The sequence below is a fragment of the Metabacillus sp. GQ13 genome, assembly GCF_059758525.1.
Window position 1 is genome coordinate 346028 of sequence record NZ_JCAXET010000001.1, and the last position, 115343, is coordinate 461370.

The window sequence follows — 115343 nt, forward strand, 5'->3', positions numbered from 1 at the left end:
GATATATCGGAAATTTTCGCTGATGGGTCAACAGCAAGTCCATATTTCTCAGAAATTTCCTTTACTTGCTTTTCAGCTTCTTTTAAATTAATGGAAGTACCTTTTTTCGGTTCGTTCCCTAAAATAATATTTTCTGTTACTGTAAATGTATCAACAAGCATAAAATGTTGATGAACCATTCCAATTCCAAGGTCATTTGCAATATTAGGATTCGTAATATCAACTTTCTGTCCCTTGACTCTTATTTCTCCCTTCTCAGGTTGGTAGAGTCCAAAAAGTACATTCATTAAAGTTGACTTACCTGCACCATTTTCACCTAATAGAGCATGAATCTCTCCCTTTTTAACTTGTAGTGTTATGTTATCATTTGCTACTATGCCAGGAAATTCTTTACGAATATTTAGCATTTCAATTACATATTCCAAACTTCTCACTCCTTTTCCCTGAACAACATTGAAGTTTAAAGGTTTTTTATTGAGCAATTGCCTTTAAGCTAGCTGGTATAAAAATCACCAAATGCAAAAATTCTAGAAAACTAGAAGATTTGCATTTATTGATTTTCAGGAATAAAAGGGCTGACTATAAATAGATCAGCCCTTTTTAGTTCAAGCTTATTTTGTTGGTACTTCAATGTCACCATTAACAATTTTTTCTTGGTATTCTTTCACTTTTGCTTTTATATCATCTGTTAAATGTTCATCATGTGGAGCAGGAGCAATACCTATTGCTTCTTCCTCAATACCGTATTCGATAACTTCTCCACCAGGGAATTCACCCTTAGCTCCTTTTTCAGCAAGGTCTTTAACAGCAACATCTACACGTTTAACCATAGAAGTAAGTGTAACATTAAACTCTTCTCCATCTTTGGTTTTACCTTGTCCTTCTTCATATTGGTCTTTGTCGACACCAATAACATAAATTTCACGTTTAGGATCAGCAACTTTTAAATCAATTGCTTCAGAGAATACACCGTTACCAGTACCACCTGCTGCATGATAAATAATATCTGCACCGCCACCGTACATACTAGATGCTATTGCTTTACCCTTATCAGCTGCATCGAATGCTCCCGCATACTGAATATCAACTTTTGCTTCTGGATTTACTGCCTTTACTCCTTCAACAAATCCAACTTCAAATTTTTTGATTAAATCTGACTCCATTCCACCTACGAATCCAACATTATTTGTTTTCGTTGTTAAACCTGCAACTACACCAACAAGGTATGAACCTTGATGCTCCTTGAACATAATGCTCGCAACGTTAGGCTGTTCAACAATACTATCAACAATCGCAAAGTTTGTGTCCGCTTTTTGCTGGGCAATTTCATCTACGGCGCCTTGTAATTGGTAACCAATACCAAAAATTAAGTCATAATCTTTTCGAGCAAGGTTATTTAAGTTTGTTGCATAGTCTGCATCACTTGTTGATTGTAGATAAGCGAAGTCTTTATCTTTTTCAAGATTATTTTCTTCACCATATTGTTTAATTCCTTCCCAAGCTGATTGGTTAAATGATTTATCATCGACTCCACCAACATCGGTTACCATTGAGACTGTATAGTTATCTTTTGATTTACTGCCGCCTTCACCACCAGACTCTTCCTCTTTATCTGCACCGCCACATCCTGCTAGGAGTGTTCCAGCTGCAAGTACTAATGATAGTGCTAATCCATATTTCTTTTTCATTTTATAGCCCCCAATATAATATTTTTAAGTATAACTTTCCATCACTTAATTTAACTAAAAAACCTATTCCGAGGACAATCACCTCCTTAACTAAGGCTGTTTTCTCAAGCGTTGTTGTTAATTGCTTTTCCCATTTATTAATAGATTTCATACAGAAAAAGTCACAGTCAATTTTTCAGAAATAAAATCTTAATTAAAGGTCTAATTTATATTCTTTCAAAAATGATAAATGACAATTAAGATATTTTGTAATCAATTGTAAAGTAATCTTACTAAGTTTATATGCTTGTAAAGGCTCAGTTATTTACTGTACGTGTTTCCTTTATCTCATACTTTATGCTTTAGTCTAGTTCATTCGTAGCTTTCGGACGCTTGCGCTTTTCTTAGCATGCTCCTATAATCTTTTTCTTACGACATGAAAACTAAAATGATCTGCTCTAAAATAATTCATTGAGTATAAAACAGGGCGGTCTTGATCATCAAAGTGCATTTGTTTTAGCAATAATAACGAGGTTTCAGGATCACATTCAAGGATAGGAGAAATTTTTTCGTGATAGCCGATTGGATCAATATGCGTAACGGCATAACTAATATAGATATTAGCCTTTTCCTCCAAAAGCTTAAAAAGGGATTCCTGTTCATGATCAAATGTATCCGGTAGAATATTTGTCGGTATTTTATCTAAACAATAAACAACAGGTTCACCATTTGATGTACGGACTCGTTCTAATAAGAAGATGTCCTCTGCTTCCTGACATTTAAATCGCTTTATTTCATCCTCAGTTGCATCTGTTATTGAAGATGAAAGGAAAATTGTCCCAGGTGTCAAGCTTGCATTTTCTATCATCGCAGTGACACTATTTAATTGTTCAATCCCTGAAGTAAAACGAGGTTTCGAATTAACGAAAGTTCCAACACCATGTCTTCTTATGATAACGTTTTCTTCCTCTAAAATACGTAGCGCTTCTCTTAATGTTGCTCTACTTACCCCTAATCCTTTTGAAAGTTCAAATTCAGAAGGTAGTTTTTCTTTTTCTTTATAGATACCCTTTTCAATGTCTTCCTTGATTTTATCAATAACTTGTAAATACAAATGACGATTGTCAGATTTTATAGTCAATAAGTCCGCCTCCCCTTTATCCTCTTTGTTCAAGAGATCAGACATCTGATGTTATACACCTATCTCTAATCGAAAATACTATATCATGTTTTTTATTAGAAATAAATAGAATAAAGTGAATTTTGTCGAAATTGGTAGAAAACTTCGTCATCTTCTCATCTAGTTTTTTATCCTTTTTTTAGTCCTAAATGACTAATTATGTACATCTACTATTATAATAACCTTACGAGGCTTTCATTGTCGATATATCAATTTATTATGAAAATTTAAATAATTATTCATCACGTAATTAATTTGCTTAGGATCCTTTATTCCTTGAAAAAGATATAACAAAAAAGCTAAACAGGCTAAGAATTGTACCTATAGCCTGTTTAGCTTTTTTGTATTTATTATTTTATATACCGTATCAAACACTTTGTTAGCTAGGATGTTAATTCCTCATGCTTCTCTTTTGACAGAAGAACCTCACGAGGTTTGCTGCCCTCATAAGGGCCTACTACACCTCTTTCTTCCATAGCATCTATCAATCTAGCTGCTCTCGTATATCCAATGCGGAAACGGCGTTGTAACATAGAAACAGAAGCAGTTTGCATATCTACAATAAGCTTTATAGCTTCTTCATACAAATCGTCTTGAACATCATTCTTGGTTGGTTCTTCAACAACATCAGAAGGAATCATTTCTGCTTGATACTGCGCCTTTTGTTGTGCAATAACAAAATCCACAGTTTGTTCAACCTCATCATCTGATAAGAATGCCCCTTGGACTCGAACTGGTTTAGAGGCACCTACTGGCAAGAAGAGCATGTCCCCTCTACCAAGTAGTTTTTCGGCCCCCCCCATATCAAGGATTGTTCTGGAGTCAGTTTGTGATGACACACTAAAAGCGATTCTTGAAGGAATATTTGCCTTAATAACCCCAGTAATGACGTCAACCGATGGACGTTGTGTAGCAATAATTAAATGAATTCCTGCTGCACGTGCCATCTGAGACAGTCTAGTAATAGAATCCTCTACATCAGATGATGCTACCATCATCAAATCAGCAAGTTCATCCACAATAACAACGATATAAGGTATTTCTGGCTGTTTTGCTTCTTCTTCGCGATTATTTCTTCTTATAATCTCATTGTAACCCTCAATGTTTCTGGTACCAGTATGTGAGAAAAGCTCATACCGACGTTCCATTTCATTGACAACCTTCTTTAATGCTTGGGAAGCCTTTTTAGGATTCGTAACTACAGGAGCTAATAGATGGGGTACCCCATTATATACGTTCAACTCAACCATTTTCGGATCGATCATCATTAGTTTTACTTCATGTGGTTTTGCCCGCATTAAGATACTGGTGATTATGCCATTAATACATACACTTTTACCACTACCTGTTGAACCTGCTACTAATAAATGTGGCATCTTATTTAGTTCAGCTAAGACTGCATCACCAGATATATCTCTACCTAATCCGATTAATAATTTCGCATCAGGTCGGTCGTTCGCTTTGGAATCTAAAACTTCTCTAAGAGAAACCATTGCTACCTCTGAATTTGGAACCTCAATACCAACAGCAGATTTTCCAGGTATCGGTGCCTCAATTCGAATATCCTTAGCAGCTAGAGCTAAAGCCAAATCATCGCTTAAATTAACAATTTTACTAACCTTAACTCCCACATCTGGGTAAACTTCATATTTTGTTACTGCTGGCCCTAAATGGACTTGTGTAACCTTTGCTTTCACACCAAAGCTTTGAAAGGTCTTTTCTAGCTTCCGCGCGTTTTCATAAATATTCTTTTTATCCGCCTGTTGAGAATTATGTTTAGGTGCCTTAAGTAAATCGATTGGTGGTAGTTTATAATCTTTATTCTCAACCTCAACAAACGCAATAGGCGAAATATCTACCTTCTCATTCGTATCATCTTTAGTCGTTGACTCTTCTGTTCTTTGTTTTGATATTTGCTCAGCATTTGTATCAAGTTGTTCAGAATCAAGTGTATGAATAATCATTTCTTGCTTCTCAGGCTCTTCTCGATCTGAAAAGCTAGAGATGATCGGCTGTATATCTTCTTCGTCACTGACATCATCTATATTCTTCTCTGCCTCAGCTTCTTCTCTATCTTTCTTTTTTTGCTTTTGTTCTTCTCGCTTCTTTTTCATGGCAGAGGGGATATTTTTCATATCTTCTTTAAACCCAATAGCTTGATTTTTTAGAAATCCTCCTATTGGCACGAATATTTTTGCTAATGTAGCCTGAAGTGATCTGCCTGTAATTAAAATAATCCCGATTACTATCAAAACAATGGCAATGATTCTTGATCCGGCTTCTGCAAATAGATAATATGAAGCAGCATAAAAGAGTGCACCTAGTATACCACCTCCCAAATCTACTGTAGGTGATTCTCCTCTTACCTCCATCCAAAATAACTCGATTGTATTTGAAAGGACACTAGGACTAGCAAATGTTCCATTATGAGAGAGCATTTTGAACAATGTTACATGACTAAGTAACAATAGTGAAGCCACTACACAATAGATTCCAATCATTTGTCTATTAAATAGCGTAGGAATTTGTCTTTTCCAGATTAAATAGAAAGAAAAAAGTATAATTCCGATAAGAAACAACATATACCACTCTCCACTAAAAAAGCGGAATAAATGAACAAACGTCGTTCCTACAAATCCTAGTTTTGAAATCGCAATAAGGGATATTGCTAAAATAACGATACCTGCTAACTCAAACTTCAATGTTTTTTTCCAATCGTCCTTTGATTTTCTTTGTTTTCTTTTACGTTTCACCATAATTATCACCTATGTATGTTTAATATCTTATTTTTAACCAAATCTCTTAACACTTAATTACTTAATTATATTGCCGGGAGCAACAAACGAATAGAAAAAGGCTTTAATTCAAGCTGTTTTCGTAAAGATTGTGTTTTCCGTACAGAGTAATAAAGCTCACGATAAAAGTATATTGTCGTGCTCTTTTCATTAAATTACCCTTATATAGTAACAAAATTTTAGAAAAGAACCTTTATAAATGAAGAAAGCAGCCGTACTGGCTGCTTTTTCAGTGCTATCCTATTATACCATAATTACCCTCTGAGGTAGAAATGGACATCGTAATTTTTTGACCAGGACAATATTGACTTTCTAGAAAATGTTGTGGGTCACTACTTAGGACACGAAGGATTTCAAACTGTGACTTTTCTGTTTCTTGTACAAGAAGTTGGACACCGTTATGATTAACAACTGATTGCTTTTGATACTCCTCTTCTTGAGTTGGAAACATTAACTCATCAGGCATTATTGTATAAAAGATCATTGGAGCACCTGCTTGTCTGTAGAAGTTTCAAGGATACTATTGAGTTTTTGTATCGCCTGGCCTACACCACCAACTTCATCTATTAATCCATATTCAACTGCATCCTTACCTACAACATTTGTCCCAATATCACGTGTTAAATTCCCTTTTGAAAACATTAGCTCTTTGAATTTTTCTTCAGTAATATTTGAATTTTTTGTCACAAAATTAATCACTCGATCCTGCATTTTATCCATATATTCAAATGTTTGTGGTACCCCAATAACTAAACCAGTTAATCGCACAGGGTGAATAGTCATTGTTGCTGATTCAACAATAAAAGAATGATCGCAGGAAACAGCAATTGGAACTCCAATTGAATGGCCGCCACCTAAAACAATTGATACGGTTGGCTTTGAAATTGTGGAAAGCATTTCCGCAATAGCTAACCCTGCTTCTACGTCACCACCTACTGTATTCAAAATAACCAATAACCCTTCGATTTTTGGATTTTGTTCTATAGCTACAATCTGTGGAATAACATGTTCATATTTTGTTGTTTTATTTTGTGGGGGAAGCTGAATATGACCTTCAATTTGCCCCACAATCGTTAAACAATGGATTTTTGAATCCTGCGCCATTTGTGGAACATTCGTTTGACCTAATTGTTGAATTTTCTCAACAATGGAGGTTTCTTTTCCATCCTGCTTTTCTGATCCTTCATTTTCATGGTCCCCTTGTATGTAATGATCAGTGTTTGTCATGTTTATCATCCTCTCTAAGTTCATTCTCTTTATAGTATTAACAACCATGATTTTTTCATGCGATTTAAACTGAGAGAGATAAAAACATAACCCAAGGCTCCATAATCAAGCTCTGAAACAAATAAGAACCCCTGGTTTAGAGAGGCTCTAATCTAAAGAATTGTTAAAAAAGCAGACTTGCTTAACAAATAAAAAAGCATTAATCAAAAAATCAATCAATGCTTTTTGTTTACTAAATAAATTCAATCATTAGATATATATTTTAAATTTCCATGATAATAGGTAAAATCATCGGTCGTCTTCTCGTTTTCTCATAAAGAAACTGATTCAGTGACTCTCTAATACTTAATTTTAAAGCAGACCATTCTATCGTCTTTTCTTGCAAGTTTTTCTGTACAATAGTCGATACAATTTCTGTTGCTTTCCCAATTAATTCCTCAGATTCACGGACATATACAAAACCTCTAGTAATGATCTCCGGTCCAGAAATAATTTTCTTTTTATATTTATCAAGTGTGACAACAATAATTAATATACCATCTTGTGATAACAATCGGCGATCACGAAGTACGATATTTCCAATGTCACCAATCCCTAACCCATCGATTAATACATTACCTGATGGTACTTTACCACTTGTATATACAGTATCACCTTTAAACTCTACAACCTCGCCTTTATCTACAAGGAAAATATTCTCCTTGTCAATTCCTACTTCCAAGGCAAGTTTACTATGAGCCTTTTGCATTTTATATTCACCATGTACTGGAATAAAGTACTTTGGTTTTGTTAAATTTAGCATCATTTTTAATTCTTCTTGGTGACCATGTCCTGAAACATGGATTTGTTTTTGTCCAAAAATGACATTTGCACCAGCTCTAAATAGTAAGTCAATTGTCTTTGAGAATACAAGTTCATGACCTGGTATTGGGGTAGATGCAACAAGAATTGTATCACCTTGTACTACGTTCACTTGTTTATGTGTTTGTTTAGCCATTCTAGTTAAAACAGAGAGTGGGTCTCCTTGGTTGCTAGTTGTTAAAATAACTGTTTCCTTAAGAGAATAATTATTAAGATCATTGACTGAAATAAGTAATTCTTTTTCAACGTCAATATATCCTAGGTTTATTGCCAAATTAAGTATTTCCCTCATGTTTTTCCCAACAACTGCCAGCTTTCGGTTACTTTTCACTGCTGCGTTAATAACTTGTTGGATTCGAACTAGATTTGATGCAAATACAGCTACGATTACTCTTCCTTCTGCATTGTACATAACGTCAGCTATTTCTTCACCAACTACTGCTTCTGAACCAGAATAACCCGGTTTTTCAGCGTTAATACTATCCGAAAGTAAACATAAAATACCGTCTTCACCGATCTTAGCAATTTTCCCAATATCCATTTGATTATCACTAAGGTCAAATTTAAAATCACCTGTATGAACAATTGAACCGATAGACGTTTTAAAGCTTATTCCAACAGCGTCTGGTATACTATGATTTGTTCTAAAAAATGATACAATTGTATTTTCAAAAGGTAATTCAGTCTCGGTATTTATCTCTTTTACTAACACAGTATGTTTCATACGAGTTTCTTTAAGTTTTTCACCCACTAAAGCCAACGTAAGCTTTGTCCCATATAAAGGTACACTTATATTGCTTAGGAGGTAAAAAATTCCACCAATACTCTCATCATGGCCATGTGTAAGAAAAATTCCTTTAACACGGTCTTTATTCTCTTTTAAGTAAGTAATATCCGGAATAACCATATCAATTCCTAGCATCTCACCCTCAGGATACATTAATCCTGCATCCACGATAAAAATATCAGAATTAATCTCAACTACGAACATATTTTTACCGACTTCACCTACGCCACCTAAGGCAATTAATTTTATATTCTCTGTCTTTTCCATTATATATTAAATCCTCCCCATTGATTTACCCGATCACTGTCACTTAGAATCATTATAACTGATGAAAGAAATGGAATACAAGGAAATTTTCGCCGTATAATTTTTCATTCCAAATAATCAGCGATCGGCTTTATCTGTAAAGATAAGCTATGTAATCAAAAACAGCCTCAGAATGAAGCCAAATTATATTTGCTACTTCTTTTATTTCAGCTATTTATTATTAAGATTCTGCCCTTTGTATAATTGTAAAAGAGCAATGACGCCCTAAGAAAAAGGGCTTGATACATTGTATCAAGCCCTTTAAAGAATCACGTTTTATGAGATTTTAAGGAGTACTGATAATGACCATATAGTGGAAATCCTATTATAAAGAATTAATTACTTCCATTAACTCATTTCTCTCAGATCCTGTTAATGGAATCAAAGGTAATCGAACAGATCCTACATCTAATCCTCTAACCTGTAAAGCTGTTTTAACAGGTACCGGATTCGGTGCTGTGAAAAGTTGCTTCATTATTGGTAATAAGGCACGATGCTGCTTTGCTGCCGAAAGAAAGTCGCCGCTTAAAAATGATGAAATCATTGCTTGCATCTCTGCTCCGATAATATGTGAGGCCACCGAAACTACTCCTGCGCCACCGATTGATAATACAGGCAGTGTTAAACTATCATCACCCGAGTATAAGACGAAGTCATCATTCGTTTTTGAAATAATTTCTGCCATCGCATCTAGGTTTCCACTTGCCTCTTTAACAGCAACTATATTACTTAGCGCTGATAACCTTACAATGGTATCAACAGACATATTAACAACACTTCTACCCGGAATATTATAAAGCATGATTGGAAGCTTAGTCGACTCCGCAATAGCCTTAAAGTGTTGATATAGTCCTTCTTGACTTGGTTTATTATAGTAAGGAACAACAAGCATAATTGCATTAACACCTGCTTCTTCTGCTTGCTTAGTAAGTTTAATTGAACCAGCAGTGTTATTACTACCAGTTCCAGCAATTACAGGTATTCTACCATTTACCTCTTTAACAGTATGTTTAATTAGCGCAATCTTTTCCTCGTTACTTAGCGTTGGAGATTCGCCTGTCGTACCTGCTACAACCAAAGAATCAGTTCCATGATTAATAAGATAGTCAATTAAAGTTGATGTTTTTTGAAAATCAATATTTCCGTTTTTGTCAAACGGTGTAACCATAGCTGTTGAAAGTTTTCCAAAATGACTCATTCTCTCTCACTCCTTTTGTTGCCTATCTACTTTAAGATAGTATAAAGTTTTGTATTAGCTAAGTGATGCTAAGTGACTGACCTTTTAGCCAATACATTTCTTATTTTGATAGATCGAAGGCTTCGTGTAAAGCATTAACCGACTTTATCATATCTTCTTCTTTCACTAATACCCAAATTGTTGTATGACTATCTGCAGATTGAAGGATTTTTATCCCTTTTTCAGAAAGAGCTGTCACTATTTTTGATGTTACACCAGGGACACCCATAATACCTGCACCTACAGTAGATACTTTTGCACAATGTCTATTAATAATTGGATCATAACCAAGTTTCTCTAAAATGACTTTTGCACGATCAGTGACGTTATCAGTTACTGTATAAATAACACCATTTGGCGTTATATTAAAAAAATCTACACTTATACCTGCCTTAGCCATCGCTTTAAATACTTCGGTTTGTACGTTGTATTGACCTTCTTTTGCTTTGACTTTAATTTGTGTCACATTTGAAACATGGGCAATTCCAGTTATTAGCCTTTCACTTACATCACTGCCCCTTTTTGAACTGTGATTAGCTGAAACTAATGTCCCAGCTGACTCTGAATATGTTGATCTTACTCTAATTGGCACTTCTGATTGCATAGCAATTTCAATAGCCCGAGGGTGGACTACTTTAGCCCCCTGATAAGCCAGATTAACTATTTCAGTGTAGGTTACTTTATCCAATGATTTAGCATTTTCAACAATACGTGGATCTGCAGTCATAACACCTTCTACATCAGTAAAGATATCTATATACTCTGCTTCTAGAGCAGCACCAATTGCAGCAGCAGATGTATCGCTTCCACCTCTACCGATTGTTGTCATATCCCCAGTAACTGTTGATGAACCTTGGAAACCAGCAACTACTACTACATCGTGTGAAGCTAGGTCTTTGAGCAAGCGTTCACAGTCCATTTCCAGTATTTTCGCATTGGTATGTTCATCACTAGTTTTAAAACCTGCCTGAGCCCCATTTAAGGAAGTAGCCTTTAGATTATTTTCATTTAACATACTTGAAAATACAATTGAGGAGATCATTTCACCGCAACTCAGGAGCATATCTTGCTCCCTTGTAGTGATTTGGTCTATGCCGCCATATAATAAACTAAGTAATGTATCTGTAGCATAAGGATCACCATTTCTACCCATAGCAGAAACGACAACAACTACTTTATACCCCTGATTTGATGCATCTTTAATATGTTTTAACGCCAGTTTCCGACCATGATCATCTTTAACAGATGTTCCTCCGAATTTTTGAACAATAATTTTCATTTTAACACCTCTACTATAGACGTGAGAGAAGAGAGCTGGTCTTGGGCCTGCTCTCTTCTAAAATTAAGCTTAAACTAAATTTAATTTCACAAGACTCTCAGCAATTTGAACTGAATTCCATGCTGCACCCTTTAATAGGTTATCAGAAACAATCCACATATGGAAGCCTTTATCACAGTCTAAATCTTTTCTAATTCTACCGACAAATACATCGTTTTTGCCTACACTATATGCCGGCATTGGATAAACTTGCGTTGATGGGTCATCCTGAAGAGTTACACCTTCAGAATTCTTTAATAATTCTTTCATCTTTTCAGATGATATATTTTGCTGATCAATTTCAACGTAAACCGATTCAGAATGTCCTGTCTCAACAGGCAAGCGCACACAAGTTGCGGCTACATGTAATTTAGGCATGTTCATTATTTTTTTCGTTTCATTAATCATTTTCATTTCCTCAAAAGTAAAACCATTGTCTTCGAATTTATCAATTTGAGGAATGGCATTAAATGCAATTTGATAGTGTTTTTCATCACCCTTGACAGGTAAAATTTCTGGTGTAAATTCCTTACCTTCTAGGATAGCTTTAGATTGCTCCTTTAGTTCATTTATTGCAGCAACACCAGCACCAGAAACGGCTTGGTAGGTTGAAACGACTACTTTATTTAAGCCATATACTTGACGTATTGGTTCTAAGGCTACAACCATTTGGATTGTAGAACAGTTTGGATTTGCAATAATTCCCTTGTGATTCTTTAATTCTTCTTCATTCACTTCAGGTACGACTAGTGGTACATTTTCGTCCATACGGTATGCACTCGTATTATCTACAACAATGGCTCCGCGTTTAACAGCCTCCGGAGCTAATTGCTTAGATACGTTACCACCAGCACTAAATAATGCAATTTGAACTCCTTCAAAACTATCTGGAGTTGCTGTTTGAACAGTATATTCTTCGTTTCTAAACGTGATTTTAGTACCTGCTGATCGTTCAGACGAAAGCAAAATTAGTTTTGAAATTGGGAAATTACGTTTTTCTAGGGTTTCAAGCATCTGCTGCCCTACCGCTCCTGTTGCTCCGACTACTGCTACATGATAACCTTTTGCTTCCATTAACACTAGCTCCTTCCAGCTATTTACAAGAAATTTAATTAAATAGCTTCAAATCTTTTACGTATTATTCTATCACATTAATTGTCGAATGGTTTGAAATTTTTTTATTGTTTTATTGTATTTTTAACTTATTTCCATTTTTGCATTCATTATTGTCTCTCATAAATTGACCTAAGGCAAGCTATTATTCTTTTACTTGCCTTTCTAACCCTACATGACTGGAGCAAGTATAGACTTAAATTTTAAATCATAAGATCAAAAACTAATTTTCTATATCTCGATATTTTTCAATAACTACTGGTTGAAATTGTTTACCCTCTAAAGCCGCTAACACAGTTTCAAGTAATGAGTCCATTCTCGCAACCATCGAATTAGGCTTTTTTTCAGGGGCATCTTGACCAAATGGTATAAAGTAAATATCTTTCGTTGCCATTAATCGCATAAGATTTACTCCATTTAATCCAAGAGCATCATTTGTTGATATCCCCAAAACAACAGGTCGATGAGTTCTTAATGTTGCCTTAGCTGCCATTAAAACAGGAGAATCGGTCAATGCATTGGCAAATTTACTCATTGAGTTACCTGTTAGTGGTGCGATAATCATGCAATCAAGAGGGAGTTTTGGTCCAAGCGGTTCTGCTGCAACAATAGAATCGATTACAGTGTTACCTGTAAGTTTCTCGATTTTTTCTACCCATTCTCCTGCAGCGCCAAACCTAGTTGTTGTATTTTTAACAGTATGTGATACTACAGGAATGATATCCGCACCTTCATCTAATAAAGATTTAATCTGTGGGTATACCGCTTCATATGTGCAATGAGAACCAGTAATTCCAAAACCTAATCGCTTTCCAGTTAACCTCATGATGTAGTCCCCTTTCCTTCTATTAATAACTCAGTCAATAGTTGTGAGAGGATATTAGCAATAATTTGGCCAGCTGATTTTGGGGCAACAATGCCAGGTAACCCTGGAGCCAACAACGCATTAATTCCTCGTTTTTCTGCATAACGAAAGTCTGTTCCGCCTGGTTTAGAAGCTAAATCTACAATTAAAGTGTGTGTAGGCATATTAGAAATAACTTTGGCAGTAACAATCAAATGTGGAATTGTATTAATACAAACATCAATGTTTTTTACTTCTTCTTTTAAATCATTCAAACAAAATGGGGTGAGACCCATTTCGGTAATTCTTGCGAGGTGGGCAGTATCGTTCGCACCTACCTTTACATTTGCTCCTAGGGCTGAAAATGCTCTAGCGACACTCATTCCAACTCTTCCTAAACCTAATACAGCTACGTTTGAACCATGGATGGTAATATCAGTGTGTTGAATAACCATCATAATCGTTCCTTCAACAGTTGGAATAGAATTATATATTGCGACATCATCCCGCTCAAAAAATTGGATTAACTTCCGATTAGTTGATTGAACAATCTTATCTAAGTAAGAATTTGTTATTCCTGAATAAATGACACAATGGTCTGGAGTTATTGCTAGTAAATCTTCAGTCAATTGAACTTCTTCATTTGAAAATACCGTATCAATAAATCCCTCATGATTGGTTCCAGGGATTGGTAAAATAACTGCATCTATTTCATCGAATTTTACTTCATCAATCTTTACTTTGATTGCACCAGTAAAGCCATGATCTAGTTGGTCAAAACCAATGAGAAATAGCTTTGCATCCAGTTCAGTTAATTTACGGATAACTTCGAGCTGTCTTGCATCACCGCCGATAACAGCTACGTTTAATCCTGTTAACATCTCGATCGTTCACCTTCTTTTCGGCATGTTATCTGATTTCATTTCATGAATTTGTAGGATAACTTACTCCAACATACTATGTAGGGAATGGTGGATAGGTGATTAACAAGGAGAGATTTGGTATAAGCGCATAGATAGTTTTATAAGAAAGGTGCAAGAGCCTGTTTAGCGAGGTATAAATTGGAACACTTCGTAATCTGATAAAGTCAACATGAATAGCTCAAGCGATCCGATGTTGACTTATCTTAAGGAGGAGGGTGAAGTTCACTAGGCGCTGAACTTTATAGCTGAACACTATACAATTCCAAAAAACGGAATAAACGCTTATTTATAAAAGTAGGGAAACCATTTTGGCTTCCCTTTTACAAAACGTATTTGGTATTTGGTATTAATTATACATCGTTCATTCTTTCTACGGACAAGTTATTTCCTAATGCATGACCAATCGATATCGATGCTTATTCTATTTGTTCAATTTGTTCATCTGGAATATCGAGGATGATCATATCGGTTCCAATCTTTTTAATGTGTTGCCAAGGTACACGAATTTCCTGTCCTTGTTTTCTTAATCCAAACCATTTTAATGAAGGAATAATTAAAGAGGTTATTTGGCCAGTTTGTTCATTAATTTCTAAATCAGTTTGACCTAGGACTCCTAAACGTTCAGCCCGCTTCACATCAACAATTTCTTTTCCACTTAATTCACTCAATCTCATGTCCATTCCCCCTTTCTATTATCTTATCGTTCATAAGCATATAAAAATGCCTATAATTTTAAAATTATAGGCATTTACTAATTGTTTACATTTTAAAAGACCTTCTTAGCACCTCTAACACGTGAACCAAACCGTATTGGTATTATTAACTTATGTAAGAACGAATCTAGTAACAAAAGACAGCTTTCGTACTTGTCTGAGCTGCCAAGACCATTCAAATCAAAATGTTACTGAAGTTTCTCAGGAAAATGACCATCGGGACTTATTAAAGCAACGGAATAAGAGTCTGTAAATAATTGGTTCGCAAGAGTATTTACACTTTCTTCACTTACTTCGTTTACCATTTCAATAATAGAGTCTAGTGAACGGTGATGTCCTAGAAGTAGCTCATTTTTACCGTTTCTGCTCATTCTACTATTTGTACTTTCAAGACTTAGCATTAAGCTACCTTTCATTTGTTCTTTGCTATTGGCCAATTCTTTAGAAGTAATACCTTCAGCTTTAAGTGTTGTTAATGTGTCCTGAATTGTTTCAAATAATTGATTTAATTGTTTACTTCCAGTTCCTCCATAGATGGTTAGCAAACCGTTATCTGCAAATGATGAATGATAGGAAAAGACTGAGTAAGCCAAACCTTTTTGTTCTCTTACATCCTGGAACAATCTGCTGCTCATACTTCCACCCAATATATTATTTAGTACGATTAGGCTATAAATTTTTTCATGACCGACTTCTAAACCATTAAAACCAATACAAAGATGAGCTTGCTCTGTATCTTTTTGTCTAGATAGCTTTTGATTATTAAAACTCGGCTTCTCAAATTCGCGTTTTTTTCCGCTGGTTTCAAAGTCACCAAATAGTTTTTCTACAGATTTAAGGAAATCTTCAGAAACATTGCCTGCCACAGAAATCACCACATTATCTGGTGTGTAATGACCATCCATGTATTCTCTTAATGTATCACCATTAAAAGTTGCAAGTGTTTCTTCTGTACCTAAAATTGGGTAACCAAGTGGGTGATCCCCGTATGTAGCTCGACTTAGAACATCATGAACAATATCATCTGGTGTATCTTCATACATCTTAATTTCTTCATATACAACATTTTTTTCCTTTTTTAATTCATCTTCATCAAAAGTCGAATGAAAGAACATATCTGCTAAGACATCTAATGCGTACTCTGCATGATCATCTAAAACCTTTGCATAGTAGCAAGTATATTCCTTTGAAGTAAATGCATTTACTTGCCCACCGATACTATCAAAGGATTCTGCTATTTCACGTGCTGATCTTGTTTTTGTTCCTTTAAAAAACATATGCTCAAGAAAGTGAGAAACCCCATTATCTTTTAAGTTTTCATTCCGTGAACCGGTACCAATCCACACTCCAATTGCGACTGAGCGAACCGTCGGGATGTTTTCAAGTACAATTCTTACTCCGTTTTGACACGTATATTTTTTGATCAATCTTACTCCTCCTTCATAACTGCTCCATTTTCAGATTCATCTGTTTTATTGTTTTTTTTATTAATTGAAAGTCTAGATTCGTCTACCATCATTGTAACAGATCCGAACGAAAATCCCTTTTGTTTAATAGATAAAATTAGGGTTTCAAGACTCTCTGCTGTTGGAGATGTAGGGTGCATTAAGATAAAAGCCCCCTTATGGACTTTACTAATTACACGTTCTACTAATACATGTGGTTCTGGTCGCTGCCAATCAACTGTATCAACACTCCATAATACCGTTTTCAATGACATTTGGTCAGCAATCTTAATCACCTCACCGTTCATGCTACCACTAGGTGGAGCAAACCAGGTTGGGGTAATGTCTGTTACTGATTTTATAACATCATTTGTTTTTACTAACTGCTCTCTAATAGATGCATGGGAAAGTTTACTCATATCTGGATGTGAATAGGAGTGATTTCCAATTTCATGCCCTGCATCAACGATCATCTTAGCCATCTCTGGATTTTCTTTTACCCATCTACCTTCTAAAAAAAACGTTGCTTTTACATGGTGTTTATTTAACGTTTCTAGCATATCAGGAATATACTCATTACCCCAAGCCACATTAATTAAAAATGACACCATTGGTTTATCTGGATGACCACGATAAATTGGTTCCGCAGGTAAATTACTTAAATGAATAGATGGTTTGGTCTGTCGGTAGACAAGATGTTTTTCTTCAAACAAACCTTTAATCTTCATTTTTTTATAAGAAGCTTCAATATCCACCTCTAAACCATTGTATCCCGGAGTTGCCTTCCATACTTTATCTATTATTGCATTTTGAGCTGGTATGTTATACTCCTCTGATTTTGATACAATCTTTTCGTACAAATTGTCCTGGTGCTTTGAAGCAGCCAAGCTAGTATATTTCAATTGATCAACATATGAAGAGCTAAAAGGATTATTAATATACCCGATACTAACAGTTAAGATTAATAGAAATCCAGCGGTAAAGATTATCTTCCTTAGCATTATGTATCCCCCTTATTACTAAAAAATATGTAAAAAGGGGACAAGGTAGAACCGAAAAAACGAAGACTTAGTTGAATGTGAAGCAATCATCTAACAATTTTTAAGTATAGTCATATTTTAGTGATCCTTAGGATACCACGAAACAAGATGATTTGATATAATAGACGCTCAACCCAAAAAGAGCCCGGTTTTCCCGGCCTCCACTTTAACCTTCTTGCTTTTCTTTTTGCTCTTTTAAAACCGCTTTTCTTGATAAGTTAACCCGACCTTGCTTATCGATTTCAGTTACTTTCACTAAAATCTCATCCCCTAACGAGACAACGTCTTCCACCTTACCAACACGTTCTTCAGCAAGTTCAGAGATATGAACTAGCCCATCCTTACCATTGAAAATTTCAACAAAGGTACCGAATTTTTCAATTCGTTTTACCTTACCAAGATACATTTGACCAACAACAACTTCACGAACAAGATCTTCAATGATTTTCTTCGCCTTTTGATTCATTTCATCATTTACTGATGAGATAAATACCATACCATCTTGTTCAATATCGATCTTGACACCTGTTTCTTCAATGATTTTATTAATTTGTTTTCCACTTGGACCAATTACATCTCTAATCTTATCTGGATTAATTTTCATCGTTAAGATTTTCGGTGCATATTTGGAAAGTTCTTGTTTAGGTGTTGACAGTGTTGCAAGCATTGATTCTAATATTTCCATACGACCCTTTTTTGCTTGTTGTAATGCTTCTTCAAGGATTTCTCTGGATAGTCCATCAATTTTTATATCCATTTGTAAAGCGGTAACACCTTTTTCTGTACCCGCAACCTTAAAGTCCATATCTCCTAGTGCGTCTTCCATACCTTGAATATCTGTAAGGACAGTATAATGCTCTCCAGATTTTACAAGACCCATCGCAATACCGGCAACTGGAGCTTTAATTGGAACACCTGCATCCATCATTGCTAGCGTACTAGCACAAATACTTGCTTGAGATGTTGAACCGTTTGACTCAAGTACCTCAGAGACTAGACGAATTGTATATGGAAAATCCTTTTCTGTCGGAATAATTGGTTCTAATGCTCGTTCACCTAATGCACCATGTCCAATTTCTCGACGGCCTGGACCTCTCATTGGACCTGTTTCCCCTACACTAAACTGTGGGAAATTATAATGATGCATGAAACGTTTTGATTCCTCAATCCCAATCCCATCCAAAATTTGCACATCTCCAAGAGCACCTAGAGTACAAATACTTAAAGCTTGAGTTTGTCCTCGAGTAAACAAACCCGAACCATGAGTTCTTGACAATAAACCTACTTCAGATGAAAGAGGTCTTATTTCATCAACTCCACGCCCATCAGGTCGTACCTTTTCTTCTGTAATCAGGCGTCTTACCTCTGCCTTGACTAACTTAGATATAATTTGTTTTACCTGTTTAATTGTGGAATCGTCAGCTTCAGTTTCTTCATATTTGGCAACAATTGCTTTTTTCACTTCAGAAATGGCAGCTTCTCTTGCATGTTTTTCATGAACTTGAATAGCTTGTAATAAGTCCTTTTCAGCAAATTGACGAATTTCTTTTTCAAGATCTGCGTCTAAATCAAACAGTTTAACTTCTATTTTTTCTTTTGCTACTGCTGAAGCAATTTCTTCTTGGAATTCAATAAGACGCTTAATTTCATCATGACCAAACATAATTGCTTCTAGCATCGTTTCCTCAGGGACTTCATCTGCACCAGCCTCAACCATGTTAATGGCATCTTTCGTACCTGCTACAACTAAGTGAATATCACTTTGTTCCATTTGTTTAACAGTTGGATTAATAATAAATTCATTATTAATTCTACCTACTGTAACACCCGCAATTGGTCCATCGAATGGAATATCTGATACACAAAGTGCTAATGAAGAACCGAACATTGCAGCCATTTCAGATGAGCAGTCTTGATCAACACTCATAACAATACTAATAACTTGTACTTCATTTCTAAAACCATCTGCGAATAATGGTCTAATTGGACGATCGATTAATCGACTAGCTAGAATGGCCTTTTCGCTTGGACGACCTTCTCTTTTAATAAAACCACCTGGAATTTTCCCTACGGAATATAAACGCTCCTCATAATTAACTGTTAAAGGAAAGAAATCTAGAGGCTTTGGTTCTTTTGAAGCAGTTGCTGTACTTAACACAGCTGTATCCCCATAACGTATTAGAACAGCCCCATTTGCTTGTTTAGCTAATTGACCTGTCTCGACAGTAAGGTTTCTACCTGCCCAATCTATGGAGAATGTTTGCTTATTTTGACCCATATATGTAAAACTCCTCTCTTAAATAGTAACATTATGTTATGTACTAGTGTATGAACTATTTAAATTCAACATATCAATGTTGTTATTGTATGTAAATAGGTTAAGAAAAAAACATGATAGGATTAGAAAAAAACTAAAACTTTAACCTATTACATTATCCATATTTAAATACACTAAAAAAGCGGGATAAATCCCGCTTTTGAAGTAATTAACGACGTAAACCAAGCTTTGTGATTAACTCACGATAACGAGTTACATCTTTATTTCGTAGATAAGTTAGTAAGTTACGACGCTTACCTACCATTTTTAATAGACCGCGACGTGAATGGTGGTCTTTTTTGTGAAGACGTAAGTGTTCGTTTAAGTTATTGATGTCCTCAGTTAGGATAGCAATTTGAACCTCTGGTGATCCAGTATCAGATTCATGTGTTTTAAAACTAGCAATTAATTCATTTTTACGTTCTTGTGTGATAGCCATCCTTTTCACCTCCTTAATTTTACAAAAAACCCCGATTACCGAGCAAACGTTGGTGAATCGATTTGCCAAGCAATGGTTTTAAGTTACAATAATTAGAATACTATTTTTCAACTGCTTTTGCAAGCACTAAACTGTTTTTCGCTCAAAAAACTGTAGTGCATCTACTTTATCTTTGGAAATTTGTTGGATGAGTTCCTCAACATTATTAAACTTCTGTTCACTTCTTATCCGTTTGTACCAAGAAACTGAGACCTTTTCCCCATAAATTTCCTTATGAAAGTTAAAAATATGCACTTCAATACTAGGTTTCAATAACTTTTCCTTGTTAAAGGTAGGTTTATAACCAATATTACATACTCCACTATATTTAAGATCATTAACTAGAATTGATACAGCATAAACTCCAGTGGGTGGAACCAAATAAAGATCAGCTATCTCTATATTGGCTGTCGGAAAACCTATTGTTCTCCCCCTTTTATCCCCATGAATTACAGATCCTGTAACCATATGTGGTCGCCCTAAGAGCGTATGAGCATATGTTACATCACCACTTTTTAATACTTCACGTATCAGTGTTGAGCTAATTTTGCGATCATTGTCGGTTTGTTCTTCAACGGTCGTCTGGAGAAACTCCTCACGGGAATGAAATGGGAGAGTTTCCATAGTCCCTTTTCCCAAATGGCCATATGTAAAATCAAAACCGGCAACGACATGTTTTACATTTAGGTTGATAATAAACTCGTCAACAAATTGTTGTGGTAGTAAAGCAGCAAAGTCTTTTGTAAATTCAACTACAAATAATGTATCAACACCTAAGTCTTCAATTATTTGTATCTTTTCTTCAAGCGGTGTTAAATAATCAATTTCCGCTTGTTTTCTAAGCACAACAAGCGGATGAGGATGAAATGTCATAACCGCACATTTCATCCCTTGCTTTTGAGCAATTTCCTTAGCTTTTATCATAACTTTTTGATGGCCTTTATGTACACCATCAAAATAACCTAATGCCAATACTTGCTCCTTAAAGTCTTGCTTGTTAAATGTATGTGGTTGAGATAGTTTAATAAGTTTCACAGTCAACTTCACCTTTTTTCTAACTTTAAGCTGCTGTTCATTCTAGGAAAAATAGCTAACTACTTACAGGCGTCGGTTTCTACACTACTCTTACGTATAGCATACGTGAGATTTTTAGGTAGCTGCGATTCCCTGAGACCATCAACGCTATTTGCCTGCTTTTGAACACTCATACTTATAGATTCTTAAGTTTCATTCATAAGCACTTTTATCGGCTTCATAAACTGAGCCTTTGTTGGATGCTTAGCATATATAGCAATGCACCTACCGTCCCTATTGTATATAACTATTGGGGACCCAACTTCAAAGTCTTGAAATTCTATAGGTAATTCAAGTAGTGCACCATTTTTCACTTTCTCTGCTAGAGTATCATGGATAATTAATTTCGGCAAATCTTTTAATGCATCACCAATTGACAGCAAAGATGCCTCAAGTGTACCATTTTCTATAGCTGCCTCTATTTCATCAAAATGCATACAATTCGATAAATCAAATTCACCTGATTTCGTTCTAATTAGATGTGACATATGAGCAGGATAACCAAGTCTTTCGCCAATCATCACTGCCAATGTCCGTACATAAGTACCTTTTGAACATGTTACACGAAATCGAAATTTAGTCTTATTATCTACATTGTTTACTTCATCTAAAAGGACTAATTCACTAATAATAATTTGACGGATAGGCCTATCTACTTCTATACCAGCTCTAGCATATTCATAAAGCTTTTTGCCCTTCACTTTTACAGCAGAATACATCGGGGGTACTTGCTCAATGGTTCCCACTAATGAAACTAACACGTCCTCAACCTCTTGTTTTGTAATTGGGAAGCGTACCTCTTTCTTTTCTATTACTTCACCAGAGGCATCTTCAGTAGTCGTAGAGAATCCAATTGTTACTTCTGCCTCATAGGTTTTTGAAGATGCAGTTAAATACTCAACAATTTTTGTTGCCCTCCCAAGACAGATTGGTAATACCCCTGTCACATCTGGATCTAATGTACCTGTATGTCCGACTTTTTTTGTTTTCGCAAGCCTTCTCATTTTCGCTACACAATCATGAGACGTCATACCTGTGGGCTTATGTAATAAAAGCACACCTTCCATTTAAAACCCCTCCTATGCCTTATAGATTTTGTTCGGTTAGAAAAAGGGATAGACGAAGGTGTCTATCCCTTTAACAAAGGAGAGTTACTCCTCCTCTTTATTTTCTGCATTAATCTCATGTAATAGTGTGTCAATTCGATTTCCATAAGTAATTGACTCATCAAATTCGAAAAGAATCTCAGGTGTTTTTCTCAACCTAATTCGTTGACCAATTTCTGAACGAATAAACCCTTTAGCTTTTGCCAAACCTTTTAACGTATTTTCACGTTGTTCTTCATCTCCTAAAACAGAGATAAAAACTTTAGCAATTTGCAGGTCACCAGATACACTTACATCTGTTACTGTAACAAAGCCGATACGAGGATCTTTTATTTTTCGACCTATTATATCGCCTAACTCTTTTTTCATTTGTTCACCGACACGGTTTGCTCTTAAGCTCATGTCATCACCTCTTTACTTACAGCCAGTCAATAGTCGTAACCGTTCGCTCAATTTCAGGAAATGAATCAATAAATCGCAATACACTCTGCAATTCTTTTTCTGTTTGAACCTTTGAGGAACTAATCGCAACTATGCCAAACTTTGTACGCTGCCATGTATTTTGATAATCAATTTCTGAAATTGAAACATTATATTTTTGTTTTACCCTTGAAAGTACTCGTTGTAAAACAGCTCTTTTATCCTTTAAAGATTGCGCGTCATAGATCATGCATTCACAATCAATTGCTCCAATCATTTACGCTCAATTTCCTCCATAACATATGCTTCAATAATGTCGCCTTCTCTAAGATCATTATAATTTTTAATAGTGATCCCACACTCATAATTTCGAGCAACTTCTTTTACATCGTCTTTAAAGCGTTTTAATGTATCTATTTCACCTTCGAAAATTACGATTCCATCACGAATTAATCGTACACCACTATTACGAGTGATTTTACCTTCAGTTACATACGCTCCAGCAATCGTACCAATTTTAGATACTTTAAATGTTTGACGTACTTCAACCTGACCGATTACTTTTTCTTCGAATTCAGGATCAAGCATACCCTTCATTGCTGATTCAATTTCTTCAATTACTTTGTAAATAATACGATGCAGACGAATATCTACTTCTTCAACATCAGCTGTTTTCTTCGCTCCATTATCAGGACGTACGTTAAAGCCAATAACGATTGCATTAGAAGCTGCTGCAAGAATGATATCTGATTCAGTAATTGCACCTACGCCCGTGTGAATGATTTTAACACGTACCCCTTCAACATCAATTTTTTGTAATGCCGCTGCTAAGGCTTCAACAGAACCTTGAACATCAGCTTTGACAATTAAATTAATGTCTTTAATTTCACCTTGTTTAATTTGCTCAAACAAATCATCTAAACTTAATTTAGATCCTTCACTGCGTTGAGCATCCATTTGCTTTTGGGCTCTTGCTTCCCCTACTGAACGAGCTTTCTTTTCATCTTCAAATACCATGAACTGATCCCCAGCTAATGGAACATCATTTAGTCCAGTAACTTCAACAGGGGTTGAAGGTGCTGCCTCTTTCACTCGACGACCAATATCGTTAACCATTGCACGAACACGTCCAAATGTATTTCCAACAACAATTGGATCACCGACGCGTAGTGTACCGTTTTGAACTAGAAGAGTTGCAACAGAACCTCTACCCTTATCAAGTTGTGCCTCAATAACAGTACCAGTAGCACGTCTTGCTGGATTTGCTTTTAGTTCTTCAACTTCTGTTACTAAAAGAATCATTTCAAGTAGGTCTTCAAGCCCCGTACCTGTTAATGCTGAGACAGGTACAAAGATAGTATCCCCACCCCAAGCCTCTGGTACTAGACCATGTTCTGTTAATTCTTGCATAACGCGGTCTGGGTTTGCTGCTTCTTTATCAACTTTGTTTACTGCCACAATGATTGGAACTTCTGCAGCTTTTGCATGGTTAATCGCTTCAATCGTTTGAGGCATAACACCGTCATCTGCAGCAACAACTAAGATTGTAATATCGGTAACCTGGGCTCCTCTGGCACGCATCGTTGTAAAAGCAGCATGACCAGGTGTATCAAGAAATGTAATCTTCTGATCATTAGCTACAATTTGATATGCTCCAATATGCTGTGTTATTCCCCCAGCTTCCCCTTCAGTTACTTTTGTATTACGAAGAGAGTCTAAAAGAGTTGTTTTACCGTGATCAACATGACCCATGATTGTGACGACAGCAGGACGGATGACTAGATCTTCCTTTTTGTCTTCTTCTTCATATTTTTCAAATTCTGTTTTTTCAAAGACAATTTCTTCTTCAACCTCAACATTATATTCCCCAGCAATTAATTCGATTGAATCTTTATCAAGCTCTTGATTTATTGTTGCCATAGTGCCTAGTAGAAGTAGCTTTTTAATTATTTCAGATGGTTCAAGTCCAAGTTTTCCAGCTAATTCTCCTACAGTTAAGCTACCTGTAAAAGTGATTTTACTAGGTAATTCTTTTTTTGGTTTAGGTTGTAAGGGTTGTTGAAAATTACCTTTTGTTTTCTTATTGTTATTGTTTTTCTTACCCTTATTTTGATTAAAAGGTTTGTTGTTAGCTTGATTTGGTTTGTTGTTATTACGATTTGTATTTGTTTGAGCTGGCTTTTGCGTTTTGTTGGCAGCTGCATTGTTTACACTAGTTACTTTTGTATTATTTGTATTAGTTGTATTAGTTGTATTAGTTGTATTAGTTGGACTTGGTTTTGAATTATTCACTTGGTTCCCCGTTTTCTTAGTCGTTTCGTTATTTGTATTACTTGTATTTTTTGTTTTAAACTTTTGATCTAGTTTAACAATCACATCAGCTTCGATCGTTGACATATGGTTGCTAACTTCAACATTCAGCTCTTGTAACGTATTAATAATATCTTTACTTGATACATTTGATTGTTTTGCGTATTCATATACTCGCATTTTTGTCATACGTTCACCCCCAAGAATATTAATCGAGCAAGGTTTTTAACTTTGCAGCAAAGCCTGCATCATTTACCGCTACAACGACTCTCGCTTCTTTACCAATTGCTTTACCTAATTGGTAGCGATCTTCAACAGTCATAAAGGGGACCTGATAATAATTACATTTATCTGTTACCTTTTTCATTGTGTTAGCAGATGCATCTTGTGAAAGAAGAACAAGCTTAGCACGCTTTTGTCTTACTTCTTTAACTACAAGTTCTTCTCCTGATATTACTTTTCGTGCTCGATTTGCTAAGCCCAATAAGGACGTCCACTGTTTTTGCTGATTCATGTATTTATTCTTTCTCCTTCTCAGCCAATTGAAGTAACTCTTCGTAAACAGTTTCGTCAATTTTTGTCTTTAAATGATTGGCAAGAACATTCTTCTTTTTCGCTTGTAAAATACACTCTTTTTCTAGAGTGATATAAGCCCCGCGTCCATTCTTCTTACCGGTAAGGTCGATAGAAACTTCGCCCTCCTTTGATCGAACAACACGGACAAGCTCCTTTTTCGCTCTCATTTCACCTGTTGCAACACACTTACGCAAAGGTATTTTGCGATTGGTCATGGGATTTCACCTCTTATTCACTAAGCTCTGATTCGTGAAAATTTGTTAAAAGTGGTTCATCAAGGTTTTCGGATTCACTTTTTTGAATTGGATAAATCCCAGCCTTTTCTGCGTCAGTCTCACTTTTTATATCAATTTTCCAACCAGTAAGTTTAGCTGCTAGACGAGCATTTTGCCCACGTTTCCCAATTGCTAAAGATAGTTGATAGTCCGGTACAATAACAGTTGTAGCTTTCTCTTCTTCATTTACAAGGACGTCAACTACTTTTGATGGACTTAATGCATTAGCAACAAATTCAACTGGGTCTTGAGACCATTTGACAATATCAATTTTTTCACCTTTAAGTTCATTAACAATTGCTTGTACACGTTGACCTTTTGGACCAACACATGAACCAACTGGATCTACCTCAGTATTTTCGGAATGAACAGATATTTTCGAACGGTCTCCAGCCTCACGTGAAACAGATTTAATTTCAACTGTCCCATCATATATTTCAGGAACTTCAATCTCAAATAACCTTTTTAATAAGCCAGGATGTGTTCTTGACACAAAAATCTGTGGACCCTTTGTTGTCTTTTCAACTTTAGTAATAAATACCTTTATACGATCATGTGGTTTATACGTTTCATTTGGCATTTGTTCACTAACAGGTAAGAGGGCTTCAATTTTCCCTAGGCTTACATAAATAAACTTTGAATCGGTTCGCTGAACAATACCAGTCATAATGTCTTCTTCACGATCAATAAACTCACTATAAATAACACCGCGTTCAGCTTCTCGTACACGTTGTGTTACTACTTGTTTAGCTGTTTGAGCTGCGATACGTCCGAAATCTTTTGGGGTTACTTCCATTTCAATAACATCGTTAAGCACATAATTTGGATTAATCCCTTGTGCTTCGCCAATTGATATTTCTAGACGTGGATCATAGACCTCATCAACAACATCTTTTCTTGCATAAACTTTCATTGAGCCTGTATCCCGATTAAGATCTACACGAACATTTTGTGCTTGGTTAAAATTTCTTTTATAAGCAGAAATTAATGCAGCTTCAATGGCGTCAATAATAATTTCTTTACTGATGCCCTTTTCCTTTTCTAAAATTGTTAAGGCATCAAATAATTCACTACTCATTTTAACGGCTTCCCCCTTAAAAAATAAGCTATATGCTAATTCCTGTTTTGTACTATCCATCTTCTTCATTTAAGGTTAAGCTTACACACTTAAGAAGTAAGCGGAGAATAATTTTGATTATAATGTGCGTATTGTTAAAGTAATACAATTCCTATGCGACTCTATTTTTCACTAGATCTCTAGAATAACAAATAGTTAGAACACACTAAATTAAAAGGTAACGGCTAGTCTAGCCTTTGCCACTTTATCATAAGGGATTTCAAACTGTTTTTTTCTAGTCTTAATCGTTACAGTTATAACAACTGTTTGACCATCAAAATCAGTTAAGACACCTTCAAATGACTTTTCACCATTAATTGGTTCATACGTTTTAATATGAACATTTTTACCAATTGACTTTTTAAAATCTTCCTCTTTTTTTAAAGGTCTTTCAGCACCTGGTGATGACACCTCTAAAAAGTAGTTATGTTGGATGGGGTCTAGTTCATCAAGCTGCTCGCTTAAACGCTCACTTACAATACCACATTCCTCAATATCAATGCCTGTATCCGAATCAATAAATAAACGAAGAAACCAATTAGAACCTTCTTTTACATATTCAATGTCAACCAATTCTAAATTCATATCACTTAATATTGGCAACAATAATTCTTCGACAATTTCCGTTACTTTTTTGCTCATTCTCTTCCTCCTTGCTAAGAAAGCGCGATAGCCTGATCTTTGTCTGCACTATTCATCCTGTGCTCGTAGGTCCGTAGCGCTTGAGCTAGATATTTCTCTAACCAAAGCTGTTTGACACGTTTAATTGCTGAAAAACCCTGCCTTGTGAGCAGGGAATGATATGTAATATACAATCCGAGTAACGAGGACGATTACAATACGAAAGAGTGGGTTTCCCCACTCTTTTCCTCTGCTTATCGTTAGCATTTCCATTAAAAGCATAACATAACCGTAATTTTATTGCAAATTCATTCCTAATTTACCAAGTAGCTGAACCTTATAGTCTATAAAAATTAATTAACTATGCTTTGAGGGGTCAGGCCTTACTTAATGCACCATCTGTTGGAATTTATCATTATTTAGTGCAACAAATTAGTAATAGTGATCAACCACAATTAACTTCAGTAGACATTTTTTTATTACCTTGGCTGAACTAAATCCCTACTCATTGAATTAGAAGAGTGAAAGTTGGTTTTGGTCTGGCAATTCATCTAAACAACCATGATTTGTTAGGTACTCAATGATTGTTTTCGATACCTTACCACGTTGCTGAAGATCTTCTTTGGATAAAAATTCTCCGTCTACTCTAGCTTTTACAATATTCAAGGCCGCATTTGTTCCAAGACCAGGTATTGAATTAAATGGTGGAATTAGCGTATCTCCATCAATGATAAATTCAGTAGCACTTGATCGATATAAGTCAACCTTTTGAAATGCATATCCTCTTTCACACATTTCTAGGGATAATTCCAATACTGTCAGAAGATTTTTTTCTTTAGGTGAAGCATCTAAACCCTTTTGATTTATTTCATTAATGAGTGCTTTCATAGGGTTTGAACCTTTTACCATTGTATCAATATCAAAATCATCTGCTCGAACTGTAAAATAGGCTGCGTAGTATAACAATGCATGATGCACCTTAAAGTAAGCAATTCGGACTGCCATTAATACATAGGCCGCTGCATGAGCTTTTGGGAACATATATTTAATTTTCAAACAAGAATTTATATACCAAGATGGAACTTCCTGACTTTTCATTTCTTCTTCCATTTCGTCCGTAAGGCCCTTCCCTTTACGAACAGATTCCATGATTTTAAAAGCAAATGAAGGATCCAATCCTTGATAGATTAAATAAACCATTATATCATCACGACAACCAATTACTTCACTTAATGTACAAGTCTTATCATGTATCAATTCTTGAGCATTCCCTAGCCAAACATCAGTTCCATGTGATAGACCAGAAATTTGAACCAATTCAGAAAAAGTTGTTGGTTTAGTATCTTCGAGCATTTGACGTACAAAACGTGTACCAAACTCTGGAATTCCAAGAGTTCCTGTTTTACACATAATTTGTTCTTCTGTAACACCAAGAGACTCTGTACCACTAAAGATTTTCATAACCTCTGGATCATCAGTCGGAATTGTTTTTGGATCAATTCCACTTAAATCTTGAAGCATCCGAATTACGGTTGGATCATCGTGCCCGAGAATATCAAGTTTTAATAAGTTATCATGAATGGAATGGAAATCAAAATGAGTAGTACGCCATTCCGATTCTTTAGAATCTGCTGGAAATTGGATTGGCGAGAAATCAAAAATATCCATATATTCTGGTACAACGATTATTCCACCTGGATGCTGTCCCGTATTTCGTTTTACTCCGGTACATCCCTGAACTAATCGATCAACCTCAGCACCTCTTTGAATAAGATTATTATCATTCGCATACCCTTTTACGTAACCATACGCTGTTTTCTCTGCAACAGTACCAATTGTCCCTGCACGATATACATTATCCTCCCCAAAAAGAACCTTGGTATAATTATGAGCTACCGGTTGATATTCACCTGAGAAATTCAGATCAATATCAGGAACCTTATCACCTTTAAATCCTAGGAACGTTTCGAAAGGTATGTCATGTCCATCTTTTTGATACTGTATCCCACAATTAGGACACTCTTTATTTGGTAAGTCAAAACCAGAGCCTACAGAACCATCGTTAAAAAATTCAGAGTGCTGACAATTTGGACATACATAATGTGGTGGCAGAGGATTTACTTCAGTAATTTCGGTCATTGTTGCAACAAAAGATGAACCAACAGATCCACGTGAACCAACAAGGTAACCATCATCTAGCGATTTTTTAACAAGTTTATGCGAAATAAGATAAATAACCGCAAATCCATGGCCAATAATACTCTTAAGCTCTTTTTCTATACGAGCTTCAACTATCTCAGGAAGATTATCCCCATATATACCTCTAGCTCTTGAATAACTCATAGCACGAATTTCCTCATCAGCGCCATCAATTTTTGGCGTATATAAATCATCTTTTATTGGCTTAATTTCATCAATTATTCCGGCAATCTTATTCGTATTTGCAACGACAATTTCTTTTGCCTTTTCTTTACCTAAAAAAGAAAAACAGTTCAACATTTCATCTGTTGTCCGAAAATGAACATTAGGCAAATCATGACGATTAAGAGGGTTAGCACCTCCCTGGGAGTTAACTAAGATCTTTCTATAAATCTTATCAACAGGATTTAAATAATGGACATTTCCTGTTGCAACTACAGGCTTTTCAAGTTTTTCCCCTAGCTTAACAATATTAGTTACAATTTCTTTTAATGCTGTTTCGTCCTTAATATAATCCAAATCTATTAAATGCTTATAAACCTCTAGTGGCTGAACCTCTAAATAGTCATAATAAACAGCAATATCTTCGACTTCATCTGGGGATTTTTGCATCATCCCTTCAAAGACTTCACCTTTATCACAAGCCGAACCTACTAGAAGACCTTCACGATATTTATTTAATAATGATCGCGGAACTCTTGGGACCCGATAAAAATAATTCATATGTGAAATAGACACTAATTTAAATAGATTTTTTAAGCCAGTCTCATTTTGCGCTAGGATAGTTGCATGATACGGTCGTGAACGTTGGTATGAATTACCTTTACCCATATTATCATTAAATTGATTATGATTTTCGATGCCCTTTTCTGCTGCATCCTTTAGCATTTTAATTAGTAGATACCCCGTTGCTTCAGCATCATAAATCGCTCGATGATGCTGGGTTAATTCAATATCAAACCTTTTACAAAGAGTATTCAACCGATGATTTTTAAGTTCAGGGTATAAGAATCTTCCTAATTCAAGTGTATCGATAACAGGATTCTTAGCTTTTCCTACACCCAATAGTTGCTTATAGCCCACATTTAAAAACCCCATATCAAAGCTAGCATTGTGGGCAACTAAAATATCATTTCCAATCCAGTCCTTAAATTTCGATAGTACCTCATCAACATTCGGAGCATCTTTGACCAAATCATCTGTTATACCTGTTAAGTCAATCGTTATAGCAGAAAGTGGGTGATGAGGATTTGCAAATGATTCAAATCGATCAATAATCTCACCTCCACGAATTTTAACAGCAGCCAACTCAATGATTGTATCGTAAACAGCAGAAAGACCGGTTGTTTCTACGTCAAATACAACATATGTTTCATCAGGTAAAAACCTGTTATCGTCGTTATAAGCTATTGGGACGCCATCATTTACTAGATTAATTTCAACACCATATAAAATCTTCACACCATGTTTCTTACCAGCTGAGTATGCTTCTGGGAATGATTGGGCGACAGCATGATCAGTTAAAGCAATTGCAGAATGTCCCCATTTCATAGCCTGCTCTATATATTTACTTACAGGTGTAACAGCATCCATTTGGCTCATTGGTGAATGTAGATGAAGTTCAACTCGCTTTTCGTCCGCGGGAGCTTGATCCTGTCTCTCTTTAGGCGATACCTCATTAATATCATTTGCCATCATCACAAGGTCTCTTACAAATGTGTCAGTTTGTATGCTTCCACGTACTTTAAGCCACATACCTTTTTTTACAGCTTGGACTAAATTAGCATCCTCTTTATCCCTTGCAAACATTTTAACTAGAATTGAGCTTGTATAGTCAGTTATTTTAAATGTGAGAAGGGTTCTTCCACTCCTTAGTTCCTTCGTTTCAGCAAAAAATACATAACCTTGAATCGTAGCTCTTCTTTCTTCATCATCAATTGATAGAAGAGTTCGTATTTCCTCATCATTTTTGATTGTATAGCCAATTGTTAATGGTCCAGAGTATTCAGCTTGTCCTGACTCTTGCTGTTTCTCAGCATTGACCATCTCTGTTAAGGCTTGAAAACCTCTTTCTTTATCTTCTTGGAGTTTTTCTTCTTGAAACTTCTTTATTTCTTCTTCTGTCACACCAACTGATGTCTCCATTTGTAAAGCAGGAAAACCCAACTGCTGAAAGCTCTCTTGAATTAGCGGAGCATACTTTCGTTTTATTGTCATTGCTTCGGTATCATTCTTGGTTTTAACAATAACCTTTATTCCCTGTACAGTTGGTTTTTGTTCATTTAAAAGAGATAGCATTGGCGGAGATATTCCGTCCATTTGCTGTATACAAATTGACCAATAATCCTGTATATGTTTTTCTTCAAATAATTGGTCTATTGTTTCAATCGTAAAACTAACATCCGCAATATGAGCAAATGCCTTAGAAAGTCTTGTTTGAAATAGTTGATAGATATCAAAAGGAAGTATTTTTTCTAATTGAAAATGAAAATGCCACTGTTTTAATTGTTTATGAACAGTTAACTTTGCGATTGAACCATTTTTAAAATGAATGACAGCTGCATCTTCTATTAAATTTATTTGTTGGAGCAGAAGTTGAAATCGTTCTATTTGGTTAATTGGAGTATCCATCCTATATCCTCTCTCTCCAGGTTTCTCTATATCTATAAATAAAATCAGAAGAGGCTGCCTCATTTTAACAATAACCTCTATATACAAAGATTGTATATAGAGGTTATGTCTCCACTTTTGAGTCAGCCTCTTTCCGTTCATTTTCTATGTCTATTCTAGCAGATTTCTAACTTGCTGTAACCCATTTTAGTTACCCAGTATTTGGCTAATTTTATCTTGAAGATCATTTATCGCTACTTCAAATGACTCTCCAGTCTTTCGCACCTTTACTTCAACAATTCCTTCGTCAGCTCTTTTACCAACAGTAACACGGACAGGTAAGCCGATGAGGTCTGAATCAGCAAATTTTACTCCTACACGTTCTTGTCGATCATCAAGCAACACTTCATAACCTTGTTGAATAAATGAACTGTAAAGTTTATCTGACAATTCCTTTTGTGATTCATTCTTTACGTTTACTGGAATAACATGTATTTGAAATGGTGCGACATTTTCTGGCCAGGTAATCCCAAATTCATCGTTATGCTGCTCAATAATTGCGGCTAAGGTTCTTGATACTCCAATACCATAACAACCCATAATTATCGATTGCGCCCTACCATTTTCATCCAAAAACGTTGCATTCATTGCTTCACTATATCTAGTTCCTAGTTTAAAGACATGGCCAACTTCAATTCCTTTGGCAAATTTAATCAAACCTTCTCCATCTGGAGACATGTCACCCTCTTTGATAAAACGAAGGTCAGCATATTGACTAACGTTGGCATCGCGTTCGATATTGACACCTTGGAAGTGAAATGACTCTTCATTTGCACCACAAACTCCATTGACGATTGCTCTGATTGCATGATCTGCAACCACCTCAATATCATCAGAAACGTTAATAGGTCCAATAAACCCTGGAACACATTGTATACCTTCATTTATCTCTTCAGCTGTTGCCAATTCAACAATTGAAGCATCGAATAAGTTCTTTACTTTAATATCATTTAGTTCATGGTCACCACGAACTAAAACTAAAACAAAACGCTCATCCACCTTAAATAAGATCGACTTTATACATGATTCCTTCGATATATTCAAAAATTTGGAAACCTCTTCAATTGTTTTTTGATTTGAAGTTTCTACTTTTTCCAATTCTAACAACTCTTGATTACCTTTTTCATATTTCGCAATGACAGGAGCCATTTCAATATTCGCAGCATACTGAGAGGTATCAGAATAAGCAATTGTGTCTTCACCTATTTCCGATAATACCATAAATTCATGAGTATCTTTACCACCCATTGCCCCAGAATCAGCTATTACCGCTCTAAAGTCTAAACCACAACGAGTGAAAATATTTTGATAAGCTGTAAATATTTTTTCGTAAACCGCGTCCAGGCTATCTTGAGTAGCATGAAATGAATAGGCATCCTTCATAATAAATTCACGTCCACGTAAAATACCAAAGCGAGGCCGTTTCTCATCACGGAATTTGGTCTGAATTTGATATAAAGCTAGTGGCAAACGTTTATATGATTTAATTTCATCGCGAACTAGGCTTGTAATGACCTCTTCATGAGTAGCACCTAGTGCAAACTCACGATTATGACGATCTTTTACTCTCATGAGCTCTGGACCATAAGAATACCAACGATCAGACTCTTGCCAAAGCTCAGCTTGTTGTAATGCTGGCATTAATAATTCTGATGCGCCTGCTTGATCCATTTCTTCACGAACGATTTGTTCGATCTTCTTTAACACTTTTTGTGCCAACGGTAAGTAACTATAAATACCACTAGTGTTTTGCCTGATAAATCCAGCCCGAAGCATTAGCTGGTGACTTCTTACTTCTGCATCTGCTGGAACTTCTCTAAGAGTTGGAATAAACGTCATACTTTGTTTCATTACTAGCACCTCTATTTTAAATTAAACTAACATCTTCTATAAATATTACTTCATTCATTTCTTAAAGTGTTCAAAATGATTCCATTAGTTATGAATCACTTCTAGTTGAAACTAAGATATTAAAGGAACAGTCGTTGAATATCATTCCATGTCACAACAAGCATCAATAACATTAGCAATGAAAACCCAATAAAATGAACAATTCCTTCTTTTTGTCGATCTATAGGTTTCCCTCTCAATGCCTCGATGAATAAGAATAATAAACGACCACCATCTAAAGCAGGTATTGGTAAGAGATTAACAATACCTAAGTTAATGCTTAAAAGTGCTGCCCATCTTAGTAAGTTAATTGTTCCAGAATCAGCTACTTGATCGGTCATATCGTATATACCAACTGGCCCAGAAAGCATATCTATCGAGAATTGCCCTGTAACTAGTTTACCAAAACCAATTAATATTTCCTTTGTCCAAGTATACGTTTCTACAAATCCATATTTAATTGAGCTACCAAAAGATTTATCTACTGGATTATAAGCCCCGATACGACCAATTGTTTCCTCCCCTACCTTTGCAGCATCTGGGACAACTTCAAATGAGAGAATTTCACCATCACGTTCAACCTCAAAAGTAAGTTCTTTTTCAGGGTTATCTTGAATAATGGTTACGATTTCTTCCCATGATGATGTTGATTGTCCTTCAATTGTTTGAATGACATCACTTTCAAGTAAGCCAGCTTCTTTAGCGGAACCATCCTCAGTTAATTGTCCTAATCTAGGTTCATTTACTGGAGCTCCTTGAATAAATCCTAATGTAATCAATATAACAAGAGCTAGCAGAAAATTCATGAATGGACCCGCAAATATAGCTGCTATTCGCTGTCCAACTCTTTTAGACTGGAATTGACGATTATAAGGTGCAATTTGAATTTCTTGACCATCGACAATAAAGAAGGAAGTTTCACTTACATCAAACCGTTTAATAAGTTCCTCTTCACCATGCTCATATCCAGAAATAAACATATTATGATCTAAATCAGCATTTTCGACCTCAATAATACGAGCCTGTGGATACTTTTCTTTATTATTTAGAATAATTTTTTCAACTTTATCCTCTTTATTAAATAGCAAGCCGACATTATGACCCGGCTTAACTTCTATAACTTCTGGATCTTCACCTGCCATTTTAACGAAACCACCTATTGGTAATAAGCGGATCGTATAAACTGTTTCATTTTTTTTGAAGGATAAAATTTTCGGTCCAAAACCAATCGCAAACTCTCTACATAGTATTCCCGCTCTATTAGCAAGAATTAAATGGCCTAGCTCATGAAAAAATACAAGAGCACCGAAAATGAGAATAAACGCTATCACTGTATTCAACTTTTATGACCACCTTTAACTAGATTAATGTTTGTACAAAATTCCGAGTAAGCTGATCAACTTCTTGAATATGTTCCAAACTCGGTTGTGCGATGCTCTCATGTCTATTCATAGCTCTTTCAATAAATTCCTCTATTTGCAAGAAACGAATATGCCCCTTTAAAAAAGCAGCAACAGCTTCTTCGTTTGCTGCATTTAAAACAGTTGGCATTGTTCCCCCTATTTTACCTGAATCATAAGCAAATTGTAAGCATCTAAATCTATTAAAGTCTATCTTTTCAAAATGTAATTTACCTATTTCGGAAAGTTCAAGTCTCTTGGCATTTTCTAATGGTAAGCGATTAGGAAAGGTAAGAGCATATTGTATTGGTACCCTCATATCAGGTGTACCAAGCTGTGCTATCACACTTCTGTCTTGAAACTCAATCATTGAATGAATAATACTTTCTTTATGTAAGATAACATCTATCTTTTCATAGGGCATGTTAAATAACCAGTGAGCCTCAATAACTTCTAAACCTTTATTCATCATCGTTGCCGAGTCTATCGTAATTTTTGCTCCCATTGACCAATTTGGATGGTTCAATGCTTCGGTTACAGTAACTTCTTCAAGCTCTTCTCGTTTCTTATCACGGAAGCTTCCTCCTGAAGCTGTAACGATAAGTCGGTCAATCGCCTTTATACGTTCCCCCTGTAAACATTGAAAAATAGCTGAGTGTTCACTATCGACTGGCAAAATATCAACATTATACTTCAGTGCATATTCTGTCACGATATGTCCCGCAGTAACAAGTGTCTCCTTATTAGCAAGAGCAATTGTAATATGATTTTCAATAGCCTTTAAAGTGGGAATTAACCCAACACTTCCGACAACAGCATTAACTAATACATTTACTCCATCATAAATTGCAGCTTCTATTAGAGCGTCTGATCCATATCCAAACGTGACTTCCTCATTTGAAAACTCCATTGATAAAATTCTAAATGTTTCTTTATCTTTAACAGCTACAAAATGAGGTTTGAATTTTTTAATTATTTCACTTCCGGTTTGATAATTGGTTCCGAAAGACATTGCTACAAGCTCAAACTCTTCTGGGTGTGATTCAATGACATCAAGAGTCTGCATGCCAATCGAACCTGTAGCTCCTAATAAGCTTATTTTTTTCACAAAGTCACTTCCATTCAAACAGATTAATCAACTTTCTTGTGTGAAGGTTTTTTTCGCAAAGTTTGTTTTTTTGAGTAATAACCAGTTCTTTGTATTTAGTCTTTTTTCGTTCTGTTTTCGTTCTGTTTTCGTTCTCTTTTCGTTAAATCGCCTCGCCAATTTCGTTTTAGTTAATTCCTAATTAAACGAAAAAATCCGAAGGCTGCTTTTTTGTTTGATACGTTTAGTAAAGAGCCTACGAGAAAAAGATTCTCAAAAAATGTAACATAGGTAAAACAAATAGCAAGCTATCAAAACGATCCAAAATCCCACCATGTCCTGGAAGAATTGTACCAGAATCCTTAACTTGATAATGACGCTTTAGTGCTGATTCAACGAGGTCACCTATTTGTCCAAATACTGATAAAAATATGGTCACTACTGTAACAATTAGATAATTGTCTAGAACCCCAGTAAAAGCATGATAAATCCAAGCAAAGATCACTGCAAAGAGAATACCACCAACTGCACCTTCAATTGTTTTATTTGGACTTATTTCTGGCCAAAGTTTATTCTTGCCTAATGAACGTCCAACAAAATAAGCCCCTGAATCAGTTACCCATATCAATATTAATGCATAAAAAACAAGTTCAAGACCACCTGGGTACAAGTTTCTTGTTTCAATTAAAAAGTAAAAGCCAATACCTAGGTAAAAGACAGCAATGACGACAAAACCCACATCATCGAATGTAAATTTGTTTTTTGTCACAACTGTATACGTTAATAATAAAAGCAATACCAGAAATGCAAATTCCGCTTTTGAAAAATCACCTAATATATTTATATATGAGTTAGGAATTAGAAGAACCCATAATATAATTAAGCTTAATATCCCTGGAATACTTAGTAATGAAATTTTTTTCATTTTTAATAATTCATATAATGCAATTGATCCTAATAGGAAAACAAATATTGTAAACGGAAGCTCTCCGTAAATGACAAATGGAAGAAAAATAGCTACAGCAAGTACTGCAGTCAATATTCGTTGTTTCATAATATTATTTCATCACCTTTATACGCCGCCGAATCTGCGTCCTCTTTGTTGATATGTGTGTATTGCTTGTAAAAAATTTTGCTCTTTAAAATCGGGCCATAGTACATCCGTAAACCAGAATTCAGTATACGCTAACTGCCATAACATAAAATTACTTAGTCTAATTTCACCACTAGTACGTATTAATAGGTCAGGATCTTTCAATGAATGTGTCATTAAATAATCTGAAAACATATCTTCATTTATATCTGATTCATCCAACGCTCCACTTTTGACCTCATGTGTAATTTTCTGTATTGCTGTAATTATTTCTGCTCGACTCCCATAGTTTAAAGCAAAGTTTAAGATTAACCCACTATTTTCTTGGGTATCTTTCATCGCTTTGTCTACAGCCCTTAACGTATGTGCGGGAAGTCTAGTTTTATCACCGATGATTTGCACTTGGACATTTTCTGACACAAGCTCTGGTAAATAAATATTTAAAAATTCCTCTGGTAATTTCATTAAATAATCAACTTCTATTTTCGGTCTTTTCCAATTTTCAGTGGAAAAGGCATAAAGAGTAAGCGCCTTAACACCTAGTTCATTCGCCTGTTTTGTAATTCTACGGACTACCTTCATTCCTTCATGATGACCAGCAATACGTGGAAGTGCTCGCTTTTTAGCCCATCTTCCATTACCATCCATGATAATCGCAATATGTTCGGGAATTTCTCCCTTTAAAATATCTTCTTTTACAATCATAGTTTCATTTATGGTTTGAGAATTTCCTTTCCACCATTTTAATAAGTTGAGCATGTGATTCCTCCATCACCCAATAATTCATGATCTCTCTTTACCATGATAATGTTATCAGTATTAACAAAAAAACCCCCTGTAAACATTAGAGGGTCAACACATATCTATTGTACATATTATATCATTAAACTTCCATGATTTCTTTTTCTTTATCTTTAGCAACTTGATCAACTTTTACAATAAAATCATCAGTTAGTTTTTGGACATCCTCAGTATTGCTTCTTAATTCGTCCTCAGTAATTCCACCATTTTTCTCAAGTTTCTTCAAGTCGTCATTTCCATCACGTCTAATGTTACGAACAGCAACTTTTGCTTCTTCCGCATACTTTTTAACTAGTTTAACAAGCTCTTTACGTCTTTCTTCTGTAAGAGCCGGTATCGATAAACGAATCAACGAACCATCATTAGATGGTGTTAGACCTAAATCTGATTTTAGTATAGCCTTCTCAAGGTCGCCTAGAATTGTTTTGTCGTATGGTTGAATCACAAGCAAACGAGCTTCAGGGACACTAATAGAAGCAAGTTGATTAACTGGTGTTGGTGCACCATAATAGTCAACTGAGAGCTTATCCAATAAGTTAGCACTTGCTCTTCCAGCTCTTACTGATGCTAATTCACGACTTAAAGCAGTAACTGCCTTTTCCATTTTATCCTTAGTATTTGCCAATACTTGTTTAGCCATGTTTATTTCCCCCTAACAATAGTTCCGATGTTTTCACCTGTTACGGCACGTCTAATATTTCCTTCTTCCATTATAGAAAAGACAATTAATGGAATATCATTATCCATACATAAAGAAGAAGCAGTTGAATCCATAACAGCTAATCCTTCTTTAAGAACATCTAAATAGGACAATGTTTCATATTTTATTGCATTTTTATCAATTTGCGGATCAGCACTATATACACCATCAACATTATTCTTAGCCATTAATATAACATCAGCTTCAATTTCTGCTGCACGTAATGCCGCTGTTGTATCAGTGGAGAAATAAGGATTCCCAGTTCCAGCAGCAAAGATAACGACACGCTTTTTCTCCAAATGACGAATAGCTTTTCTTCTTATGTACGGTTCCGCAACCTGCCTCATTTCGATAGAGGTTTGCACACGTGTTTGGATACCTTGAGTCTCAAGACTGTCTTGTAAAGCAAGAGAGTTCATTACAGTTGCTAACATGCCCATATAATCCGCAGTTGCACGATCCATACCCATTTCACTACCGATTTTACCACGCCAAATGTTTCCACCGCCAACAACAACAGCAACTTCTACATCTAACTCAGCAATTTCCTTCACCTGTTTTGCTATCGACTGAATAACAGTAGGATTAATACCGAAGCCATTTTCACCTGCAAGTGCTTCTCCACTTAATTTAAGTACAATACGTTGATATTTTGCATTACCCATAATTACCTCCAGCTCTGTTTCCATTCGATTCTAAAAAATATCTTCAAAAGAAGGGAACACATCTTGTGTTCCCTTTTCACATTTTCAAAAATGTCCGACCTTTTACATAAATAAGGTATACTTTCATGCAATGATCGATACAAAAATTTACTTTTTCACTTGATTCATTACTTCCTCAGCAAAGTTGTCTTGGCGTTTTTCAATACCTTCTCCAACTTCATAACGTACAAATGTCTTAACGGTACCACCTTTTGATTCAACAAATTGCTTCACTTTTTGGTCTGGATTCTTAACAAAACTTTGATCTAAAAGGCAAATTTCTTCAAAATATTTGCTTAAACGGCCTTCAACCATTTTAGCTACAATATTTTCAGGCTTTCCTTCGTTAAGAGCTTGTTGAGTTAAGATTTCACGCTCATGTGCTGCTTCCTCAGCAGAGACTTGAGCACGAGATACATACTTAGGATTTACAGCAGCAATGTGCATAGCAACATCTTTAGCAGCTGCTTCTTCAGTTGTTCCTTCTAATAATGTAAGTACACCAATGCGTCCACCCATGTGTAAGTATGCACCAAAGGCATCATTATCAGATTTAGATACAATGGTAAATCGACGTAGCGTTAGTTTTTCACCAATTTTTGCGATAGCAGAGTTAATGAAATCGGCAACAGTTGAACCATCATCCATTTTTAGAACTAATGCAGCTTCTACATTAGCAGGTTTATTTATTAGTAAGAAATCAGCTAACCCATTGATTAACACTTTAAATCCTTCATTCTTAGCAACGAAATCCGTTTCAGAGTTTACTTCTAATATAATAGCTTCATTACCTTCAACTTTAACAAGAGTTGAGCCTTCTGCAGCAATTCTATCAGCTTTTTTAGCAGCCTTTGCAATACCCTTCTCACGTAGGAAATCAATTGCTTGGTCCATATCACCATTCGTTTCTGTTAACGCCTTCTTACAATCCATCATTCCAGCGCCAGTTTTTGCGCGTAGTTCTTTTACCATCTGTGCAGTTACTGCCATAACAGTATTCCTCCTTAGAAACATGTATTATTATCATTCATTTGTTAATTTAATTTCAGCTGTGCAAGAGATTTAACAGTTGCTTAGCTGTTCTATGTAATCATTTAAAAAAAAGGTGATAAAAGGCCAATTCCTCTTATCACCTTTTTGTTCATTAAGCAGGTGTAGTTTCTTCACCTTGTTTAGATTCCATAATTGCATCTGCCATTTTACCAGTAAGAAGCTTAACAGCACGAATTGCATCATCATTTGCAGGAATTACATAATCGATTTCATCTGGATCACAGTTTGTATCTACGATACCTACGATCGGGATGTTCAATTTGCGAGCTTCTGCAACAGCGATACGCTCTTTACGAGGATCGATAATAAATAATGCATCAGGTAACTGCTTCATGTCTTTAATTCCACCTAGGAATTTTTCAAGACGCTCAAGCTCTTTATTAAGTTGAACAACTTCTTTTTTAGGAAGTACTTCAAACGTTCCATCTTCTTGCATTCTTTGAATATCTTTTAAACGTCTAATACGTTTTTGGATTGTTTCAAAGTTAGTTAAAGTTCCACCTAACCAACGTTGGTTGATATAATACATGCCAGAACGTTCTGCTTCTTCTTTAACAGAATCCTGAGCTTGTTTTTTAGTACCAACAAATAGGATCGTACCGCCTTCAGCTCCAAGTTCTTTAACGAATCTGTAAGCTTCCTCAACCTTTTTAACTGTCTTTTGAAGGTCGATAATGTAAATACCGTTACGCTCTGTAAAGATGTAACGTTTCATTTTTGGGTTCCAACGGCGAGTCTGATGACCGAAGTGAACACCAGCTTCAAGCAATTGTTTCATTGAAATTACTGACATTTTTTGTTCCTCCTAATGGTTTTGTTCTCCTCCGCTCATGTCATCTTTAAGCATAACTATTTATAACAGCACCAATGCTTAAATCCACAAGCGTGTGTAATAACACCGAAAATTAATATACCATATCAAATTACGACAATCAAGGTTAAAGTATAACTTCTTTCTGTTTTGTTCGATAATACGTTGAAATTTGAACCTTGTTGAATTATACCACCTGATAAAGAAAGGCATTTATAGTTTGAATATTCAATGGATTCCTAGATATTCTACTAATTTTGTCGAAATTTAAGTAGTAACTCAATTTCAGTCTTTCCTTTTTTAAATTTTTTCGCAATTTGTTCAACTGTATAACCATTATCATGAAGAGATAGAGCTTCTATTTCAAAAGGAAGAACCTTTTGCGGAGATGATTGGCTGAGCTCTACAATATCAACAACTTTATCAAGTCCTGATAAATGGTCAGGAAGAGTGCTATCATTTTGAATGACCAATGTATCTTGATTAGCCTTTTTATCATGGTTCTGTTCAATTGATTGATTTTGCTGTTTTTTTATTTTTTCAACATTCTTTGGTTCTTCTTGTTGGTCATATGAATTGTTTTGAAATTGGATGTGTTGAATGAGCCTTTCATTTTCGTCCTTCATCTCAATTAGAAAGCTAGTCATTGAATCTTCAGTTTCCTCAATTAATTTCCTGTGTGAATCAGTAAGGTCCTTCATAGATGAGTACTTTGAATATAAAACAATGATAAAATAAAAAGCTACTACATGTAGTAGTAAACTTAGTAATAGTAATATTGTAGTCATAGACATCCTCTCTTAACCAAGTAAATCAATTTTTTTCCCTTTATAGGGATGATCAGAATTCTCATCTTGCTGTTTTTTTTCTTTATTCTTTTTATTATGATTACTTTGTTGTTGTTCAGAGTCATCCTTTTTAAGGTGCACTTTTTCACTATCACTATTTCTTTCCACTTGTGTTCTTTTTATTTCAACTTCTTTTTGTAAAGAATGAGCCAGCTGATCCTGGGCAAGCTGGCTCCGTTGGTTAAGTTGTTCCTGTACTTTACCTGCATCATGAGTTCTAGGTAGAGCAATTTGCATTTCGATATTTTTAAAACTCAGAGTATATCACTCCTTTAGCAAGCTAAAATCTAAAAAATAGATGAGGGCAATAAGCGAATTTTTAATCGTAACTAAACTTATCTAATTAATGAATAACATTATCCAAAATTTTTCTAAGTTTAAATAATGCTTTTGAATGAATTTGGGAGATTCTTGATGTTGATAAATTCATGATTTGTCCAATTTCAGTTAAGGTTAATTCTTCCTTGTAAAAAAAGCTGACCACAAGTTGCTCTTTTTCACTTAATTGAGTGATCACTTCAGATAGCTGTGCGATTAATTCATCCTTTAGCATCTTATCTTCTGGTGATTGCTGATTGTCATCTTTAATCGTAAATCCTATACCTTCCCCATCTTCTTGATCAAAAAGTTGGTCATCAATAGACAGAATGTTGGCAAAAAAGCCTTCGTTCATCACATTAACTACTTCTCCTTCTGATAAGCCTAATTCATTTGCAATCTCTTTAGAAGTTACATTCCTTTGATTTCTTTGTTCCAATTTCTCAACTGTTGCCTCTACGCGTTTCGCCTTTTCTCTAGAGCTCCGCGGTAGCCAATCCTCTTTCCTAAGTCCATCAATAATGGCCCCTCTTACACGAAACGATGCATACGTATCAAATTTCAGATCACGGTTTGGGTCAAACTTTTCCAAAGCATCATACAAGCCAAATAATCCTAAACTCATCAAATCATCTTTACTTACACTTTTAGGTAGACCGACAGAAATTCGTTGCACATGATAAGAAACAAGGGGCATGTATCTTTTGATGAGAACATTGCCTGCCTGTGTGTCACGAACATCTATCCATTTTTGCCAAATTAATTGTTCTTCAGTTATTGATAATTGTGTCACTACTATCCACCTCACCAAGTATGTTCAAATTACCTCTTATTTTCATATCGTCTTTGTACCTTGATTTACTGTTCTAATCATTAATTCGCAGGTTTTCGGATCAAATTCAATCGTTCTTCCGCTGTTTCCACCTACCTCTTCACTAATTAGTTTTATATTATGCAGAATTAATATCCGCTTTATTGCTTCAACGTTTCTTGGTCCAATTCTCATCATGTCACTAGAAGCTTGAAATTGAAACATTTGTGCCCCACCTGCAATTTTTGCCTGTAATGATCTCGGTCTTGCACCTGCATCTATTAACCGACAAATTAGTTGTGGTATAGCTGTATCAGCATATTTAGCATGATTCAATGATCCTTTATTAGCAAGTGATGAGTCTGGTAACATGATATGTGCTAAACCTGCTACTTCATTTATCTTGTCAAATAATATTAGCCCTACACAGGATCCTAATCCAGATGTTCGAATATGATTTGGTGATCTCACTACGTTAAGATCTGCAATACCTACTTTTACTACCTCTGGGGATTCTAGCATCATTCTGTTACACCTAAAGCATCAAACAATTTTTTAAATGATTCCGGGTCTGGTAAAAGGAAAAAATGTCCATTAACGGAACCTTCCTCTACTTGTTCTGCTTCGTTTATTACGGTATCGATAATAATCGCATAGTCGCTTATGTGTGATAATTCAATCAAACCATGACTAATCACAGCTCCAAACATATCAATTGAAAGCGCTGGTACAGATGGAAAAAGAGTTAAATCAGTAAGGTCAGATAAAGATGATAAATAAGAACCCGTCACAATATTTCCAAGTTCTTGGAAGGCAGATAATCCAATTTCATCATTAGGAGCATCCCTGAAGGAAAAGTTTGCATCAGCAATTAATTGTCTAATAAATCTTTCAGCTTGTTCAATACTAAGGACAAAAAATAGCGAGCCCGGAATATCTCCTTCAATACGTAAAAACACACTTGCTATCACTACTTCAGGTCCACCAACCCAGTCCATTAATTCATTAAAGGAAACAACTTTAACATTTGGAACCATCATGTCTATTTTCTTATTTAAAAGCTTTGAAAGTGCTGTAGCTGAATGCCCAGCTCCAATATTTCCAACTTCTTTTAATACATCCAAATGTTTCGTGGAAATTCGATTAATATAATCCATTTGTTCACACCTATACACTTAGCAAAGAACGTTTAGCTTCCACTTTCAAAATTTCTTCTAAATCGATCATCACGATTAATCTTTTTTCTAGTTTCGCTACCCCTTCAATATACCCAACCTCGATAGCTCCAACAACTTCTGGTGGAGGTTCGATTGTTTCTGCAGAAAGATCAAGCACATCATTTGCAGCATCAACAATAAATCCCACTTCTATATCGTCCTTCGAAACAATGATCATTCTAGAACTCTCCGAATCTTTAAGTGGTTCTAGACCGAAACGTGAACGTAAATCAATTATTGGTGTTACTACACCTCTTAAATTAATAACACCTTTTATATATGGCGCTGTTCTCGGTACACGAGTAATATGTTCAACTTTTTCTATTGATTGTACTTGTTGTACTGGGATTCCGTATTCCTCATCTTCCAATTGGAAAACGATAACCTTTATATCTCCTGATAACAATTCACTCATAAGTAGACCCCTCTCATTTTAAGCCGAAAACTAGACTTAACTATTTAATATCGTTATTTTATTAAGGAATTGCAATCTACGATCAGAGCTACTTGACCATCACCTAAAATTGTCGCACCTGAAATCGCAAAAACATTATTTAAATAATTTCCTAGAGATTTTAAGACAATTTCCTGTTGACCGATAAAAGAATCCACTACAAGTGCAGCCATTTTATCACCTTTTCGGACAATAATTATTGACACATAATCCTCATTTGTATAGTCTACCGGTACTTCAAAAATTTCTGTTAAGAATACGAGAGGTACAATTCTCCCGCGGAAATCAATGACCTTTTGGCTATGAGCCTGTAGAATATCTTCCTTTTTAATCACTGCTGTTTCTATAATTGAAGATAATGGGATAGCATATTTTTCCTTTTGTAATTCAACTAACATAACTGAAATAATAGATAGCGTTAGTGGTAGTTGAATAGAAAATAGTGATCCCTTTCCTTCGGTTGCATCTATCGAAACAGAACCACCAAGTGATTCAATCGTACTTTTAACTACATCTAATCCTACCCCACGACCAGAAATATCAGAAATTTGATCTGCAGTTGAAAACCCTGAAGAGAAGATAAGTTCATACACTTGTTTATCTGTTAAAGTTGCAGCGATTTGTTCGGTTACAACACCTTTGTCTAAAGCCTTCTTGAGAATTCGATCACGTTTGATACCCGCACCGTCATCCTCAATCTCTATGAATACATGATTCCCACTATGGTATGCTCGTAAAACAACATTACCTACCTCTGATTTACCATTCTTCACGCGCTCATCAGGCATCTCAACACCATGATCAATAGCGTTACGTAAAAGATGAACGAGTGGATCACCAATTTCATCAATAACAGTTCTGTCTAATTCCGTTTCAGCGCCGATGATTTCTAGATTTATTTTTTTATCTAAATCTTTTGCTAGTTGACGAATCATTCGTGGGAAACGATTAAAAACAGTTTCTACCGGAACCATACGCATATTCAGAATGATATTTTGTAAATCACCTGAAATTCTTGACATTCTTTCCACTGTCTCATCAAGTTCACTATTGTTTAAATCGTTAGAAATCTGCTCTAATCTTCCACGGTCAATGACTAATTCTTCAAATAAATTCATCAAAATATCTAATCGTTCAATATTTACACGAATTGTTTTTGAACTAGTAGCAGCAACTTGTTTTGCTGCAGTTTTTACATTGCTCTCTGTTTTTTCAACCTCTATGGTCGTATGTTTATCCTGCTTAGAAGATATAACGGTTGATATACTGCTTGTCATATTTGAGGAATCGATTACTTTAAGTTCCACGTCTACGATTTCTGATACTTTCATCACCTTGTTCCGAATATCATTAGCCGATTCCTTTGAAACAATCGCCACAGTAAACTGTGTATCAAACTTCTCATCTTCTAAAAGTTCAACTGAAGGAATCGCCTTTATGACTTCACCGACTTGCTCCAAAATTTCGAATACCATGTATACTCTTGCGGCTTTTAATAAACAATCTTCACGAAGTGAAATCGTTAACTCATATGCGGTAAACCCTTGTTCTTTTGATTGTTCAATCACTGTAAATTCAAAATCATCGTATTCTTGAATTGATTGATTACTAGACTCATTGTTAGCACCACTATTATTATTAACTACTTCACTGATAGCATGACCGTTTTCTATCTTTTTTAACATCTCTACTACTTCAGAAACATCTTTTTTGCCGTCTCCACCTTCTGCAATCGAAAAGACCATTTCCTCTAGATTATCTACAGAAATAAATACTGCATCGAAGAGCGCCGGTGTTACTGTTAGCTTTTCATTACGAATAGCATCTAAAACATTTTCCATTTGATGTGTCAAATTTGCTATATCCTCATAGCCCATTGTTGCACTCATCCCTTTTAAGGTATGCGCTGAACGGAAGATCTCGTTTACTATTACTAAATCAGTAGGATTTTTCTCTAATTCTAATAGTTTTTCATTACATGACTGGATATGTTCTTTACTTTCTTCTATAAAAACCTCTAAGTATTGGTTCATGTCCATACGGTAACACCCCTTAACTTCTTATATAATTCACGATAGAACTAGCAATATCTTCTACGAGATCAACTTTATCAACAAGATGTGTCGCAATCACTGCCTTAGGCATTCCATACACTACAGCAGTCTGTTCTGATTCAGAAATCGCTTTAACAATTCCCGTCGATTTAAGTTTTTTTAAACCATTTGTTCCGTCTGTACCCATCCCTGTCATAATAACAGCAACCTTATGATAATTCTTTAATTCACTAATTGACTCAAACATCACATCAACAGAAGGACGATGACCATTTCTGATTTCTGATTGATCTATATTTATCGTTAATGTACTCCTACTATTTTGTCTTACCTTTAGGTGAGAACCACCTGGTGCAATATAAGCCACTCCCTTTTGAACCAATTCACCGTTTTCAGCTTCCTTTACAGTAATAGCAGAAATAGAATTCAGCCGATTTGCAAGTGAATGAGTAAATCCTGGTGGCATATGCTGCACAATAAAAATTGGCGCATTAATATTTGCTGGTAATTTCGGTAATACATGCTGCAATGCTCTAGGTCCTCCGGTGGAGGTTCCGATACAGACTAATTGTTCATCTTGACTAATTTTGTCTATAAAAGTAGTACTTTTGTCTCGGTGTATGTCTATTTTACTATATTCTTTCTCTGAAAGGGGATTATTTTTTTTAATTTGCAATTTGTTAAAATTTGCTAATTTAGCTAGTTTGACTTTTTCAATTAATTCTTCTTTAATTTTGTATAAGTCCAGAGAAATTGCACCAGAGGGTTTTGAAATAAAATCAAATGCACCGTACTCCAAAGATTGAATGGTATTCTCTGCTCCCTCCTTAGTTGTGCTAGAAAGCATAATAACAGGCCTCGGAAACAGAACCATAATCTTCTTCAATGCCTCTAATCCATTCATTTCCGGCATTTCAACATCCATTGTCACAACATCAGGATTTAATAATTCAACCTTTTTTATTCCATCTTGTCCATTTCTAGCAGTCCCGATGACATCTATATCTTCTGCTTCATTAAGAAAATCCGAAATTAATTTACGCATAAACGCAGAATCATCAACGACAAGTACGCTAACTTTGTCCATTTAATTCACCTACCCTTCATGAAGAAATGCTTTAATTTCGAGATAAAAGGTGTCTGTTTGTCTTCAAACACTTCTGATGAATGCCTTCTTATATAATCATTCGAGATGTTAATAATTGCTTTACTAGCATAACAAGTAGGCTGATATAATAAAAATGGCTTTTGTGCAATTACAGCTTTCATAATCGTTGGATCGTCAGGTATAAATCCCAATAATGAAATTTCTCTTTTTAAAAAGTTCCCTATCGTTAGGGATAATCTGTTAAAAGTAGAGTCACCGATATATTGATTAAATACCCTATTTACTACTATTGAAAAGGTCATCGTATCATTTTGCAAACAAATATGTTTAATGGCTGCATAAGCATCTGTAATGGAAGTAGGTTCAGGCGTTGTAATGACGATAATTTCGTCTACTGAGAGAATAAAGCGCATACTATCTTCAGAAATCCCTGCACCCATATCAAAGATAATATAATCATATGCTTTAAATAATAGATCAAGCTCGCTAACGAAGCGATCAAATTTATCTCCATCTAGTTTAAAAATTGAGCCTAATCCCGTACCCCCAGAAATATAATCAAGACTATTTGGTCCAGTAGTAACGATGTCTACTAAAGATACTCCCTTATCAAAAAAGTCTACAATCGAGAATTCTGAAGCTTCACCAATAAGAATATCAATATTACCCATCCCAATATCTAAATCAAATAATAATACCCGTTTATTTAGTTTTTGCAGGGATAGTGAGAAATTCAGAGAAAAATTAGACTTTCCCACGCCACCCTTTCCACTCATTACTGCAATTGATTTAGCTTGCGTTTTTAATGATTTTAAACGCTCTCTTAAGCGCGCTGCTTGATCATTCACCATATCACTACCTCAGTATCTGTTCGACTATGCGAGTTCTAGTTGCTGCTTCAATATCATCAGGAACATTTTGACCATGTGTTGTATAGGCAACACCTTTATTCGTGTTTATCATGACATCAAATAAGGGGCCTCTTGTTGATGTTTCGTCGAGTTTTGTAAAAATAAGTTTATTTATTGGAATCACTGAAAATTGTTGATAAACAGCAAGCATATCTGTTGCCTTAGCAGTTGCAGCTAACACGAGAAATGTTTCCATTTCATCATCAAAATCAATGATTGATTGTAAGTCAGTTACATACTGGGCCTCCAAAAAATTTCTTCCTGCTGTATCAATAAAGATATAATCATACATTTCAAGTTTCTTTTTCGCTATTTTAAGATCATCAATCGAATAGCAAACCTCAATTGGTACATTTAAAATTTTAGCGTATGTTTTTAGTTGATCAATTGCTGCAATTCTAAATGTGTCAGTTGTGATAAAAGCTACCTTTTTCTTTTTTTGCAAGACACATTCTGCTGCAAGCTTAGCCAGTGTTGTTGTTTTCCCCACTCCAGTTGGACCAATTACATTAATGTACTTCTTTTTATAAGAAACCCCACTAAAATCAAGACCTTCAAGTTTTGTTTCGAACAGTTCTTTTTCTTTTTCATTCAATTGGCTAGGAGTTAAATTCCCACTTTTTTTATACCAATATTCTAGTAACTCTGACATAATCTGAGACCTTAAGACAGAATTAACCTCTAATTTAATCAACTTATCTACCATCAATTTTAATGGTTCAGGATATAATCCAATTTGTTCATTTGTAGTGATCGATTGAAGCATACCTTTTAATTCTTTTAACTCAGCTATTAAATCTTGATCTTCCTCGTTAACCATTTGTTGTTTAACCTGTGAGATTGACTGTTCATTTTTAATAGGGGGATTCTGTATTGTTTTTTCTCCAAATTTAGGCTGAGCTGTTTTTTTCTGCGTAGGCACATCTGGATCCATTGCAGCTATTACTTCAATTCTTTTCTTTGCAAAAAGACCTAAAAATCCGCCAGATTGAACAACCTTTGAGTTTAAAATAACTGCGTCATTACCCATTTCTTCGCGAATTTTTTTCATTGCATCTTGCATAGTAAGTGCAATATACTTCTTTACCTTCATTCAATATTCACCACCCCTACACTTTGTACTTCTACATCTGATTCTAATTCATTATAGGATAAAATTGGTACTTGTGAAAAATATCGATCCGTAAGTTGTCTAACATACATTCTTACTGCAGGTGAACAAAGTAAGATAGGAGTTGTTTGTTGTAATGAAAGCATTTCTACCTCTTTTGCTACTGCCTCGATTATAGATTGAGATACGTCAGGACTTAATGATAGGTAATTACCATGGTCTGTTTGTTGAACACCTTCAGCAATCACCTTTTCAATTTTCCCTGATAAAGTAACAACCTTTAATAGCTGATCTTGATCTGTATATTGTGCAGTAATTTGCTTAGCCAAGGCTTGTCTAACATACTCACCAAGTAATTCTGTATCAGATGTCATTTTCCCATAATCTGCTAACGTCTCAAAAATGATAGGTAGGTTACGAATTGATACCTTTTCACGTAATAATTTTGCAAGTACTTTCTGGATTTCACCTATACCAAGTGGTGTAGGAGTGACTTCTTCTACTAAAATAGGATAGGATTCCTTTAAATGGTCTACTAGTTGCTTTGTTTCTTGTCTACCAAGTAATTCATGTGCATTTTGTTTGATAACTTCAGTGATATGTGTAGACACAACAGATGGCGGATCAACTACTGTATAACCATACATTTCAGCTGTATCCTTTACGTCTTCATTAATCCACTTTGCAGGGAGACCAAATGATGGCTCAATGGTATCAATTCCCTCGATTGAATCATCTTCAATCCCAGGAGCCATTGCCAAGTAATGATCCAAAAGGATTTCACCTTTTGCAACTTCATTCCCTTTAATTTTCAAACGATATTCATTTGGTTGTAGTTGAATATTGTCTCGTATTCTGACAACTGGAATAACAATTCCCAATTCAATCGCCAACTGTCTTCGAATCATGACTACTCGATCTAAAAGGTCTCCTCCTTGATTAGTATCTGCAAGTGGGATTAATCCATAACCAAATTCGAATTCAATAGGATCAATATTCAAAAGATTTACTACACTTTCAGGACTTTTCATTTCATCCATTTTAGTTTCTTGTTCGATTACTTCTTCATCAATTACAGGCTTATCATTTGATTTGGAAATCATATAGCCAGCATAACCGAAGATCCCAGCAATTGGGAATGTAATAAATAGACCGATTGGAGTAAAAACACCTAAAAGAAGAATACTACCACCCGTTACATACAGCATTCTAGGATAAGCAAATAATTGTGAAGTAATATCAGATCCTAAGTTCCCTTCGGAAGCCGTTCTTGTGACGACAATTCCTGTAGCTGTAGATATTAATAGGGCCGGGATTTGACTAACAATTCCATCACCAACCGTAAGCATTGTATATTGGGAAGCCGCTTCGCCAATTGCCATTCCTTTTTGCATCATACCGATAATGATCCCAAAAAGCATATTTATCAAAACCATGATGATACCAGCAATTGCATCTCCCTTGACAAACTTACTAGCACCATCCATTGCACCATAAAAATCAGCTTCATTTGCAACTTTCTCACGTCGTTCTCTTGCCTGTGGTTCAGATATCATCCCCGAATTTAAATCAGCATCAATACTCATTTGTTTACCAGGCATTGCATCGAGAGTAAATCGCGCTGCAACTTCAGATACACGTTCGGATCCTTTAGTAATAACAACAAATTGGATCACAATTAAAATAATAAAGACAACAAAGCCAACAAGAACATTTCCTCCCGTAACGAAGCTCCCAAATGTTTCAACAACTTTCCCTGCGTCACCTTCGGCTAATATTGCACGAGTGGTTGAAACATTTAATCCTAAGCGGAACAACGTTAACAGTAATATTAACGATGGGAATATGGAAAATTGTAATGGTTCATTCATATTCATTGATGTAAGGATCACTAACAACGCAAGAGAAATATTGATTATTATTAGAAAGCTTAACATCCATCCTGGAAAAGGGATGATAAGCATAGCGATGATTAAGATAACACTTAGTAATACAGATAAATCTCTTGCTTTCATTTATATTTTCTCTCCTTAAATACCCAATCAATTCTTTCGATCAAAAACTATTATTATAAATAAATGTTATTTTTCCATGTATTTATACTGGCTATCTCCCCAAGTCAAACAAGTAAGCATTAAGATGTTACATTGATTTTGCTTGATATACATAGGCAATAATTTCTGCAACCGCCTGGAAAAACTCTTCAGGCACAGCTTGGCCAATATTCACTTGATCATAAAGGGCTCTAGCAAGCGGTCTGTTTTCAACCATCATAATATTATTTTCTTTTGCTACTTCTTTTATTTTTTGTGCGACTAAGTCAACACCCATTGCCACAACATAGGGGGCATCTGATTTTGATTCGTCATATTTTAATGCAATTGCATAGTGAGTAGGATTAGTAATGACTACATCCGCAGTAGGGACGTCTTGCATCATTCTTCTCATCGACATCTCACGTTGCTTTTGCTTAATTTTCGATTTTATTAAGGGGTCACCCTCAGATTTTTTGTATTCATCCTTAATGTCTTGCTTCGACATTTTTAAATTTTTCTCGTAATCAAATCTCTGATAAAGATAATCTAATAAAGATAAAATTAACAGTGCACCTGAAGCAAATAAACCCATTTTCACTGTTAACGAAGCAATGTATAGAAAAGATTGTTCCACTGTCAGTTGTGATAAGCGTAATATATTTTCAATATCAAGCCATATGACAGCGAACGTAACTAAGCCGACAAAAGATATTTTTAAAAGTGACTTAAACAACTCAACAATAGCTCGTATTGAATAAATCCTTTTAAACCCTTGAATTGGATCTAATTTATTTAATTTCATTTGAATAGCCTCGGCTGAAAACAAAAACCCAACTTGAAGGTAATTACTTAAAACACCAGCAACTAATGCAATGGCCATAACTGGTGCTAGGATTTGTGCAACTTGGAATGACATTGTTAGAAAGAAATCATGGACATTTTGATCGGTTAAATCTAGAAGTAAATAATCCTGAAAGGTACCCTTCATCATAAGCATAATATGATCTCTCATATAGGCACCAATGAATAAAAATGAAAGAAAAACAGTTAACAGTGACAAGGCAGTATTAACGTCAGCACTTTTAGCAACTTGACCCTTTTTTCTTGCATCCTGTTTTTTACGTGGAGTCGCTTTTTCTGTCTTTTCTCCGGCGAAAAATTGTAAATCTAATTTAAGAAGGTTCATCATTTATCCCCCAAATAACTCCATAAGTCCCCGCATTGTTAACGTCATCGTTTCAAATAATTGTTGCATTAATAAAAATAATGCACCCATAACTAAAATTAACATGATAAAACTCACACCAATTTTCAATGGAAGTCCAACAACAAAAATATTTAGTTGTGGCACAGTTCTCGCGACAATACCTAGTGCAATATCTACTAAAAATAGTGAACCAACTACTGGTATTGACATTTGGAAAGCAATAATAAACATTGAATTGAATGATTGTACAAGGAATTCAATTACATTCTCATTACCTAAAGGCAAAAAGGGTTGATCAATGGGGACAAATTGATAGCTGTAAAATACTCCATCCAACAATAAGTGATGGGCATTCATACTAATCATTAATAATAAAGCAAAGGTATATAGAAACTGTCCAATTAGTGGACTTTGTGCACCAGTTTGCGGGTCGATAACATTTGCAATCGCAAATCCCATTTGGAAGTCGATAAAGCTACCTGCAATTTGAACAGCTGCTAAAATAAAGTAGGCTGAAAAACCAATGAGAAGGCCGAAAAGTGCTTCCTTTAAGATTAGTAGAAAAAACTGACCATCCACCTCTATAACTGGTGGCTCAATTGCAAAGAACATAATCCATGCAAGGAAGAAAGAGAGTCCGATTTTATGGGTATTTGGTATGTTTCGATATGAGAAAAATGGTAAAGTAACAAAAAAGGCTGTAATTCTCATTAAAATTAGCAAAAATGCTGGGTAATTCTCAATAATCGTAACCATTTACCCTACAAACCTATTTAAATTACCAAAAATATCTTGAGCATATGAAACCAGAGTTGAAAGCATCCATGGACCGAAAAAAATTAATCCTAACAATACAGCGACAATTTTAGGGATAAATGCAAGGGTTTGTTCTTGTATCTGAGTAGTAGCCTGAAATATACTAACAACTAAACCAATAATAAGTGCTAATAAAAGAAGTGGCCCACAAATGATTAAAACCGTATATACCGCTTTTTCGGCTAAAGAAATAACAAATTCTGAACTCATTCGTAATCACCCATTCTAAAAACTTTGTAACAAAGATTTTATTATTAAATACCAACCGTCAACTAAAACAAATAGTAAAATTTTAAATGGTAGAGAAATCATCACTGGAGGTAACATCATCATCCCCATAGACATTAAGACACTTGCAACAACCATATCAATAACAAGAAACGGAATAAAAATCATAAATCCTATTTGAAAGGCTGTTTTAATTTCACTTATTGCATATGCAGGTACCAGTGCTGTTAATGGGATATCCTCAACAGTTTCTGGACGATCCATCCCTGCATAGTTTAGAAATAGAGCCAAGTCCTTTTGTCTTGTGTGTTTACTCATAAATTCTTTAAATGGTATGGCTGCCCTCTCATAAGCCTCTTCCAATTGAATTTCTTCATTAAACAAAGGTGTTAACGCTTGTTCATTTACCTCTGTAAAAGTTGGGGCCATAATAAAGAATGTTAAAAACAGGGCAATTCCTAGCAATACTTGATTTGGGGGCATTTGTTGAGTAGCAAGCGACGTTCTAACAAAAGAAAGAACAATGATAATTCTAGTGAAACAAGTCATTAAGATTAAAATACTAGGGGCAAGTGACAGCACTGTTAGTAGTAATAATAGTTTTACAGATGTACTAACACTTTCTGCGTCACTATTATTAAAAAACTCCATAAATTCATTCATGCTTGTTTAAACCCTTTCTTTTAACATCTTCTAGCTGTTTCGTTCGTTCGTTCTTCATTTTGTTTAATTGTTCTTTGAATGATGTAGATTCTGTTGACTGATTCCTAGTTTGGCTTTGAGATTTAAAATTCCGATTCAGTAACTTAGAAGCCTTCTCCATCAAATCCTTAGGCTCAATTGTCTGTTCTTGCTTTTGTTCAAATTCTTCTATTAAATCCAACCGCTCTATCTCGTCGTCAATTTCTTTTAAAAATGTGATCGTTTCACCAACACCCACAACTAAAACACGTTTTCCTACTTTTACAATTTGAATAGATTTATTCTGTCCGAGATTTGTCCCACCTAGGTTGATAACCGATTGACCTTGCTGAAAGATCCGATTACGTTTAGTGACAAATTTCAATAAAAAGTAAACCAAAAAGAGCACAAATCCTAAAGCAATAAACATTTTTATAAAATCAAATGCTGTAACAGAAAGTGAGTCGCTTTGACTGGGTGTTTCTGTTTCTTCGGCTTCCACAGTTTCTTCAGTTGATTCATCTACTGTTGATGGCTCTTCACTATTTTTTTCTGTAGTTTCTTTATCTTTATTTAAATTTTGATATACACTGTCATTTACATTTTCCTCCGCAAGAACCACAATAGACACTTGCGGGGAAAAAAGAATGAAAGTTGCTAACACCAGTAAGATGTATTTTCTTTGAAGCAATTCCACTCCACCTTTAGCTTAATGTTTTACCGATAGCCTCTAATACTCGGTCTGCTTGAAATGGTTTTACAATAAAGTCTTTTGCTCCAGCTTGAATCGCATCAATTACCATAGATTGCTGACCCATAGCTGAGCACATAATTATTTTTGCATTTGGATTAATTTCTTTAATTGCCTTCAATGAAGCAATACCATCCATTTCTGGCATTGTAATATCCATTGTCACTAGATCAGGTTGGTGCTCTTTATACTTTTCTACAGCCTGTGCTCCATCAGCTGCCTCTGCAACAACTTCATAGCCATTCTTCGTTAAAATATCTTTAATCATCATTCTCATAAAAGCCGCATCGTCAACAATCATAATTCTGTGTGCCATAATTATCCCCACTCCTAATATATCTATTTATTTTAGTTTGTTTAAGCGTTCGGTTTGACTGATGATATCTGTCACTCGTACTCCAAAATTTTCATCGATTACAACTACCTCACCTTTAGCAACTATTTTACTATTGACTAGTATATCTACAGGTTCACCAGCAAGTTTATCGAGTTCAATGATTGAGCCTGATGATAGTTCTAATATCTCTTTAACAGAACGCTTAGTTCTCCCTAATTCTACCGTAACTTGCAATGGGATATCGAGTAACATATCCAAATTTTGAATGTTTTGTTGTTGATATTGCATCGGTTCAAAGGAAGTGAAATCAGCCGGTTTAACATTTACGGCTGGTTGCTGCTGTTTTGCTTGAGTATATTGTTGTTGTTGTGGTGCATGATTCATTTGTTGATTTGGCTGTTCCATATGTTGCTGTGTTTGATTTTGGTTCATTTGATATTGATTTTCATTTTGTTGAACTTGAGACTCTTTCATTGCTGATGAATCTAGTTGTACCTCTCTAACAGCTTCAACTGTAGCTGCGGACTCTTCTTTTGGATTAATTAATTCGTCTATTAAATCTTTAGCGAATTTTAAAGGTAATAATTGCATGATATTCGAGTCAATTAATGTACCAATTTTAAGTCTGAATGAAACTTGTACAAATAACTCTTCATTAGGAATCGTATTTGCATCTTTGGTTTCATCAATATCGAGTAATTCGACTCTTGGTGGAGATATATCAACTTTTTTACTGAAGATTGTCGACATAGATGTAGCTGCAGAACCCATCATTTGGTTCATTGCTTCCTGAACGGCACTAACTTGAATATCACCTAGCATTTCATCAGGACTTGTTCCATCTCCCCCCATCATTAAATCAGCAATAATTGCGGCATCGCTTTGGTTAATAACCAATATATTACTACCTGTAAAACCTTCTGTATAATTCACTTCAATTGCCACATAAGGATGTTGGAATTGTTCACCAAGATGATTCTTTTTAACAACAGAAACACTAGGGGTAGTTATTTCTACCTTTTGCTGTAATAGAGTTGATAGTGCTGTTGCTGAACTACCAAAAGATATATTCCCTATTTCACCAATGGCGTCCTCTTCCATTTCACTGAAGTAATCTGCATTAATTAATTTCTCTTCTTCATTTGTTTCCGTAGGAGTTTCAATATTATCTGTGCTCGATCCTTTAAGCAAAGCATCAATTTCGTCTTGAGATAACATACCATCACTCACCATCTTCGTCACCTCTCGATAAGTGGTCAATAATTTGAACCGCTATTTTTTTGTTCAATTTCCCTGGTTGTCCAGTATACTTTGGCTTGTCACCAATTTTAATTATCAAAGGTTTGTTAATAGAACTATCTAATTGAATGACATCCCCTTGTTGTAAATACAGAAAATCTTGAATTGATAATTCAGATGATCCTAACTCTGCAGCAATTATTAGGTCTGCTAGTTGGATTTGCTTTCTTAGCGTTTCTATTTCATGTGCTTTAGGTTCTTTTCTGTCAGATTGCATCCAGTAATGAACTGACAATCTAGGGATAATCGGTTCTAACACAACATGTGGTATACATAAATTAATCATTCCACTCGTATCGCCAACTTGAATATTCAAAGAAATAACAACCACTGTTTCATTTGGTGATACCATTTGTAAAAATTGCGGGTTTACCTCAAAGTCCTCCATAATTGGGTCAATTTCTATAATGGATTCCCAAGCTTCTTGATAATTCTCTAATGATTTTTCAAAAATACCAGATATGATTTTTGTTTCAATTTCAGTTAAACTCTCAATTTTATTCATTCCTGATCCTAGTCCACCCATAATTCGGTCCATCATAGCGTATGCTATATTAGGGTTAACTTCCATCAATACTCTTCCTTGAAGAGGTTGTACCTCAAAAACATTTAAAACAGTCATTTTCGGAATGGAACGAATAAATTCTTCATAAGGTAATTGATCGACAGAACCAACTGTAATTTGGACATAGGTACGAAGTTGTGCCGAAAAATACGTTGTAAGTAATCGAGCAAAATTGTCATGTATTCGTGTTAAACTTCGTATTTGATCCTTAGAAAAACGCAAGGCTCTCTTAAAATCATAGACTTTAACTTTTTTGGTGGATTCTTCCTTTTTTAATTCATCTGCGTCCATCTCACCAGTTGATATTGCTGAAAGCAAAGCGTCAATTTCATTTTGTGATAAAATATCACCGGCCAAAGTTTTCACCTCCTAGAATTTTGTTTGTTTAATATACTATTGAAGAATGTAGGAAGTGGTATAAACCTTATTGACCTGGCCTTCTTGCATTAGTTCATTTGTTTTCTGTTTTATCGTTTCTTTTAACTTGTCCATACCTTCTTTACCGTCTACCTGATCTGCAGTCATGTTTGCTAATTCTGAAATGATAATATCACGGATTTGAAATTCACGAAGTGTCAATTCCTCTTTAGCCTTTTTTGAATCTGTTTCAATCTTAAATGATAGACGTACTATATTACCACTGGATAAATTTGTGGTGATCTCGGGAATTTCTACAGTTGCTTCTACTACCTCTTCAATTGAAGGTTTTTCATGGTCTTTTTCCTCATTACCCATAAATTTCATAACAACGATTAGTGCCGTAACTCCAATTAATGTAATTGATATAATAATGACAAGCATAATACTTAATAGCTTTTTATTCATTCTCCAAGACCTCCGAGCCCTTACGTAACGACAGAACATTTATATTTCTATAAAAAGAAGTTATTTTATTACATACCTCTTGTTCTGGCTCCTTCACAATATATTTATGCCCATTTGTTAATGTTATCGTTGTATCTGGAAATGATTCAATGACCTCTATAAATAATGCATTTAATGAAAATGTTTTACCGTTTAACTTTGTAAGCTGAATCATTTTTATAGAAGGCTGACCAAACAAAGTTTTATTCTATTCAGCCAGCCTCATCCCCCCTTATTTAACGTTTTAAGCCCATGATTTCTTGTAAAATTTCATCTGATGTGGTAATGATTTTTGTATTTGATTGGAAGGCACGTTGAGCAACGATCATCTCAGTGAATTCCTCTGATAAGTCAACATTTGACATTTCTAATGCACCAGCAATGATGGAAGCAACACCATCTGTACCTGCGACAGAAAGTTCATTAAGCTGTATACCATTATTATTCTTATCAATCTTCCCAGAGTTAGTAGATTCTTTAAATAAATTCCCACCCAATTTTTCTAAACCGCCTGTGTTTGCGAAAGTTGCTAACCTTAATTGACCTGCAACATTTAATTCACCATTAGCATTAACAAATGATACTGTACCATCTGGACCAATACTAAAACTTTGGGCAGTAAGTGGGATTTGGATAAGACCCGCTTCTCCACTTAACTTATCGGAGAATTTAGCATTTTGTAATTCTGTTGCAACATCTTCAAAGTTTATTACATTTTTCCCTACTTTATTTAAATCAAGCAAATAGTTATTTAAATTAACTTCAAGATCATTCATTTGTGCTTGAGTTGCATCAGGAACAACTTGTCCTATTGTAGGTGCAGCTGTTGGATAATCACCTGTGATTGGTGCAACAATAGAAGATATTTGCTTAACAATGGTTCCAATTGGATCAGCTACATTAAATCCAGTTATACCTCCATTTAAAGTTGTAAGATTAGTTTGAAAGCCCGTGGCTAATGGAGTAAATTCTGTTGCAGCAGTATTAAACTGACCTAGAATGGATCCTAATGCACCATGTGCACTTTGCATGGCATTATGTGATGAAGTACCTGTAGCAGGACTACCACTTTTCTCCCATGTCTTTTGGGCATCGATATATTCATTGTAGGCATTCATCAATTCCTTTGCTTGTTTGGAAATACCTTCAAGCGAGTCAGCCATATTTGCAAATGCTGTACTGAAATTTTTAACCGCATTCAAAGCGTCTTGTGATTTATCTATCGCTGCTTCAGAGGGGATCGTTTTTTCCCCAGCTTCCCCAACTAGAAACATACCTTCTGCAGTAACTAAATAACCACGATCATCTAAATAAAAATTACCTGCTCTAGTATAATTTAGATTTACTGCACCATCGATCGAACCCATTATAAGATTATTATTCATTTGAGTACCTTGGTCGATATTGACACTGTTTAAATCTTTGATTGTAGCAACTGGGAAAAATCCATCACCTGATAATGCTAAATCCAATGTTCTTGAAGTTGTTTGTGTTGAACCACCTGTATGAATTGTATCGATAGAACTTACTTGAGTACCTAGACCAATTTGTTGAGGATTTGTACCACCTTGTGTTTGTGTTGCAGCTGATGCACCTGCCAGTTGTTGGTTTACTAAGTCGGAGAATGTAACCCGTGACTTTTTAAAACCGTACGTATTTACATTGGCAATATTATTACCGATAACATCTAATTTTGTTTGAAAGTTTTTCATACCACTAATTCCTGAATATAATGAACGTAACATTTATTTTTCTCTCCTATAATTTTATATTTAGTTGCTTCGATCATTCCGCAACTATAGGCCTCCGATACGGTCCAGCCGTTAATCCATAACAATTGTTCCATTTATATTAGTGAAAATTTGTGCTTTAGCTTCTTCACGATCCATGGCAGTAATAACTGTACTATTTTTCGCATTAATAATTAGTGCTGCATTACCTAGTAGGACGAGAGAGTCATTCACACCCATCTTTTTTGCCTTACCAATTTTATCGCCAATTGATGTCCAATCTTCATCGGAAAGCGAAATGTTCCTCTGCGTTAGTCGTTCTTGAGCATGTTTGCTAATTTTAAGTTGTGAGTTATTGAGTTCATTTTTAAAGATTTGGTTAAAAGAGATCTGCTGTTTTGTAACTTGATTAGTTGGTTTAATCGGTTGATAATTATTTAATTGGTCAATTTTAATTGACATTAAATGTACCTTTTACTCAGCCTTACTTACTTTTTCTATTGAATCACTTGCAATTTCTTTCCCATTATCAAGCTCCAAAACAATCCCGTTCTCACTTTGTTTGATCGATTTTACAATACCTGATTCACTTTCACCCTTAGCATTTTTCCATTCAACCTGTTTGCCAATCATCTCTGAATACCTTAAAATTGAGTCACTTTGTGTTTGAGTATTAAGAAACTTTTCCAACATGCTTGTCATATTTGTTGTTTGTTCAAGTGTTGAAAATTGAGCCATCTGTGCAATAAATTCTTTATCCTCCATTGGATTCATTGGATCCTGATTTGCCAGTTGCGCCATCAAAATTTTTAAAAATTCATCTTTTCCAAGACTAGAACTACCCGCTTTTGATGTACTAGGCTTATTTGATAATAGTAAACTAGTATCAATTGAAGTCATCGTTACCCCTCCTTATACAGTTGTATTTAATATTTCTTTTAATGATTCAATAAAGCTTTTTTCATTATCCTGTTCATCTTCAGGTTTTGAATCACTATTTTCTTGCTCATGCTTTTCATTTTGCTCAGGACTTTCTTTAAACGTTTTTGCGGATTGTTCCGTAAAAACTTCAAAACGCTCAACCTCTATTTGGACCGATGGTAGTGCTTGTCTAAGTTGAGTTATACTGTGGTCTAATAAATCCTTTGCTGATCCAGTAGAGGCAACAATTTTCGCAATCATTTCACCATTTTTTTGGACAAGCCTTACTGTAAGTGATCCAAGGTGTACCGGATTTAGTTTAATCACTAAACGATTAGCACCGTTAGGCATTTGAGCAAACTTACTCGATTTAAACGCGTTTAATAGTTGATTGGTAAATTCTTGTCTTGTTGTTGATTCTGATTTTTGACTTTCAATTTGCGTAACAGTTTGTCTAGACATAAATTTATCTAATTGAATCGTAAATGTTTCTTCCCTAACATCTATATTTTCGGATGTAACATCTAGATGATGCTGGCCGGAATTTTGTCCTACTAATTGTTGTTTATTAAGAAACATAGTATTGTTTGTTGCAATTCTCTCTTCTAGGGTTCCAGCTTGCTTCAACAATTTAGATAGAAAGGGTAGTAGAACCTTATCATTCAGTTTACCGTTTTGACTATTATTGATATATTCTAAAACTTCATTCAAAACAGGTTGAAGATTAACAGCTTGTTTATTTGCAACTTGATCTGCTAATTTTGTGAGGGTATCACTCATTAAAACGTTCTGTTGACTTTGATCATTTCTCAATAATTCAGTTTCATCAAATAGCATAAATTTTTCTAAACTTTCAACATTATTTAATTGAGTTACCTGCCGATCTTCGTCAAATATATTTTCAGTTATTTTGTTGAAAATTGTTTTGAGTGTTAATAAGTCGTTTTTTTCGATAGTCGTTTTAACACTATTTTCAAGAAAATTATTAGCCGCGCCTAATTCATTTATCAACTTATTTTTCACATGAGCTTCACTATTAAGTAGTAAATTTGATTCATTTAATGCATCAGTAATCGTTAATAATTTATCAATATTGTTTACGGTAGTACCATCATCACCAAGAGCCCATTTATTAACAATTAATTGACCTTCTAATAATTTCTCATCTTCCAATTCCATCTTAGACAGTGAATCTACTATACTAGAAAATGTATATTCATCATTATGATAACTAGAGTACTCTTCCTCTAGAATATTATTTAAACTGGATAAAACTGGAGTTAAATCAACTTCTGACTCTTCAGGTAATGCTTCAATTGCTTTAACTAGAGTAAGAATACTCGTAGCTGTTGGTGCTAGTTGCACCTGATCAATCAACTCTTGAAGCTCCATGGAATCTTCTTGTCTACGAAGTATTTCACTTTCAAGGAGGGATATTACTTGAGAATCCTCATCAGTATGGGTATCTTTTATACCAATATCCTCTGTTTTCATCCCTTGCTCAACTGCTAAATGTTCGCTGAAGCTTTTGCCACCTATTTTAGTGTTAGCATTATTAGGCCTTGTACTTACTTGCATCATCTGAGATAGTGCTGCGATTTTCACTTATTCACCTCCTTTTATTCAGTCTCGGAATCTGTTGCTATTAAGTTTGTATATTTCACTGCGTCCTCTACTGACATTTTTGTTAAGATATCAGCAACTTGCTTATCGTCTAGTGAAGTTAAAATAAGCATTGCCTCAGCTTCTTTTAACTTCGGAATAATTTCAGCTGCCTTTTTACTCGACATATTATCGTAAAGCTTTGCAATATCCTTCGACTTCTTTTCAGGTTCAACATTATTTAAACTTTCAAGTTGTTCTTCGAGAGATTTTACTTCTTGATTTAGATTTTGGACCTCTTTTTCTTTGAGGCTTAGGTCTTTTTCAAGTGCATCGATCGCTATATCTTGTTCGTCGATCATTTGCTCTAGTTTTAATTTTTCGGCTTTAGCTTCATTATCCGTAGCCGCTTCACTTACATCTTTACCGGATGTATCTTTTGTTTCTTTTTCCTCATCCTTAAAGAGCTTTTCAACAACTGGTATTTCTGCTAAAGCCATTTTTGTTTTACCAAAAACATCAAAGCCTGCAACAGACAAAATAACAATCACTAAAGTTAATGTAAAGATAATCGGGATTAATATAACGAAGAAAAACCATTGTAACTTACCATATTCCTTTTTTTCGTTTTCCATCTTCCTTCACCTAATTTCCATGATACATATAGGACTGTATTGAGAGATCATCCATAAGCTTATTATCTAGCTGATTCATACCAAATAGGTGATCTTTCTTTTGTTTTTCTTTTAGTTTTTCATACTTTTTCACTTCTATATTATGGTGCATTAATTTTGCCTGTTTTTCATTCATTCGGTTTCGAGTTAAATGGACAAGTTTTTGATAATGTGTAATTGATTTCTCAATATTACTGACAAATTGTTGGTTATGCCTAATTTCTTGAACTGACATCCCTGTATTAAGTTTAGTAGTAGTAGCTTCTTCGAGAATTTCCTTTTGTTTGAGAGAGTCATAGAGTTTATGTGCTACATTTTCAAATTCACTGACAGATTGATTGTATTCTGCTAACGATTTCTCTTTTTCATTTTCTTTAATATCCATAATCTTTTGAAATCTAAATTGGTACGTCATTAAAATTCACCTTTTTCCATTAACTGAATAAGCGAATGTATACTTTGCTCAATTGTCACTTTATCTTCTACCTCTTGTTTCAAGTATGAAATGATCTTTGGGTAATACTTTATTGCTTCATCTATTTCACGAGAAGAGCCTCTTTTATAGGCTCCAATATTAATTAAGTCCTCAGAATTTAAATAGGTAGATAATAGTTCCCTCAGCTTCGTAGCTGCTACACGGTGGTCTTGGTCGACAATTTGATTCATGACACGGCTGATACTTTTTAATACGTTTATTGCAGGAAATTGACCTTTATTAGCAAGATCACGATCCAACACGATATGTCCATCTAGTATTCCGCGGACAGTATCAGAGATGGGCTCATTCATATCATCACCATCTACCAAGACTGTATAAAAGGCAGTAATTGTTCCAAGCTCGTTTGTCCCTGTTCGTTCTAAAAGCTTTGGCAGAATTGCGAACACAGATGGTGTGTATCCCTTGGTTGTAGGCGGTTCACCAACTGCTAGACCAATTTCACGCTGTGCCATTGCAACACGTGTAACTGAATCCATCATAAACATCACATTTAACCCTTTGTCGCGAAAATATTCAGCAATAGCAGTTGCTGTATAGGATGCCTTTAGTCTCATTAATGCTGGTTGGTCTGATGTAGCAACGATTACAATCGATCTTTTTAAACCTTCTGGACCTAAATCACGATCGATAAATTCACGAACCTCACGGCCACGTTCCCCAACAAGAGCTATGACATTTATATCTGCATTCGTATTTCGAGCAATCATTCCCATTAATGTACTTTTACCTACACCACTACCTGCAAAAATCCCTACCCGTTGACCTTTCCCTACTGTTAATAGGCTATCAATCACTCGAACGCCGACCTCAATCTTTTCGTCAATAGGTGGTCTCTTCATTGGATTTGGTGGTGATTTTTCTGTTGGTGCATAGTTTAAACCCTTAGGTAAGCTTGACTCATCAAGAGGTTTCCCAAAAGCATCAACTACTTTACCTATTAATCCGGCACCTACTTTGATTTTTAAAGGATTATCCGTAGCTTCTACAATACTACCAGGTGAAATGTCGGTTACTTGTAGATATGGCATTAACAAAACATTTTCATCCTTAAAACCGACTACCTCTGCTGGGATCTTTGTGCTTTTATTAGATCCTGTATATATATAGCAAAGATCCCCAATTGAGCTTTCTGGGCCCCTTGATTCAATCATTAGTCCTACTACCTTTTTTACTTTTCCAAAGCGTTTATATGAATCTAGTCTGTCAATAGTATGAATCAAGTCCATTGCTCTCAATTTGGGATCACCTCTCATCAATTAGTTGCATTAATTGATCTTTCAATTGTTTTAGCTGTGTATCAATACTAATATCTATCCTGCCAAATGCTGAATCAATAAAGCAGCCATCACTATCTAATTCTGTATTTGCATAAATACTTATGTCCGTTTTATTCGTTAGTAGTAATTTTAATTCATCCTTTTGACTTAACAAAAACTCGTAATGAGTAGGATGGACATGGACTTTTATGTTCTCGTAATCTTTCACTTCAGATAACCCTTCCTTAACAACAGCCAAAAAATTCCCAGAGGATTCATCTAACTTCATAGCGATAATTTTACTTGCGATCTTTGTAGCAAGTAATAATATTGCATTTTCAGATAGTTGAACTGTCTCATCATAATCCTTTTTAGCCATGTCTATTATCCTTTGCGATTCTTCAATATTTGTTTGATACTGCCTTAAAGCCTCTTGTCTACCTAGCTCTAGGCCTTCTGCGTAACCTTCTTGTCTAACTTGTTCATAAAGTTGCTCTTTCTCTTGTTCCCATGACCCTTTTTCATATTCCACTTGCTGAAGAATTCTTGATGTTTCTGCTAGTGCGGATTGTCTAATTTGTTCTGCCTCTTCTTTTGCCGTTTGAATCATATGACTATTTTTTATCATTATATCTGGTTCATCTATATCTTTATATTTACCTTTCAGGAGTTCTTGTATAGCTTGGACAGCGATAGGTTGTTTTTCATTGTCATCTTTAAAGGTATTCTGAGACTTTATAAGTTTAGACAATAATATCATCTCCTCCACCACGTGCGATGACAATTTCACCGGCTTCTTCAAGCCTTCTAATAACCCCTACTATTCTAGATTGCGCCTCTTCAACATCACGTAATCGAACAGGTCCCATGTACTCCATTTCTTCTTTAAATGTATCTACCATACGATTAGACATATTTTTAAATACAACATCTCTAACTTCTTCACTTGCAACTTTTAATGAAAGCATTAAATCGTCATTTTCCACATCTCTTACGACGCGTTGGATGGCACGATTATCAAGCGTAACGATATCTTCAAATACAAACATTCTCTTTTTAATTTCTTCAGCTAAAACTGGATCTTGTATTTCTAGTGAATCAAGAATCGTTCTTTCCGTTGATCGATCAACTCCATTAAGTACTTCAACAACTGCTTCTATTCCACCAGTTTGCGTGAAATCCTGTGTGACTGTTGATGAAAGCTTTCGCTCAAGAATTTGTTCGACCTCATTGATAATTTCTGGTGAGGTGCGATCCATAACAGCTATTCTTCTTGCAACATCAGCTTGAAGTTCCTGTGGAAGCTCAGACAATATTTGACCTGATTGTACTGGTTCAAGATAGGATAGAACCAAGGCTATTGTTTGTGGATGCTCATTTTGTATAAAGTTTAAAATTTGTGATGGATCTGCCTTTCTAGCAAAATCAAACGGTCTAACCTGAAGTGACGAGGTTAAACGCTGGATAATGCTAGTTGCTTTGTCTCCTCCCAATGCTTTCTCAAGAATTTGCTTAGCATAAGAGATTCCTCCTTGCGATATAAAATCCTGAGCCATCGCAATATCATGAAATTCCTCAATGATCTCTTCCTTTTTATTCGCTTCAACTTTTCGAACTCCCGATATTTCTAAAGTTAACTTCTCTATTTCTTCCTCCGACAAATGTTTATATATTGATGCCGAGACTTCAGGTCCTAAAGAGATTAAGAGAATGGCAGCCTTTTGCTTGCCTGTCAATACATTACTATTATCTTTTCTCGCCATATTCTTAACCCCCTATTCCTCTGAAATCCATGTACGTAATAGCTTAGCAAAATCTTCCGGGTTTTCTTTAGCCATTTTTTCCAGCTGCTGTTTTCGTACTGTTCCTTCTGTTTCTACTTCTTTATTAATATCTTGAACTCTAATTGGTTCTTCGAAAGGTAGAGCATCATCCTCTTCAATCTCTTCTTCAGCCTGTTTTTTCTTTCTAACTAACAGTATGACCAAGATGACTATAACTAGTAATAGAACGCCTGAAACAACGTAAACCCACCAAGGAATTGATTGTGCAGTTTCAGTTTCAGTGGCAAATTGTTGTTTTCCATCAAACGTTTGGACAGAAACAACTACTTTCTCCTCTATTTGTTCATCAGTTAATGGTTCTTCTGTTGTATCCTTGTTTATTGATGTACGGATAACTGTTGAAAGAATTTGTTGAATATCTTCTTCACGTTCAGCTGTAAATGATAGTGGATCCTCCGGATTAGGTGGTTCCACCATTACTTGAATACCAATATCACGTATTTTGTAAGGACTCTCTACAATTTGTTTATTTATTCTATTTACTTCATTATTAATTCTTTCTTCGATACGTTCATAATCACCATCGCCGGAACCTTCTGCAGTGGCTTCATATCCAGGTATGTCTGTTTCTCCTGTCCCATTCACACCACCTGCTGCAGCAGCGCCATTACCCGTGTATGCTTCTGTGATTCTTTCAACGCTTACGGCAATTCCTTCATCACTATCTTCTGTTACCGGACTAACAAGGTTTTCCTCACGACTTTCTTGAGTGAAATCAATATCAGTAGAAACTGAAACGACTACTTTGTCTTGTCCCATCATTGTACCTAACATCTTTTGAACATCTCTTTGAATATCTTGTTCAATTTGTGCTTGTATACCTTGTTGGGATGCATAGTTAGTACTTGTTGATGAACTCCCACCATTATTTAGATCATAATAATTAAAGTTTTGGTCCATAATAACAATATTATCAGTAGCCAGATTCGGAATACTTTTTGATACTAAATGGAAAAGTGCATTCACATTTTCCTGATCCAACTGTGCACCAGGTTTTAAATCAAGAACAACAGAGGCTGATGACCCTTCTGCTTGTTCGCCAACAAATACAGATTCTGCAGGTAGGTTTATCATGACTTTTGCATCATTAACCCCATCGATCCCCTTCATCAAGTTGGATAATTCAGTTTGTGTTGCTTTTAGCTTAATAACATCAAACTCTTTATCCGTCATACCAAAGCCTGAATCTTGACCAAAGTATGAATAATCTATCGTACCTGAATCTGGGACTCCTTCTGCTGCAAGCTCTACCATTAATGTATCTACTTGCTCTTTTGGCACCATTATAGTCGTACCATTATTGGTAATTTCCGATTTAATACCTTTAGAATCAAGCGTTTCTTTTATCTGACCAGTTTCCGCTGCAGAAAGGTTTGAATATAAAGGAACTAAATCTGTTTTTGATAAAAAGTATGTTAAAATTCCTGCGAGCAAAAAAAAGAAAAGTGCACCAGTAATAAGTAATGTTTTCTGCACTTTACTTCTTCCTTGCCAGGAGTCACTTAATTTATTTTTCGTATTCATTAACTTTTCGTTCATTCCATAAAGTCCCCCGGTTATGATGACATTAGATAGTTTTGTAGTTACCATTAACCGTCCTTAAACTTAAGAACAATTACTACACCTGCATTCTCATCATTTCTTGATATGCTTCAATAGCTTTATTACGAACCTCTGTTGCAAGAGTCATTGTTACACTAGCTTTTTCGGCTGTGATCATGACATTATGCAAATCTACATTCTCACCAGCTGCAAGAGCAGTAGTCATTTTATCCGATTCGACTTGTGATTGATTGACCTTTTCAACTGCCAGTTTTAGTGAATCTGCAAAACTTACTTTATTTGTATTTAGATCAGCCTTTTGCTGGAATGGACTCGGTTGTGTTGTTATTTGTAATGGATTGACACTATTTATCATTCATTTCACCTATTTTCCAATTTCTAATGCTTTCATAAGCATTCCTTTTGTTGCATTCATCACAGTTACATTCGCTTCGTATGATCGAGTACTACTTATTAAATCAACCATTTCTTTTAAAGGGTCAACGTTTGGCATTGCTACGTAACCATCGTCATTTGCATCTGGATGCTCAGGATCATAGATAAGTTCAAATGGTGTATCATCTCCAACAATTTCTGTTACTTTTACACCATCTGTGTTATCCGATGAGCCCATAGCCTTACTGAGAAAGGAAGAGAATTGATTACCCTGAGGCTGTGTTACAATCATTTTCCTACGATATGGTTGCCATTCACCGTCAATAAACTCACCTCTAGTTGTATCCACATTTGCCATGTTAGAGGAAATTACGTCCATTCTAACTCTTTGCGCCGTTAGGGCAGAGCCAGATGTATTGATAGCTTGAAATATAGACATTATTAATTGCCACCTTTTATAACTGTTTTTAAGGAATTAAATTTACTACTTAAACGCTCAACTAATGCATTGTATTGAATTTGATTTTTAGCCATCTCAGTCATTTCCTTATCTATATCAATGTTATTCCCATTGTGTTGGTAGCTAGTATTATTCCTAGAAACAACTTGGTACCCTGATGAAGTAGTTCCAAATTCTATATGCTTATTAGTTGTTTTCTTTGCACTTAGTTTTTGCATCTCATTACCTAAGGAATTGCTAAATTTAACCTCTTGCGCCTTATAATTTGGAGTATCCACATTTGCAATGTTATTTGATATGACTTTTTGCTTAGTACTTGACTGATTTATTGCTCGCTCTAATGTACTTATTGAACTAGAAAATAAATTCAAAGTTTCACCCCCACAAATAAAAAAAACCAACGTATTCTGTCAATGTCGAAATATGTTCTTTTGATAGTTACATTGTATGAAATTATAGTCTTAAAGTCTATGAAGTTTTTGTAAAAAAAAGTCGGATTTTCAAGTAAATTTTTCCTTTAGGCATTTAAGCCTATTAAATAAGCGCTTATCAGCACGTTAATTAGTGATAATTTGAATATCATTACGGATTTTTACTATTGCCTATAAACAAAATATCACAAATATCGACATTTGCGTAGATAAATTCTTTCCCATATTTTTAGGAAAATAGAATTAGTTATATTTGCACACTTATATTATTTAAGCTTTTATCTATTCGTTTTTTTCGAATCGATCGCTATTTTCATTAACTTGCCATTTATAATTAATCTCCTTCAAAAGAAAAAAAAAAAAAACAACATCCACTACAAAAACAGCCGTTTTAGCTATTTCTGTAAAGATTGTTGTTTTTATTTTTATAATAAAATAATGCTATCCATACCTAATTACTTCTTTGTTAATTTGCTTTTAATTTTTCTAATTCTAATAGGAACTTATCATTTAATACTTTGATATATGTACCTTTCATTCCTAATGATCTAGATTCGATAACTCCTGCACTTTCTAACTTTCGTAGGGCATTAACGATAACAGAACGTGTTATCCCCACTCTATCTGCAATCTTACTTGCAACCAATAGACCTTCTTTTCCACTTAATTCTTCAAAGATATGTTCAATAGCTTCTAACTCACTATATGACAATGAACTAATTGCCATTTGAACAACAGCCTTACTACGAGCTTCCTCTTCTATTTCATCTGTTTTTTCACGTAAAATTTCCATACCTACAACGGTAGCACCATATTCTGCAAGAATTAAATCTTCATCTTCAAATTGTCCTTGTACTCTTGCTAAAATTAGTGTTCCGAGACGCTCTCCTCCACCGATGATTGGAACAATAGTCGTTAGTCCATTTTTAAATAATTCACGGTTTTCCACTGGAAAAGCTGTATATTCACTTTCAAAATCTATATTTGAAGATGTTTCTGTTACATTAAACAAATTATTGGTATATTCTTCAGGGAATTGACGGTCTTCAAGCATTTTCTTCATTCGTTCGTTTTCGATTTGTTGATTTACTGCAAATCCTAGTAGTTTTCCTCTTCGACTAACAACAAATATATTTGCTTCTATTACATCACTTAATGTTTCGGCCATTTCTTTGAAATTCACCGGTTTACCTGCTGCTCTTTGAAGCATTGCATTTATTTTTCTTGTTTTTTGCAATAATGCCATGATTGTTTCCTCCTGTAACATATTTAATTGTTATCAGCTCTTTTCAAAAGTTTTGTTACCTATTTCTTCAATGATTCACTTTTTCTTTTAATCACGGAAATAAAGTACTCTTTACGGCAACAAAATTTCGAGTAATAGCCGTTTATAATATAAATTGACTTAAATCTTTGTTTTTTGAAATCTTTCCTAGTTTATCTTCTACATACTGAGGAGTGATGACAACCTTCTCCAAATTAATGTCTGGCGCTTCAAAAGATAAATCTTCCAATAGGCGCTCTAGTATAGTATGAAGTCTTCTTGCACCGATATTGTCTGTGTCTTGATTTACTTCAAAAGCAACTTCTGCGATTTTACGTATAGCATCGTCAGAAAATTCTAATTGTATACCTTCTGTTTCTAATAATGCTTGATATTGTTTTAATAATGCATTATCTGGCTCTACCAATATTTTTACAAAGTCATCTGCACTTAACTTGGTTAATTCTACACGAATCGGGAACCTTCCTTGAAGCTCAGGAATAAGATCTGAAGGCTTTGCAATATGAAAGGCACCTGCAGCTACAAATAATACATGATCGGTTTTTACTGTTCCATACTTCGTTACAACAGTTGATCCTTCAACAATCGGAAGAATATCTCGTTGTACACCTTCTCTCGATACGTCTGCTGATGATCCACCATTCGATTTCCCGGCTATTTTATCAATTTCATCGATAAAAATAATACCAGTTTGTTCTGCTCGTATGACCGCATCTTGTGTTACTTCATCCATATCGATAAGCTTACTTGCTTCTTCGTTTGTTATAACTTTTCTCGCATCTCTTACAGTAAGTTTACGCTTTTTCTTTTTCTTAGGCATAAAGCTACCTAATGCATCTTGCATATTCATTCCCATTTGCTCCATACCCGAACCTTGAAGCATATCAAACATCGATGCTTGTTGCTCTTCAACCTCAATAAACACATAGTGATCCTCAAGTTCACCTAAAGCTAACTGATGCGTTATTCTACGGCGTTTCTCGCGAAGTGTTGTTTCCTCATTCGTATCATCCTCTTGCTCTTGATCTTGGTTCCCAGCACCACCAAAAAACATTTCTAAAGGGTTTTTAACTGATGACTGTTTCTTTTTACCTGGGACAAGAAGCTCAACTAAACGTTTATTGGCGTTTTCTTCTGCAAGACCTTTAACATCCGAAACTTTCTCTTCTTTAACTATACGAACTGCTGTTTCAACTAAATCACGAACCATTGATTCAACGTCTCTGCCTACGTAACCAACCTCTGTAAATTTCGTCGCCTCTACTTTAATAAATGGTGCCCCAACAAGTTTTGCAATCCTTCTTGCAATTTCCGTTTTTCCAACACCCGTAGGTCCAATCATTAATATGTTTTTAGGAACGACTTCATCACGAAGCTTTCCATCTAATAAGCTTCGTCTATAGCGATTTCGTAATGCTACAGCTACAGCTTTTTTTGCATCCGTCTGACCTACAATATATTGATCTAATCGTTCAACAATTTGTTTTGGTGTTAGTTGTTTATTCAACCTGTTATCCTCCCTTATTAAAGCTCTTCAACAATTATATTTTGATTGGTATAAACACATATTTCACCTGCGATAGATAAAGCTCCTTCAGCAATATCCTTTGCAGTTAAGTTATCTCCAGCATAACGCTTTAATGCTCTACCAGCAGATAAGGCATAATTACCACCTGAACCAATTGCTAATACACCGTCATCCGGTTCAATTACCTCACCGGTACCAGAGACTAATAATATATGCTCTTCATTCATAACAATTAGCATTGCTTCAAGTCTTCTCAACACCTTGTCACTACGCCATTCTTTTGCTAATTCTACTGAAGCGCGCTGGAGGTTCCCGTTGTATTCTTCCAGTCTACTTTCAAAAAGTTCAAATAATGTAAAGGCATCTGCTACTGATCCTGCAAAACCAGCAAGTACCTTTCCATTAAATATCTTGCGAACCTTTTTTGCGGTATGTTTCATAACCACTGCATTTCCGAAAGTTACCTGGCCATCTCCAGCCATCGCTGCTTTTCCATTATGTTGAATTGCAAATATTGTTGTCGCATGAAATTGAGACATAATTTACCTCCTTAGAATATGCTTTTATGCACGAGGATGATGAGTCATATAAATCTTTTTTAAATGGTCTTTCGTTACATGTGTATACACTTGTGTTGAAGATAAATGCGAATGCCCCAGTAATTCTTGGACACTTCTCATATCTGCTCCTTCATTTAACATATGTGTAGCAAACGTATGTCTAAACATATGAGGGTGTATATGTAATGTCAGGGATGCCTTTTTAATTAGTTCATTTAGGACATGTCTAACGCCACGATCGGTTAATAGACTTCCTCGATGATTGACAAAAAGATAAGAATGTTCGTCAACTGTTTTTAATTTATTTATTAATGTTTTTCTACCTTGATTTACATATTGTTCAATAGCGTCTTTGGCATAGCTCCCAAAAGGGACGTATCTTTGTTTGCCACCCTTTCCATGAACAAGAACAGTACCAATATAAAAATCAATATCAGTTAACCGTATTTTGCAGCATTCACTAACACGAATCCCAGTTCCATAAAGGATTTCTAGTAAAGCCTGATTTCTTTGTCCTAAGGGTGTCTTACAATCAGATATAGAAAACAATTCTTCTATTTCCTGTTCGTAAAAGAATTTTGGGATTTTCTGCTCCTTTTTATGTAAAGACACTAATGAAAAAGGATTTTCACTTAATTTCTCTTCTCGAACGAGAAATTTATAAAAGCTCCTTAAAGAAGAAACTTTCCTTGATATTGTCCTTCTAGAATAATTTCTTTTATGTAACTGCGTTAAGTATAAACGTGTATCATTATATGTAACTTCTTCTAGGTGAAGGATTGATTGTTCCTTCATAAAGGAAAAAAAATCCTCAATATCTCTGGTATAATTCACAATTGTATATTGTGAATGGTTTTTTTCTATTTGTAAATACTCAATGAAAAAATTTAAATAAACCTTTACAGTTACCATTTAAACACCTCACAAGGGCTACTAAATGTTATCACAACTTTAGTAGCCCTTGCAAATAATAACTATAAATTTTTCGAAATTTTTTGAATTGTTTCTATCGCACGATTAGCATGCATTTCATTACGCTCTTTTTTACTTTTAATTCGAGTAGGTAGATCAGCAAAAATACCAAAGTTTGCATTCATGGGCTGAAAATTATCCGCGTTCGTAGTAGTAATATATTGTGCCATACTTCCGATCGCTGTTTCTTTAGGGAATTCAACTAAATCCTTCCCTTGTACTAAATGGGCAGCATTAAGTCCCGCTACCAAACCAGATGCAGCAGATTCAACATACCCTTCAACACCAGTCATTTGTCCCGCAAAAAATAAATTTTCTCTATCTTTGTATTGATAAGTTGCCTTTAAAAGCCTTGGAGAATTAATAAATGTATTTCGATGCATAACTCCATAACGGACTATTTCAGCATTTTCTAAACCGGGAATTAATGATAGAACTTCTTTTTGCGGTCCCCATTTAAGGTGGGTTTGAAATCCAACAATATTATAAAGTGTGCCAGCAGCATCATCCTGACGTAATTGAACAACTGCAAATGGTCTTTTCCCAGTTTTAGGATCTTCTAACCCTACTGGTTTTAACGGTCCAAATAACATCGTTTTTCTACCTCTTTGCCCCATTACCTCAATAGGCATACAACCTTCAAAGAAAATTTCTTTTTCAAATTCTTTTAAAGGAACTGTTTCTGCAGCAATTAACGCTTCATAAAAGCGATCAAATTCTTCCTCGTTCATCGGACAATTTAAATAGGCTGCTTCACCTTTATCATAACGAGATTTTAAGTATACCTTATTCATGTCAATACTATCTTTTTCAATAATCGGTGCAGCTGCGTCATAAAAATATAGGTACTCTTCACTTGTTAAAGTTTGTAATTGGTCTGATAGATTTTTCGAAGTTAATGGACCTGTAGAAATAATCGTCGGACCTGTAGGGATTTCTCCTACTTCTTCATTGATGACTGTTACATTCGGATGTCCCTTTACTAGTTCTGTTACCCTATTCGCAAATTCGTGGCGATCAACTGCTAAAGCACCACCTGCCGGAACTGCACATTCATCAGCAGCCTTAATAATAACTGAATCAAGAATTCTCATTTCTTCTTTGAGGACACCTACTGCATTTGTTAGCGTATTAGCCCTTAAAGAATTACTACAAACTAACTCTGCAAACTTATCAGTATGATGTGCTGGCGTTTGTTTAACTGGTCTCATTTCGTATAATCGAACTTGTATACCTCTTTTTGCTAATTGCCATGCTGCCTCACTTCCAGCAAGACCTGCACCAATTACATTTACTGTTTCATTTTGATTCATACTATCTTACCTCCGTAATATAAAAGAGGTGAGCTGAAAGAGGCTCACCTACTTTTGTTGTTCTTCTTTATAATCACATTCCATACACTGAACTTGTATACCTTTTTTCAGCTTCTTCTCAACAAGCATATTATCACATTTCGGACAACTTCTGGCAATCGGTTTATCCCATGATAGGAATTCACATTCTGGATATTGATTGCAACCATAAAAAATTCTCCGTTTTTTTGATTTCCGTTCAACAATCATGCCTTCTTTGCAATTTGGACACTTTACATCAATTTCTTTTACAATCGCTTTTGTATTTCGGCATTCAGGAAAATTTGAACATGCCATAAACTTTCCATATCTACCCATTTTATAAACCATATCGTTGCCACATTCTTCACAATCAATACCTGCTGGTTCATCTTTTATTTCAATTTTCTCCATTTCATTCTCTGCTTTTTCAAGTCTTGGTAAAAAATCTTTATAAAAATCATCTAGAATTTTCACCCACTCAATTTGCCCGTCTTCCACTTCATCTAGACTATGTTCCATATTAGCAGTGAATTCAACATTGATAATTTCTGGAAAAAACTCCATTATTAGCTCCAGTACGATTTCTCCTAGCTCAGTAGGAATAAATCGTTTATTATCTAACGAGACGTAACCACGTCTTTGAATGGTATCAAGTGTTGGAGCATAGGTTGAAGGACGTCCTATTCCTAATTCTTCTAAAGTTCTTACCAAGCGTGCCTCTGTAAAACGTGGAGGTGGCTGTGTGAAATGCTGTGCTGGTTCAATATCTTTAGAAAAGACTTCATCGCCTTCAACTAAGTTTGGTAATAAACGATCTTTCTCTTCAATCTGATCGTCATTTCCTTCAACATACACTTTCATGAATCCTGGGAATTTTATTTTCGAACCAGTTGCTCTAAACATAACTCCATTATTAATAAGATCAACACTCATTGTATCCAAGATTGCTGCTGCCATTTGACTGGATAAAAAACGCTCAAATATTAATTTGTACAATCTAAGTTGATCTCTGCTTAAAAACTCTTTTATAGATGCTGGATCACGTAGCGTCGAAGTTGGACGAATTGCTTCGTGGGCATCTTGTGTATTTGTATTTTTTTTCTTCGATGTGTTTGTCCGATCACCTAAAAATTCTTTACCATATTTATTTTCAATATAATCCACTGCTTCAGCTTGAGCGGTTTCAGAAATTCTCGTGGAATCTGTTCTCATATATGTGATTAATCCAACAGTACCTTCTTTACCTAATTCAATACCTTCATAAAGCTGCTGAGCGATCATCATTGTTTTCCTAGCTCTAAAGTTTAACTTCCGTGCGGCCTCTTGTTGCAGCGTAGATGTTATAAACGGAACAGCAGGGTTTCTTTTTCTTTCTTTTTTGGTCACTTTATTAACATTGAATTTATTTCCGTCGATAACCTGTAAAATTTCATTTACATCCTCTTCAGAATTCAACTCTTTCTTCTTACCGTTAACCCCATAAAATGAAGCTTCAAAATCCTTTTGTCCCTTTAAAAACTGACCTTCAATTGACCAGTATTCTTCTGGAATAAACTTTTTAATTTCTTTCTCTCTATCAATAATTAATCGAAGTGCCACAGATTGTACTCGACCAGCACTAAGGCCCTTTTTTACTTTTTTCCAAAGAATTGGGCTGATTTTATAACCAACAAGTCGATCAAGAACACGTCTTGCTTGTTGTGCATCAACTAAATCCATGTTAATTGAGCGTGGATGCTTGAAAGACTCCTTTATCGCATCTTTTGTAATTTCATTAAATACAACTCGACAGTCAGAATTAACGTCCACATCTAAACTGTGCGCTAAATGCCAAGCTATTGCTTCCCCTTCACGATCCGGATCGGCTGCGAGATAAACCTTTTTAACTTTTTTTGCTGCTGTTTTTAATTCTTTCAGTATAGGACCCTTACCTCTTATCGTAATATACTTCGGTTCAAAGTTATGTTCTACATCTACGCCAATTTGACTTTTAGGTAAATCCCGTATATGTCCCATTGAGGCTTTTACTTTATATTTTTTTCCTAAATATCGTTCTATTGTTTTTGCTTTTGCTGGTGATTCCACTATGACTAGATAGTCTGCCATGCATTTTGTCCTCCTTAAGAGGTATTCTCTCTTTTATATTTCTTCTATTTTAAATGTTAATCGACTAAATATTTTGATGGTGTAAGGTTTACATTATATTATTTTATTTAAAGTTTCCTTTTTATTGTGATTAGTGCTTTTCTTTATAACGACAAACGTTAACATTTATAATGAAGGAATAAATAAATAATTTATCTACATACAGAAAGAGATAAAATATCTCGCTTCACATAAATCAGTTTATTATTTTTCAACAATGATTCTTTTAATAGTCGAGAGTACGTCTACTCAAACCAACTGACAAAGTATTTTTATTAACTTAGACCTGAGAAATTAGACTTTACTAGGTTTTTATTTATTATCTCTTTTAAAATCAAGAAAGAGTAAATAAGTATCCATCTACCATATAGAATATTTAAGTTTCGCATTATAAATCTCCACTATTATTAAATATTCCTATACGATTTGTCAAACGTTAATAAAGAAATTACCCTAATCATATACTAATTCATTCAGAAAAAACATGTATATTTTCACAAATTTTACATATTCCCCTTCATAATCGTCTTTCCTTTTGGGACTTTTCAAAAAAATTCGCCTATTTAGTAAAATGGTTATTAGGTTTTATTTAGAAAAAACATCAAAAATTTAAATGAAATAAAAAAGAACAACACAGCCTAACTATTGGAATGCATTTTAAGTAGAGCCCTGTACATTGTAAAATAGTACGTTTTTAAATGGCTGTTTTCGCAAAGATTGTTGCTTTCCATACAAAGTACACATGTACACGTTTTAAGCCGTGCTCTTTTCGCTAAATGACTCTGATACCCCTCTGGAGATTGCTTGAAATTTACATCATAAAAATCCAAAAGCCGATTTTTATTAGTTCTAGAGCAACAAACTTTTAGAAAAGAGCCTTTTAAATAGAATTACTTCACTTTATCAGCGAACTCTTCTAGTATATGACCTGCATTTTGAACTAATTTTGCACCACTTTGAATTAGTTCATTTGTCCCTACACTAAAGTCATCAAAAATAGATCCTGGGACAGCAAATACCTCTCTATTTTGTTCTAAAGCTTGTTGAGCAGTGATTAATGATCCACTTCTCTTTTTAGCTTGGATGATAATTGTGCCTAGTGATAATCCGCTTATTATTCTGTTCCTCATTGGGAAATGCCATTTTTGAGGTGGAAAGGATGGGGGATGTTCTGAGAGAATTAAATGATCAGTCATCATTCTTTTTGCTAAGGGTATATTTTGCTTTGGATATAGATGAAACAAACCACCTGCAATAACGGCAACTGTTCTTCCTCCATTATTCATCGCTGTTTCGTGAGCTAGTGTATCAATGCCTGCTGCCAATCCACTAACTATTGCCCAATTGTCCATGATTAGAGGCTTTAGGATATGCTTTAAAACAGATTTACCATATTGATTAGGATGCCTTGTGCCTACGACACTAATTACTCGACTACTATGAGAAAGACTTAGATCCCCAATGTAATACAATATTGGTGGAGGGTCAGATATCTCTTTAAGAAGAGGTGGAAAATTCTTGTTATTGTGCGTTATAAAGGATACTTCTTTGTTCTTATATACTTGATAGAGACTGTCAAAATGTAGAGAATTATACTCTTTTTTTAAAGCTAATACTTTCTCTTTAGACATATTAAAATATCTTTTCCAGTCCTCATCTTTCAGCATATGAACGATATTTAATGATGGATCTACTTTCAATAATTTGGATAATAGCTGATTACTTATACCTTTACAATGAGATAGTAAAAATATTTTTTTAGTTACAACTTCCATAATGTCCTCCCTTTTTATTACTTGCATAACAATCTAATCATTTCTGTCTATACAGTTCTTATCAAAAATGTTTGTTCCTCTTACACAAGAAAAAGCAACTTTTGGATTTTCTATTATTATCGGAAGCTATTTTAAAGGAACCTGGAAAAATAGGTAAGAAAAAGAGGCAGACAAATAACCAAATGGTCAAAACCTTTTGTCAGCCTCTTCACTCAAATTAATGTGTTTTACATTTATCTAATAGCCCTTGTTCTTCAAGTACTGTAATAAGTGTTTCTCCCATAACTGAAGGTGTTTCAGCTACTTTAATACCACATGCATTCATTGTTTTAATCTTTTCTTCAGCAGTACCTTTACCACCAGAAATAATCGCACCAGCATGGCCCATACGTTTCCCTGGAGGTGCTGTTTGTCCACCTATAAAGCCTACAACCGGTTTTGTCATATTAGCTTTAATCCATTCAGCTGCTTCTTCTTCAGCTGTTCCACCAATTTCTCCGATCATAATAACAGCATATGTGTCCTCATCCTCGTTAAAAGCTTTTAGAACATCAATAAAGTTTGTTCCGTTTACAGGATCCCCACCAATACCTACAGCAGTTGATTGACCAATACCAGCTTCTGATAATTGATGGACTGCTTCATATGTAAGTGTTCCAGAACGAGAAACGACTCCTACATGACCTTTCTTATGAATATAACCTGGCATGATGCCAATTTTACATTCATCAGGAGTAATTACTCCTGGACAGTTTGGTCCAACTAAGCGTGTTTTTCTACCTTCCATGTAACGCTTCACTTTTACCATATCAAGAACCGGAATATGCTCAGTGATACAAATAACTAAATCTAGTTCAGCGTCTACTGCTTCCATGATTGCATCAGCTGCAAAAGGAGCAGGTACATAAATGACAGAAGCATTGGCACCAGTAGCCTTCACTACTTCTAAAACGGTATTAAATACTGGTACTCCTTCTACTTCAGTACCACCTTTACCAGGTGTTGTTCCACCGACGATATTTGTACCATATTCAAGCATTTGCTTTGTATGAAATAATGCTGTAGAACCAGTGATACCTTGTACCATTACTTTCGTATCTTTATTAATAAATACACTCACGTTTGTCCCCTGCCTTTCTTACTTTACTAATGAAACGATTTTTTGTGCGCCGTCAGCCATAGATTCTGCAGAAGTAATATTTAAACCTGATTCATTTAAGATTTTCTTACCTAAATCAACGTTTGTTCCTTCTAAACGAACAACAAGTGGAATATCTAAGCCAACTTGTTTGGTTGCTTCAACTACACCTTCAGCAATGACATCACATTTCATGATTCCACCGAAGATATTAACAAAAATACCTTTTACTTTTTCATCAGATAGGATAATTTTGAATGCTTCTGTTACCTTTTCAGCAGTCGCGCCGCCCCCAACATCAAGGAAGTTTGCCGGTTCGCCGCCATAATACTTAATAATGTCCATTGTAGACATTGCAAGTCCTGCTCCATTTACCATACAACCGATATTCCCATCTAATGAAATATAGCTTAGGTCATATTTTGATGCTTCAATTTCCTTCGCATCCTCTTCTTCAAGGTCACGATATTCTACAATATCTTTATGACGATATAATGCATTTTCATCAAAATTTAATTTAGCGTCAAGAGCCATTACATTGCCATCACCCGTAACAACAAGCGGATTAATTTCTGCAATTGAGCAATCTTTCTCTACAAAAGCTTGATAAAGGCTTAGCATAAACTTCACTGCTTTACCAACTAAAGCTTTTGGGATGTTTATGTTAAAAGCAATTCTTCTAGCTTGATAGCCTTGTAGACCAACAGCTGGGTCAATGACTTCTTTAAAAATTTTCTCTGGATTTTGCTCAGCTACTTCTTCAATTTCCGTTCCGCCTTCTTCAGAAGCCATCAAAACGACACGTGAAGTTGCACGATCTAGTACTAGGCCTATATAATATTCCTTTTTAATGTCACAACCTTCTTCGATAAGTAGGCGTTTTACCTCTTTACCTTCAGGTCCTGTTTGGTGTGTTACTAGTGTTTTACCTAAAATTTCTTCAGCATATGTACGAGCTTCATTAAGGTTCTTAGCAACTTTTACCCCACCAGCTTTACCACGTCCACCTGCATGGATTTGAGCTTTTACTACAACTACATCTGTTCCAAGTTCTTTTGCAGCCTCAACCGCTTCTTCAACAGTAAAAGCAACACGTCCATTTGGTACAGAAACCCCGTATTTACGAAGGAGTTCTTTTCCTTGGTACTCATGGATATTCATTTGCCATCCTCCTAACCTATTTGCAAGAATAAAAAATACTACGCTTTCATTTTATATTAATAGTTTGTACCTTGTCTACTATTCGACAAAAAAGAATCCATTCCTTCAATAAAAATTAATTTTATTAAAATAAGAGTTTACTACTTTAATTTGTTATGCATTCAGCTCAAATTGAATAATTGATTAAATATTTAGTATTCTACTCCTATATACCTTTATCTATTTTATAAATAAATGCAAATATTTCTGCAACGGCTTCGTATAGTTCTTCAGGTATTTGTTGATCTATTTCTAATTTAGATAAAATTTCTATGAGGGCTGGGTCTTGTTGAATGTGTATATTATTTTTTCTTGCAGAGTCTAGAATTTCATCTGCTATTAAGCCCTTACCTTTTGCTATTACTTTAGGTGCACTTTCCTTATCGCTATATTTTAATGCTATAGCTTTTTTTGTTCCATTGTCGGCTGTCATATCCTTATATCAACTCCGGTATAGGAAGTAGCTGCAAATGATGAACTTGATTGAGGAATTCCTTTTCCAATTGTTTCATCGATCTCAAAGGGTTTTACAATGATAGCGGAAACATGATAATTCATTTGATTCAATACTCCTTTCAGGCCATCACCAGCCGAAGCAATAATTTTTCCTAATGCTTCATTATCATTTCTAATTGTAATATTCATGATCCGATTTTGTATTTGAACATCTATCATTATTTCTTTCAAAGAAGGTAGCTGCAAATAAAATAGAATTCGGCAATATGCCGGGTCTATTTTTCCGTCATCCTGTTTCTTTCCATTCCATTGAATTGTCAAGTCTGTATAATGATTGTTCATAAAAAGCGGTATTTGCGTCACAATATGTTGAATTGGACCACTATCATGTTGCAATAAGGTTTGACCATTTAAACGATTGATAATGTGTTCCATTTTCTCTCGTAAATGAGGATTGTCCACTTGTTTACTTGCTGCAACTAACAAATTTTTAAATGATAGCAATTCCTTAGGAATTTCTTCTTTATTAACTAAGCTTTGCCACAATTTATTTTCATCGTTAATTCCTAACTTTCTTTCAGAAGACAATAGAAAATCCAATACATTCCCTTTTGTTGAAAGCAAAGAGACATCATTAGTAAGCTTACGTAATATCTCAACCTCATCTTCACTAAACTCAGGTTGATTAGTAGCTTCTTCGGTTAATTGATTCATATTAATAGGTGATCTAATTAGCTCTGTAGAAGATTCAAGATTAGATCCTCGACCATTTAAGAGTGAAACATTTAAGAGTTGAACGACATCATTTTCACTGAGATCAACTCTTGAAGTCATATTAGTAATAATTTGTTTTTCTCTATCTGTAAGTGTTTGGATTGTTTGTGGAGTTTTCAATCCCTCGATAAGTTTATTTACGTCATAGACTAAGTAGTTTTTCATTAGATTTGAAATGATTTCGGTTAACTGTTTCATTGGTGGTGTTAGTATCTTTTCTTGTTGAATTGCTAGTTGTAAATTTTCTATTTGACTAACTAAGGGGGCACTTGTTCGAGACGCTGTTAATGCTTCAATAACACCTGAAGATAAAGGATAATTTTGCTTTATTGCCGATATAATCGACTGGTTTTTTTCTGGAAGTCCATTATTAGATGATTCTTTTAATAGCTTGTTTGCAGCCAAGAACTGTTCTTTTGTAACCGGGATATTTTCGCTGATGAGTTCCTTAGCTAACATGGTATTAGCTTTTGTAGGACGCTGTTGAAATAAGTCTAACAAGCCTCTTGCTTGTGATGTTTGGGAACTTGTGTCCCCCTCAACTTGTTTTAATATTTTCAGTTTAAGTCCTTGTTGTTCATTCCCTTTAACTGTGAACCAATAGTTCTGATTTACATTTATTGTTGTTTCAAGTTGTGCAATAAGTTTTGATTGACCCACCTGGACCATAGCTTTTTGATTAGGAAAGAGCTTAAGTACATGTCCCATAACAACTTGATTCTCTTTTAACACAACACGATCCTTTGCCGTTGATATTTGTGATAAAGTATGTTGAAAAAGATTTTTTATTGTAGTTGCATGTTCCACTTGAGACGCCCCTTCCTTTTAGTTTTTTATAAGCTCTTTAACAGGTGCAAAACTCTTCCTATGATGTTCAGTTATTCCATGTTTTTGCAACGCCTCTAAATGGTGTTTTGTTCCATATCCCATATGTTGTTCAAAGCCATACATAGGATATTCATTACCCATTTCAACCATCATCCGATCCCGGGTAACTTTTGCGATAACAGAACTTGCTGCAATAGAAACACTTTTAGAATCACCTTTAATAATTGATTCCTGAGAGATAGGTAAAGGTAGTTTCATAGCGTCGAGTAATAAATAATCTGGCTTGATAGATAACTTATTGATGGCTATTTCCATCGCTAGTTTTGTTGCCATATAAATATTCTTTTGGTCTATGATCTCTGGTGAAACAATACCAACACCAATTGCATGAGCATTCTCTTTTATTAATCGATAAAATTTGTCTCTCATAGTAGCTGACAGCTTCTTAGAGTCCGTTAGACCTGGTATGTAACAATCAGTCTTCAAAATGACAGCTGCGGCTACTACAGGGCCTGCTAAAGGTCCTCTCCCTACCTCATCTATTCCTGCTATCAACTGATAACCTTGATTCCATGCCGCCCTTTCATAACTAAGCATGTCATAAAACTGTTGTTGTAACATTTTTTCATGCTGATAATTTTTCAACCATTTTTGAACAAGAAGTTGAACACCTTTTCTAGTATCATTTATACAATCCTCTAAAAAAGGATCTTCTTTATTGGTAATATCTGATAATTTTTCCTGTACTTCTTTCGTCGTTAATTGCATCTTATTTCCCCTTATACGTTGTTCCAATTTCTGATTAGCATATCTCAAATTGATTTTATTCTTATTTCACATATTGAATATGACGCATTCGCTTCACTCTAAAACGAGGTAAACAATTAATTATACTACTATCTACTATCTATTCACCTAAATTCTAGAGGATTAACGACTTTTAGCACTATTATTTATATCGACAAGGTTTAAAATAACTAAAGCAAATTTGAACGATTAGATGTTTAAATATGTACTTATTAGTAATTATAAATGGCTCATTGTCGTTTATATTTTTAAGAATTTCAACACAACGGAATAAGAAAAAAAACGATAAATAAAGACCCGCATATTTTGCGAGCCGCCTTTATTACTTATGAGTAGATTCTAATTCTTTTGGTGTTTCAAAAGATAATCTACCTAATTTATCCGCGCGAAGCTCTCTTAAAACGAGTTCTGAGGTTTTGTCATAATCTATATAGCCACCTTGCATCATACAACCTCGCTTTTTCCCTATTTCATCAAATAAAGAAACAACCTCTTCAGGTATTTCATCTAATTTATATCTCTCCTTAAGTTGGTTAGGATAGTTCTCTTTAAGGAAATTCAACGCAAAAACAGTAACCTCTTGTAAATTTAGAATCGTATCCTTAATTGCCCCGGTTGTAGCTAGCTTGAATCCAACTAGCTGATCTTCAAATTTCGGCCAAAGAATTCCAGGTGTGTCTAGTAGCTCAAGCTCAGTTCCTACCTTAACCCACTGTTGAGCCGTCGTCACGCCAGGCCTGTCTCCAGTTTTGGTAATATTTCTCTTTGCTAGTCTATTGATCAATGTGGATTTTCCGACATTTGGAATGCCGATAATTAGCGCACGTATTGCCCGAGGCTTAATTCCCTTAGCAGCCATTTTATCAAACTTCTCTTTTAATATGATCTTTGATAAAGCAGTAATTTGCTTTAATCCAGTACCTGTTTGCGAATCAATCGCGATTGCAGGGATTTCATTGTCTTTAAAGTAATCAAGCCATTGCTTTGTGATTGAATAATCAGCCTTATCTGCTTTGTTTAAAAGAACGATACGAGGCTTGCTTGAAACAATTTCATCAATCATCGGATTTCTAGAGGACATTGGGATTCTCGCATCAACAAGTTCAAAAACAATATCAATTAATTTAATTTTTTCAGTTACTTGTCTTCTTGCCTTTGCCATATGTCCGGGAAACCATTGGATTGTCATATAAACACCTTCTTTCCATTACTCCACAAATCTTATATCTGAGATCGGCCAATAAACAAAACTGGTCTTACCCATAATCTCTTCTATTGGTACAGTGCCTATATGGCGGCTATCCTTGCTTTGTCTTCTGTTATCACCCATAACAAAAATATGCCCCTCAGGGACAGTAGTTTGTCCAATAATACTTTCTAGTTCAAAAGGCTCAGTTAAGGGTCCGTCAATTAATTGGTTTTTATATTCATCAAGATACGGTTCTTCATACTTTTTTCCATTTATATAGAGAGTATCCTCTTTGTATTCAACATGATCACCAGGTAAACCAATTACTCTTTTGATATAATCCTTGTCAATTGTTGCATGAAAAACGACAATGTCGAACCGTTTTGGTTCTCCAACTTTATATGAAAATTTATTCACAATCATTCGATCTTGTGTATGTAATGTCGGCATCATTGAATAACCATCAACAACGATCGGAGCAAAAAAGAAATACCGTATAACTGCTGCTAATAATACTGCTATTGCTAGTGCCTTTATCCATTCTAAAATTTCATTTCTCTTTTTTGTCATCATCTTCACCTACTCTAGCAATCATTTGACCACAGTTCTACTTACTACTATTCCCCAATATATGATGACACAATCGAAGTAAATAATGAATTTCAGAAGTTATCGAAAGAAAAATCCCTACATTTATTATCTGTCACTTCAATTGAATAAATTGAACCATTAGAAAAGTGCTTAGATAAAAAAGGAGCTTGTTTTATAACAAGCTCCTTTTCATCTATATGGACAGCAGCCAGCCACTGGCCATATATTTAGAACTCAGGATTAACTGAGCAATCTTATCGAATTTCTTTAATACGTGCAGCTTTACCACGTAATTGACGAAGGTAGTAAAGTTTCGCACGGCGAACTTTACCGCGACGGATTACTTCTAAATTCGCAATCTTTGGCGTGTGTACAGGGAATGTACGTTCTACACCTACACCGTAAGAGATCTTACGTACTGTAAATGTTTCACTGATTCCACCACCACGACGCTTAATCACAACTCCTTCAAACAACTGAATACGTTCACGTGTACCCTCGATTACTTTAACGTGTACACGTACTGTATCTCCAGGACGGAATGAAGGAAGATCAGATTTTAATTGTTCTTTTGTGATATCTTCAATTAGTTTTTGCATCGTTTTCAACTCCTTCCAACAGATGTTCATTCCAACATTTAAGATTGCAGCGGAACATCGTTATAAGTGACTTTACTTTTTAAAAACACAACGTGAATTTTTCAAGGCAACAAGCCACGAGATACATCATACCATATTGATACTATGCCTGCAATAGCTAGTTCCCATTTCCCCATTGCTTTATGAGAGATTTTTGCTGATCTGTTAAAGGGTATGAATCGAGTAGATCTGGTCTCCTTGTAAAGGTCCTTCTTAGAGACTCCTGCTCACGCCACTCTTCTATTCGTTTATGATTGCCAGATAAAAGAACATCAGGTACTTTCATCCCTCTAAAATCGGCTGGCCTGGTATAGTGAGGATGTTCCAGCAAGCCAGAACTGTATGAATCCAAAATAGGCGAATCTTCATTTCCTAATACTCCTGGAAGTAGGCGCACCACACTATCTGCTATCACCATCGAGGCTAACTCCCCACCTGTTAAAACAAAGTCTCCTATTGATATTTCATCTGTGACGAGGTTTTCCCTTATTCGTTCATCATACCCCTCATAATGGCCACAAACAAAGAGTAGATGTTTTTCAGTAGCTAATTGTTCTGCTTTAGCTTGTGTAAATCGCTCCCCTTGTGGGCAAACAAGAATGACCTTTGGTGTTGTTTCTGTTTGCTTTTGGATATCCTCTACCGCATCAAAAATCGGCTGTGGTTTTAGGACCATACCAGCCCCACCACCATATGGATAATCATCTACATTATGATGCTTGTTAGTAGAGTAATCTCGAAAGTTAATGGTCCGAAACTGAACAGCTTCTTTCTCTTGAGCTTTTTTTAGAATAGATTCATTCAATACTCCTTGAAACATTTCTGGAAAAAGTGTCAAAAAATCAATTTTCATTAATCAAGCAATCCTTCCATCGGGCTAATCACAATTTTTTTAGCTTCAATATCTATCTCTTTTACGATATCATCGATATAAGGTATGAGTAGATCCTTTCCAACTTTTCTCTGCACTACCCAAACATCGTTTGCTCCGGTAGCTAAAATCTCACGAATTGTTCCAATTTCTTCTCCCTCTTCAAGCTGAACACAGCAACCAATAATTTCGTGAAAGTAGTATTCTCCTTCATCTAAATCAGATAATTGATTCTCATCTACTTTAATTAATGCACCTTTAAATTGTTCAACATCTTGGATAGAACCCATTCCCTTAAATGTAAGTAAGTCAAAATTCTTATGTACACGATGCTTATCAACAACCACCTCAAGAGGTTTGATTGAATCTTCTTTAAAGATGTATAAGGTATTACCTGGTTCATACCTTTCATCTGCAAAATCTGTTTTTGATATAACCCGAACTTCGCCACTGATACCATGTGTATTGACAATCTTACCAACATTAAACCATTTTTCAGCCATATTCATCACCTCAACGTATTTGATCTACAATTCCATCTTTTATAACAATTGTTTTTTCCTTCATCAACTCATCCCAATTGTCCCCAATATTTACTTCAACAATCGATTTGACTTCTTTTTCCTTTAGTTCACTTCCAATAGGTAGGGTATCTACTTGTTTCAACTGAAATTCAACGACTAACATCTTCTCCCGTCGTTTATCCATTTCTTTTAAAAATTGGGCTGCAAGTTGTTTACTCGTCCTTTCAACCTTTTTATACTCAAAATATAGCTGATCGCACTCTTGCTCTAATAATTCTTTCTTATTTGTAAACTGATCAATTAACATTTGTCTACTTGACTCGGTCAGAATTTGTTTAACAGTTACATGGTGGAGTATTTTCAATTAGTGTTCCTCCCCTACTTGAGCTTAATACTATTAGAAAAGCGCAAGGCGACCGTTTTTCGGCGACAAGCATAAGATTAGACGATAGTTGGTCGTCTAGACTAATTGGATTTATGATCATTCAAAGTATTATTACACTTAATGAGTCTACTTACATGAACCATATAGCTATTTCTATGTACAAAAAAAGGGGAGGATCTTCCCTCACCCTTTTTAATCATTAATTTCTAATTGAATTCTTTTAGATGAATTAGAACCTGCTGCATAAACAACAGTTCGAATTGCTTTTGCTATTCGGCCTTGTTTTCCAATCACTTTGCCAATATCTTCTTTATGAACGGATAGGCGGTAGGTAATTTGAGACTCATTTTCCAGTTCTGTTATTTTAACATCTTCTGGAGAATCAACAAGTGGTTTAACAATTGCTTCGATTAGCTCTATCATCTTGTTCACAGTCATTACTTGCTGTTTTTAGCGTTATGGAATTTTTCCATAATGCCTTGTTTAGAGAACAAGTTACGTACTGTATCAGATGGTTTTGCACCATCTTGCATCCATTTCAAAGCTAAATCTTCATTGATTTTCACTTCTGCTGGTTGAATAACTGGATTATAAGTACCAACTACTTCGATGTAACGTCCATCACGTGGTGAACGAGAATCTGCTACTACGATACGATAGAATGGTGATCTTTTTGATCCCATACGTTTTAAACGAATTTTAACTGCCATTATTTAAAGCACCTCCGAAAATATTTCAACAAGATAGTATGTTATCAAATAACTGATATGATGTAAAGGTTTTTTTCTTGTCAGAAGAAAATTCCCTATAAAAACACTTTTTCATTTGTATATTTATACACGTTTCTTACATGAACGGGAACTTCATTCCCTTTTTCTTACCCTTTGACATTGATGTCATTTGCTTCATCATCTTTTTCATGTCATCAAATTGCTTGATAAGTCGGTTAATTTCTTGAACAGAAGTACCGCTTCCTTTTGCAATTCTTTTTTTACGTGAAGCATTCATGATTTCTGGATTTTGCTTTTCATGTTTCGTCATCGATTTAATAATCGCTTCAACATGACTAATTTGTTTTTCATCAACCTGAACGTTTTTAAGTCCTTTAACTTTATTAGCACCTGGTAGCATACCAATTAAGTCTTCTAGCGGACCCATATTACGAACTTGTCCTAATTGTTCGAGGAAATCGTCAAATGTAAACGACATTGTTCGCATCTTTTGTTCAAGCTCTTTTGCCTTTTCAGCATCAACATTTGTCTGTGCCTTTTCGATAAGGGTAAGCACATCACCCATGCCAAGAATTCTTGATGCCATACGCTCTGGGTGGAATGCCTCTAAGGCATCAAGCTTCTCTCCAAGACCAACAAACTTTATTGGTGTATTGGTAACAGAGCGAATCGATAATGCAGCTCCACCACGAGTATCCCCATCAAGTTTTGTAAGCACAACCCCAGTTAGTCCTAATTGTTCATTAAAACTTTGGGCAACATTTACAGCATCCTGTCCTGTCATTGCATCCACGACTAGGAATATTTCATCAGGATTCGCAATTGTTTTAACTTTTTCAAGTTCGTCCATTAGCGTTTCGTCTATATGAAGTCTTCCTGCGGTATCAATGATGACATAATCATGATGCTCTTCTTTTGCATATTCAAGAGCCTTTGTGGCAATCTCAACAGGACTTACTTGATCTCCTAATGAGAATACAGACATATCGAGTTGCTTACCTAATGTTTCTAATTGTTTTATTGCCGCAGGACGATAAATATCTGCTGCAACAAGCAATGGCTTACGATTGTATTTCTTCCGCAAAAGGTTTGCAAGCTTTCCAGTTGTGGTCGTTTTACCAGCACCTTGTAACCCAACCATCATAATGACCGTTGGCGGGCGATTTGCAACAGCAATTTTGCTTTGTTCTCCACCCATAAGTCCTGTTAGTTCTTCCTTTACAACCTTAATGACTTGTTGTCCTGGTGTTAAACTTTTCATTACCTCTTGACCAATAGCACGTTCACTAACACGTTTGATAAAGTCTTTAACGACCTTAAAGTTTACATCCGCTTCAAGTAGAGCGAGGCGAACCTCTCTCATCATTTCTTTTATATCGGCTTCAGAAACCTTACCTTTACCGCGAATTTTTGCCATCGTATTTTGCAGTCGGTCGGCTAATCCTTCAAATGCCATAATGCCGCCTCCTAATCTAAATTCTCAATTTCGTTAAGCAATGAATTAATTTCATGTATGTCTGTAATAACAGGATTTTCACGTAGTTTAGTCATTAACTTTTGACGCATTTGAAATTTTTGAAATAGTAATAGCTTTTCTTCGTATTGCTCCAGCATCGCTTCAGTACGTTTAATGTTATCATAAACGGCTTGTCTACTAACATTATATTCTTCTGCAATTTCACCTAGGGAGTAATCATCCAAATAGTATAACGACATATAGCTTTTTTGTTTAGGCGTTAACAACGTTTGGTAAAAATCAAACAAGTAATTAAGCCTCGTCGTTTTTTCAAGCATCATGTCGTTTTCACTCCTTTGTTAAGTGAATTACCTTTACAACTAAATAGTCTACATATATAGCTTTTCCTTGTCAAGTAGTAAGTAATTTCATATATAGTCTTTTATCTAAAATTAAGATAAAAAGCGCTACCTTTTTCAAGTCTTACTCATTGAAAAAGGTAGCGACACATTTATAAAGTTTAGAAAGTATAACTTTTTACTCTCTTTTAGCGGCTAACCAGACAGGCGCTTTTTCGCTCTTCTTATTCTTTTTGATCATCTATTATTCCTGAAAAAAGACCATATACATACTGCTCCGTATTAAACTCCTGAAGATCATCCATTTTTTCTCCGAGCCCGACTAGTTTAACAGGGATATCTAGCTCACCTTTTATTGCAAGTACGATGCCACCTTTTGCTGTACCGTCCAACTTAGTTAATACGATCCCTGATACATCTGTGGTCTGGGAAAATTGTTTCGCTTGTGTCATTGCATTTTGTCCTGTTGTTGCATCTAAAACTAGTAAAACTTCGTGTGGTGCACCAGGAATTTCTTTTTCTATTACACGTTTAACCTTTTCAAGTTCTTTCATCAGATTGACTTTATTTTGCAGTCTCCCTGCTGTATCACACAATAAGACATCAACTTTACGTGCTTTTGCAGCCTGTACCGCGTCATACATTACAGCAGCAGGGTCTGAACCCTCTGACTGCTTTATAACATCGACACCTACTCGTTCTCCCCAAACTTCTAATTGCTCAATAGCACCTGCTCTAAACGTGTCTCCCGCAGCTAACAAGACGGTATTACCTTCTGTTTTTAACTTATGTGCTAGCTTTCCGATTGTTGTTGTTTTACCTACTCCATTAACTCCTACAAATAACACAACGTTTAATCGGTCTTTTCGCAAAGCAAGTTTGTTATTTTCTCCATCTTGATTCCCTTGATATATTTCGATTAGTTTTTCTGATATAACAGATTGAACCTCTATTGTATCTTGAATATTACGACGTTTAACTTCCATTTTTAATTCGTCAATTAAATCCATAACTGTTGATACACCAACATCGGCAGTAATCAATAGTTCTTCCAATTCCTCAAAAAAATCTTCATCAACTTTTCGGTATTTTGCAACAAGGTCATTCATTTTCCCTGAAAATGAATCCCTTGTCTTTGATAAACCTTCTTTAAACTTTTCTGTTACAGTATCTGTTTGAAGTGTAATTTTTTCCTTAAGTTTTTTAAAAAAGCTCATACTAATTAGTCCTTTCAGCTAGTTTCCACTAGTTCCTTTGATTCCTCTAATCTCACTGATACAAGTTTAGATACACCTGATTCCTGCATCGTAATCCCATACAATACATCAGCTTCCTCCATAGTTCCTTTACGGTGAGTGATCACGATAAATTGTGTTTCATGACTGAACTTTTTCAAATATTGGGCAAAGCGATGAACATTTGCCTCATCAAGTGCTGCCTCAACTTCATCAAGAATACAAAAAGGCACAGGTCTAACCTTTAAAATAGAAAATAGTAAAGCAATAGCTGTTAATGCACGTTCCCCCCCTGATAGCAAACCAAGGTTTTGTAATTTTTTCCCAGGCGGTTGTGCAATAATATCAACACCTGTATTTAATAGGTCACTTGGGTTCGTAAGCTTTAACTCAGCTCTCCCTCCACCAAATAATGATTGAAATACCGGTTCAAAATGAGAACGAATCGCATTAAAGGTATACTCAAAGCGCTTTTTCATTTCGTCATCCATCTCATCAATGACTTGATAAAGAGTATCCTTTGCCTCTATAAGATCGTCTCTTTGCTCAGTAAGGAAAGTAAACCGCTCAAACACACGGTCAAATTCATCTATTGCTCCTAAGTTTACCGTTCCCAACTCATCAATTGCAAGCTTGATTAATTTAACACGTTTCCTAGCATCATCTATGTCCAATTCCAATTTAAATTGTTCCTTCGCACCTTCAAAGCTTAAAAAATATTCTTCACGCAAATGGTTAAGTCGATTATCTAACTCTACATCTAATCGATTCAATTTAACTTCTTGATCCTTTAAGCTATCCTGAATCATTTTCCCCTGACGTTTTAACTCCTTTAATTCACGTTCTTCAAATTCGAGTTTACCATGTAATTTGAGTCGTTCATCACGTCTACTAGCAATTAATTCGATTGTTTTTGTTTTATCCTGAAGCTTATTCATTGCAGCTTCTTCGAGTTTTTCCTCACCAGATGAGCTTGAATTCATTTCAGTGGATAACAAGGAAAGATCTTCTGTTACGTCTTGTAATTTTTCTTCTGTTTGTTCGAGGTCTAAGAAAATTCGTCCAACCTTTTCCTTTTGGTTTTCATATAACTGTTGCTTACTAGCATGGATAACTTTTAATTCTGTTAGCTCTTCTTGCAGCTCGTCTTTTGATGTTTGCTGAGAGACCTTTTTCTCAGACAACTCTTCAATTTCTTTATCTAAAACTTTAAGTTTCGCAGACACTGTTTCCAAATTTGTTAAAAGTTCACTTTTTCTCGTGATTGCTTTTTCTCTTTCAGACTCAAAAGAATCTCGCTCTGTATCATATAGTTTCAAATGATCATTTAGATTTTTTTCTTTTAATTCAATTTCTCTCATTACACTTCTAATCATTTGGTCTTCTAATCGTAGCTTTTCACCCTGTGATCGCATATTTTGAAGTTCTGTTTCTTGGGTCTGTATTAATTCTTTCGTGTGTTTTACATCAAGTTCAAACGCTGTTGTCTTAACTTCCATATCTGTTAACTTCACTTTGATTGATTCCAATTCGCGACTGCGGCTTAATAATGAATTATTTTTTTGCTTAACTGCTCCACCTGTCATTGAACCTCCAGGGTTTACAACATCTCCTTGAAGAGTAACAAGGCGATAACGATAATTCATCAGTTTAGCAATCTCATTCGCACCTTTTAAATCAGATGTGACAATGACAGTCCCTAACAGGTTACCAATGATTGATTTAAACTGTGGTTGATACTTAACTAGTTCAGTTGCTATTCCCACAAAAGCATGATGGGTTTCTATTGTTTTAAGGTCTTGTACACCAATAAATCGTTCTTTAATAACAGATAGCGGTAAAAAAGTTGCTCGACCATACGAATTTTGCTTCAAAAACTGAATGGCGGAACGTGCTGAAGCTTCATTATCTACAACAATATGCTGCATGGTACTGCTTAACGCAATTTCTATAGCCATTTCATAGTTTTTCTCAGTTGAAATTAATTCGGCAACCGCACCATGAATTCCTCCAAGTTGATCCTTGGCTTTTAAAATTTCTTTTACCCCTTGGAAAAATCCAGCATAGTCCTCTTGCATAGATTCTAATACTTCTTTTCTTGAACGAGTTTGCTGAAGTATTTGGTGCGCCTGATACAATGTTGTTTCTTTCTTCTGATAGTTATTTTTTAAATTTTCTAATTTTGATTGAGCATCACGGAATCCCTTTATATGATCTGACAATCTCTTTTCAATTAGGATATATTTTTCTTCGACCTCTTTTTTTTCTTCAACAATTTCTATACGTTCATTTACATATTGTTTATTAGAATTTAGAAGCCTAGTATTTTTATGTTCCTGTTTACTTAATTGCTCTTCTAAATAATGAATTTCATTTCGTGCTGTTGCCTGCTCATTTAACAGTTCAAAATACTCACTTTTTAAGTCTTCAATTAATTCTTCAATATTTTGATCATATGAAGTCATTAGCTTCAGTTTTTCTGCTAATTGATCTTTGATAGAACGTAATTCATTCAGAAATGTTTCTAATAAGGAATTCTGGTGCTGTTTATCATCATTTAATCGTGTTCGTGCCTCTGTTAAATCCACTCTTGATTTTTCAAGTTGCGCCTTATTTTGATGAGCATTTTTCTTTCGTTCTCTAAGTACTTCCTTTTTACCTTCTAGTTTTTCCAATTCTTCACTTGCCAATAAAAGAACTTGTTGAAGATCATCTATTGAATCATCTAATGCTGTTAAGTGATCTCGCATCTTTTCTACATTAGCTTCTCTTTTTTGAATCGATGTAGATAGACTGAGTTCATGGTCTTGTCCCTCTTCAAGGGATTTTGCCAAAGATTCATATTTGTGATGCAATTCTTCTATCTCATAAACCGTTAATGCAACTTCAATCTTCTCTAATTCTTCCTTTTGCACAAGATAGTCCTTAGCGATAGAAGCCTGAACTTTCAATGGTTCAACTTGACTTTCAAGCTCATATAAAATATCTTGGACTCTGTTTAAATTTTCTTGAGCTTCTGCTAATTTATATTCTGCCTTCTTTTTTCTTGACTTATATTTTAATACCCCTGCAGCCTCTTCAAAAATACTTCTTCTTTCCTCGGACTTACTACTAAGAATCTCTTCAACTTTCCCTTGGCTAATAATCGAAAATGCTTCTTTCCCTAAACCTGAGTCCATAAACAAGTCAACAATATCTTTTAATCGACAGCTCTGATTATTAATGAAAAATCCGCTTTCACCAGATCGAAATACACGACGTGTAACACTTACCTCATGATAGTCAATTGGCAAAAAATGATCTTCATTATCCAATGTAAGTGTTACTTCAGCTAAGTTCAGCGCTTTTCTGGAATCACTTCCAGCAAAAATGACATCTTCCATTTTTGCTCCACGTAGTGACTTAGCAGATTGTTCTCCTAAGACCCATCTAATTCCATCAGTAATATTACTTTTCCCACTACCATTAGGTCCTACTACTGCGGTAACACCTTCTACAAAATCAACGGTTACTCGTTCAGCAAAGGACTTGAATCCAACAATATCCAATCGTTTGAGGAACATTGTGATCCTCCTTACTATTTATATCGTATTTTTATCTAAAATTGTTTTAGTTGCACCTATAAAGGTTTGTTGATTTTTTCTAATCATTATATTTAATTATCTTAGCATAATGAATATTCGAGGTCGCACTTTCTTATTTATATAACGGATTACGAAGAAGATGACAAACCATATCATATTTTATCACAATATGTCGATAGAAGGGTGATATCTTTTAGTAGTTCTAGTCACTTCATTTAAACGACTAAATTTAAATACCTCAACTTTAATTAAGTAACTAAAAAAGGGTAACTCTTTTATGTCAAATTTCTCAGCAAAATTCACTTACTAGTTTGATGAGATACGACATGTTATAAGAGTCTACCCTTTAAATGTTATTTATTAATCTGTTGTAGCCTAGAAAGAGCCTCTTGTGCCGCATGCTGCTCTGCTTCTTTCTTCGAGCGACCACTTCCTGTACCGAGTACTTGTCCCTCTAACGATACGGTTGATACAAATTCACGATTATGAGCTGGTCCTTTTTCATGAAGGATTTTGTATTCTAATGTTCCTCTAGAATCTCTTTGAACAAGCTCTTGTAGTTGACTCTTAAAATCCATCACATGTAAAAATGCACCTTCATTAATCTTTGGAATCACAAACTCATCTAGAAATTGCACAACAATATCTAAACCTTGATCTAAATATAACGCCCCAATAAATGCTTCAAATACATCTGCAAGTAATGCCGGACGGGCACGCCCTCCAGTCATTTCTTCCCCTTTCCCTAATAAAACCAATGAACCAAAGGAAAGATTGTTAGCGAATATCACCAATGAAGGTTCACAGACAATAGCTGCCCTAAGCTTAGTTAATTCACCTTCACTCATCATCGGATACTTTTTATATAAAAATTGTGAGATCGTAAGTTCTAACACAGCATCTCCTAAAAACTCAAGACGTTCATTGTCCTCGTAAGGCTTCTTGCGGTGTTCATTTACATAAGAAGAATGTGTAAATGCTTGATATAATAATTTATCATTCTTAAATGAATAACCTACTCGCTCCTGAAACTGTTTAAACTCCTCTGCCTTTTTAGCAAAAGTTCTTCGCTCTTTGTAATTAATATGTCTTGGCATTTGTACCTCCATCTAAAAAGCAACAGCGCCTTTTTAACCCGATAGCAATAAGTCACTCCATAATAAAAGGTTTCATACCTTTAATTATGGAGGGGCTTATGACTGTAAGTCCGTTATATGTATTGATGTTCATTATGAGATCTCTGTTACACATTCCGGCATATTTGGCTAAAAGTTACTGATGCTACACAGTCAGACTCCGTCGCATTTTATTTTTTAAAAAGCTAGTTCAAAAAAGTTGTTGTTTTTAGCTAGATCGTTATTATGAACATTTTCAACAAAAAACAACAAAAAATTTAATATTTGCCTTTTTTATAAGAAGATGACTTAATAAAAAGGTTGACTCAAAACAGAGGGTCTGTCCACTCAAAAGTTGGAGGGATCAGATCCTTTTTAAGTCAACCTTTTCTTTGCATATTACTGTTTGCTATTTATGTAGTTAACAGCGTCACCCACTGTACCGATTTTTTCTGCATCTTCGTCAGAAATTTCCATATCGAACTCATCTTCAAGTTCCATAACAAGTTCTACTACATCAAGGGAATCTGCACCAAGATCATCTTTGAATGAAGATTCGATTTTCACCTCTGCCTCATCAACGCCTAAGCGATCAACGATAATCTTTGTTACACGTTCTGTTACATCTGCCATTTTCCTTCACCTCCCCTCAAGTATTATAAATGATTTTTCATATAAAAACTAGATATTATCCTAGCATTTTTTCAAGTGACCATATTCTAAAGAATTGTTGCTCTAGGATCACTATTACATCACCATTCCACCGTTCACATGCATTGTTTGACCAGTAATATACTTACTTTTCTCTGACGCAAGGAATGTAACTAGATTTGCAATGTCACTAGCTTCACCTAGTTTTGCAAGTGGGATTTGCTTAAGCAGTTCACTTTTGAGCTCATCTGTTAATTGATCTGTCATATCGGTTGTAATAAAACCAGGTGCAACTGCATTTACCGTAATATTCCTTGTTGCAAGCTCTTTTGCAGTCGTTTTCGTTAATCCAATCACCCCTGCTTTGGCAGCTACGTAATTCGCTTGCCCAGGATTTCCACTAACCCCAACAACAGATGTTATATTAATAATTCTACCACTACGCTGCTTCATCATTTGACGAGAAACACCTTTTGTACAAAGGAATACTCCTTTTAAATTGGTGTTTATAACATCGTCCCATTCGGCATCCTTCATTCTCATCAATAGATTATCACGAGTAATACCTGCATTATTCACAAGAATATCTAGTTGTCCAAAATGGGTAATAACAGATTTGATCATTTGTCCAACATCTTCACTACTAGAAACATCTGCTCTTATCGCAAAAGCATTTCCACCATTCGCTTTTATTTCATCAACTACTTCATTTGCCTTTGCTTCATTACCAGCATAGTTAACAGCAATACTTGCGCCATGGCTTGCCAAGTCAAGAGCTATCGCCTTGCCTATGCCACGTGATGCTCCAGTTACTAATGCTACTTTGTTTTCTAACATCAAAACTCCCCCTTAAGCTTAGAAACAGTTAATTTCAGAGTCTCAATATCTGAAACGTTATAAATTTTTGCAGTTCGATCTATTTTCTTAACTAAACCTGCAAGTACCTTGCCTGGTCCAATTTCAATAAATGTTGTAACACCATTTTCAATCATTGTTTTTACTGATTCTTCCCATCTTACAGGAGAGTATAACTGTTTAACTAATAATTCCTTAATCTCATCCTGTTGTGTAACTGGGTTAGCAGTAACATTTGCAATAATTGGTGTTTTCGCTTCCTGGAAGCTTAATTCAGAAAGTACTTGATGTAATTGGTTAGCTGCTGGTTTCATGAGCTCTGAATGAAAAGGTCCACTAACCACAAGAGGAATTGCTCGTTTGGCTCCTTTTTCCTTTGCAAGAATAGACGCATGTTCAACGCCTTCAGCAGTACCTGAGATCACAATCTGTCCTGGACAGTTTAAGTTTGCTAATTGGACAGATCGACCTTCGCTTGAGATTTCTTTTGTGATATTTTCAAGATCTTCAGTAGCCATTCCTAAGATAGCAGCCATTGCCCCTTCACCTGCAGGTACAGCTTCATCCATAAACAAACCGCGTTTTTTCACTGCATAAACGGCATCCTCAAAACTTAATACACCTGCTGCTACAAGCGCTGTGTATTCTCCAAGACTATGACCTGCAACATAATCTGCTTTTATTTCAAATTGCTTAAAATATTCTAGTATTGCAATACTCGTTGTCAGTAAAGCTGGTTGAGCGTTGTATGTTAATGTTAACGTATCTAGTGGACCATTAAAAATTAGCTCTGTTAGGTTTTCACCCAAACGGGTATCTGCCATCGTAAAAATATCTTTAGAAGCTTGAATTTGGTCAAAGAGTTCTTTCCCCATACCAACTGTTTGCGACCCTTGTCCAGGAAATATAAACGCTATTTTTGTCATGATAATTCCCTCCCATTTCTTAATGCCATCTATCTCTATCTTTTTGATGCCTCTTACTCTTTTTCAAGTGATGCATAAATCGTTTCTGAAACCTGATTTGCTACCATTTCACGAGTTTGGCGAATTGCATTATAGACTGCATTCGGATCAGAGGAACCGTGTGCTTTAATAACAGGTGCTTTTAAACCGAATAGGGCAGCACCACCATATTCTGAATAGTCCATTTGCTGTTTAATTACTTTTAATTGAGGTTTTAAAATACTAGCCGCTATTTTTGATTTCACATTGCTGGTCAAAGCAGATTTTAACATTGAAAACACTGCTAGTGCCGTTCCCTCAATTGTTTTTAAGGCAACATTACCTGTAAAACCATCTGTCACGACAACATCTGCTACTGATTGCATTAAGTCCCTTGATTCTACATTTCCGACAAAGTTTAATGGTGCGTCTTCTAACAGTTGGAATGTTTGCTTTGTTAATTCATTTCCCTTTTTATCCTCAGTACCTACATTTAAAAGACCAATACGAGGATTTTTTATTCCTCTAACCTTTTCAGCATAGATAGATCCCATTATTGCATATTGAAGTAAATGCTCTGGTTTAGCATCTACATTGGCACCTACGTCTAAAAATAAAAACCCAGTTCCATCTAATGTCGGTAATGTTGGTGATAATGCAGGACGTTCGATTCCTTCGATTCGGCCAACAACTAGTAAACCAGCTGTCATAAGAGCACCAGTATTACCCGCAGAAATACATCCATCTGCACGCCCCTCTTTTACCTCTTTTGCCATAAGCACCATTGATGCATTTTTTTTTCTTCTAACTGCACGAACTGGTTCATCAGTTCCTTCAATTACCTCATCTGTATGTATGATAGATATTCGTTGTTTATCTGTTAGATATGGTTTTATTTTTTCTTTATCGCCAATAAGGGTAATTTCTAAGTCTGAAAATGCAGCTATGGCTTTTATTGCACCCTCTACTATGGCTTGAGGGGCATTGTCTCCACCCATTGCATCAATCGCTAGCTTCATAAATAAGATACCTACCTTTGTGTGGGATTAGAGCGATACATGTCAAAGTCACCTGAAAAGACTAACTCATTACCTACATAACTATTTACTTCTACAATCGTACGTCCTTGTTCAGATTCACTGATAACAACTTTTGCCTTTGCTACCACTCTTTCATTTTCCTTTACTTGACGAGTGAATCGGATATTTGCTTTTGTAGTAAGAGCTAACTCGTCATTAATAACTGCTACTGCTAAAGAGTTTGCTTGAGCAAATAAATGATGACCTCTAGCAATTTGATTTCTATTAAAAACATGCTCATTTTTAATTTCTAAAATAGAAATGGCTGATTCGTCTAGCTGTAAATCGATGATGTCACCAATAACTTCTTCTATATGCAACGACCTTACTTCATCGTCTAGTTTCTTTTCTGCAACATGTTTTATCCGTTCTCTTAATTCAGGAATTGATAATTCTAAACGGTCAAGACGAATTGTTTGGATACTAACTTGAAATTTCTCTGCTAATTCTTCATCCGTTATAAATGGAGTTTCAGCAATTGTTTCTTGTAACAATTGTTGTCTCTCTTTTTTATTTTTCCTCATATGTCTATGACACCGTCCATACTATTAAGACTAGGTACTAATAGTAGTATATAGATAATAAAAAAAGATTGCAAGCAGAAAAAACAGCACAAAGCTAGTGTCAGAGAGCCTTGTTTCTATACTTTATCAGGGTTTTTTGTATGGATTCTGTGTGAACAGAGATCGACCCTCCAGCAACGATTTTGCAAGAAATTTACCTATTAGTCTAACTTCTCACCCTCAAGTACTCCACTTTGAATTAAACATTTTCGTAACTCTTCGTATTTTTCTTCGACCCAAAAAGCATGTGAGCCTACTAATTCAACTGCGTCTTGCCTTGCCACTTCTAACGCCCGATAATCGTGAACCATGTCTGCAACCTTAAAAATCGGCATACCGCTTTGCTTTTTACCAAAAAAATCACCTGGACCTCTTAGTTCCAAATCTCGTTCAGACAAGACAAAACCGTCATTGGTTTCCGTCATGATACTCATTCTCTCTTTACCAGTCTCAGATTTAGGATCAGCTAGTAAAATGCAATAGGATTGTTCACTACCTCTCCCAACACGACCACGAAGTTGATGTAGTTGCGATAAACCAAACCGTTCTGCATCATAAATCACCATCATTGTTGCGTTTGGTACATTCACTCCAACCTCAACAACTGTAGTAGATACTAAAATATTGACTTCGTTTTGGCTGAAACTCCGCATTACGGTATCCTTTTCATCTGATGTTAATTTTCCGTGCATAAGTCCAACACGGTATCTATCTTGATAATAATGAGTTAGCATACTATGAACATCAAGTGCATTTTGAAAATCAAGCTTATCTGATTCCTCGATCAGGGGACAGATTACATATGCTTGGCGACCTTTCGAAACCTCTCTTTCAATAAAGACTAAAATGCGTTCAATCATATCAGGTTTTACCCAATATGTTTCGATCGTTTTTCTACCAGCAGGTAACTCATCGATAATTGATACATCCATTTCACCGAATACAGTGATTGCTAAAGTTCGTGGTATTGGGGTTGCCGTCATAAACAAGACATCTGTATGTACACCCTTTTCACGTAGCAAACGTCTTTGCTCAACTCCAAATCGATGTTGTTCATCTGTGATCACTAATCCAAGCTTGTTAAACTCGATATCATCCTGTATAAGCGCGTGCGTTCCAATTAATAACTGAATATCGTTATTTTTCAACTTTTCTAAAAGCTCACGACGTCGTTTACCTTTTACCGAACTTGTCAACAGTGCAACATGTACACCAAACGGTTCAAATAAAGAAATTAACGATTCTGCATGCTGTTCTGCTAGTATTTCTGTCGGTACCATTAATGCACCTTGATATCCCGAGAGAATAGTGGCATAAATGGCAATTGCTGCTACTACTGTTTTACCAGAACCAACATCACCTTGAAGTAATCTATTCATTCTGTATGGAGATTTCATGTCACTTAACAGTTCATTTATTACCCGATTTTGTGCTTTCGTAAGTGGAAACGGCAATAATTTAATAAAAGCATCAAGTTTATCTTCAGGAACAACATGGTTAATTCCTTCCGATTGTTCTCGTTGTACCTTTCTTAATGCTTGCATTTTTAATTGAAACAGCAAAAACTCTTCGTAAACAAACCTCCTTCTCGCTTGTTTTAGTTCATTTTGTCCTTCTGGTAGATGAATTGACCTAAGAGCTTCTTTTCTAGTTTGCAGTTTATACTTCTGTAAAAGATCAATAGGTATTATTTCATTCACATCATCTATAAACTCTTTTAAGGCAAGAGTTATAAATTTCCTTATCCCTTTTATCGTTAGTTTACCTTTTACTGAATAAACCGGTTCAATCCCGACAATCTCCCGTTTAGGTCCAAATGATAGTTCTTGAACAGTGATTGTTTGTCGATGTTTGTCCCATTTCCCTGTAACGGTCACTGTTGAATCAATGATTAATTTACTTTTATAATATGGTCGATTAAAACAGACAGCTGATAATAAATACCGGCCAACCAAAATACGGAATGTTAGTCGTGAACGCTTTTTTCCATAGTAGGTAAGAAGAGGTTCACTATGAACCCTTCCTTCCACAGTAACGCGTTCTTCATGCGTTACATCTGCTAAATCCTTTATACTATTATCATCATATCTATATGGAAAATACTCTATTAAGTCATTAATTGTATAAATTCCTATATCATTTAAGAGTTGTTCAGTTTCTTCCCCAACACCTTTTATATAAGAAATAGGTTCAACAAGTCTATTCATCGATTTTTTTGCGATCGTTATCGTTTTTTCATAAGCTAGTATGAGAAATGAAAATCGCAACTAACCCTCCTTGTGTTGGTTTTTGTTTCGAACTTATATGTATGTACCTTATTAATTCTCTTGTATTAATTATATTTATCTTAGTTTACCAGATTGTTAACTCTACTGTATCAGTATAAACCTTAAAAAATAAGTAGAAGTGTTTTGAATCAGTAAATTCGATTTGGGAGTGGAAATATAAAACATAGCAAAAAACTCGGCAATAAGCCGAGCTTTTTATGGTTATTATTTATTCGACAGAGAAGATGTAAGAATATATTGGTTGTTCCCCTTTGTGAATTTCAACTTCTATATCCTCAAATTGTTCTTCTGCGAATTGAACCAGTTGTTCTACATCTTCATCACTGACACCCTCACCTAAGATAATAGTAAGAATTTCATCATCAGAAGTAACCATTTCAGTAAGGAGATTTTTCGATGCAGTAAACTGATCACGACCTGTTGTAATGATTTTACCGTCAGATATACCCATGTAGTCACCTTTAGAAATATCGAGTCCATCAATATTTGTATCTCGAACAGCATACGTTATCTGGCCACTTTTCACTCTACTTAATGCATCAATCAAAGTAGATTCAATATCAGTTGGCTCTGCCGTTGGATTAAAAGCGAGAAGTGCTGCCATTCCTTGTGGGACTGTTTTAGATGGAATAACAATAACAGATTGTTCAACAACAGAAGCTGCTTGTTGTGCGGCCATAACGATATTTGAGTTATTTGGGAGTATGATCACCGTTTCAGCATTTACGTCATGAATGGCTTTTACAATATCCTCGGTACTTGGATTCATCGTTTGACCACCTTCGATCACTTCGTTGGCGCCAATACTTCTAAATAAATCAGCAATACCCTTTCCCATCGTTACAGTTACAATTCCATACTTTTGCTTTTCCTTCTTCTTAGTTACTGAAGTTTTTTCACCAACAATATCGGTATGTTGTTGACGCATATTTTCTATCTTCATATTTATTAAGTTGCCATAATCTTGTCCGTATGAAAGAACTTTACCAGGATGTTCTGCATGTATATGTACTTTTGCAAGATCGTCATCTGCAATAACAAGTAATGAATCACCAAACTCACTTAAATCATTTCTAAAGTTCTCTTCATCGAATGGTTTCTTTCCTTCTTCAAAACGAACCATAAATTCTGTACAATAACCAAACTCAATATCTTCTGTATTGATATGGCCTTGAACACTCTTATGATGTTCTGCATTAACAAGATCATCCATAGATGGTATTGTCTTTTGTATATCAGACAGTTTTTCACCTTTTAATACAGCTAAAAATCCTTCATATACAAACACCAAACCTTGACCACCACTATCTACCACCCCTACTTCTTTTAATACAGGAAGTAAATCAGGTGTCCTTTTTAATGATGCTTCAGCTTCTTTCAACGTCTTTTCCATAAGTTTCACAATAGACGTTTCTGTTTCAGCTGTTAAAACGGCAATTTTGGCAGCATCTTTTGCAACAGTTAATATTGTACCTTCAACTGGTTTCATTACTGCTTTATAAGCTGTATCTACACCTGCCTGTAGGGCGTTAGCAAATTCAACGCTATCTATTGAAGATTTTGCTTCTATAGATTTTGAAAACCCTCTGAATAATTGTGAAAGAATAACGCCTGAATTACCACGTGCACCCATTAGCAGCCCTTTGGATAGAGCAGTACCAACCTTACCGATATGATTTGAGGTGTTATTTTGAACCTCTTTTGCCCCTGATGTTATCGATAAATTCATATTTGTTCCAGTATCGCCATCAGGAACTGGAAAAACATTTAGTGCATCGACTAATTTTGCGTTATTCGATAGGTGGTTTGCACCTTGCAAGATCATCTCCGCGAATCGCTCACCATCTAAAGTTGTTATTGACACAGGTCATTTCCTCCTTACTTACGGATTCGCTACACGAACACCTTGTACAAAAATATTTACGGAATCAACAGCTAGTCCAACTGTCTGATCTAACGTATATTTAACTTTTGTTTGAACGTTATGAGCGACTTCAGAAATCTTCGTACCATAGCTGACGATAATATACATATCAATAAAAATAGTTTCGTCTTCTTGGCGAACAATTACGCCTCTACTAAAGTTTTCTTTTCTTAAAATTTCCGTAAGTCCGTCTTTAATTTGATTCTTTGATGCCATTCCAACAATACCATAACAGTCAATGGTTGCACCACCTGCAACGGTTGCAATGACCTCGTTTGATATATCAATGTGTCCGTACTTCGTTTTTAATTCAATGGACATGATGTTCCCCCCTTGGAATTGTTCGTACTGGCTATAGTTATTTTACTATAAGCATGTTCATTTTAAAAGAATTATTAGCAAAGCAAACATTCAAGATTTGGTCCTGATAAACATAAGAGATGTCACAAATCTTAAAAGTCAGAGATGATTCCAATATATGTACAAGCTAGGAATCTAATTTTGAAATTTTTATTTCCTACGAATATAAGAATAATGAAAAATCCCTATATATAAAATGAAATAGTGTACTCCATGAGAAGAAAATTAAAGAACTAAAAAATTTATTAATTTAATCCTATTTTCAATACAATTTTAATTGGTCCTTATTTAATTATACCCTAAAACTAATAAAAACAAGAAATTTACCTTTTATAACAATCAAACCCTATGTCAAGGGAAAATTCTTGAAAGCTTTGTTAGAGAAGTATTGCATTCTAGATACAGGTATGATAAATTATTAAAGTATCTCATGGCTATGTTCATGATAAATGTAAAATATGATAGGTTTCTTATGTGTAAGGAGGGAATATAATATGGCACGTATATGCGCTGTTACTGGTAGAAAGACTCGCTCAGGTAATGCACGTTCACACGCAATGAACGCTAGCAAACGTACATGGGGCGCAAACCTTCAAAAAGTTCGCATCTTAGTTAACGGTAAACCAAAAAAAGTATATGTATCTGCTCGCGCTTTAAGATCAGGTAAAGTTGAGCGAGTTTAATCAAATAAGCTCCTCTATAAAAATTGAAATATGATACTAGCTATTTTTCATATTCATTCTTAAGAAAAAAGCACCGAAATAGCGGTGCTTTTTTCTTAGTCTTTTTTAAACGAACCGAGCATCGCTCGAACTATTCCTCCTAGAAACTTCGGTAACTTAATCGTATAAAATTTCATTATTTCCCTCCTCAACCAAATCATTTAACACTTGTTAAAGGTTCTGATGACGTCATAGAATTCATAAATAAATGAATCAGTTCTCTTTCATTATATTCAGTTTGTTATAAAAAAATGACGCTAGACCCTCTCTATTTTGGTCTACAAGGTTTTAATCTCTGCTTCTTATCATTAATAGTATGCCATCATGAAAAGAAAAAGTACCTTGTTCGTGTATGAGTTCATTACTAATACATAATGTTGAACCAATTCGAATATGACAATTATTTAAAGGGTATTTAAAGCCGTCTAATGTAATCCCCTTTACTTCTAGACTAATTGGAATGAATGATATATACTCCCAATCTTTTCGCTTCAGTATTGTATATGTACCAGACGTAAAGAGCGTGATATGATTTTGATGATCAATTATTTCAATAGTTGGATCACTTTTGGTTGATTTCATTAAAAGGTGAATATTACCGAACATATGATCAATCCTCCCACCAGTTGCTCCGAAAATTTGTATCAGTTCTGGCCCCTGTTGTAAAGCCCATTCTAAAGCTAGTTCAGTGTCTGTTTTATCCTTTTCCGGAGAAAACATCCTAAAGTCAGGTACAATTTTGGTTAACTTCTGTTTTTCATCCTCAGTGATTGAATCAAAATCACCAAAAGCATATGCTAATGGTAAATTCGATTCAAGTATGTATAGGCTTCCCTTATCGACACCGACCCAAGTTATCTCATCGTCATGATACGCGATCAATTCTGCTAAATTCCCTCTTGGACCAGCTGCTACAAGTGCAATTTTCCTCATAAATTCTCTTCTCCTACTGTGTATTGAACTTGTTTTATCCCGCAATTATCAAAAAGTTTGTTGCTTTTCATCTTATTTATTGAACAATTTAAAACTAATTCAAGAAGAAAAGCATCTAAATTTATAGCGAAAAGAGCCTAAAAGAAGGTAGTTTTCCACCACTTAATTTAACTCATTCGACTTCATACTTTTTTAAAAAAATATGAAAAAAAGTCTGACACCTAAATGCGCCAGAGCTTTGATTTTAAAATCTATAGATCATAAGAACGTATAGCCTGCTTCAAACTTTGTATTGCTTGATGGCGATCTTCCTTATTATATATCGCCGATCCTGCTACAAGAACTGTCGCACCTGCTTCAACACATAGTTTAGCAGTTACCTCATTTACTCCACCATCTACTTCAATCTCGATAGGTAGTTGCTTTTCTTTAATTAACATTGCGAGTTGTTTGATTTTAGATAAAACCTGTGGGATAAAAGCTTGTCCACCAAATCCAGGGTTAACTGTCATTAATAAGACCATATCAAGATCCTCTAAAACATGTTGAATGGATTCAATAGGTGTGTGTGGGTTTAATACCACACCTGCTTTAATTCCTTTTGATTTAATTAACTGGATTGTTCGGTGAAGATGTCTACATGCTTCAACATGTACAGTTATGATATCTGCGCCTGCGCTTACAAAATCATCAATATAATTATCAGGTTCTTCAATCATCAAATGAACATCTAAAGGGAGCTTCGTAATCGGTCTTACCGCTTCTACAATTAAAGGTCCAATTGTGATATTAGGTACGAAGTGACCGTCCATAACATCAATGTGTATGTAATCTGCACCCCCGTTTTCTACATCTTTGATCTCCTGACCCAATTTTGCAAAGTTTGCCGAAAGAATAGATGGAGCAATTTTAATCATATTAATACCTCGGCTTTCTGTCTTTTATTTCATCAATAAATGTTAAATAGTGTTCATATCTATATTTTGGAATATCCCCATTTTCAACAGCTTGCTTGATTGCACATTTCGGTTCTTTTACATGTGTACATCCCCGGAATTTACATTCACCACTTCTCTCTTTCATTTCTGGGAAACAGTAGGTAAGATCTTCAACATCTATTCCTGTAAAATCTAACGAACTAAATCCTGGAGTATCCGCAACAAATCCTGACCCAACGGCAATAAGCTCTACATGCCTAGTTGTGTGCTTACCACGACCTAAATGTGTAGATATATCATCCGTTTTTATGTGGAGGTCTGGTCGTAACACATTTAATAAGGATGATTTCCCGACGCCAGATTGTCCGGCAAATACTGAAATTTTTTGATCTAAATATGGTTGAAGATCATGCTCGACAGAAGATTCGACAGTAGAGGTTAAAATAACGCTATAACCTGCACGCTGGTAATCCTTCATGAATGAATATACCTTCTCTTTTGTCTTATCATTTTTTATTAAATCTGTCTTACTAATAACAATAAGCGGTGTAATATCATTAGCTTCAATTAGCACCAAGAAACGGTCAAGAAGGGTCGGACTAAAATCTGGCTCTACTGCTGAAAACACTAATATTGCTTGGTCAACATTGCATATTTGCGGTCTTACTAGTTCATTTTTCCGATCGAACACTTCAAGAATATAGCCTTCTTGATCGTTATCTGCTTGGTATACAACCTCATCACCAACTAGTGGTGTAATTTTGTTTTTTCTAAAAATCCCTCTACCTCTGCATTGAACTAGTCTCTGTTGATCTTGCACATAGTAAAAACCACTAAGAGCTTTCACAATTTTCCCTTGTGGCATAAAAAACCTCCTAATTTTCGCTTCATAAATTTATCGTGTTCTTCGGAAAGAACTTCGATACCTATAGGGAATGATCTTTTGGTGAATATATTAAAAATGGCTGTTTTCGCAAGGCTGTTTTCGCAAAGATTGTTGCTTTCCATACAAAGTACACATGTACACGTTTTAAGCTTATCACCGTGCTCTTTTCGCTCAATGACTCTGATACCCCTCTGGAGATTGCTTGAATTTACATCATAAAAATCCAAAAGCCGATTTTTATTAGTCCTAGAGCAACAAACTTTTAGAAAAGAGCCGTAAAAATAAACCAAATAGCATTTAAGATTATTGGATTATTATGATACTCGATTAATAGATAATTAAACCCTCTTCACTAAAATGATCTATTTCTGTTGTTTATTCAATTGGGTAAGGTATTTTATCCATAGCTACAACTTGTTTATCAACAAGGATTTGGTAAAATGCTTCTTGACCTGATTCTATTGTGAATTCAATTGTTCTAACTTCTGGACTTGTTATTTTAAAAGTATCATAAGGCTCAGAAATAGAATGTTTTGCGTCACCTACTAAAATTTCGACTTCTTGTTCTTCCCCTTCTACTTCTGGCTGATAGGGTATATCAATTTTCCTTGATACTGTTTTGTTTGGTTCCTTTTCCGGACCTAGTGAGTATACTAGCTCTAAAGTAGTAACCTTGGGATCGACATTTTTTCCTGGTTCAGGTTTTTGAGAAATAACTTTCCCTACGGGTATATCTGTTGAATACTCCTCAGAATCAATGGATGAAAATCCATTTTCACTTATGTATATATCCACCTCATCCTTAGTTTTCCCTTCTAAATTATCAATACTTACAAGTGTGGGACCAGAACTTACAGTGAATTTTATTGAATCTACTGAAGGTATGATCTCTTCCCCTACTTCTGGAAATTGTGTTAATATGTTTCCTGCTGGTTCTTTCTCATCTGGCTTTTCCTCAATTTCGATATCTTTAAAGCCTTTCATTTCAAGTATTGATTTAACTCGATCTATTTTTTTACCTACATAATCATCTAGCATTACTTTTGCTTTTCCTGAACTTTCATAAACTGTAATTGTTGCACCCTCTTTTGTAATGTCATTAGCAGATGGATCGGTTTTGATCACATTACCCTCTTCCATCTCTTCATCTGATTGAAGGATTGGTTCACTTACTTCAAATCCTTGTTCTTTCAGGATATTTGAAGCATCTTCGTAGGTTTCACCGGCAACATCAGGTACTTTAACATCTTTAGGTAAAAGCAATGTAGGTACGATAAAAAACGCGGCAGCTCCAGCTATGGCCAAAATAAAGAAGGTGATGAAAATAATGAGTGCTACCTTGCTCTTTCTTCGTTTTCCCTTCTTTTCTTTCTTACTCTTCTTTTTGGCTTTTTTGTCAAAAGGTGCTGTATCTGGATTATTTACAGGTGCTCGAACAATCGTATCATCTATTTTATGTGACGCAATGCTTTCATTTGTAATAATTGGGATGGCTTTGGTGGCATCAACATCTTCTGGTATTGAGAAGCGTGATTCTGTTAACCTGTTTACATCAAAAGCTGATTCTAGATCTTCCTCCATCTCTTCTGCTGAATTATAACGATGGAAGGGATCCTTAGCGGTTGACTTTAAGATAATATTTTCCAAACTTTGTGGGATATCTGGATTCCATCTTTTTGCGGAAGGTGTTTCAGATTGCAAATGTTTTAGTGCAATTGAAATGGCCGACTCCCCGTCAAATGGCAATCTCCCCGTTAATAGCTCAAATAGTACGATACCTAATGAATAGATATCAGATTTCTTATTCGCTAGACCACCTCGAGCTTGCTCTGGTGACAAATAATGGACAGAACCCAATACTGAATTTGTTTGGGTTATTGATGTTGCACTTAACGCCATAGCAATTCCAAAGTCCGTTACTTTTACATTTCCATGATGATCAATAAGAATGTTATGTGGTTTAATGTCTCGGTGAATGATTTGATTATCATGTGCATGTTGAATAGCCGCCATAATTTGCACCATTATATGAACTGCTTTTCTTGGATTAACAGGTGCAAATTGTTGTATGTATTGTTTTAAGGTTTGACCTTCAACATATTCCATCACTATATAATAAACGCCCTTCTCTTCCCCAACATCGTAAATACTTACGATATTCGGATGAGCTAAGCTTGTAGCTGATTGAGCTTCTCTTCCAAATCTCTTAATAAATTCGTCATCGTTAGAAAAGTCAAAGCGTAAAACCTTCATCGCGACTTCTCTTTCTAGAATCATGTCTCGGGCTAAATACACATTTGCCATTCCGCCCCCGCCAATAACTTCTAGTATCTTGTAACGACCACTAATTCGTTTTCCTACTAACACGGCTTTTCACCTAATTCATGATTTGCCGTTTTTCTAATGATCACCAATGAGATATTATCTTCTCCACCATTCTCATTTGCTAGCTGTACAAGTGATGTAGCTATGTCATCCAGTGGCAGAAGTTCGTTAACAAGTTTAGCCTGCATATCATCATTTGTTACTTTGTTTGATAATCCATCAGAACATAATAATAGAATATCATTGTCATCTATTTCAATTGTTGACAGATCTATATCAACAGTTTGTTCTGTGCCCAACGCTCGTAAAAGAACATTTTTGCGGGGATGATGCTCTGCATCTTCCTTGGATATTTGACCTGAACGTACTAGTTCATTAACGAGAGAATGATCTTCAGTAATTTGGTTATAGCCACTGTTATTTAATAAATAACAGCGACTATCGCCTATATGACCTATCGTAGCAAAGCTTGGTGTAATTATAGCTCCTACAATTGTAGTTCCCATACCTTGGCACTCTGGATTAGATAATGAATGCTCATAAACTGAATTGTTTACTTCAACAACCTTTTCTCTAAACCAATCTTCGGCATCTTTTGGGCCAACAATACTTTTCACTTGCTGCCATAATGTTTCGAAAGTAGAGATCGCCATTTTACTAGCAACATCACCTGCCAGATGACCACCCATACCATCTGCAACAATTGCCAAGACACCAGATTCATTTTCAAATACTCCAACACAATCTTCATTATGTTGTCTTACCTTTCCCCTATCCGATAAATAGAAAGTCTCCACCTTGGTCACCTCGTCTCCTCTTTACGCTCCTTAGCTCGAAGTTGTCCACATGCTGCATCAATATCATGTCCTTGCTCTCTTCTAGTTGTCACATTTACACCATGTTTCTTTAACGTATCTTCAAATATTTTGATTTGTTCTTTTGGTGTACGAACATAGTCTCTTTCAGGGACATAGTTAACTGGGATTAAGTTAATGTGGCACTTTATACCTTTAACCAAGCGAGCTAATTCATCAGCATGTTCTACTTGATCGTTTTCACCACCAAATAGTCCATATTCAAAGCTTATACGTCTTCCTGTTTTATTTACATAGTATTTTATTGCTTCCATTAAATCTGGGAGCTTATATGCTTTATTAATAGGCATTAGTTTTGAACGTAGTTCAGTATTTGGAGCATGTAATGAGATCGCAAAATTTATTTGTAGCTTTTCATCAGCAAATTTATAGATCTTTGGTATGATACCACTTGTTGATACAGTAATATGTCTCGCACCAATGTTTAAGCCTTTATCATGATTAATTATCTTTAAGAAAGACATCATCTCATCATAATTATCAAACGGCTCACCTATACCCATAATAACGACATGGCTCACTCGTTCATCTAATTCATCAAGAGCTTGTTGAACTTTTACAACTTGAGCAACGATCTCTCCTGCTTCAAGATTACGTTTTAGACCACCTAATGTTGATGCACAAAACGTACATCCAATTCGACAACCAACCTGAGTCGTTACACATACAGAATTGCCATATTCATGTCTCATTAAAACAGTTTCGATTGAATAACCATCATGAAGTTCAAAGAGAAATTTAATGGTTCCATCTTTTGACGTTTGTTGGATAAGTGTATTGAGCGTTGTCAAAGTGAAATTTTCATCCAATAGTGCTCTTAAGCTTTTTGATAAGTTAGACATATCTTCAAAGCTAGTTGCTCTTTGTGTATATAGCCATTCAAAGATTTGATTTGCTCTAAATCCTTTTTCATCATGTTCCACTAACCATTCTTCTAATTCATGTAATTCTAATGAGTAGATGGAGGGATTGTTCTTCTGTTCATTGTTGTCCTGTTTTGTTCTAGTTGCTTTTATCTTTTCCAATTTTAACCCTTCTTTCTTAAACATGCTATATAAAAACCATCTGTCCCAAAGTAATGTGGTAACAATTGAATCTCACCATTTTTAATATAAGGATTAAGTTTTTCTGGTAATAAATCTTTTAAAGATTCCTCTCGCTCAAACTCAGGGTGGTCTTTTAAAAACAATTGAATAACATCGCTATTTTCTTCATGGTCAATTGTGCATGTACTATAAACTAACACACCATTCCTTTTTAATAAAGGGGCAACTGCTTGTAAAATTTTATTTTGTAGGTCTGCTAACTTTAAAATATCTTCTTGTGTTTTTGTATATTTAATATCAGGTTTTCTACGAATAACCCCAAAACCTGAGCAAGGTGCATCAACT

At 35.3% G+C, this 115343-nt stretch carries 113 protein-coding genes (2 of these 113 running past the window's edge); 1 reads left to right on the forward strand and 112 read right to left on the reverse strand.

Translation table 11 applies throughout. The features are described 5' to 3' along the window. The 104 genes from AC6CHR_RS01720 to AC6CHR_RS02235 all read right to left on the reverse strand — a co-directional run. A protein-coding gene (locus tag AC6CHR_RS01720; protein ID WP_498246718.1) for an ABC transporter ATP-binding protein crosses the window boundary here: on the reverse strand, positions 1-425 show its 5' portion. The gene continues 1105 nt to the left of window position 1, outside the view; the window shows 425 of its 1530 coding nt (coding positions 1-425); it begins with the start codon at positions 423-425; its stop codon lies beyond the left edge, outside the window. Between the two features lie 186 nt (positions 426-611). After that, positions 612-1688 carry a BMP family lipoprotein gene (locus AC6CHR_RS01725; RefSeq protein ID WP_498246719.1) on the reverse strand — a complete coding sequence of 359 codons (1077 nt, stop codon included), beginning with the start codon at positions 1686-1688 and terminating at the stop codon, positions 612-614. Between the two features lies 1 nt (position 1689). Then, entirely contained in the window at positions 1690-1839 is a 150-nt protein-coding gene (locus tag AC6CHR_RS01730; RefSeq protein WP_498246720.1) for a hypothetical protein, read from the reverse strand. Positions 1840-2082: 243 nt separating this feature from the next. Further along, positions 2083-2808 carry a GntR family transcriptional regulator gene (locus AC6CHR_RS01735; protein ID WP_498246721.1) on the reverse strand — a complete coding sequence of 242 codons (726 nt, stop codon included), beginning with the start codon at positions 2806-2808 and terminating at the stop codon, positions 2083-2085. Between the two features lie 422 nt (positions 2809-3230). Then, positions 3231-5603, reverse strand: a complete 2373-nt coding sequence (locus AC6CHR_RS01740; RefSeq protein ID WP_498246723.1) for a DNA translocase FtsK — start codon at positions 5601-5603, stop codon at positions 3231-3233. A 274-nt stretch (positions 5604-5877) separates the two neighbouring features. Further along, positions 5878-6126, reverse strand: coding sequence for a YlzJ-like family protein (locus AC6CHR_RS01745; RefSeq protein ID WP_498246724.1), 249 nt, complete (start codon positions 6124-6126; stop codon positions 5878-5880). After that, positions 6123-6869 carry a ClpP family protease gene (locus AC6CHR_RS01750; protein WP_498246726.1) on the reverse strand — a complete coding sequence of 249 codons (747 nt, stop codon included), beginning with the start codon at positions 6867-6869 and terminating at the stop codon, positions 6123-6125. Before AC6CHR_RS01750 ends, AC6CHR_RS01745 begins: the two co-directional genes overlap by 4 nt. A 262-nt stretch (positions 6870-7131) precedes the next feature. Continuing rightward, entirely contained in the window at positions 7132-8784 is a 1653-nt protein-coding gene (locus AC6CHR_RS01755; protein WP_498246727.1) for a ribonuclease J, read from the reverse strand. Between the two features lie 364 nt (positions 8785-9148). Continuing rightward, complete coding sequence (dapA, locus tag AC6CHR_RS01760; protein WP_498246728.1) at positions 9149-10021, reverse strand: 4-hydroxy-tetrahydrodipicolinate synthase; 873 nt, start codon at positions 10019-10021, stop codon at positions 9149-9151. A gap of 100 nt (positions 10022-10121) precedes the next feature. Beyond that, a complete protein-coding gene (dapG, locus tag AC6CHR_RS01765; protein WP_498246729.1) occupies positions 10122-11339 on the reverse strand; it encodes an aspartate kinase in 1218 nt (405 codons plus the stop codon). Positions 11340-11408: 69 nt separating this feature from the next. Continuing rightward, positions 11409-12452, reverse strand: a complete 1044-nt coding sequence (gene asd / locus AC6CHR_RS01770; RefSeq protein ID WP_498246730.1) for an aspartate-semialdehyde dehydrogenase — start codon at positions 12450-12452, stop codon at positions 11409-11411. A gap of 262 nt (positions 12453-12714) precedes the next feature. Beyond that, positions 12715-13317 carry a dipicolinate synthase subunit B gene (locus AC6CHR_RS01775; RefSeq protein ID WP_498246732.1) on the reverse strand — a complete coding sequence of 201 codons (603 nt, stop codon included), beginning with the start codon at positions 13315-13317 and terminating at the stop codon, positions 12715-12717. Beyond that, positions 13314-14216, reverse strand: coding sequence for a dipicolinic acid synthetase subunit A (gene dpaA / locus AC6CHR_RS01780; protein WP_498246733.1), 903 nt, complete (start codon positions 14214-14216; stop codon positions 13314-13316). Before dpaA ends, AC6CHR_RS01775 begins: the two co-directional genes overlap by 4 nt. A 458-nt stretch (positions 14217-14674) precedes the next feature. Then, positions 14675-14932 (reverse strand): YlmC/YmxH family sporulation protein, encoded by a 258-nt coding sequence (locus AC6CHR_RS01785; RefSeq protein WP_498246734.1) that lies wholly within the window; start codon positions 14930-14932, stop codon positions 14675-14677. A 227-nt stretch (positions 14933-15159) separates the two neighbouring features. Beyond that, positions 15160-16398 carry a M16 family metallopeptidase gene (locus AC6CHR_RS01790; protein WP_498246735.1) on the reverse strand — a complete coding sequence of 413 codons (1239 nt, stop codon included), beginning with the start codon at positions 16396-16398 and terminating at the stop codon, positions 15160-15162. A gap of 2 nt (positions 16399-16400) precedes the next feature. Then, positions 16401-17417, reverse strand: coding sequence for a polysaccharide deacetylase family protein (locus AC6CHR_RS01795; protein WP_498246736.1), 1017 nt, complete (start codon positions 17415-17417; stop codon positions 16401-16403). 205 nt (positions 17418-17622) lie between these two features. After that, positions 17623-19734 (reverse strand): polyribonucleotide nucleotidyltransferase, encoded by a 2112-nt coding sequence (pnp, locus tag AC6CHR_RS01800; protein ID WP_498246737.1) that lies wholly within the window; start codon positions 19732-19734, stop codon positions 17623-17625. A 208-nt stretch (positions 19735-19942) separates the two neighbouring features. Further along, positions 19943-20212, reverse strand: a complete 270-nt coding sequence (gene rpsO / locus AC6CHR_RS01805; RefSeq protein ID WP_498246738.1) for a 30S ribosomal protein S15 — start codon at positions 20210-20212, stop codon at positions 19943-19945. 126 nt (positions 20213-20338) lie between these two features. Further along, positions 20339-21286, reverse strand: a complete 948-nt coding sequence (ribF, locus tag AC6CHR_RS01810) for a bifunctional riboflavin kinase/FAD synthetase (protein WP_498246739.1) — start codon at positions 21284-21286, stop codon at positions 20339-20341. Positions 21287-21471: 185 nt separating this feature from the next. After that, positions 21472-22392, reverse strand: a complete 921-nt coding sequence (truB, locus tag AC6CHR_RS01815; protein WP_498246740.1) for a tRNA pseudouridine(55) synthase TruB — start codon at positions 22390-22392, stop codon at positions 21472-21474. A gap of 84 nt (positions 22393-22476) precedes the next feature. Then, positions 22477-22833, reverse strand: a complete 357-nt coding sequence (gene rbfA / locus AC6CHR_RS01820) for a 30S ribosome-binding factor RbfA (protein ID WP_498246741.1) — start codon at positions 22831-22833, stop codon at positions 22477-22479. A 16-nt stretch (positions 22834-22849) separates the two neighbouring features. Then, positions 22850-23128 (reverse strand): DUF503 domain-containing protein, encoded by a 279-nt coding sequence (locus AC6CHR_RS01825; RefSeq protein ID WP_498246742.1) that lies wholly within the window; start codon positions 23126-23128, stop codon positions 22850-22852. Continuing rightward, positions 23125-25350 (reverse strand): translation initiation factor IF-2, encoded by a 2226-nt coding sequence (gene infB / locus AC6CHR_RS01830; RefSeq protein WP_498246743.1) that lies wholly within the window; start codon positions 25348-25350, stop codon positions 23125-23127. Before infB ends, AC6CHR_RS01825 begins: the two co-directional genes overlap by 4 nt. 19 nt (positions 25351-25369) lie before the next feature. Further along, complete coding sequence (locus tag AC6CHR_RS01835) at positions 25370-25675, reverse strand: YlxQ family RNA-binding protein (protein ID WP_498246744.1); 306 nt, start codon at positions 25673-25675, stop codon at positions 25370-25372. 4 nt (positions 25676-25679) lie between these two features. Beyond that, positions 25680-25952: an RNase P modulator RnpM gene (gene rnpM / locus AC6CHR_RS01840; RefSeq protein ID WP_498246745.1), complete on the reverse strand. Its 273-nt coding sequence runs from the start codon at positions 25950-25952 to the stop codon at positions 25680-25682. A gap of 13 nt (positions 25953-25965) precedes the next feature. Next, positions 25966-27090, reverse strand: a complete 1125-nt coding sequence (nusA, locus tag AC6CHR_RS01845) for a transcription termination factor NusA (RefSeq protein WP_498246746.1) — start codon at positions 27088-27090, stop codon at positions 25966-25968. A 210-nt stretch (positions 27091-27300) separates the two neighbouring features. After that, positions 27301-27771, reverse strand: coding sequence for a ribosome maturation factor RimP (gene rimP / locus AC6CHR_RS01850; protein ID WP_498246747.1), 471 nt, complete (start codon positions 27769-27771; stop codon positions 27301-27303). A gap of 492 nt (positions 27772-28263) precedes the next feature. After that, the gene (locus AC6CHR_RS01855) at positions 28264-32580 is read right to left on the reverse strand and encodes a PolC-type DNA polymerase III (RefSeq protein ID WP_498246748.1); all 4317 of its coding nucleotides are present in this window, start codon (positions 32578-32580) and stop codon (positions 28264-28266) included. 186 nt (positions 32581-32766) lie between these two features. Then, complete coding sequence (locus tag AC6CHR_RS01860) at positions 32767-34470, reverse strand: proline--tRNA ligase (protein WP_498246749.1); 1704 nt, start codon at positions 34468-34470, stop codon at positions 32767-32769. A 119-nt stretch (positions 34471-34589) separates the two neighbouring features. Continuing rightward, complete coding sequence (gene rseP, locus AC6CHR_RS01865) at positions 34590-35849, reverse strand: RIP metalloprotease RseP (RefSeq protein ID WP_498246750.1); 1260 nt, start codon at positions 35847-35849, stop codon at positions 34590-34592. A 19-nt stretch (positions 35850-35868) separates the two neighbouring features. Continuing rightward, a complete protein-coding gene (gene dxr, locus AC6CHR_RS01870; RefSeq protein WP_498246751.1) occupies positions 35869-37017 on the reverse strand; it encodes a 1-deoxy-D-xylulose-5-phosphate reductoisomerase in 1149 nt (382 codons plus the stop codon). 235 nt (positions 37018-37252) lie between these two features. Continuing rightward, the gene (locus AC6CHR_RS01875) at positions 37253-38050 is read right to left on the reverse strand and encodes a phosphatidate cytidylyltransferase (protein WP_498246752.1); all 798 of its coding nucleotides are present in this window, start codon (positions 38048-38050) and stop codon (positions 37253-37255) included. A gap of 18 nt (positions 38051-38068) precedes the next feature. Continuing rightward, entirely contained in the window at positions 38069-38848 is a 780-nt protein-coding gene (gene uppS / locus AC6CHR_RS01880) for an undecaprenyl pyrophosphate synthase (RefSeq protein WP_498246754.1), read from the reverse strand. 124 nt (positions 38849-38972) lie between these two features. Further along, positions 38973-39530 (reverse strand): ribosome recycling factor, encoded by a 558-nt coding sequence (gene frr / locus AC6CHR_RS01885; RefSeq protein ID WP_498246755.1) that lies wholly within the window; start codon positions 39528-39530, stop codon positions 38973-38975. A 2-nt stretch (positions 39531-39532) separates the two neighbouring features. Continuing rightward, the gene (gene pyrH / locus AC6CHR_RS01890; RefSeq protein WP_498246756.1) at positions 39533-40255 is read right to left on the reverse strand and encodes a UMP kinase; all 723 of its coding nucleotides are present in this window, start codon (positions 40253-40255) and stop codon (positions 39533-39535) included. A gap of 147 nt (positions 40256-40402) precedes the next feature. Continuing rightward, complete coding sequence (gene tsf / locus AC6CHR_RS01895; protein WP_498246757.1) at positions 40403-41284, reverse strand: translation elongation factor Ts; 882 nt, start codon at positions 41282-41284, stop codon at positions 40403-40405. Between the two features lie 154 nt (positions 41285-41438). Beyond that, positions 41439-42140 carry a 30S ribosomal protein S2 gene (rpsB, locus tag AC6CHR_RS01900; RefSeq protein ID WP_498246758.1) on the reverse strand — a complete coding sequence of 234 codons (702 nt, stop codon included), beginning with the start codon at positions 42138-42140 and terminating at the stop codon, positions 41439-41441. 269 nt (positions 42141-42409) lie between these two features. Beyond that, entirely contained in the window at positions 42410-42946 is a 537-nt protein-coding gene (locus AC6CHR_RS01905) for a hypothetical protein (RefSeq protein WP_498246759.1), read from the reverse strand. A 12-nt stretch (positions 42947-42958) separates the two neighbouring features. Further along, positions 42959-43243, reverse strand: a complete 285-nt coding sequence (locus tag AC6CHR_RS01910) for a hypothetical protein (protein ID WP_498246760.1) — start codon at positions 43241-43243, stop codon at positions 42959-42961. 106 nt (positions 43244-43349) lie between these two features. Then, positions 43350-44117 carry a FliA/WhiG family RNA polymerase sigma factor gene (locus AC6CHR_RS01915; RefSeq protein WP_498246761.1) on the reverse strand — a complete coding sequence of 256 codons (768 nt, stop codon included), beginning with the start codon at positions 44115-44117 and terminating at the stop codon, positions 43350-43352. A 42-nt stretch (positions 44118-44159) separates the two neighbouring features. Then, a complete protein-coding gene (locus AC6CHR_RS01920; RefSeq protein ID WP_498246857.1) occupies positions 44160-44657 on the reverse strand; it encodes a chemotaxis protein CheD in 498 nt (165 codons plus the stop codon). After that, positions 44657-45292 carry a chemotaxis protein CheC gene (locus AC6CHR_RS01925; RefSeq protein ID WP_498246762.1) on the reverse strand — a complete coding sequence of 212 codons (636 nt, stop codon included), beginning with the start codon at positions 45290-45292 and terminating at the stop codon, positions 44657-44659. The genes AC6CHR_RS01920 and AC6CHR_RS01925 overlap by 1 nt, the downstream gene beginning before the upstream one ends. 10 nt (positions 45293-45302) lie before the next feature. Continuing rightward, a complete protein-coding gene (locus tag AC6CHR_RS01930; RefSeq protein ID WP_498246763.1) occupies positions 45303-45767 on the reverse strand; it encodes a chemotaxis protein CheW in 465 nt (154 codons plus the stop codon). Between the two features lie 53 nt (positions 45768-45820). Further along, positions 45821-47845, reverse strand: a complete 2025-nt coding sequence (locus tag AC6CHR_RS01935; RefSeq protein ID WP_498246764.1) for a chemotaxis protein CheW — start codon at positions 47843-47845, stop codon at positions 45821-45823. A gap of 13 nt (positions 47846-47858) precedes the next feature. After that, positions 47859-48947: a protein-glutamate methylesterase/protein-glutamine glutaminase gene (locus tag AC6CHR_RS01940; RefSeq protein ID WP_498246765.1), complete on the reverse strand. Its 1089-nt coding sequence runs from the start codon at positions 48945-48947 to the stop codon at positions 47859-47861. 5 nt (positions 48948-48952) lie between these two features. Then, a complete protein-coding gene (locus AC6CHR_RS01945; RefSeq protein WP_498246766.1) occupies positions 48953-49819 on the reverse strand; it encodes a MinD/ParA family protein in 867 nt (288 codons plus the stop codon). A gap of 4 nt (positions 49820-49823) precedes the next feature. After that, on the reverse strand, positions 49824-50972 hold the full coding sequence (gene flhF / locus AC6CHR_RS01950; RefSeq protein ID WP_498246767.1) for a flagellar biosynthesis GTPase FlhF: 1149 nt from the start codon (positions 50970-50972) through the stop codon (positions 49824-49826). Then, positions 50969-53005 carry a flagellar biosynthesis protein FlhA gene (flhA, locus tag AC6CHR_RS01955; protein ID WP_498246768.1) on the reverse strand — a complete coding sequence of 679 codons (2037 nt, stop codon included), beginning with the start codon at positions 53003-53005 and terminating at the stop codon, positions 50969-50971. Before flhA ends, flhF begins: the two co-directional genes overlap by 4 nt. Before the next feature lie 127 nt (positions 53006-53132). After that, a complete protein-coding gene (flhB, locus tag AC6CHR_RS01960; protein ID WP_498246769.1) occupies positions 53133-54215 on the reverse strand; it encodes a flagellar biosynthesis protein FlhB in 1083 nt (360 codons plus the stop codon). Further along, a complete protein-coding gene (gene fliR, locus AC6CHR_RS01965) occupies positions 54216-54989 on the reverse strand; it encodes a flagellar biosynthetic protein FliR (RefSeq protein ID WP_498246770.1) in 774 nt (257 codons plus the stop codon). It lies immediately after the preceding gene. Then, entirely contained in the window at positions 54990-55259 is a 270-nt protein-coding gene (gene fliQ / locus AC6CHR_RS01970; protein ID WP_498246771.1) for a flagellar biosynthesis protein FliQ, read from the reverse strand. It abuts the gene before it with no gap. A 15-nt stretch (positions 55260-55274) separates the two neighbouring features. Then, a complete protein-coding gene (gene fliP, locus AC6CHR_RS01975) occupies positions 55275-55940 on the reverse strand; it encodes a flagellar type III secretion system pore protein FliP (protein WP_498246772.1) in 666 nt (221 codons plus the stop codon). Next, complete coding sequence (locus AC6CHR_RS01980) at positions 55933-56649, reverse strand: flagellar biosynthetic protein FliO (protein ID WP_498246773.1); 717 nt, start codon at positions 56647-56649, stop codon at positions 55933-55935. The genes fliP and AC6CHR_RS01980 overlap by 8 nt, the downstream gene beginning before the upstream one ends. Positions 56650-56662: 13 nt before the next feature. Further along, positions 56663-57025: a chemotaxis protein CheY gene (gene cheY, locus AC6CHR_RS01985; RefSeq protein ID WP_498246774.1), complete on the reverse strand. Its 363-nt coding sequence runs from the start codon at positions 57023-57025 to the stop codon at positions 56663-56665. Positions 57026-57052: 27 nt separating this feature from the next. Beyond that, on the reverse strand, positions 57053-58279 hold the full coding sequence (gene fliY / locus AC6CHR_RS01990; protein ID WP_498246858.1) for a flagellar motor switch phosphatase FliY: 1227 nt from the start codon (positions 58277-58279) through the stop codon (positions 57053-57055). Further along, complete coding sequence (gene fliM, locus AC6CHR_RS01995) at positions 58269-59267, reverse strand: flagellar motor switch protein FliM (RefSeq protein WP_498246775.1); 999 nt, start codon at positions 59265-59267, stop codon at positions 58269-58271. The genes fliY and fliM overlap by 11 nt, the downstream gene beginning before the upstream one ends. A gap of 36 nt (positions 59268-59303) precedes the next feature. Further along, complete coding sequence (fliL, locus tag AC6CHR_RS02000) at positions 59304-59735, reverse strand: flagellar basal body-associated protein FliL (protein ID WP_498246776.1); 432 nt, start codon at positions 59733-59735, stop codon at positions 59304-59306. Next, positions 59728-59949, reverse strand: coding sequence for a flagellar FlbD family protein (locus AC6CHR_RS02005; protein WP_498246860.1), 222 nt, complete (start codon positions 59947-59949; stop codon positions 59728-59730). The genes fliL and AC6CHR_RS02005 overlap by 8 nt, the downstream gene beginning before the upstream one ends. A 61-nt stretch (positions 59950-60010) precedes the next feature. Beyond that, positions 60011-61519 (reverse strand): flagellar hook-basal body complex protein, encoded by a 1509-nt coding sequence (locus AC6CHR_RS02010; protein ID WP_498246777.1) that lies wholly within the window; start codon positions 61517-61519, stop codon positions 60011-60013. A gap of 78 nt (positions 61520-61597) precedes the next feature. Further along, positions 61598-61966: a TIGR02530 family flagellar biosynthesis protein gene (locus AC6CHR_RS02015; protein WP_498246779.1), complete on the reverse strand. Its 369-nt coding sequence runs from the start codon at positions 61964-61966 to the stop codon at positions 61598-61600. Positions 61967-61978: 12 nt separating this feature from the next. Next, entirely contained in the window at positions 61979-62404 is a 426-nt protein-coding gene (flgD, locus tag AC6CHR_RS02020; protein ID WP_498246780.1) for a flagellar hook assembly protein FlgD, read from the reverse strand. Between the two features lie 12 nt (positions 62405-62416). Next, the gene (locus tag AC6CHR_RS02025; RefSeq protein WP_498246781.1) at positions 62417-64030 is read right to left on the reverse strand and encodes a flagellar hook-length control protein FliK; all 1614 of its coding nucleotides are present in this window, start codon (positions 64028-64030) and stop codon (positions 62417-62419) included. Between the two features lie 14 nt (positions 64031-64044). Next, positions 64045-64662: a MotE family protein gene (locus tag AC6CHR_RS02030; RefSeq protein WP_498246782.1), complete on the reverse strand. Its 618-nt coding sequence runs from the start codon at positions 64660-64662 to the stop codon at positions 64045-64047. Positions 64663-64672: 10 nt separating this feature from the next. Continuing rightward, positions 64673-65116 (reverse strand): flagellar export protein FliJ, encoded by a 444-nt coding sequence (fliJ, locus tag AC6CHR_RS02035; protein WP_498246783.1) that lies wholly within the window; start codon positions 65114-65116, stop codon positions 64673-64675. Further along, positions 65116-66426: a flagellar protein export ATPase FliI gene (gene fliI / locus AC6CHR_RS02040; protein WP_498246861.1), complete on the reverse strand. Its 1311-nt coding sequence runs from the start codon at positions 66424-66426 to the stop codon at positions 65116-65118. Before fliI ends, fliJ begins: the two co-directional genes overlap by 1 nt. A 16-nt stretch (positions 66427-66442) precedes the next feature. Next, positions 66443-67207, reverse strand: coding sequence for a flagellar assembly protein FliH (fliH, locus tag AC6CHR_RS02045; protein ID WP_498246784.1), 765 nt, complete (start codon positions 67205-67207; stop codon positions 66443-66445). Then, positions 67200-68219 carry a flagellar motor switch protein FliG gene (fliG, locus tag AC6CHR_RS02050; RefSeq protein WP_498246785.1) on the reverse strand — a complete coding sequence of 340 codons (1020 nt, stop codon included), beginning with the start codon at positions 68217-68219 and terminating at the stop codon, positions 67200-67202. Before fliG ends, fliH begins: the two co-directional genes overlap by 8 nt. A gap of 12 nt (positions 68220-68231) precedes the next feature. Beyond that, positions 68232-69839 (reverse strand): flagellar basal-body MS-ring/collar protein FliF, encoded by a 1608-nt coding sequence (gene fliF, locus AC6CHR_RS02055; RefSeq protein ID WP_498246786.1) that lies wholly within the window; start codon positions 69837-69839, stop codon positions 68232-68234. A gap of 79 nt (positions 69840-69918) precedes the next feature. Next, positions 69919-70218 (reverse strand): flagellar hook-basal body complex protein FliE, encoded by a 300-nt coding sequence (gene fliE, locus AC6CHR_RS02060; RefSeq protein ID WP_498246787.1) that lies wholly within the window; start codon positions 70216-70218, stop codon positions 69919-69921. A 9-nt stretch (positions 70219-70227) separates the two neighbouring features. Next, the gene (gene flgC, locus AC6CHR_RS02065; protein WP_498246788.1) at positions 70228-70677 is read right to left on the reverse strand and encodes a flagellar basal body rod protein FlgC; all 450 of its coding nucleotides are present in this window, start codon (positions 70675-70677) and stop codon (positions 70228-70230) included. A 2-nt stretch (positions 70678-70679) separates the two neighbouring features. Next, complete coding sequence (gene flgB, locus AC6CHR_RS02070) at positions 70680-71069, reverse strand: flagellar basal body rod protein FlgB (protein ID WP_498246789.1); 390 nt, start codon at positions 71067-71069, stop codon at positions 70680-70682. Between the two features lie 526 nt (positions 71070-71595). Continuing rightward, on the reverse strand, positions 71596-72375 hold the full coding sequence (codY, locus tag AC6CHR_RS02075; protein WP_498246790.1) for a GTP-sensing pleiotropic transcriptional regulator CodY: 780 nt from the start codon (positions 72373-72375) through the stop codon (positions 71596-71598). A 142-nt stretch (positions 72376-72517) separates the two neighbouring features. Next, positions 72518-73921 carry an ATP-dependent protease ATPase subunit HslU gene (gene hslU, locus AC6CHR_RS02080; RefSeq protein ID WP_498246791.1) on the reverse strand — a complete coding sequence of 468 codons (1404 nt, stop codon included), beginning with the start codon at positions 73919-73921 and terminating at the stop codon, positions 72518-72520. A 17-nt stretch (positions 73922-73938) separates the two neighbouring features. After that, positions 73939-74481 carry an ATP-dependent protease subunit HslV gene (hslV, locus tag AC6CHR_RS02085; protein WP_498246792.1) on the reverse strand — a complete coding sequence of 181 codons (543 nt, stop codon included), beginning with the start codon at positions 74479-74481 and terminating at the stop codon, positions 73939-73941. 24 nt (positions 74482-74505) lie between these two features. Next, the gene (xerC, locus tag AC6CHR_RS02090; RefSeq protein ID WP_498246793.1) at positions 74506-75414 is read right to left on the reverse strand and encodes a tyrosine recombinase XerC; all 909 of its coding nucleotides are present in this window, start codon (positions 75412-75414) and stop codon (positions 74506-74508) included. Positions 75415-75476: 62 nt separating this feature from the next. Then, positions 75477-76787: an FADH(2)-oxidizing methylenetetrahydrofolate--tRNA-(uracil(54)-C(5))-methyltransferase TrmFO gene (gene trmFO / locus AC6CHR_RS02095; RefSeq protein ID WP_498246794.1), complete on the reverse strand. Its 1311-nt coding sequence runs from the start codon at positions 76785-76787 to the stop codon at positions 75477-75479. 48 nt (positions 76788-76835) lie between these two features. Then, positions 76836-78914 carry a type I DNA topoisomerase gene (gene topA, locus AC6CHR_RS02100; RefSeq protein WP_498246796.1) on the reverse strand — a complete coding sequence of 693 codons (2079 nt, stop codon included), beginning with the start codon at positions 78912-78914 and terminating at the stop codon, positions 76836-76838. A gap of 929 nt (positions 78915-79843) precedes the next feature. After that, on the reverse strand, positions 79844-80728 hold the full coding sequence (dprA, locus tag AC6CHR_RS02105; RefSeq protein ID WP_498246797.1) for a DNA-processing protein DprA: 885 nt from the start codon (positions 80726-80728) through the stop codon (positions 79844-79846). Between the two features lie 217 nt (positions 80729-80945). Next, positions 80946-81848, reverse strand: a complete 903-nt coding sequence (sucD, locus tag AC6CHR_RS02110; protein WP_498246798.1) for a succinate--CoA ligase subunit alpha — start codon at positions 81846-81848, stop codon at positions 80946-80948. An 18-nt stretch (positions 81849-81866) separates the two neighbouring features. Then, a complete protein-coding gene (sucC, locus tag AC6CHR_RS02115; RefSeq protein WP_498246799.1) occupies positions 81867-83027 on the reverse strand; it encodes an ADP-forming succinate--CoA ligase subunit beta in 1161 nt (386 codons plus the stop codon). Between the two features lie 205 nt (positions 83028-83232). Next, a complete protein-coding gene (locus AC6CHR_RS02120; protein ID WP_498246800.1) occupies positions 83233-83499 on the reverse strand; it encodes an EscU/YscU/HrcU family type III secretion system export apparatus switch protein in 267 nt (88 codons plus the stop codon). Next, the gene (locus AC6CHR_RS02125; protein ID WP_498246801.1) at positions 83496-85103 is read right to left on the reverse strand and encodes a hypothetical protein; all 1608 of its coding nucleotides are present in this window, start codon (positions 85101-85103) and stop codon (positions 83496-83498) included. Before AC6CHR_RS02125 ends, AC6CHR_RS02120 begins: the two co-directional genes overlap by 4 nt. 18 nt (positions 85104-85121) lie before the next feature. Beyond that, positions 85122-85892: a ribonuclease HII gene (gene rnhB / locus AC6CHR_RS02130; RefSeq protein ID WP_498246802.1), complete on the reverse strand. Its 771-nt coding sequence runs from the start codon at positions 85890-85892 to the stop codon at positions 85122-85124. Positions 85893-86253: 361 nt separating this feature from the next. Then, complete coding sequence (ylqF, locus tag AC6CHR_RS02135; protein WP_498246803.1) at positions 86254-87120, reverse strand: ribosome biogenesis GTPase YlqF; 867 nt, start codon at positions 87118-87120, stop codon at positions 86254-86256. A gap of 18 nt (positions 87121-87138) precedes the next feature. Next, positions 87139-87690 (reverse strand): signal peptidase I, encoded by a 552-nt coding sequence (lepB, locus tag AC6CHR_RS02140; protein WP_498246804.1) that lies wholly within the window; start codon positions 87688-87690, stop codon positions 87139-87141. Positions 87691-87965: 275 nt separating this feature from the next. Beyond that, entirely contained in the window at positions 87966-88310 is a 345-nt protein-coding gene (gene rplS, locus AC6CHR_RS02145; protein WP_498246805.1) for a 50S ribosomal protein L19, read from the reverse strand. A 157-nt stretch (positions 88311-88467) separates the two neighbouring features. Then, positions 88468-89202: a tRNA (guanosine(37)-N1)-methyltransferase TrmD gene (trmD, locus tag AC6CHR_RS02150; protein ID WP_498246806.1), complete on the reverse strand. Its 735-nt coding sequence runs from the start codon at positions 89200-89202 to the stop codon at positions 88468-88470. Next, the gene (gene rimM / locus AC6CHR_RS02155) at positions 89202-89723 is read right to left on the reverse strand and encodes a ribosome maturation factor RimM (RefSeq protein ID WP_498246862.1); all 522 of its coding nucleotides are present in this window, start codon (positions 89721-89723) and stop codon (positions 89202-89204) included. Before rimM ends, trmD begins: the two co-directional genes overlap by 1 nt. A 10-nt stretch (positions 89724-89733) precedes the next feature. Further along, complete coding sequence (locus AC6CHR_RS02160) at positions 89734-90108, reverse strand: YlqD family protein (protein WP_498246807.1); 375 nt, start codon at positions 90106-90108, stop codon at positions 89734-89736. A 213-nt stretch (positions 90109-90321) separates the two neighbouring features. Next, positions 90322-90552 carry a KH domain-containing protein gene (locus AC6CHR_RS02165; RefSeq protein WP_498246863.1) on the reverse strand — a complete coding sequence of 77 codons (231 nt, stop codon included), beginning with the start codon at positions 90550-90552 and terminating at the stop codon, positions 90322-90324. Positions 90553-90566: 14 nt separating this feature from the next. Further along, complete coding sequence (gene rpsP / locus AC6CHR_RS02170) at positions 90567-90839, reverse strand: 30S ribosomal protein S16 (protein ID WP_498246808.1); 273 nt, start codon at positions 90837-90839, stop codon at positions 90567-90569. Between the two features lie 136 nt (positions 90840-90975). After that, complete coding sequence (ffh, locus tag AC6CHR_RS02175; protein WP_498246809.1) at positions 90976-92316, reverse strand: signal recognition particle protein; 1341 nt, start codon at positions 92314-92316, stop codon at positions 90976-90978. An 11-nt stretch (positions 92317-92327) separates the two neighbouring features. Beyond that, positions 92328-92657 (reverse strand): putative DNA-binding protein, encoded by a 330-nt coding sequence (locus AC6CHR_RS02180; RefSeq protein WP_498246810.1) that lies wholly within the window; start codon positions 92655-92657, stop codon positions 92328-92330. Positions 92658-92899: 242 nt separating this feature from the next. Then, positions 92900-93892 carry a signal recognition particle-docking protein FtsY gene (ftsY, locus tag AC6CHR_RS02185; RefSeq protein WP_498246811.1) on the reverse strand — a complete coding sequence of 331 codons (993 nt, stop codon included), beginning with the start codon at positions 93890-93892 and terminating at the stop codon, positions 92900-92902. A gap of 14 nt (positions 93893-93906) precedes the next feature. Then, on the reverse strand, positions 93907-97473 hold the full coding sequence (gene smc, locus AC6CHR_RS02190) for a chromosome segregation protein SMC (RefSeq protein ID WP_498246812.1): 3567 nt from the start codon (positions 97471-97473) through the stop codon (positions 93907-93909). Positions 97474-97847: 374 nt separating this feature from the next. Next, positions 97848-98591 carry a ribonuclease III gene (gene rnc / locus AC6CHR_RS02195; RefSeq protein ID WP_498246813.1) on the reverse strand — a complete coding sequence of 248 codons (744 nt, stop codon included), beginning with the start codon at positions 98589-98591 and terminating at the stop codon, positions 97848-97850. 417 nt (positions 98592-99008) lie between these two features. After that, a complete protein-coding gene (gene acpP / locus AC6CHR_RS02200) occupies positions 99009-99242 on the reverse strand; it encodes an acyl carrier protein (RefSeq protein ID WP_498246814.1) in 234 nt (77 codons plus the stop codon). 114 nt (positions 99243-99356) lie between these two features. Beyond that, complete coding sequence (gene fabG / locus AC6CHR_RS02205; RefSeq protein WP_498246815.1) at positions 99357-100097, reverse strand: 3-oxoacyl-[acyl-carrier-protein] reductase; 741 nt, start codon at positions 100095-100097, stop codon at positions 99357-99359. Next, positions 100097-101041, reverse strand: a complete 945-nt coding sequence (fabD, locus tag AC6CHR_RS02210; protein WP_498246816.1) for an ACP S-malonyltransferase — start codon at positions 101039-101041, stop codon at positions 100097-100099. Before fabD ends, fabG begins: the two co-directional genes overlap by 1 nt. Before the next feature lie 53 nt (positions 101042-101094). Beyond that, complete coding sequence (gene plsX / locus AC6CHR_RS02215) at positions 101095-102078, reverse strand: phosphate acyltransferase PlsX (protein WP_498246817.1); 984 nt, start codon at positions 102076-102078, stop codon at positions 101095-101097. A gap of 11 nt (positions 102079-102089) precedes the next feature. Further along, complete coding sequence (fapR, locus tag AC6CHR_RS02220; protein WP_498246818.1) at positions 102090-102662, reverse strand: transcription factor FapR; 573 nt, start codon at positions 102660-102662, stop codon at positions 102090-102092. Positions 102663-102862: 200 nt separating this feature from the next. Further along, positions 102863-104908: an ATP-dependent DNA helicase RecG gene (gene recG / locus AC6CHR_RS02225; RefSeq protein ID WP_498246865.1), complete on the reverse strand. Its 2046-nt coding sequence runs from the start codon at positions 104906-104908 to the stop codon at positions 102863-102865. Positions 104909-105197: 289 nt separating this feature from the next. After that, entirely contained in the window at positions 105198-106853 is a 1656-nt protein-coding gene (locus AC6CHR_RS02230; protein ID WP_498246819.1) for a DAK2 domain-containing protein, read from the reverse strand. An 18-nt stretch (positions 106854-106871) separates the two neighbouring features. Then, positions 106872-107234 (reverse strand): Asp23/Gls24 family envelope stress response protein, encoded by a 363-nt coding sequence (locus AC6CHR_RS02235; protein ID WP_498246820.1) that lies wholly within the window; start codon positions 107232-107234, stop codon positions 106872-106874. A 533-nt stretch (positions 107235-107767) separates the two neighbouring features. Between AC6CHR_RS02235 and rpmB the strand changes: the two genes are divergently transcribed. After that, positions 107768-107956 carry a 50S ribosomal protein L28 gene (rpmB, locus tag AC6CHR_RS02240; RefSeq protein ID WP_498246821.1) on the forward strand — a complete coding sequence of 63 codons (189 nt, stop codon included), beginning with the start codon at positions 107768-107770 and terminating at the stop codon, positions 107954-107956. Between the two features lie 95 nt (positions 107957-108051). Here rpmB and spoVM read toward each other — a convergent pair whose 3' ends face one another. The 8 genes from spoVM to rsmB all read right to left on the reverse strand — a co-directional run. Further along, the gene (gene spoVM, locus AC6CHR_RS02245; protein WP_003328987.1) at positions 108052-108132 is read right to left on the reverse strand and encodes a stage V sporulation protein SpoVM; all 81 of its coding nucleotides are present in this window, start codon (positions 108130-108132) and stop codon (positions 108052-108054) included. A gap of 151 nt (positions 108133-108283) precedes the next feature. Continuing rightward, complete coding sequence (locus AC6CHR_RS02250; protein ID WP_498246822.1) at positions 108284-108928, reverse strand: thiamine diphosphokinase; 645 nt, start codon at positions 108926-108928, stop codon at positions 108284-108286. Positions 108929-109179: 251 nt separating this feature from the next. Beyond that, positions 109180-109845: a ribulose-phosphate 3-epimerase gene (rpe, locus tag AC6CHR_RS02255; RefSeq protein WP_498246823.1), complete on the reverse strand. Its 666-nt coding sequence runs from the start codon at positions 109843-109845 to the stop codon at positions 109180-109182. A gap of 1 nt (position 109846) precedes the next feature. Further along, positions 109847-110731 carry a ribosome small subunit-dependent GTPase A gene (gene rsgA, locus AC6CHR_RS02260; protein WP_498246825.1) on the reverse strand — a complete coding sequence of 295 codons (885 nt, stop codon included), beginning with the start codon at positions 110729-110731 and terminating at the stop codon, positions 109847-109849. 396 nt (positions 110732-111127) lie between these two features. After that, positions 111128-113119 (reverse strand): Stk1 family PASTA domain-containing Ser/Thr kinase, encoded by a 1992-nt coding sequence (pknB, locus tag AC6CHR_RS02265; protein ID WP_498246826.1) that lies wholly within the window; start codon positions 113117-113119, stop codon positions 111128-111130. Continuing rightward, entirely contained in the window at positions 113113-113874 is a 762-nt protein-coding gene (locus tag AC6CHR_RS02270; RefSeq protein ID WP_498246866.1) for a Stp1/IreP family PP2C-type Ser/Thr phosphatase, read from the reverse strand. Before AC6CHR_RS02270 ends, pknB begins: the two co-directional genes overlap by 7 nt. A 5-nt stretch (positions 113875-113879) precedes the next feature. Then, positions 113880-114968: a dual-specificity RNA methyltransferase RlmN gene (gene rlmN, locus AC6CHR_RS02275; RefSeq protein ID WP_498246868.1), complete on the reverse strand. Its 1089-nt coding sequence runs from the start codon at positions 114966-114968 to the stop codon at positions 113880-113882. An 11-nt stretch (positions 114969-114979) separates the two neighbouring features. After that, positions 114980-115343: the 3' end of a 16S rRNA (cytosine(967)-C(5))-methyltransferase RsmB gene (rsmB, locus tag AC6CHR_RS02280; protein WP_498246827.1), read on the reverse strand. Its footprint extends 983 nt past the window's final position; the window shows 364 of its 1347 coding nt (coding positions 984-1347); its start codon lies off the right edge, out of view — the gene reads right to left on this strand; it ends in the stop codon at positions 114980-114982.

What these genes read in the sequence shown, in the direction of transcription:
- AC6CHR_RS01930 (WP_498246763.1), bottom strand. Translation starts at nt 45,767, where the DNA reads ATGAGTGAATTGTTATCAGGAGATATAAAGGTTATCGTTTTCCAATTG.
- AC6CHR_RS01825 (WP_498246742.1), bottom strand. Translation starts at nt 23,128, where the DNA reads ATGATTGGAGCAATTGATTGTGAATGCATGATCTATGACGCGCAATCT.
- flhB (WP_498246769.1), bottom strand. Translation starts at nt 54,215, where the DNA reads ATGATGAACCTTCTTAAATTAGATTTACAATTTTTCGCCGGAGAAAAG.
- pnp (WP_498246737.1), bottom strand. Translation starts at nt 19,734, where the DNA reads ATGGGTCAAAATAAGCAAACATTCTCCATAGATTGGGCAGGTAGAAAC.
- rnc (WP_498246813.1), bottom strand. Translation starts at nt 98,591, where the DNA reads ATGCCAAGACATATTAATTACAAAGAGCGAAGAACTTTTGCTAAAAAG.
- codY (WP_498246790.1), bottom strand. Translation starts at nt 72,375, where the DNA reads ATGGCATTATTGCAAAAAACAAGAAAAATAAATGCAATGCTTCAAAGA.
- trmD (WP_498246806.1), bottom strand. Translation starts at nt 89,202, where the DNA reads ATGAAAATTGATTTTTTGACACTTTTTCCAGAAATGTTTCAAGGAGTA.
- fabD (WP_498246816.1), bottom strand. Translation starts at nt 101,041, where the DNA reads ATGACAAAAATAGCGTTTATATTTCCTGGACAAGGGTCGCAAACAGTT.
- AC6CHR_RS02010 (WP_498246777.1), bottom strand. Translation starts at nt 61,519, where the DNA reads ATGTTACGTTCATTATATTCAGGAATTAGTGGTATGAAAAACTTTCAA.
- dpaA (WP_498246733.1), bottom strand. Translation starts at nt 14,216, where the DNA reads ATGTTAACAGGATTAAACGTAGCTGTTATCGGCGGTGATGCAAGACAG.
- fliQ (WP_498246771.1), bottom strand. Translation starts at nt 55,259, where the DNA reads ATGAGTTCAGAATTTGTTATTTCTTTAGCCGAAAAAGCGGTATATACG.
- AC6CHR_RS01855 (WP_498246748.1), bottom strand. Translation starts at nt 32,580, where the DNA reads ATGGATACTCCAATTAACCAAATAGAACGATTTCAACTTCTGCTCCAA.
- AC6CHR_RS02180 (WP_498246810.1), bottom strand. Translation starts at nt 92,657, where the DNA reads ATGATGCTTGAAAAAACGACGAGGCTTAATTACTTGTTTGATTTTTAC.
- AC6CHR_RS01945 (WP_498246766.1), bottom strand. Translation starts at nt 49,819, where the DNA reads ATGGTGAATGATCAAGCAGCGCGCTTAAGAGAGCGTTTAAAATCATTA.
- AC6CHR_RS02250 (WP_498246822.1), bottom strand. Translation starts at nt 108,928, where the DNA reads ATGAGGAAAATTGCACTTGTAGCAGCTGGTCCAAGAGGGAATTTAGCA.
- rplS (WP_498246805.1), bottom strand. Translation starts at nt 88,310, where the DNA reads ATGCAAAAACTAATTGAAGATATCACAAAAGAACAATTAAAATCTGAT.
- lepB (WP_498246804.1), bottom strand. Translation starts at nt 87,690, where the DNA reads ATGACAAAAAAGAGAAATGAAATTTTAGAATGGATAAAGGCACTAGCA.
- fliR (WP_498246770.1), bottom strand. Translation starts at nt 54,989, where the DNA reads ATGGTTACGATTATTGAGAATTACCCAGCATTTTTGCTAATTTTAATG.
- nusA (WP_498246746.1), bottom strand. Translation starts at nt 27,090, where the DNA reads ATGAGTAGTGAATTATTTGATGCCTTAACAATTTTAGAAAAGGAAAAG.
- rpmB (WP_498246821.1), top strand. Translation starts at nt 107,768, where the DNA reads ATGGCACGTATATGCGCTGTTACTGGTAGAAAGACTCGCTCAGGTAAT.
- hslV (WP_498246792.1), bottom strand. Translation starts at nt 74,481, where the DNA reads ATGTCTCAATTTCATGCGACAACAATATTTGCAATTCAACATAATGGA.
- cheY (WP_498246774.1), bottom strand. Translation starts at nt 57,025, where the DNA reads ATGGCACACAGAATTATGATTGTTGACGATGCGGCTTTTATGAGAATG.
- AC6CHR_RS02165 (WP_498246863.1), bottom strand. Translation starts at nt 90,552, where the DNA reads ATGATAGAGCTAATCGAAGCAATTGTTAAACCACTTGTTGATTCTCCA.
- AC6CHR_RS01730 (WP_498246720.1), bottom strand. Translation starts at nt 1,839, where the DNA reads ATGAAATCTATTAATAAATGGGAAAAGCAATTAACAACAACGCTTGAG.
- fliF (WP_498246786.1), bottom strand. Translation starts at nt 69,839, where the DNA reads ATGAACGAAAAGTTAATGAATACGAAAAATAAATTAAGTGACTCCTGG.
- rpsO (WP_498246738.1), bottom strand. Translation starts at nt 20,212, where the DNA reads ATGGCTATCACACAAGAACGTAAAAATGAATTAATTGCTAGTTTTAAA.
- AC6CHR_RS01740 (WP_498246723.1), bottom strand. Translation starts at nt 5,603, where the DNA reads ATGGTGAAACGTAAAAGAAAACAAAGAAAATCAAAGGACGATTGGAAA.
- rbfA (WP_498246741.1), bottom strand. Translation starts at nt 22,833, where the DNA reads ATGAGCTTAAGAGCAAACCGTGTCGGTGAACAAATGAAAAAAGAGTTA.
- tsf (WP_498246757.1), bottom strand. Translation starts at nt 41,284, where the DNA reads ATGGCAGTAACTGCACAGATGGTAAAAGAACTACGCGCAAAAACTGGC.
- AC6CHR_RS01725 (WP_498246719.1), bottom strand. Translation starts at nt 1,688, where the DNA reads ATGAAAAAGAAATATGGATTAGCACTATCATTAGTACTTGCAGCTGGA.
- AC6CHR_RS01755 (WP_498246727.1), bottom strand. Translation starts at nt 8,784, where the DNA reads ATGGAAAAGACAGAGAATATAAAATTAATTGCCTTAGGTGGCGTAGGT.
- fabG (WP_498246815.1), bottom strand. Translation starts at nt 100,097, where the DNA reads ATGTTAGAAAACAAAGTAGCATTAGTAACTGGAGCATCACGTGGCATA.
- AC6CHR_RS01750 (WP_498246726.1), bottom strand. Translation starts at nt 6,869, where the DNA reads ATGACAAACACTGATCATTACATACAAGGGGACCATGAAAATGAAGGA.
- rimM (WP_498246862.1), bottom strand. Translation starts at nt 89,723, where the DNA reads ATGGCTGAAAAATGGTTTAATGTTGGTAAGATTGTCAATACACATGGT.
- fapR (WP_498246818.1), bottom strand. Translation starts at nt 102,662, where the DNA reads ATGAGGAAAAATAAAAAAGAGAGACAACAATTGTTACAAGAAACAATT.
- fliJ (WP_498246783.1), bottom strand. Translation starts at nt 65,116, where the DNA reads ATGACGTACCAATTTAGATTTCAAAAGATTATGGATATTAAAGAAAAT.
- trmFO (WP_498246794.1), bottom strand. Translation starts at nt 76,787, where the DNA reads ATGAATCAAAATGAAACAGTAAATGTAATTGGTGCAGGTCTTGCTGGA.
- flgC (WP_498246788.1), bottom strand. Translation starts at nt 70,677, where the DNA reads ATGTCTATATTTCAAGCTATCAATACATCTGGCTCTGCCCTAACGGCG.
- ffh (WP_498246809.1), bottom strand. Translation starts at nt 92,316, where the DNA reads ATGGCATTTGAAGGATTAGCCGACCGACTGCAAAATACGATGGCAAAA.
- asd (WP_498246730.1), bottom strand. Translation starts at nt 12,452, where the DNA reads ATGGAAGCAAAAGGTTATCATGTAGCAGTAGTCGGAGCAACAGGAGCG.
- AC6CHR_RS01910 (WP_498246760.1), bottom strand. Translation starts at nt 43,243, where the DNA reads ATGCAAATTGCTCTACCTAGAACTCATGATGCAGGTAAAGTACAGGAA.
- AC6CHR_RS01905 (WP_498246759.1), bottom strand. Translation starts at nt 42,946, where the DNA reads ATGACTACAATATTACTATTACTAAGTTTACTACTACATGTAGTAGCT.
- flhA (WP_498246768.1), bottom strand. Translation starts at nt 53,005, where the DNA reads ATGAAAGCAAGAGATTTATCTGTATTACTAAGTGTTATCTTAATCATC.
- fliG (WP_498246785.1), bottom strand. Translation starts at nt 68,219, where the DNA reads ATGGCGAGAAAAGATAATAGTAATGTATTGACAGGCAAGCAAAAGGCT.
- AC6CHR_RS02015 (WP_498246779.1), bottom strand. Translation starts at nt 61,966, where the DNA reads ATGTCAATTAAAATTGACCAATTAAATAATTATCAACCGATTAAACCA.
- fliY (WP_498246858.1), bottom strand. Translation starts at nt 58,279, where the DNA reads ATGGTGAGTGATGGTATGTTATCTCAAGACGAAATTGATGCTTTGCTT.
- rimP (WP_498246747.1), bottom strand. Translation starts at nt 27,771, where the DNA reads ATGAGCAAAAAAGTAACGGAAATTGTCGAAGAATTATTGTTGCCAATA.
- rpsB (WP_498246758.1), bottom strand. Translation starts at nt 42,140, where the DNA reads ATGTCAGTAATTTCAATGAAACAATTGCTTGAAGCTGGTGTTCACTTC.
- fliE (WP_498246787.1), bottom strand. Translation starts at nt 70,218, where the DNA reads ATGATAAATAGTGTCAATCCATTACAAATAACAACACAACCGAGTCCA.
- AC6CHR_RS01920 (WP_498246857.1), bottom strand. Translation starts at nt 44,657, where the DNA reads ATGCTAGAATCCCCAGAGGTAGTAAAAGTAGGTATTGCAGATCTTAAC.
- AC6CHR_RS01785 (WP_498246734.1), bottom strand. Translation starts at nt 14,932, where the DNA reads ATGAGATTGAGTGAATTAAGTGGAAAAGAAATTGTTGATGTGAAGCGG.
- xerC (WP_498246793.1), bottom strand. Translation starts at nt 75,414, where the DNA reads ATGGTAACTGTAAAGGTTTATTTAAATTTTTTCATTGAGTATTTACAA.
- pyrH (WP_498246756.1), bottom strand. Translation starts at nt 40,255, where the DNA reads ATGGGTAATGCAAAATATCAACGTATTGTACTTAAATTAAGTGGAGAA.
- flhF (WP_498246767.1), bottom strand. Translation starts at nt 50,972, where the DNA reads ATGAAGGTAAAGAAGTATATTGCACTTACTATGCAAGATGCAATGAAA.
- rsgA (WP_498246825.1), bottom strand. Translation starts at nt 110,731, where the DNA reads ATGCCACAAGGGAAAATTGTGAAAGCTCTTAGTGGTTTTTACTATGTG.
- topA (WP_498246796.1), bottom strand. Translation starts at nt 78,914, where the DNA reads ATGGCAGACTATCTAGTCATAGTGGAATCACCAGCAAAAGCAAAAACA.
- fliL (WP_498246776.1), bottom strand. Translation starts at nt 59,735, where the DNA reads ATGAATAAAAAGCTATTAAGTATTATGCTTGTCATTATTATATCAATT.
- AC6CHR_RS02030 (WP_498246782.1), bottom strand. Translation starts at nt 64,662, where the DNA reads ATGGAAAACGAAAAAAAGGAATATGGTAAGTTACAATGGTTTTTCTTC.
- plsX (WP_498246817.1), bottom strand. Translation starts at nt 102,078, where the DNA reads ATGAAGCTAGCGATTGATGCAATGGGTGGAGACAATGCCCCTCAAGCC.
- AC6CHR_RS01860 (WP_498246749.1), bottom strand. Translation starts at nt 34,470, where the DNA reads ATGAAACAAAGTATGACGTTTATTCCAACTCTTAGAGAAGTTCCAGCA.
- dapA (WP_498246728.1), bottom strand. Translation starts at nt 10,021, where the DNA reads ATGAGTCATTTTGGAAAACTTTCAACAGCTATGGTTACACCGTTTGAC.
- dprA (WP_498246797.1), bottom strand. Translation starts at nt 80,728, where the DNA reads ATGGAAGTTGTAACTAAAAAAATATTTTTACTATCTCATTGTAAAGGT.
- acpP (WP_498246814.1), bottom strand. Translation starts at nt 99,242, where the DNA reads ATGGCAGATGTAACAGAACGTGTAACAAAGATTATCGTTGATCGCTTA.
- sucC (WP_498246799.1), bottom strand. Translation starts at nt 83,027, where the DNA reads ATGAATATCCATGAGTACCAAGGAAAAGAACTCCTTCGTAAATACGGG.
- fliP (WP_498246772.1), bottom strand. Translation starts at nt 55,940, where the DNA reads ATGAATGAATTTATGGAGTTTTTTAATAATAGTGACGCAGAAAGTGTT.
- AC6CHR_RS01835 (WP_498246744.1), bottom strand. Translation starts at nt 25,675, where the DNA reads ATGAATCAGCAAAAACAGTGGACGTCCTTATTGGGCTTAGCAAATCGA.
- dapG (WP_498246729.1), bottom strand. Translation starts at nt 11,339, where the DNA reads ATGAAAATTATTGTTCAAAAATTCGGAGGAACATCTGTTAAAGATGAT.
- rpe (WP_498246823.1), bottom strand. Translation starts at nt 109,845, where the DNA reads ATGATTAAAATTGCTCCATCTATTCTTTCGGCAAACTTTGCAAAATTG.
- AC6CHR_RS01925 (WP_498246762.1), bottom strand. Translation starts at nt 45,292, where the DNA reads ATGGATTATATTAATCGAATTTCCACGAAACATTTGGATGTATTAAAA.
- AC6CHR_RS02235 (WP_498246820.1), bottom strand. Translation starts at nt 107,234, where the DNA reads ATGTCCATTGAATTAAAAACGAAGTACGGACACATTGATATATCAAAC.
- fliI (WP_498246861.1), bottom strand. Translation starts at nt 66,426, where the DNA reads ATGGACTTGATTCATACTATTGACAGACTAGATTCATATAAACGCTTT.
- ylqF (WP_498246803.1), bottom strand. Translation starts at nt 87,120, where the DNA reads ATGACAATCCAATGGTTTCCCGGACATATGGCAAAGGCAAGAAGACAA.
- AC6CHR_RS01775 (WP_498246732.1), bottom strand. Translation starts at nt 13,317, where the DNA reads ATGAGGTTAACTGGAAAGCGATTAGGTTTTGGAATTACTGGTTCTCAT.
- uppS (WP_498246754.1), bottom strand. Translation starts at nt 38,848, where the DNA reads ATGCTCAACTTATTAAAATGGTGGAAAGGAAATTCTCAAACCATAAAT.
- AC6CHR_RS02005 (WP_498246860.1), bottom strand. Translation starts at nt 59,949, where the DNA reads ATGATTCAGCTTACAAAGTTAAACGGTAAAACATTTTCATTAAATGCA.
- AC6CHR_RS01795 (WP_498246736.1), bottom strand. Translation starts at nt 17,417, where the DNA reads ATGCTAAGGAAGATAATCTTTACCGCTGGATTTCTATTAATCTTAACT.
- AC6CHR_RS02120 (WP_498246800.1), bottom strand. Translation starts at nt 83,499, where the DNA reads ATGACAGCCGACAATGGAACAAAAAAAGCTATAGCATTAAAATATAGC.
- flgD (WP_498246780.1), bottom strand. Translation starts at nt 62,404, where the DNA reads ATGACTTCAATTGATACTAGTTTACTATTATCAAATAAGCCTAGTACA.
- recG (WP_498246865.1), bottom strand. Translation starts at nt 104,908, where the DNA reads ATGAATAGACTTGTTGAACCTATTTCTTATATAAAAGGTGTTGGGGAA.
- rnpM (WP_498246745.1), bottom strand. Translation starts at nt 25,952, where the DNA reads ATGACCAATCGCAAAATACCTTTGCGTAAGTGTGTTGCAACAGGTGAA.
- truB (WP_498246740.1), bottom strand. Translation starts at nt 22,392, where the DNA reads ATGGAAGGTGTGCTTTTATTACATAAGCCCACAGGTATGACGTCTCAT.
- AC6CHR_RS01940 (WP_498246765.1), bottom strand. Translation starts at nt 48,947, where the DNA reads ATGGACAAAGTTAGCGTACTTGTCGTTGATGATTCTGCGTTTATGCGT.
- AC6CHR_RS01745 (WP_498246724.1), bottom strand. Translation starts at nt 6,126, where the DNA reads ATGATCTTTTATACAATAATGCCTGATGAGTTAATGTTTCCAACTCAA.
- smc (WP_498246812.1), bottom strand. Translation starts at nt 97,473, where the DNA reads ATGTTCCTCAAACGATTGGATATTGTTGGATTCAAGTCCTTTGCTGAA.
- AC6CHR_RS01875 (WP_498246752.1), bottom strand. Translation starts at nt 38,050, where the DNA reads ATGAAACAACGAATATTGACTGCAGTACTTGCTGTAGCTATTTTTCTT.
- ftsY (WP_498246811.1), bottom strand. Translation starts at nt 93,892, where the DNA reads ATGAGCTTTTTTAAAAAACTTAAGGAAAAAATTACACTTCAAACAGAT.
- spoVM (WP_003328987.1), bottom strand. Translation starts at nt 108,132, where the DNA reads ATGAAATTTTATACGATTAAGTTACCGAAGTTTCTAGGAGGAATAGTT.
- infB (WP_498246743.1), bottom strand. Translation starts at nt 25,350, where the DNA reads ATGACAAAAATGCGAGTATATGAATACGCAAAACAATCAAATGTATCA.
- frr (WP_498246755.1), bottom strand. Translation starts at nt 39,530, where the DNA reads ATGGCTAAACAAGTATTGGCAAATACTAAGGATAAAATGGAAAAGGCA.
- rpsP (WP_498246808.1), bottom strand. Translation starts at nt 90,839, where the DNA reads ATGGCAGTTAAAATTCGTTTAAAACGTATGGGATCAAAAAGATCACCA.
- rnhB (WP_498246802.1), bottom strand. Translation starts at nt 85,892, where the DNA reads ATGCAATTAACGACGAAAGAAGTACAGGAAAAATTATCAGATATTACC.
- AC6CHR_RS01935 (WP_498246764.1), bottom strand. Translation starts at nt 47,845, where the DNA reads ATGGACATGAACCAATACTTAGAGGTTTTTATAGAAGAAAGTAAAGAA.